Source organism: Microbacterium sp. ZXT2-5, from assembly GCF_055329545.1.
Genome location: NZ_JBUZWD010000001.1, coordinates 2,404,150 through 2,515,295, shown reverse-complemented (window position 1 = coordinate 2,515,295; position 111,146 = coordinate 2,404,150). Strand labels below are relative to the sequence as shown.

107 protein-coding genes and 4 tRNA genes (2 of these 111 only partly in view) are annotated in these 111,146 nt (G+C 71.2%); 29 read left to right on the top strand and 82 right to left on the bottom strand.

Annotated features, from left to right (window positions below; genetic code table 11):
- A protein-coding gene (locus tag ACZBH1_RS11090; protein WP_336394895.1) for a MoaD/ThiS family protein crosses the window boundary here: on the top strand, positions 1 to 233 show its 3' portion. The gene continues 1 nt to the left of window position 1, outside the view; the window shows 233 of its 234 coding nt (coding positions 2–234); the start codon is cut by the window's left edge — 2 of its three bases fall inside, at positions 1 to 2; the stop codon is at positions 231 to 233.
- Between the two features lie 20 nt (positions 234 to 253).
- Here the strand turns inward: ACZBH1_RS11090 and ACZBH1_RS11085 are convergent, their stop codons facing one another.
- From ACZBH1_RS11085 to ACZBH1_RS11055, 7 genes are all read right to left on the bottom strand, one after another.
- A complete protein-coding gene (locus ACZBH1_RS11085) occupies positions 254 to 694 on the bottom strand; it encodes a molybdenum cofactor biosynthesis protein MoaE (protein ID WP_378884582.1) in 441 nt (146 codons plus the stop codon).
- Positions 694 to 1,173: a MogA/MoaB family molybdenum cofactor biosynthesis protein gene (locus ACZBH1_RS11080; protein WP_336394893.1), complete on the bottom strand. Its 480-nt coding sequence runs from the start codon at positions 1,171 to 1,173 to the stop codon at positions 694 to 696. Before ACZBH1_RS11080 ends, ACZBH1_RS11085 begins: the two co-directional genes overlap by 1 nt.
- A 28-nt stretch (positions 1,174 to 1,201) precedes the next feature.
- Complete coding sequence (locus ACZBH1_RS11075; protein ID WP_463646398.1) at positions 1,202 to 3,658, bottom strand: FdhF/YdeP family oxidoreductase; 2,457 nt, start codon at positions 3,656 to 3,658, stop codon at positions 1,202 to 1,204.
- A gap of 133 nt (positions 3,659 to 3,791) precedes the next feature.
- Complete coding sequence (gene lepB, locus ACZBH1_RS11070) at positions 3,792 to 4,361, bottom strand: signal peptidase I (protein ID WP_463646397.1); 570 nt, start codon at positions 4,359 to 4,361, stop codon at positions 3,792 to 3,794.
- The gene (locus tag ACZBH1_RS11065) at positions 4,358 to 5,044 is read right to left on the bottom strand and encodes a DUF305 domain-containing protein (RefSeq protein WP_463646396.1); all 687 of its coding nucleotides are present in this window, start codon (positions 5,042 to 5,044) and stop codon (positions 4,358 to 4,360) included. Before ACZBH1_RS11065 ends, lepB begins: the two co-directional genes overlap by 4 nt.
- 74 nt (positions 5,045 to 5,118) lie before the next feature.
- Positions 5,119 to 7,035 carry a copper amine oxidase gene (locus tag ACZBH1_RS11060; RefSeq protein ID WP_463646395.1) on the bottom strand — a complete coding sequence of 639 codons (1,917 nt, stop codon included), beginning with the start codon at positions 7,033 to 7,035 and terminating at the stop codon, positions 5,119 to 5,121.
- 17 nt (positions 7,036 to 7,052) lie between these two features.
- Positions 7,053 to 7,895 (bottom strand): hypothetical protein, encoded by an 843-nt coding sequence (locus ACZBH1_RS11055; protein ID WP_463646394.1) that lies wholly within the window; start codon positions 7,893 to 7,895, stop codon positions 7,053 to 7,055.
- Between the two features lie 247 nt (positions 7,896 to 8,142).
- On the opposite strand from ACZBH1_RS11055, the gene ACZBH1_RS11050 reads away from it, so the two are divergent.
- Together ACZBH1_RS11050 and ACZBH1_RS11045 are read left to right on the top strand one after the other, a co-directional pair.
- A complete protein-coding gene (locus ACZBH1_RS11050) occupies positions 8,143 to 9,582 on the top strand; it encodes an APC family permease (protein WP_452324609.1) in 1,440 nt (479 codons plus the stop codon).
- A gap of 23 nt (positions 9,583 to 9,605) precedes the next feature.
- Entirely contained in the window at positions 9,606 to 10,325 is a 720-nt protein-coding gene (locus ACZBH1_RS11045) for an IclR family transcriptional regulator (protein ID WP_452324610.1), read from the top strand.
- Between the two features lie 46 nt (positions 10,326 to 10,371).
- Here the strand turns inward: ACZBH1_RS11045 and ACZBH1_RS11040 are convergent, their stop codons facing one another.
- The 3 genes from ACZBH1_RS11040 to ACZBH1_RS11030 are packed head-to-tail and all read right to left on the bottom strand — an operon-like array spanning position 10,372 to position 13,695.
- The gene (locus ACZBH1_RS11040; RefSeq protein ID WP_463646393.1) at positions 10,372 to 11,016 is read right to left on the bottom strand and encodes a DUF305 domain-containing protein; all 645 of its coding nucleotides are present in this window, start codon (positions 11,014 to 11,016) and stop codon (positions 10,372 to 10,374) included.
- Positions 11,017 to 11,060: 44 nt separating this feature from the next.
- Entirely contained in the window at positions 11,061 to 13,016 is a 1,956-nt protein-coding gene (locus tag ACZBH1_RS11035) for a helicase HerA-like domain-containing protein (protein WP_463646392.1), read from the bottom strand.
- A gap of 4 nt (positions 13,017 to 13,020) precedes the next feature.
- On the bottom strand, positions 13,021 to 13,695 hold the full coding sequence (locus ACZBH1_RS11030; protein ID WP_463646391.1) for a phosphatase PAP2 family protein: 675 nt from the start codon (positions 13,693 to 13,695) through the stop codon (positions 13,021 to 13,023).
- Positions 13,696 to 13,801: 106 nt separating this feature from the next.
- Between ACZBH1_RS11030 and ACZBH1_RS11025 the strand changes: the two genes are divergently transcribed.
- On the top strand, positions 13,802 to 14,302 hold the full coding sequence (locus ACZBH1_RS11025; RefSeq protein ID WP_336394882.1) for a nitroreductase family deazaflavin-dependent oxidoreductase: 501 nt from the start codon (positions 13,802 to 13,804) through the stop codon (positions 14,300 to 14,302).
- Between the two features lie 10 nt (positions 14,303 to 14,312).
- On the opposite strand, the gene ACZBH1_RS11020 is transcribed toward ACZBH1_RS11025, so the two are convergent.
- On the bottom strand, positions 14,313 to 15,704 hold the full coding sequence (locus tag ACZBH1_RS11020; RefSeq protein WP_336394881.1) for a multidrug effflux MFS transporter: 1,392 nt from the start codon (positions 15,702 to 15,704) through the stop codon (positions 14,313 to 14,315).
- A 367-nt stretch (positions 15,705 to 16,071) separates the two neighbouring features.
- On the opposite strand from ACZBH1_RS11020, the gene ACZBH1_RS11015 reads away from it, so the two are divergent.
- Positions 16,072 to 16,782, top strand: a complete 711-nt coding sequence (locus tag ACZBH1_RS11015; RefSeq protein WP_336394880.1) for a thioredoxin-like domain-containing protein — start codon at positions 16,072 to 16,074, stop codon at positions 16,780 to 16,782.
- Positions 16,783 to 16,791: 9 nt separating this feature from the next.
- Positions 16,792 to 17,466, top strand: a complete 675-nt coding sequence (locus ACZBH1_RS11010; protein ID WP_378884620.1) for a DUF305 domain-containing protein — start codon at positions 16,792 to 16,794, stop codon at positions 17,464 to 17,466.
- Positions 17,467 to 17,541: 75 nt separating this feature from the next.
- Here ACZBH1_RS11010 and ACZBH1_RS11005 read toward each other — a convergent pair whose 3' ends face one another.
- From ACZBH1_RS11005 to ACZBH1_RS10995, 3 genes are all read right to left on the bottom strand, one after another.
- A complete protein-coding gene (locus ACZBH1_RS11005; protein WP_336394878.1) occupies positions 17,542 to 18,516 on the bottom strand; it encodes a carbohydrate ABC transporter permease in 975 nt (324 codons plus the stop codon).
- Entirely contained in the window at positions 18,516 to 19,862 is a 1,347-nt protein-coding gene (locus ACZBH1_RS11000) for a carbohydrate ABC transporter permease (protein ID WP_336394877.1), read from the bottom strand. The genes ACZBH1_RS11005 and ACZBH1_RS11000 overlap by 1 nt, the downstream gene beginning before the upstream one ends.
- A gap of 88 nt (positions 19,863 to 19,950) precedes the next feature.
- Positions 19,951 to 21,291 carry an ABC transporter substrate-binding protein gene (locus ACZBH1_RS10995; RefSeq protein ID WP_336394876.1) on the bottom strand — a complete coding sequence of 447 codons (1,341 nt, stop codon included), beginning with the start codon at positions 21,289 to 21,291 and terminating at the stop codon, positions 19,951 to 19,953.
- Positions 21,292 to 21,536: 245 nt separating this feature from the next.
- Between ACZBH1_RS10995 and ACZBH1_RS10990 the strand changes: the two genes are divergently transcribed.
- Entirely contained in the window at positions 21,537 to 22,586 is a 1,050-nt protein-coding gene (locus ACZBH1_RS10990) for a LacI family DNA-binding transcriptional regulator (protein WP_336394875.1), read from the top strand.
- Between the two features lie 65 nt (positions 22,587 to 22,651).
- Here the strand turns inward: ACZBH1_RS10990 and rplL are convergent, their stop codons facing one another.
- The 3 genes from rplL to ACZBH1_RS10975 form a co-directional block, all read right to left on the bottom strand.
- Positions 22,652 to 23,041 carry a 50S ribosomal protein L7/L12 gene (gene rplL, locus ACZBH1_RS10985; protein WP_141883983.1) on the bottom strand — a complete coding sequence of 130 codons (390 nt, stop codon included), beginning with the start codon at positions 23,039 to 23,041 and terminating at the stop codon, positions 22,652 to 22,654.
- 42 nt (positions 23,042 to 23,083) lie between these two features.
- Positions 23,084 to 23,599 (bottom strand): 50S ribosomal protein L10, encoded by a 516-nt coding sequence (gene rplJ / locus ACZBH1_RS10980; protein ID WP_194396148.1) that lies wholly within the window; start codon positions 23,597 to 23,599, stop codon positions 23,084 to 23,086.
- A gap of 450 nt (positions 23,600 to 24,049) precedes the next feature.
- Positions 24,050 to 25,033 carry a type IV toxin-antitoxin system AbiEi family antitoxin gene (locus ACZBH1_RS10975; RefSeq protein WP_463646390.1) on the bottom strand — a complete coding sequence of 328 codons (984 nt, stop codon included), beginning with the start codon at positions 25,031 to 25,033 and terminating at the stop codon, positions 24,050 to 24,052.
- A gap of 333 nt (positions 25,034 to 25,366) precedes the next feature.
- Between ACZBH1_RS10975 and ACZBH1_RS10970 the strand changes: the two genes are divergently transcribed.
- On the top strand, positions 25,367 to 26,029 hold the full coding sequence (locus ACZBH1_RS10970; RefSeq protein ID WP_336394873.1) for a YqaJ viral recombinase family protein: 663 nt from the start codon (positions 25,367 to 25,369) through the stop codon (positions 26,027 to 26,029).
- 6 nt (positions 26,030 to 26,035) lie between these two features.
- Here ACZBH1_RS10970 and ACZBH1_RS10965 read toward each other — a convergent pair whose 3' ends face one another.
- Positions 26,036 to 26,539, bottom strand: a complete 504-nt coding sequence (locus ACZBH1_RS10965; protein ID WP_463646389.1) for a 2'-5' RNA ligase family protein — start codon at positions 26,537 to 26,539, stop codon at positions 26,036 to 26,038.
- Between the two features lie 150 nt (positions 26,540 to 26,689).
- Between ACZBH1_RS10965 and ACZBH1_RS10960 the strand changes: the two genes are divergently transcribed.
- From ACZBH1_RS10960 to ACZBH1_RS10950, 3 genes are all read left to right on the top strand, one after another.
- Positions 26,690 to 28,426 (top strand): MDR family MFS transporter, encoded by a 1,737-nt coding sequence (locus ACZBH1_RS10960; protein ID WP_463646388.1) that lies wholly within the window; start codon positions 26,690 to 26,692, stop codon positions 28,424 to 28,426.
- An 11-nt stretch (positions 28,427 to 28,437) separates the two neighbouring features.
- The gene (locus ACZBH1_RS10955; RefSeq protein WP_452324620.1) at positions 28,438 to 28,902 is read left to right on the top strand and encodes a MarR family winged helix-turn-helix transcriptional regulator; all 465 of its coding nucleotides are present in this window, start codon (positions 28,438 to 28,440) and stop codon (positions 28,900 to 28,902) included.
- 149 nt (positions 28,903 to 29,051) lie between these two features.
- Positions 29,052 to 30,077: an NADP-dependent oxidoreductase gene (locus ACZBH1_RS10950; RefSeq protein ID WP_463646387.1), complete on the top strand. Its 1,026-nt coding sequence runs from the start codon at positions 29,052 to 29,054 to the stop codon at positions 30,075 to 30,077.
- 9 nt (positions 30,078 to 30,086) lie between these two features.
- On the opposite strand, the gene ACZBH1_RS10945 is transcribed toward ACZBH1_RS10950, so the two are convergent.
- Entirely contained in the window at positions 30,087 to 30,980 is an 894-nt protein-coding gene (locus ACZBH1_RS10945) for a LysR family transcriptional regulator ArgP (protein ID WP_463646386.1), read from the bottom strand.
- 71 nt (positions 30,981 to 31,051) lie between these two features.
- Between ACZBH1_RS10945 and ACZBH1_RS10940 the strand changes: the two genes are divergently transcribed.
- Positions 31,052 to 31,762, top strand: a complete 711-nt coding sequence (locus tag ACZBH1_RS10940; protein ID WP_463646385.1) for a LysE/ArgO family amino acid transporter — start codon at positions 31,052 to 31,054, stop codon at positions 31,760 to 31,762.
- A 35-nt stretch (positions 31,763 to 31,797) separates the two neighbouring features.
- On the opposite strand, the gene ACZBH1_RS10935 is transcribed toward ACZBH1_RS10940, so the two are convergent.
- Positions 31,798 to 32,151 (bottom strand): iron chaperone, encoded by a 354-nt coding sequence (locus ACZBH1_RS10935; RefSeq protein WP_463646384.1) that lies wholly within the window; start codon positions 32,149 to 32,151, stop codon positions 31,798 to 31,800.
- Between the two features lie 59 nt (positions 32,152 to 32,210).
- Here ACZBH1_RS10935 and ACZBH1_RS10930 point away from each other — a divergent pair, with 59 nt between their 5' ends.
- The gene (locus ACZBH1_RS10930) at positions 32,211 to 32,486 is read left to right on the top strand and encodes an acylphosphatase (RefSeq protein ID WP_463646383.1); all 276 of its coding nucleotides are present in this window, start codon (positions 32,211 to 32,213) and stop codon (positions 32,484 to 32,486) included.
- Here the strand turns inward: ACZBH1_RS10930 and ACZBH1_RS10925 are convergent, their stop codons facing one another.
- The 16 genes from ACZBH1_RS10925 to gabT form a co-directional block, all read right to left on the bottom strand.
- Positions 32,487 to 33,305, bottom strand: coding sequence for an amino acid ABC transporter ATP-binding protein (locus ACZBH1_RS10925; RefSeq protein ID WP_336394865.1), 819 nt, complete (start codon positions 33,303 to 33,305; stop codon positions 32,487 to 32,489). It lies immediately after the preceding gene.
- Entirely contained in the window at positions 33,292 to 33,960 is a 669-nt protein-coding gene (locus ACZBH1_RS10920) for an amino acid ABC transporter permease (protein WP_336394864.1), read from the bottom strand. The genes ACZBH1_RS10925 and ACZBH1_RS10920 overlap by 14 nt, the downstream gene beginning before the upstream one ends.
- A gap of 66 nt (positions 33,961 to 34,026) precedes the next feature.
- On the bottom strand, positions 34,027 to 34,833 hold the full coding sequence (locus ACZBH1_RS10915; RefSeq protein ID WP_336394863.1) for an amino acid ABC transporter substrate-binding protein: 807 nt from the start codon (positions 34,831 to 34,833) through the stop codon (positions 34,027 to 34,029).
- A 104-nt stretch (positions 34,834 to 34,937) separates the two neighbouring features.
- Positions 34,938 to 36,005: an NAD(P)H-dependent flavin oxidoreductase gene (locus ACZBH1_RS10910; RefSeq protein ID WP_463646382.1), complete on the bottom strand. Its 1,068-nt coding sequence runs from the start codon at positions 36,003 to 36,005 to the stop codon at positions 34,938 to 34,940.
- Between the two features lie 197 nt (positions 36,006 to 36,202).
- A complete protein-coding gene (rplA, locus tag ACZBH1_RS10905; RefSeq protein ID WP_336394861.1) occupies positions 36,203 to 36,895 on the bottom strand; it encodes a 50S ribosomal protein L1 in 693 nt (230 codons plus the stop codon).
- A 14-nt stretch (positions 36,896 to 36,909) separates the two neighbouring features.
- Positions 36,910 to 37,341, bottom strand: a complete 432-nt coding sequence (gene rplK / locus ACZBH1_RS10900) for a 50S ribosomal protein L11 (RefSeq protein ID WP_192634886.1) — start codon at positions 37,339 to 37,341, stop codon at positions 36,910 to 36,912.
- A gap of 325 nt (positions 37,342 to 37,666) precedes the next feature.
- The gene (locus ACZBH1_RS10895; RefSeq protein WP_463646381.1) at positions 37,667 to 38,497 is read right to left on the bottom strand and encodes an endonuclease domain-containing protein; all 831 of its coding nucleotides are present in this window, start codon (positions 38,495 to 38,497) and stop codon (positions 37,667 to 37,669) included.
- Positions 38,498 to 38,927: 430 nt separating this feature from the next.
- The gene (gene nusG, locus ACZBH1_RS10890; RefSeq protein WP_463646380.1) at positions 38,928 to 39,992 is read right to left on the bottom strand and encodes a transcription termination/antitermination protein NusG; all 1,065 of its coding nucleotides are present in this window, start codon (positions 39,990 to 39,992) and stop codon (positions 38,928 to 38,930) included.
- Positions 39,993 to 40,070: 78 nt separating this feature from the next.
- Positions 40,071 to 40,343, bottom strand: a complete 273-nt coding sequence (gene secE / locus ACZBH1_RS10885) for a preprotein translocase subunit SecE (RefSeq protein WP_336395064.1) — start codon at positions 40,341 to 40,343, stop codon at positions 40,071 to 40,073.
- A gap of 111 nt (positions 40,344 to 40,454) precedes the next feature.
- Positions 40,455 to 40,527 (bottom strand) — tRNA-Trp (locus ACZBH1_RS10880).
- 186 nt (positions 40,528 to 40,713) lie between these two features.
- Positions 40,714 to 41,151: a pyridoxamine 5'-phosphate oxidase family protein gene (locus tag ACZBH1_RS10875; RefSeq protein ID WP_336394858.1), complete on the bottom strand. Its 438-nt coding sequence runs from the start codon at positions 41,149 to 41,151 to the stop codon at positions 40,714 to 40,716.
- Between the two features lie 86 nt (positions 41,152 to 41,237).
- Positions 41,238 to 42,602, bottom strand: a complete 1,365-nt coding sequence (locus ACZBH1_RS10870; RefSeq protein ID WP_463646379.1) for an NAD-dependent succinate-semialdehyde dehydrogenase — start codon at positions 42,600 to 42,602, stop codon at positions 41,238 to 41,240.
- A gap of 40 nt (positions 42,603 to 42,642) precedes the next feature.
- Positions 42,643 to 44,184, bottom strand: a complete 1,542-nt coding sequence (locus ACZBH1_RS10865) for an APC family permease (RefSeq protein ID WP_452324624.1) — start codon at positions 44,182 to 44,184, stop codon at positions 42,643 to 42,645.
- 20 nt (positions 44,185 to 44,204) lie between these two features.
- The gene (locus tag ACZBH1_RS10860; protein ID WP_463646378.1) at positions 44,205 to 45,089 is read right to left on the bottom strand and encodes a universal stress protein; all 885 of its coding nucleotides are present in this window, start codon (positions 45,087 to 45,089) and stop codon (positions 44,205 to 44,207) included.
- Positions 45,086 to 46,447 (bottom strand): flavin monoamine oxidase family protein, encoded by a 1,362-nt coding sequence (locus ACZBH1_RS10855; protein WP_336394854.1) that lies wholly within the window; start codon positions 46,445 to 46,447, stop codon positions 45,086 to 45,088. Before ACZBH1_RS10855 ends, ACZBH1_RS10860 begins: the two co-directional genes overlap by 4 nt.
- Positions 46,448 to 46,517: 70 nt before the next feature.
- Entirely contained in the window at positions 46,518 to 47,879 is a 1,362-nt protein-coding gene (gabT, locus tag ACZBH1_RS10850; protein ID WP_336394853.1) for a 4-aminobutyrate--2-oxoglutarate transaminase, read from the bottom strand.
- Positions 47,880 to 47,972: 93 nt separating this feature from the next.
- On the opposite strand from gabT, the gene ACZBH1_RS10845 reads away from it, so the two are divergent.
- Both ACZBH1_RS10845 and ACZBH1_RS10840 read left to right on the top strand, forming a co-directional pair.
- Entirely contained in the window at positions 47,973 to 49,508 is a 1,536-nt protein-coding gene (locus ACZBH1_RS10845; RefSeq protein WP_463646377.1) for a PucR family transcriptional regulator, read from the top strand.
- A 119-nt stretch (positions 49,509 to 49,627) separates the two neighbouring features.
- Positions 49,628 to 51,031, top strand: coding sequence for an NAD(P)/FAD-dependent oxidoreductase (locus tag ACZBH1_RS10840; protein WP_463646376.1), 1,404 nt, complete (start codon positions 49,628 to 49,630; stop codon positions 51,029 to 51,031).
- Positions 51,032 to 51,034: 3 nt separating this feature from the next.
- Here the strand turns inward: ACZBH1_RS10840 and ACZBH1_RS10835 are convergent, their stop codons facing one another.
- Entirely contained in the window at positions 51,035 to 52,513 is a 1,479-nt protein-coding gene (locus ACZBH1_RS10835; RefSeq protein ID WP_463646375.1) for a helix-turn-helix domain-containing protein, read from the bottom strand.
- A gap of 230 nt (positions 52,514 to 52,743) precedes the next feature.
- Here ACZBH1_RS10835 and aceB point away from each other — a divergent pair, with 230 nt between their 5' ends.
- Together aceB and ACZBH1_RS10825 are read left to right on the top strand one after the other, a co-directional pair.
- Positions 52,744 to 54,384 carry a malate synthase A gene (gene aceB, locus ACZBH1_RS10830; RefSeq protein WP_463646679.1) on the top strand — a complete coding sequence of 547 codons (1,641 nt, stop codon included), beginning with the start codon at positions 52,744 to 52,746 and terminating at the stop codon, positions 54,382 to 54,384.
- A 48-nt stretch (positions 54,385 to 54,432) separates the two neighbouring features.
- Entirely contained in the window at positions 54,433 to 56,028 is a 1,596-nt protein-coding gene (locus ACZBH1_RS10825; RefSeq protein ID WP_378883399.1) for an isocitrate lyase, read from the top strand.
- Between the two features lie 223 nt (positions 56,029 to 56,251).
- Here ACZBH1_RS10825 and ACZBH1_RS10820 read toward each other — a convergent pair whose 3' ends face one another.
- The 5 genes from ACZBH1_RS10820 to ACZBH1_RS10800 form a co-directional block, all read right to left on the bottom strand.
- Positions 56,252 to 56,884, bottom strand: coding sequence for a response regulator (locus ACZBH1_RS10820; RefSeq protein WP_336394849.1), 633 nt, complete (start codon positions 56,882 to 56,884; stop codon positions 56,252 to 56,254).
- Entirely contained in the window at positions 56,881 to 58,092 is a 1,212-nt protein-coding gene (locus ACZBH1_RS10815; protein ID WP_463646374.1) for a sensor histidine kinase, read from the bottom strand. Before ACZBH1_RS10815 ends, ACZBH1_RS10820 begins: the two co-directional genes overlap by 4 nt.
- 24 nt (positions 58,093 to 58,116) lie before the next feature.
- Positions 58,117 to 58,950 (bottom strand): ABC transporter permease, encoded by an 834-nt coding sequence (locus tag ACZBH1_RS10810; RefSeq protein ID WP_336394847.1) that lies wholly within the window; start codon positions 58,948 to 58,950, stop codon positions 58,117 to 58,119.
- On the bottom strand, positions 58,947 to 59,828 hold the full coding sequence (locus tag ACZBH1_RS10805; RefSeq protein ID WP_336394846.1) for an ABC transporter ATP-binding protein: 882 nt from the start codon (positions 59,826 to 59,828) through the stop codon (positions 58,947 to 58,949). Before ACZBH1_RS10805 ends, ACZBH1_RS10810 begins: the two co-directional genes overlap by 4 nt.
- 152 nt (positions 59,829 to 59,980) lie before the next feature.
- Entirely contained in the window at positions 59,981 to 60,325 is a 345-nt protein-coding gene (locus tag ACZBH1_RS10800) for a hypothetical protein (RefSeq protein ID WP_336394845.1), read from the bottom strand.
- 157 nt (positions 60,326 to 60,482) lie between these two features.
- Between ACZBH1_RS10800 and ACZBH1_RS10795 the strand changes: the two genes are divergently transcribed.
- Positions 60,483 to 61,685 (top strand): pyridoxal phosphate-dependent aminotransferase, encoded by a 1,203-nt coding sequence (locus tag ACZBH1_RS10795; protein WP_336394844.1) that lies wholly within the window; start codon positions 60,483 to 60,485, stop codon positions 61,683 to 61,685.
- A 95-nt stretch (positions 61,686 to 61,780) separates the two neighbouring features.
- On the opposite strand, the gene ACZBH1_RS10790 is transcribed toward ACZBH1_RS10795, so the two are convergent.
- From ACZBH1_RS10790 to ACZBH1_RS10735, 12 genes are all read right to left on the bottom strand, one after another.
- Positions 61,781 to 62,917: a UDP-N-acetylmuramate dehydrogenase gene (locus tag ACZBH1_RS10790; RefSeq protein WP_378883409.1), complete on the bottom strand. Its 1,137-nt coding sequence runs from the start codon at positions 62,915 to 62,917 to the stop codon at positions 61,781 to 61,783.
- 3 nt (positions 62,918 to 62,920) lie between these two features.
- A complete protein-coding gene (locus tag ACZBH1_RS10785) occupies positions 62,921 to 63,325 on the bottom strand; it encodes a MaoC/PaaZ C-terminal domain-containing protein (protein ID WP_336395061.1) in 405 nt (134 codons plus the stop codon).
- Between the two features lie 23 nt (positions 63,326 to 63,348).
- Positions 63,349 to 63,798 carry an FAS1-like dehydratase domain-containing protein gene (locus ACZBH1_RS10780; RefSeq protein ID WP_336394842.1) on the bottom strand — a complete coding sequence of 150 codons (450 nt, stop codon included), beginning with the start codon at positions 63,796 to 63,798 and terminating at the stop codon, positions 63,349 to 63,351.
- Positions 63,799 to 63,807: 9 nt separating this feature from the next.
- Positions 63,808 to 64,635 carry a sulfite exporter TauE/SafE family protein gene (locus ACZBH1_RS10775; protein ID WP_378883412.1) on the bottom strand — a complete coding sequence of 276 codons (828 nt, stop codon included), beginning with the start codon at positions 64,633 to 64,635 and terminating at the stop codon, positions 63,808 to 63,810.
- Entirely contained in the window at positions 64,632 to 65,516 is an 885-nt protein-coding gene (locus tag ACZBH1_RS10770) for a DUF2510 domain-containing protein (protein WP_463646373.1), read from the bottom strand. Before ACZBH1_RS10770 ends, ACZBH1_RS10775 begins: the two co-directional genes overlap by 4 nt.
- A 71-nt stretch (positions 65,517 to 65,587) precedes the next feature.
- Positions 65,588 to 67,831: a heavy metal translocating P-type ATPase gene (locus tag ACZBH1_RS10765; RefSeq protein ID WP_463646372.1), complete on the bottom strand. Its 2,244-nt coding sequence runs from the start codon at positions 67,829 to 67,831 to the stop codon at positions 65,588 to 65,590.
- Between the two features lie 73 nt (positions 67,832 to 67,904).
- Entirely contained in the window at positions 67,905 to 69,536 is a 1,632-nt protein-coding gene (locus ACZBH1_RS10760) for an alkaline phosphatase family protein (protein WP_463646371.1), read from the bottom strand.
- A gap of 1 nt (position 69,537) precedes the next feature.
- Positions 69,538 to 70,305, bottom strand: a complete 768-nt coding sequence (locus ACZBH1_RS10755) for a RibD family protein (RefSeq protein WP_463646370.1) — start codon at positions 70,303 to 70,305, stop codon at positions 69,538 to 69,540.
- Positions 70,306 to 70,399: 94 nt separating this feature from the next.
- On the bottom strand, positions 70,400 to 71,227 hold the full coding sequence (locus ACZBH1_RS10750) for a small ribosomal subunit Rsm22 family protein (protein ID WP_463646369.1): 828 nt from the start codon (positions 71,225 to 71,227) through the stop codon (positions 70,400 to 70,402).
- On the bottom strand, positions 71,224 to 72,234 hold the full coding sequence (locus ACZBH1_RS10745; RefSeq protein WP_463646368.1) for a glycosyltransferase family 4 protein: 1,011 nt from the start codon (positions 72,232 to 72,234) through the stop codon (positions 71,224 to 71,226). Before ACZBH1_RS10745 ends, ACZBH1_RS10750 begins: the two co-directional genes overlap by 4 nt.
- Entirely contained in the window at positions 72,231 to 72,626 is a 396-nt protein-coding gene (locus tag ACZBH1_RS10740) for a 6-pyruvoyl trahydropterin synthase family protein (protein ID WP_463646367.1), read from the bottom strand. Before ACZBH1_RS10740 ends, ACZBH1_RS10745 begins: the two co-directional genes overlap by 4 nt.
- The gene (locus ACZBH1_RS10735) at positions 72,623 to 73,507 is read right to left on the bottom strand and encodes a zinc-dependent alcohol dehydrogenase (protein WP_463646366.1); all 885 of its coding nucleotides are present in this window, start codon (positions 73,505 to 73,507) and stop codon (positions 72,623 to 72,625) included. Before ACZBH1_RS10735 ends, ACZBH1_RS10740 begins: the two co-directional genes overlap by 4 nt.
- Positions 73,508 to 73,674: 167 nt before the next feature.
- Here ACZBH1_RS10735 and ACZBH1_RS10730 point away from each other — a divergent pair, with 167 nt between their 5' ends.
- Positions 73,675 to 74,427, top strand: a complete 753-nt coding sequence (locus ACZBH1_RS10730) for a CDP-alcohol phosphatidyltransferase family protein (RefSeq protein ID WP_336394832.1) — start codon at positions 73,675 to 73,677, stop codon at positions 74,425 to 74,427.
- A gap of 4 nt (positions 74,428 to 74,431) precedes the next feature.
- Complete coding sequence (locus tag ACZBH1_RS10725) at positions 74,432 to 74,848, top strand: hypothetical protein (protein ID WP_463646365.1); 417 nt, start codon at positions 74,432 to 74,434, stop codon at positions 74,846 to 74,848.
- A gap of 8 nt (positions 74,849 to 74,856) precedes the next feature.
- Here the strand turns inward: ACZBH1_RS10725 and ACZBH1_RS10720 are convergent, their stop codons facing one another.
- Positions 74,857 to 75,684, bottom strand: coding sequence for a zinc-ribbon domain-containing protein (locus tag ACZBH1_RS10720; protein WP_463646364.1), 828 nt, complete (start codon positions 75,682 to 75,684; stop codon positions 74,857 to 74,859).
- A gap of 119 nt (positions 75,685 to 75,803) precedes the next feature.
- On the opposite strand from ACZBH1_RS10720, the gene ACZBH1_RS10715 reads away from it, so the two are divergent.
- A complete protein-coding gene (locus ACZBH1_RS10715; RefSeq protein ID WP_336394829.1) occupies positions 75,804 to 76,340 on the top strand; it encodes a MarR family winged helix-turn-helix transcriptional regulator in 537 nt (178 codons plus the stop codon).
- A gap of 7 nt (positions 76,341 to 76,347) precedes the next feature.
- Here ACZBH1_RS10715 and ACZBH1_RS10710 read toward each other — a convergent pair whose 3' ends face one another.
- The 8 genes from ACZBH1_RS10710 to ACZBH1_RS10675 are packed head-to-tail and all read right to left on the bottom strand — an operon-like array spanning position 76,348 to position 84,854.
- Entirely contained in the window at positions 76,348 to 77,541 is a 1,194-nt protein-coding gene (locus ACZBH1_RS10710; protein WP_336394828.1) for an MFS transporter, read from the bottom strand.
- Between the two features lie 4 nt (positions 77,542 to 77,545).
- A complete protein-coding gene (locus ACZBH1_RS10705; RefSeq protein WP_336394827.1) occupies positions 77,546 to 78,805 on the bottom strand; it encodes a 2-hydroxyacyl-CoA dehydratase in 1,260 nt (419 codons plus the stop codon).
- Entirely contained in the window at positions 78,802 to 79,848 is a 1,047-nt protein-coding gene (locus ACZBH1_RS10700; protein WP_463646363.1) for a 2-hydroxyacyl-CoA dehydratase, read from the bottom strand. Before ACZBH1_RS10700 ends, ACZBH1_RS10705 begins: the two co-directional genes overlap by 4 nt.
- Entirely contained in the window at positions 79,845 to 81,089 is a 1,245-nt protein-coding gene (locus ACZBH1_RS10695; RefSeq protein WP_336394825.1) for a CaiB/BaiF CoA transferase family protein, read from the bottom strand. The genes ACZBH1_RS10700 and ACZBH1_RS10695 overlap by 4 nt, the downstream gene beginning before the upstream one ends.
- Before the next feature lies 1 nt (position 81,090).
- The gene (locus tag ACZBH1_RS10690; protein ID WP_463646362.1) at positions 81,091 to 82,224 is read right to left on the bottom strand and encodes a CapA family protein; all 1,134 of its coding nucleotides are present in this window, start codon (positions 82,222 to 82,224) and stop codon (positions 81,091 to 81,093) included.
- Positions 82,221 to 83,027, bottom strand: a complete 807-nt coding sequence (locus ACZBH1_RS10685) for an amino acid ABC transporter ATP-binding protein (protein WP_378883454.1) — start codon at positions 83,025 to 83,027, stop codon at positions 82,221 to 82,223. The genes ACZBH1_RS10690 and ACZBH1_RS10685 overlap by 4 nt, the downstream gene beginning before the upstream one ends.
- The gene (locus ACZBH1_RS10680; RefSeq protein WP_452324645.1) at positions 83,024 to 83,947 is read right to left on the bottom strand and encodes an amino acid ABC transporter permease; all 924 of its coding nucleotides are present in this window, start codon (positions 83,945 to 83,947) and stop codon (positions 83,024 to 83,026) included. Before ACZBH1_RS10680 ends, ACZBH1_RS10685 begins: the two co-directional genes overlap by 4 nt.
- A 7-nt stretch (positions 83,948 to 83,954) precedes the next feature.
- Positions 83,955 to 84,854 (bottom strand): transporter substrate-binding domain-containing protein, encoded by a 900-nt coding sequence (locus ACZBH1_RS10675; protein WP_336394821.1) that lies wholly within the window; start codon positions 84,852 to 84,854, stop codon positions 83,955 to 83,957.
- A gap of 225 nt (positions 84,855 to 85,079) precedes the next feature.
- On the opposite strand from ACZBH1_RS10675, the gene ACZBH1_RS10670 reads away from it, so the two are divergent.
- Complete coding sequence (locus ACZBH1_RS10670) at positions 85,080 to 86,411, top strand: alpha/beta fold hydrolase (protein ID WP_336394820.1); 1,332 nt, start codon at positions 85,080 to 85,082, stop codon at positions 86,409 to 86,411.
- Positions 86,408 to 88,564: an alpha/beta hydrolase-fold protein gene (locus tag ACZBH1_RS10665; protein ID WP_463646361.1), complete on the top strand. Its 2,157-nt coding sequence runs from the start codon at positions 86,408 to 86,410 to the stop codon at positions 88,562 to 88,564. The genes ACZBH1_RS10670 and ACZBH1_RS10665 overlap by 4 nt, the downstream gene beginning before the upstream one ends.
- Before the next feature lie 82 nt (positions 88,565 to 88,646).
- Here the strand turns inward: ACZBH1_RS10665 and ACZBH1_RS10660 are convergent, their stop codons facing one another.
- The 5 genes from ACZBH1_RS10660 to ACZBH1_RS10640 form a co-directional block, all read right to left on the bottom strand.
- Positions 88,647 to 89,492, bottom strand: a complete 846-nt coding sequence (locus ACZBH1_RS10660; RefSeq protein WP_463646360.1) for an MBL fold metallo-hydrolase — start codon at positions 89,490 to 89,492, stop codon at positions 88,647 to 88,649.
- A 95-nt stretch (positions 89,493 to 89,587) separates the two neighbouring features.
- A tRNA-Met gene (locus tag ACZBH1_RS10655) sits at positions 89,588 to 89,661 on the bottom strand.
- A gap of 33 nt (positions 89,662 to 89,694) precedes the next feature.
- Positions 89,695 to 89,766 (bottom strand) — tRNA-Thr (locus tag ACZBH1_RS10650).
- A gap of 61 nt (positions 89,767 to 89,827) precedes the next feature.
- Positions 89,828 to 91,633: a M23 family metallopeptidase gene (locus ACZBH1_RS10645; RefSeq protein WP_463646359.1), complete on the bottom strand. Its 1,806-nt coding sequence runs from the start codon at positions 91,631 to 91,633 to the stop codon at positions 89,828 to 89,830.
- A 206-nt stretch (positions 91,634 to 91,839) separates the two neighbouring features.
- A complete protein-coding gene (locus ACZBH1_RS10640; protein ID WP_463646358.1) occupies positions 91,840 to 92,643 on the bottom strand; it encodes an inositol monophosphatase family protein in 804 nt (267 codons plus the stop codon).
- A gap of 89 nt (positions 92,644 to 92,732) precedes the next feature.
- Here ACZBH1_RS10640 and ACZBH1_RS10635 point away from each other — a divergent pair, with 89 nt between their 5' ends.
- Positions 92,733 to 94,331, top strand: a complete 1,599-nt coding sequence (locus ACZBH1_RS10635; RefSeq protein WP_463646357.1) for a phytoene desaturase family protein — start codon at positions 92,733 to 92,735, stop codon at positions 94,329 to 94,331.
- Positions 94,332 to 94,347: 16 nt separating this feature from the next.
- Here the strand turns inward: ACZBH1_RS10635 and ACZBH1_RS10630 are convergent, their stop codons facing one another.
- The gene (locus ACZBH1_RS10630; protein ID WP_463646356.1) at positions 94,348 to 95,358 is read right to left on the bottom strand and encodes a hypothetical protein; all 1,011 of its coding nucleotides are present in this window, start codon (positions 95,356 to 95,358) and stop codon (positions 94,348 to 94,350) included.
- Positions 95,359 to 95,491: 133 nt separating this feature from the next.
- On the opposite strand from ACZBH1_RS10630, the gene ACZBH1_RS10625 reads away from it, so the two are divergent.
- Complete coding sequence (locus ACZBH1_RS10625; protein WP_463646355.1) at positions 95,492 to 96,184, top strand: hypothetical protein; 693 nt, start codon at positions 95,492 to 95,494, stop codon at positions 96,182 to 96,184.
- A 7-nt stretch (positions 96,185 to 96,191) separates the two neighbouring features.
- On the opposite strand, the gene ACZBH1_RS10620 is transcribed toward ACZBH1_RS10625, so the two are convergent.
- The 7 genes from ACZBH1_RS10620 to ACZBH1_RS10590 all read right to left on the bottom strand — a co-directional run bounded on the left by ACZBH1_RS10620 (position 96,192) and on the right by ACZBH1_RS10590 (position 102,677).
- A tRNA-Tyr gene (locus ACZBH1_RS10620) sits at positions 96,192 to 96,273 on the bottom strand.
- Positions 96,274 to 96,395: 122 nt separating this feature from the next.
- Positions 96,396 to 97,307 carry a PfkB family carbohydrate kinase gene (locus ACZBH1_RS10615; protein ID WP_463646354.1) on the bottom strand — a complete coding sequence of 304 codons (912 nt, stop codon included), beginning with the start codon at positions 97,305 to 97,307 and terminating at the stop codon, positions 96,396 to 96,398.
- Positions 97,304 to 97,804 carry an FBP domain-containing protein gene (locus tag ACZBH1_RS10610; protein ID WP_463646353.1) on the bottom strand — a complete coding sequence of 167 codons (501 nt, stop codon included), beginning with the start codon at positions 97,802 to 97,804 and terminating at the stop codon, positions 97,304 to 97,306. The genes ACZBH1_RS10615 and ACZBH1_RS10610 overlap by 4 nt, the downstream gene beginning before the upstream one ends.
- 94 nt (positions 97,805 to 97,898) lie before the next feature.
- Positions 97,899 to 98,765: a hypothetical protein gene (locus tag ACZBH1_RS10605; RefSeq protein WP_463646352.1), complete on the bottom strand. Its 867-nt coding sequence runs from the start codon at positions 98,763 to 98,765 to the stop codon at positions 97,899 to 97,901.
- Positions 98,766 to 98,776: 11 nt separating this feature from the next.
- A complete protein-coding gene (locus ACZBH1_RS10600) occupies positions 98,777 to 99,730 on the bottom strand; it encodes a sugar ABC transporter permease (RefSeq protein WP_378883489.1) in 954 nt (317 codons plus the stop codon).
- Position 99,731: 1 nt separating this feature from the next.
- On the bottom strand, positions 99,732 to 101,354 hold the full coding sequence (locus tag ACZBH1_RS10595) for an ABC transporter permease subunit (protein ID WP_378883492.1): 1,623 nt from the start codon (positions 101,352 to 101,354) through the stop codon (positions 99,732 to 99,734).
- 78 nt (positions 101,355 to 101,432) lie between these two features.
- On the bottom strand, positions 101,433 to 102,677 hold the full coding sequence (locus ACZBH1_RS10590) for a sugar ABC transporter substrate-binding protein (RefSeq protein WP_336394809.1): 1,245 nt from the start codon (positions 102,675 to 102,677) through the stop codon (positions 101,433 to 101,435).
- Between the two features lie 281 nt (positions 102,678 to 102,958).
- Between ACZBH1_RS10590 and ACZBH1_RS10585 the strand changes: the two genes are divergently transcribed.
- Together ACZBH1_RS10585 and ACZBH1_RS10580 are read left to right on the top strand one after the other, a co-directional pair.
- On the top strand, positions 102,959 to 103,447 hold the full coding sequence (locus ACZBH1_RS10585; protein WP_109211358.1) for a YajQ family cyclic di-GMP-binding protein: 489 nt from the start codon (positions 102,959 to 102,961) through the stop codon (positions 103,445 to 103,447).
- A gap of 115 nt (positions 103,448 to 103,562) precedes the next feature.
- On the top strand, positions 103,563 to 104,312 hold the full coding sequence (locus ACZBH1_RS10580) for an EAL domain-containing protein (RefSeq protein ID WP_336394808.1): 750 nt from the start codon (positions 103,563 to 103,565) through the stop codon (positions 104,310 to 104,312).
- A 51-nt stretch (positions 104,313 to 104,363) separates the two neighbouring features.
- Here the strand turns inward: ACZBH1_RS10580 and ACZBH1_RS10575 are convergent, their stop codons facing one another.
- Complete coding sequence (locus tag ACZBH1_RS10575) at positions 104,364 to 105,080, bottom strand: TetR/AcrR family transcriptional regulator C-terminal domain-containing protein (protein WP_336394807.1); 717 nt, start codon at positions 105,078 to 105,080, stop codon at positions 104,364 to 104,366.
- Between the two features lie 191 nt (positions 105,081 to 105,271).
- On the opposite strand from ACZBH1_RS10575, the gene ACZBH1_RS10570 reads away from it, so the two are divergent.
- Positions 105,272 to 106,639 carry a diguanylate cyclase gene (locus ACZBH1_RS10570; RefSeq protein ID WP_336394806.1) on the top strand — a complete coding sequence of 456 codons (1,368 nt, stop codon included), beginning with the start codon at positions 105,272 to 105,274 and terminating at the stop codon, positions 106,637 to 106,639.
- Positions 106,640 to 106,755: 116 nt separating this feature from the next.
- On the opposite strand, the gene ACZBH1_RS10565 is transcribed toward ACZBH1_RS10570, so the two are convergent.
- From ACZBH1_RS10565 to ACZBH1_RS10555, 3 genes are all read right to left on the bottom strand, one after another.
- Positions 106,756 to 107,352: an ABC transporter substrate-binding protein gene (locus ACZBH1_RS10565; protein WP_336394805.1), complete on the bottom strand. Its 597-nt coding sequence runs from the start codon at positions 107,350 to 107,352 to the stop codon at positions 106,756 to 106,758.
- 249 nt (positions 107,353 to 107,601) lie between these two features.
- Positions 107,602 to 108,141 carry a flavodoxin domain-containing protein gene (locus tag ACZBH1_RS10560; protein WP_463646351.1) on the bottom strand — a complete coding sequence of 180 codons (540 nt, stop codon included), beginning with the start codon at positions 108,139 to 108,141 and terminating at the stop codon, positions 107,602 to 107,604.
- 73 nt (positions 108,142 to 108,214) lie between these two features.
- Complete coding sequence (locus tag ACZBH1_RS10555) at positions 108,215 to 109,009, bottom strand: hypothetical protein (protein ID WP_463646350.1); 795 nt, start codon at positions 109,007 to 109,009, stop codon at positions 108,215 to 108,217.
- A 94-nt stretch (positions 109,010 to 109,103) separates the two neighbouring features.
- On the opposite strand from ACZBH1_RS10555, the gene ACZBH1_RS10550 reads away from it, so the two are divergent.
- Positions 109,104 to 109,580 (top strand): hypothetical protein, encoded by a 477-nt coding sequence (locus ACZBH1_RS10550; RefSeq protein ID WP_463646349.1) that lies wholly within the window; start codon positions 109,104 to 109,106, stop codon positions 109,578 to 109,580.
- 215 nt (positions 109,581 to 109,795) lie between these two features.
- Here the strand turns inward: ACZBH1_RS10550 and ACZBH1_RS10545 are convergent, their stop codons facing one another.
- Both ACZBH1_RS10545 and ACZBH1_RS10540 read right to left on the bottom strand, forming a co-directional pair.
- A complete protein-coding gene (locus ACZBH1_RS10545; protein WP_463646348.1) occupies positions 109,796 to 110,806 on the bottom strand; it encodes an alpha/beta hydrolase in 1,011 nt (336 codons plus the stop codon).
- Positions 110,807 to 110,829: 23 nt separating this feature from the next.
- Positions 110,830 to 111,146 carry the 3' end of an FAD-dependent oxidoreductase gene (locus tag ACZBH1_RS10540; RefSeq protein ID WP_336394800.1) on the bottom strand. The gene runs 1,057 nt beyond the window's last position, so only the last 317 of its 1,374 coding nucleotides appear in the window; the start codon falls outside the window, past its right edge; it ends in the stop codon at positions 110,830 to 110,832.

Genomic DNA, 111,146 nt, shown 5'->3' with positions numbered 1-111,146 from the left:
TGGCCGTCGTCCGCTATTTCGCCGCCGCACAGGAGGCCACGGGTCTCGACAGCGAGCGCCGCACCGAGACGACGCTCGGCGATCTGCGGCGCGCGGTGGCGAAGGAGCACCAGGGCCTCGGCGGCATCCTCCCCCGCTGCGCCGTGCTGGTGGGCGGCTCGCGCGTCGGCGACGACACGCCCCTCGGCGCCGACGACCTCGTCGACGTGCTCCCGCCCTTCGCCGGCGGCTGAGCCGTCACGCCGCGGCGGGATCAGCCGCCCAGGCCGAGCCAGGTGGCGGTGCCGTCCGATTCGACCTGCTTCTTCCAGACGGGGAGGTCGGTCTTGATCGTCTCGATCAGCGTGCGACACACCTCGAACGCCGTGGCCCGGTGGGCGGAGGCGACCGCGATCACCACGGCGGCGTCGCCGACCTGGAGCGTCCCCACGCGGTGGGACACCGCCACCAGCGCCTCGGTCGACCCGACGGCGGCCGTCGCCAGGCGCCTGAGCCCGGCCTCGGCATCGGGGTGCGCCGAGTACTCGAGCGCGACGACTGTGGTCGCGGCATCCGGATCGTGATCGCGGACGCGACCGACGAACGTCGTGACCGCCCCCATCCGCGGGTCGTCGATCGCACGCAGGTGGGCGTCGACGTCGAGCGGCTCAGCGCTGATCGCCGCGATCCGCACCGCATCGGTCGAGACGGCCATCAGTGATCGCCGCCGGTGAGCTGGTCCAGCACGTGACGGGCCACCGACACGACGACGGGCATGCCGGATGCCACGGCCGCCGGCGACCCCGGAAGGTTCACCACGAGCGCGCCGTGCGGGTCGACCGCACCGGCGATGCCGCGTGTCAGGATGGCGGCCGGCTTCTCGGCCGCGCCGCGCCGTCGCAGCTCCTCGGCGATGCCGGGGAGCTCGCGCGTCACCACGCGCGCCGTGCCCTCGGGCGTCTGGTCACGCGGCGACACCCCGGTGCCGCCCGTCGTGATGACGAGCTTCACGCCGGCCATGATCTCGGCGGTCAGGGCCCGCTCGACGTTGTCGGCGCCGTCGGGCACGATCACCGCGTCATCGCAGTCGAAGCCGGCCTCCCGCAGCGCCGCGACCGCGATCGGGCCGCTCTCGTCGGGTCGGGTGCCTGCGGCCGAGCGGTCGGAGAAGCAGATGACGGCGGCTCGGGTCATGCCCCCAGCCTAGGCATGCGCCGCGCCCTCACGCGCGGGACTCGAGGCGCACGACCACGGACTTCGACGTCGGGGTGCCGGAGACATCGGCGACCGAGTCGAGCGGCACCAGGACGTTGGTCTCGGGGTAGTAGGCGGCCGCGTTCCCCCGGGGCGTGCGGTACGCGACGATGCGGAACTCCTCGGCGCGACGCTCCTCGATGCTCCCGTCGGGCCGCGTCCACTCCGAGACGAGGTCGACGACGTCGTCCTCGGCGAACCCGAGCGACACGATGTCCTTCTCGTTCACCAGCACGACGCGGCGGCCGCCGTGGATGCCGCGGTACCGGTCGTCCTTGCCGTAGATCGTCGTGTTGTACTGATCGTGGGAGCGCAGCGTCTGCAGCAGCAGGCGTCCGCGCGGGATCACCGGGTACACGAGGGGGTTGACCGTGAACCGGGCCCTGCCGTCGACGGTGGCGAACCGGCGCGCGTCGCGCGGGCCGTTGGGAAGGTGGAGCGTGCGCCCCTTGTCGATGCGCTCCTCGTAGTCCTCGAACCCCGGGATGACGCGTTCGATGTGGGCCCGGATCAACGCGTAGTCAGCCTCGAGCGCGGCCCAGTCCGCCTGCGGGACGTTGTGCGGCCCGCCGCTGGTCCCGGCTGCCGGGACGGTGCCGTCGCTCTCCTCCGCCGGGGTGCGCTCGGGATAGCCGCGCTCGTGGCGGGTGGCGCCCGTGTGCGCGGACGCGGGCGCGAGAGTGGCCGGCGCCTCCTCGGTCGCGCCGGGCTCAGGACCGAAGACCAGCGCGCTCAGGCGCGAGACGATCGCCACCTCGCTGAGCAGGTCCTCGGCGGGGGGCGCCAGCCGGCCGCGCGAGGCGTGCACGGCGCCCATGGAATCCTCCACCGTGACACGCTGCTCGCGACCGCCGCGGCGGTCCCGGTCGGTGCGCCCGAGGGTGGGGAGGATGAGCGCCCGCCGCCCCGTCACGACGTGGGAGCGGTTGAGCTTGGTCGACACCTGCACGGTGAGTCCCACCCGCGCCATCCCCGCCTCGACGACGGCGGTGTCGGGCGTGGCCGACACGAAGTTGCCGCCCATGCCCATGAAGAAGCGGACGCGTCCGTCGCGCATCGCCCGGATCGCCTCCACCGTGTCGAACCCGTGCTCACGCGGAGCGGCGAAGCCGAACTCCTGGTCGAGCGCGTCGAGGAAGGCGGCGGACGGCTTCTCGTAGATGCCGACCGTGCGGTCGCCCTGCACGTTGGAGTGCCCCCGCACGGGGCACACGCCGGCGCCGGTGCGTCCGATGTTGCCCTGCAGCAGCAGCATGTTCACCACGTCGCGGAGCATCGGCACGGAGTGCTTGTGCTGGGTGAGTCCCATCGCCCAGCAGACGATGGTGGCCTTGGAGGCGCGCACCGCCTCGCCCACCCGGCGCAGCGCCTTCTCGGGCAGCCCGGTGGCGGCGACGAGCTCTCGCCACGGGGCATCCGCCATCGCCTGACGGTAGGCCTCGAAACCGCTCGTGTGCGCCGCGATGAACTCGTGGTCGAGCACACCGCCGTCGGCCGCCTCCGCCTCGAGCAGGTGCTTGCCGATCGCCTGGAACAGCGCCTGGTCGCCGCCGAGCCGGATCTGCATGAACTCGTCGGCGAGCTTCGTGCCGCCGAAGGCGACGCCGCGCACCGTCTGCGGATTCTCGAAGCGCATCAGGCCCGCCTCGGGGAGCGGGTTCACCGCGATGATCGTCGCCCCGCGCTGCTTGGCCTTCTCGAGCGCCGACAGCATGCGCGGATGGTTTGTGCCGGGGTTCTGCCCCGCGACGATGAGCAGGTCGGCGTCGTGGATGTCGTCGATCGACACCGTGCCCTTGCCGATCCCGATGGTCTCGGTGAGCGCCGAGCCGCTGGACTCATGGCACATGTTCGAGCAGTCCGGCAGGTTGTTGGTCCCGATGCCGCGCACCAGCAGCTGGTAGAGGAACGCGGCCTCGTTCGACGTGCGGCCCGAGGTGTAGAACACCGCCTCGTCGGGGTCCTCGAGCGATCGCAGCTCGTCGGCGATCAGCCGCAGCGCGTCGTCCCACGAGATCGGGCGGTAGTGGGTCGCGCCCTCCTCCCGCACCATCGGGTGCGTCAGCCGCCCCTGCTGACCGAGCCACCAGTCGTCGTGCGCGCGCAGCTCGTCGAGGGAGTGCTCCGCGAAGAACTCCGGCCCGACCCGCCGCAGCGTCGCCTCCTCGGCGACCGCCTTCGCGCCGTTCTCGCAGAACTCCGCGACATGGCGCCTGTCCTCCTCCGGCCAGGCGCACCCGGGGCAGTCGAAGCCGTCCTTCTGGTTGACGCGCAGCAGCGTCTGGACCGAGCGGGTCACGCCCATCTGCTCGGTCGCCATCTCGAGGGCGTGCAGCACCGCCGGCACGCCCACGGCGACCTTCTTCGGTCGTGTGACGTGCACGCGGGACTCGTCGATATCCGCTCTCGGGGGCTTCGTCGCCATGTCTCCAGGCTATGCCTCGCCGGGCCGCCCCGGCGCGTCCTCCTCCGCTGAACGGGAAGGAGAGCGGATGCCGGGCCAAGCCGCGGCGGCGCGCGGCCGGCCGCGGCGCCCCGGGCACGCTGCGGCGCGGGGCTCAGCTCCACCACAGGCGCGCGACGCCGCGAAGGTCCGCGAGCGGTACGCCGCCGTGCCCCGGCTCCGACACCGACAGGCGCGAATCGGCGGAGGCGGCGCGGTTGTCGCCCATGACCCACACGGCGTCCTCCGGCACGGTGACACGGAAGGGGATGTCGCCGCCGGGGCGGGATGCCGGGGCGTAGGGCTCGTCGACCGGCTGCCCGTTGACGACGAGCCTCCCGGTGCCGGCCTCGCAGCAGACGACCACGTCACCCTCGACGCCGACGACCCGCTTCACCAGGAGCGCATCCGGCGTGCCCGACCAGCCCTCGCGATCGACGAGCAGCACGACGTCGCCGCGCGCGGGTGCGCTCCAGCGGTCGAACACCACGGTGTCGCCGCCGCGCAGCGCCGGGCTCATGGAGTCGTTCTGCACGGTCGCGACCCCGAGCCCCGCGGCCAGGACGGCGGCGACCGCGACAGGCCCGGCGGCGGCGAACGCCCACGCGAGCGGGCGCCGGCCCCGCCGGGCGGCGGGCGACTCCGCCGAGGGGACGGTCGCTGCGCGCGCGCCGGTCCGGGTCATGGCGGGCCTTCGAGCAGCGACGTCATGGCGGCGACTTCGCGTTCCTGCTCGATGAGCACGTGCTTGCCCGAGGTGCGCGCGAACGCATTCGTGCCGTCGCGCACGACACGCTCCGCCATCACGAGGGCGCCCTCGTGATGGACGATCATGAGCTCGAGGAACATCCGGTCGGCCGCGGCGCCCTCGGCGGCGTGGAGGGCGGCGAGCTGCTCGACGGTGGCCATGCCCTTCATCTCCGTGTGACCGTGATCGTCGCAGCCGGACGGGATGCCTCCCGCCGGCGCGACGGCCGCCGCGTGCGCCCCGTGGCCCGTGTGCTCCGAATCCGTCGGGAGGGCCCGTCGCCAGGCATCCTGCCATGCCCGCATCGTCTGGATCTCGCCGCTCTGATCGGCGACGATGAACTCGGCGAGCGCCCGGGTGCGATCCCTCACGCCGTCGGCGTCGAGCACGAGCCGGCTCAGCTCGAGCGCCTGCTCGTGATGCGGGATCATGCCCTCGATGTAGCAGTGGTCCACCACCGTCGGGTAGGCGGCGGTCGCGGCATCCGTCATCCCCGAGGCGGCGACGGCCTGGGGCGCGGACGTCGCGGGAACCGTCATGCCGAGAGCGACGGCGGCGCCGCCGACGAGCGCGGTGGAGACGGCGAGAACCACCCCGGTGGCCGCGATGCGATGGGGCATCGGATTCCTTTCGGGTCGGACGGCGGGTGCGTCGAGCGGGGCGGCGCGCTGCGCGCACCGCCCCGCGGCGGGGTTCAGGCCTGCGCCCTCAGCCCCTGCTGGCGACGCATGTGCCACGCGGTGCCCGCGAGGCCCGCACCGGCGACCAGGAGCACCAGGCCCGACATGGCCCAGCGGTTCGCGTCGGTGCCGGTCGTCGCGAGCGCCCCGAAGACCGCCGAGGGCGAGGCGGATGCCACTGTGAAGGTGCCCTGCGCCGCCGCCGACGACGTCTGACCCGTCAGCACGAGCGTGTGCTCGCCGGCCGGGGTGTCGGACGGGACGACGAACTGCACGGTCACCTCTCCCTCGCTGTCGGCGACGAACGTGCCGACGTCGACCGGGTCGGAGTGCATCACGGCGCTGACGGTCTCGCCGGGGGTGAACCCGCCGGCCGACGCGGTCTGCGCCGCGCCCGGGGCGACCTCGGGCTGGCCGAAGGTGACGGGTGCCGCCGTCGAGGCCGCCGCGTCACCTCCGCCGCTGCCGCTGCCGTTGCCGCCGCCGTTCCCGTTGCCGTTGCCGTTCCCGCCGTTGCCGTTGCCGTTGCCGTTGCCGTTGCCGGCGTCGGTCGGAGTCGGCGTCGGGGTCGGGGTGGGCTCCGTCGTGGGGGCCGGCGTCGGCGACGCCGTCGGGGTCGGGGTGATGTTCGGGTTCGGGACGCCCCGCATGTCGCCGTTGACCCACTTGCGGCCCTCGGGGATGTTGGGGTTCTGTGCGGCGAAGTCCCGCGGGTAGAGGGTGAAGCCCTGCCAGTGGATCGGCATCGGGCTCTGGTCCTCGTCGCGGTTGATGTGGTGGAAGCCCACGTTCACCCACGCCACCGGGTCCTCGAGCGTCTCGCCGTCGGCGATGTAGTCGGTGACCATCTGCCCCGCCTTCGACGGGATCAGGTTGTAGCTGGCGTGGATCTCGTCGGACTTGGCGGCCGTGAAGGCGATGTCGAAGTCCGTCTCGGGGTTCAGGTTGTACGCCTGGTCGCGCGGCACGATGATCTCGTACGAGCGGGCGTGTCCGTCGGCGTTGAGGCTCTCGGGGTTCACGACCCGGTACGCCTCGCGGTTGGCCCCCATCGTCTTGGTCTCGTTCGTGACCTGCGTGACCTGCGTCTCGAGGATCGCGGTGTGGCCGGTGTCGCCGGTCGTGCCGTGCTCGCCGGTCGGCGTCGTCGCGAACTTCTCGACCACCTGGCCGGCGCCGGAGTCGATGCCGAAGTCCACGCGCCAGAACGCCGAGTGGTAGTGGTTGACCGCGAAGTCCTCCTGGCCCGGCGCGATCGGCCAGCCCTGGTTGACGACGTCGACGTAGTCGTTCGGCGACAGGTCGCCGGTCGCGCCGAGGCGCACCGAGATCTCGCCGTCGTCGTGGAAGCGGTACTCGGTCTGGTACTCGTACCACCCGATGCGCGACACCGTGTGCAGCACGAGGTCGGTGCCCTGCGCGGCGTACAGCGCATCCCGCGCGATGTTCGAGCGGTACGCGAGGCCGGAGTCCTCCTCGCCGATGCAGATCGCGGGGATCTCGCCGCGGGTGGCGTCGACCCACGAGGTGCGCACCTCGCCGACCGGGCAGTCGACGGCTTCGATGGCCTGCAGGCGACGGCCGCCGACCTGATAGGTGGTGACGTCGTTGTACTCGGTCGCGCCGGTGTCATAGGGCACGTTCAGCTGTGCGAGGGCGATCGAGTCGAGCACGAGGATCGGCGCCGCATCGTCTCGCGGCTGGTAGGCCACCTTGTCGAGCACGAGGCCCCGGTAGGTGTCCAGGCGCCAGCACATCTGCCAGCTCGATCCGGCCTCGAGCGTCTCCGAGACGAGGGAGTCGCCGGAGCAGGATGCCTCGGTGACGGTCTGCGCCGAGGCGGCCGCGGGCGCCGACAGCACCAGTCCGCCCGCGAGCAGGGCCATCGCGGTGCCCGCGCCGAGCAGCCGGCGAAGGGAGGGTCGTTTCATCGGGAGTGTCTCCATGGTCATGAGATGGACAGGACGGCACGCGTCGAGAGGTTGACGACGAACGTGCTGGTGGTGAGGAAGGCCCCGCCGTCGACCTGGGCGAGCACCTGCACGCACCGGTCGACGCCGCACGATTCGGCGCCGAAGGATCCGGCATCCGTCACGAAGGAGTGGGCGGTGAGGAGGACCTCGGCGGATGCCGGGGTGAGCGCGGAGCCGCCCGTGAGCGCCGCGAACTCGTCGACGACGGGCTGAGCCGCCTCCGAGCCGAGCAGCAGCTCCCACGCGAGCGCCGTCTCGGCGTCGGTCGGCGCCGGCTGGGTGCCCGACGCGCGATCGACCGACTCGACGGCACCGGTGGTCGCGTTGACGATCATGCTCACCGTCTCGTTCGTGCCGTAGTCGTAGTAGAGCGAGAGCAGACGCCGCTGCCCGTCGGCGTACGCCTGCGGGTCGGCGACGTCGGTGGACAGGAACTGCAGTCCGGCGTCGCCGAAGACGTCCTCGCCGGCGGCGAACGCCGCGTCCTGGGCGCCGAGGAAGCGGACGTACTCCACCTCGGCTCCCGTGAGAGCGTCGTAGGCGGCGGCGATCGCCGGGGGCTTGGCGACCTCCGCCGCCTTCTCGGGCGCGTCCTCGTCGGTGCTGTCGGCGGCGATGGGGGTGGCCGGCGGGGTCTCGGGAGACGACGTCGCCTGCACGGCGGTCTGCGTGGCGAAGACGAGGGCGACGGCGGCTGCCGCGGCGGCGACCGCGGAGCCGATGCCGAGCGCCCGCGGCGTCAGCACACCGCCTCGGCGAGCGCGCTGCCGCTCCGGGGGTGGCGAGTCCCCGTCAGGAGAGAGCTGTGTATCGGTCACAGGAGTCCTTTCGATGGCGAAGACGCGGCTGCACCCGCGTCGGGCCGATTCTTCGCCGGCGCCGTTTCCCCGCGGTATGGAGCGGCGAACGCCGATCGAAATCATGCTGAGACGACGGGGCGGCCGGGCGCCGCGGATGTCTCAGGCGGTGTCACAGCGCCGAAACACACTCCGCGCTTTCCGGCAACGCACGGGCGGTAGCCTCGCGCGCAGCCGGATCGCGGCGAGCCCGGTGCGAGGAGGACGCGTGAGCAGTGCACTCGCGGACGCGATCGAGCAGGCTCGACCGCGGCGGGATCTGGGCGGCAGTTCGCCGTTCGCGGGGCTGCGCCGGCGGCACGCGCACACGGTCGACGTCGTCGCGCAGTCGGTCGCCGCGACCGCACCCGCCGGCGTCCTGCTCGTGCACCCGGGTGCCCTCTTCGCGCGGAGCGGCTCGTTCGGGTTCTTCGACATCGCCCTCACCATCACCCTGGTCGTCGGCGTCGGCCTCGTCATCGGCATCTTCGCCCGGCGCATCGCGAGCACCGGCGCGCTCTACACCTTCGCCGCGCGCGGTCTCGGACCCCATATCGGCCTCGTGACCGGGGCGGCCCTCGGCATCGGCTATCTGGCGGTCGCGATGAACACGCTCGCTTCGGGTTCGCACCGACTCGCCGATCTCCTCAGCGGCGGTCCCGCCTCGCCGCTGCTGGTGATCGCGCTCATCATCGGATTCGGCGCGGTCATCGCCCTCGTCGTCGCGCGCGGCCTGCGCATGTCCACGCGCGTCCTCCTCGTGCTGGAATCCGTCGCGGTGCTGACGGTGCTGGGCCTCTCGGTGGCGGCGCTGGGCGTGAGCCGCTGGGACGTCGGCCTGCTGGTCCCGCGCGCGGCCGACTTCTCGATGGAGGCGATCATCACCGGCGTCGCCTTCTCGCTCATCGGCTTCGTCGGATTCGAGAGCGGCGCCGCGCTGGGTCCCGAGACGCGGCGTCCGTTCGCCGCCGTCCCGCGCGCGGTGATGTGGAGCGTCGGTGCGACCGGCCTGGTCATGCTCGTCGGCACGGCTGCCCAGCTGTCCATCGTCGCCGAGCAGCCGGGCGCGGCATCCCTCGCCGCCGTGACCGGGTTCGCGCACCTCATCGATGTCATCGTCGCGGTCTCGTTCCTCGCCTGCGCGCTCGCGATGACCACCGCCGCGACCCGCCTCGCGTTCGCCATGAGCCGCGAGGGGCTGCTCCCCGCCGCGCTCGGGCACGTGTCCCGGCGCGGGGTGCCCGCGATCGGCGGGCTGATCCTCGCGGCGACGGTCACCGCCGTCCCGGTGGCGGTGCTCGCCGCGGGCGGCAGCCGTCAGGACATGCGCGTCGTCACCTCGCCGGCTTCGATCCTCGGTTTCGTGCTGGCGTACGCCCTGGTGTGCGCGGCCGCGCCCGTCTTCCTCGGGCGGATCGGGGAGCTCACCGCCCGGGCGGTGGTCGTGAGCACGGTGCCGCTCGCAGGTCTGCTGTGCGTGCTCGCGTTCTACGTCGGCGTGACGATGCGCGAGAACCCCGCGGGCCTCCTGTGGGCGGCGGGCATCCTCGCCGCCGTCGTGGGCGCCGGCACCGTGCGCCTGCTGCGCAACCCCGCGGTGGCGGCCCGCATCGGCGTGCACGACTGGCCGGTCGACGCAGACACGATCGACGGGTCGGCGCGGAGGTGAGCGGGGCGGGTCTCCCGCGCGACATGCCGTTGCCGGAGAGGGGCCTGGGACTCGCGCTCGAGATCCTCGAGCAGGTCGCGCGCGACCATCACGGCGCCTCGGCCGCCGAGATCGCCCGCGCGGTCGGCGCGCCGCGGGCCACCGTGTACCGCGTCGTCAACGCGCTGGTGCGCGACGAGTACCTGGTGCGCCGTGCCGACTTCTCCGGCTTCGTCCTCGGCACCCGCGTGCTCGAGCTCGCGGCTGTCGTCGGAGCCCGCTCCCGACCCGACCACGCGGACGTGGTGGACCGGCTGCGCGCCGAGACCGGCGAGGCGGTGCACCTGTTCGCCTTCCACCGGACCGGCCTGGTGGTGCTCGACGAGGACGGCACACGCCCCCTCTCCGACCGCGACGCCCTGCTCGGCGATCCGCTGCGCTCGGCGATCGGGCACCTGTGGCTCGTCGCCCACCCCGACCGCCGCATGCCGCGGGCCCCGAGCTGGGGCAGCGGCGCACCGGCCGAGGACGTCCGAGCGATCCGTGAGGCCTACGCCGTGCGCGGGTACACCGAGCAGGGCGCGCTCCTCGCACCCGACCGCGGGTGCCTCGCGGTGCCCATCCACGACCACGCCGCCCGCCCCGTCGGCGCCGTGACCCTGTCGACGGCGATCGGGCGGCTCTCCGTCGCGGCGCGCCACGTCGGAGCATTGCGCGACGCGGCGCGCGCCCTCGCTCCGCTGGGCTCCCTCAGCGGCTGGTGACCCGCGGCGGGAGAGGGCGACGGATGCCGCGCCCCGCCGCCCGCGCTCACGGCGCCGCGTCGAGGATCCCGCGCAGCGTCTCCTGGTCGGCGCGCGCCTGCCTCAGCACCGCCTCGGCCGACTCCGCGACGGCCGGGTGCGGGTCGCCGTCGAGGATGAGCCCGATGAGTGCCACCATGCCGGCGTTCTGATCGCGCAGGATCTCGGCGAACCGGCGTTCGGCGTCGGGGTGCTTCGCGTCGACGAATCCCTGCACCGTGCTCCACGTCGGCATGCCGGGCATCTGCGCGTGGTCGGCGCCGTGACCACCGCAGGGGCCGTCCTTCGGCGGCTCGACCGGGCGTGCGTCCGCCCACGAGAGGTACCACTCGCGAAGCCGGTCGAGCTCGTCGGCGTCGCGCGCCGCGATGCCACCGGCGAACCCCAGGGCACCGGCGTCGATCCCGTCCTTGCGCAGCAGCGTCGCGGCCAGCTCAGACTCCTCGACGCGGTAGTAGATCATCGCCTCGACGTAGCAGTAGTCGTCGGGGGTGACCTCGTGCGCGCCGGCCGACGGTGTCCGGCTGGGCGAGGGCGCGGCATCCGTCTTCCCCGCCGAAGGCGCCCCTGCCGCCACGGCCAGCGCGACGCCCGCGGCCGCCGTCGCCAGGGCGAGCGTCAGCGCGACGACGACGACTGCTCTGCGGCGCACGCGAGACCTCCGGAACGGCGAGGATCCGGTTCGGGTCGGATGCCTCAGCGCCTGCCGGTGCCGAAGATCCCGCGGATCACCCCACCCAGTATCGTCTGCGTGGACTTGGAGTCGAGGATCTGCTCCAGCGGGGACTTCGACGACGAGCGCGACGTGCGCGTGGTGCGCGTGGTGCCGGCGGTCTTCTTGAGCAGGCGCTCGTACTCCTGCCGCGCCTTCTTCTCGGCCGCCGCCTGCTGCTTGTCGATCGCCGCCTTCTGCTTCGCGTACTCGGCGTCCGCCTTGGCCTTCGCGAGGGCCGCCTCCTCCGCGGCGGCGGCTTCGTCGGCCGCCCGCATCTTGGCGGTGAGGATCTCGCGCGCGGACTCGCGGTCGATCGCCGTGCCGTACTTCGCCAGGAGCGGCGACGCCTTCACCGCCGCCTCGATCGCGGGGTCGGGGGTCGGCGACATGAGTCCCTGCGGTGCGCGCAGCCGCGTCCAGGCGACCGGTGTGGGTGCTCCCTTCTCGCTCATCACCGTGACGATCGCCTCCCCGGTGCCGAGCTCCTGCAGCACGCGCTCGAGGTCGTAACCCGACGTGGGGTACGTCCCGACGGTCGCCCGCAGGGCTTTCGCGTCGTCCGGCGTGAAGGCGCGCAGGGCGTGCTGCACGCGCGAGCCGAGCTGGGCGAGCACGTCGGACGGCACATCCTTGGGCGTCTGCGTCACGAAGAAGACGCCGACGCCCTTCGAGCGGATGAGGCGCACGGTCTGCACGATCGCCGCGAGGAAGTCCTTCGAGGCGTCCGTGAAGAGCAGGTGCGCCTCGTCGAAGAAGAAGACCAGCTCGGGCTTGTCGGGATCCCCCACCTCGGGCAGGATCTCGAACAGCTCGGCCAGCAGGTACATCAGGAAGGTCGAGAACAGCTCGGGCTTGTCGATCACGCCCGGGACCTCGAGCAGGCTGATGACGCCCCGCCCGTCGGGCGCCGTGCGGATGAAGTCGGCCACCTCGAACTCGGGTTCACCGAAGAAGACGTCGGCTCCGGCATCCGCGAACGTGATCAGCTCGCGCAGGATCACGCCGGCCGTCGCCGCCGACAATCCACCCAGCTCCTTGAGCTCGGCCTTGCCCTCGTCGCTCGTGAGGTGCGTGAGCACGGCCCGGAGGTCGGCCAGGTCGACCAGCGCCAGGCCGTTCGCGTCGGCGTAGTGGAACACCAGGCCCAGGCTCGACTCCTGCGTGGCGTTGAGCCCCAGCACCTTGCTGAGCAGCAGCGGACCGAAGCCGGACACCGTCGCCCGCACGGGCACGCCCTTGCCGATGCCGCCCAGGGCGAAGTACTCGGTGACGGATGCCTCGGGCGTCCAGTGCTGCCCGATCCCCCGGGTGCGCGCCAGCAGCTTCTCGCTCGGCTCACCGGGCGTCGCCACCCCCGACAGGTCGCCCTTGATGTCCGCGGCGAAGACGGGGACCCCCTTGGCGGCGAGCTGCTCGGCCAGCCCCTGCAGGGTGCGCGTCTTGCCGGTTCCGGTGGCGCCGGCGATCAGGCCGTGCCGGTTCATCATCCCCAGCGGGATGCGGACCTGGGCCTCCGGCACCGGCTCGCCGTTGACCAGCGCGCCGAGGTCGAGCGTGGCGCCCTCGAATCCGTAGCCGTCGGCGATGTCGCGGACCTCGTTCGCGTCGAGCGGGCCGGCGGGCGTGTGCGGCAGGTCCGTACCGGCGGCGGGCGCCGGGGTCTGCGGCTCCGGGACCGGGGGCGCCGGGGCTGCGGAAGGTGCGGGTGTCGCGTCGACCGTCGGGGCCGACGGCGCGGCGGGCTCACCCGCGACGCGGGCCTTCGCGGCGGCCGCTTCGGCGGCGGCGAGCGCGGCCTTGGCCTGCGCGGCCTTGAGCTGCGCCTCGGCCGCCTCCGCTTCCGCCCGCAGGCGGGCCAAGTCGGCCTCCGCGGCGGCGACGGCCGGGTCGGTCGAGGGTGCGGTCGCAGGCGGGTCTGGCGCGTCGGCGGCGGTCATCCGCTCAGCCTATCGACGCGCGTTTCGCCCTGACATCGAGTTTCTCCCGCTCCCTCGCCATCGGGACCGCGAACGCGGCCGCCACGAGGAGGGCGGCGCCCGCGCCGATCAGGGCTCCGCCGACGGTGTCACTCAGCCAGTGCGCGTGCAGATACGTGCGGCTGAACGCCATCAGGATGATCCACACCCCGCCGACAATCGCCACCCACACCCGCGGGAAGATGACGTAGGCGGCGACGGCGATCGTGGCGGCGTTGGCGACGTGCCCGGACGGGTACGAGCCGTAGTCCGCGATCACGACGATGTCCTCGGGGCGGACCCGTCCGAACAGGTGCTTGAGCACCTGGACGCCGCCGGCCGACACCGCCTCCGCCGCGACGAAGTACACGGCCGCCCACGGCCGCCGCAGCAGGACGAGCACGAGGGCGCCGCCGATGGGCACCGCGAGGACGGCGACCCACCCGCCGCCGACCCAGTCCATGAAGTACGAGAAGGCGCTGAACACCGGGTTGAACATGGCGGCCACCAAGGCGTTCCACCCGAGGTCGATCGCGAACGGCTCGTCGCCCCTGCTGAAGACCCACCATCCGAGCAGGCACGCGAGCAGCGCGAGGCCTCCGCCCACGATCAGGAAGGCGACCACCGGTACCGCGACCCGCCGCTCCGCCGATGTCGTCATCGCCCCATTCTGCCGCGCGGCACGACCGCGGTCACCCTCTCGCCGTGATCGCCACGCGGATGCTATGGTTCGGACTCGATCCGCGCCGCGGCGGGACGGAGGTGGCATGACCCGCGTCGTCGACGTCGTACGGGCGGTCGTCGCGCCGCTCACCCGCACGCGCCTGTTCAGGCGCATCATCGGCCCGACGCTGCTCCCGCCGATCGAACGGGCGATCGCCCGCGCGACGCACGGCCGCGTGCAGCTGAGCGCGCTGCTCGTCCCCTCGCTCGTGCTCCACACGGTCGGCGCCATGTCGGGTGAGCCGCGGGACGTGCCCCTCATGTACACCCCCGACGGGCGCGGGCGGGCGATCGTGGCCGGAACCAACTTCGCGGGGGCGCGGCATCCTGCGTGGACCGGGAACCTGCTCGCGCACCCTGACGCCGCGATCACCGTGCGCGGACGGCGCATGGCGGTCCGCGCCGCACTCATCCCCGCCGGCGAACGCGAGGCCGCCTGGTCCCTCATCCAGCGCCAGTGGCCGGGCTACCGCGACTACGAGCGCGAGTCCGGGCGCACGGTGCGGCTGTTCGTCCTGCAGCCGGTGCGACCGCCCGCGCCCTGAACCGGTCGGCTCAGGGCGCGAGCCGCTCCACCGTGCGCGGGCGCACGATCAGCCACAGCGCGAGCACACCCACGACGGAGCATCCGACCATGACGGACGCCATGGTGGTCGCGGTGATGCCGGCATCCGCCGCGAGCCACCCCACGAGCGGCGAGATGATCCCGGCCACGCCGAAGTTCGTGGCGCCGATGATCGACTGGGCCGTGCCCGCCGCCTTGCCGTGCCGGTCGAGCGCCAGCACCTGCACGCAGGGGAAGGTGAATCCGCAGCCGGTCATGAACACGAACAGCGGGATGATCGTGCCCCAGATGCCGAGGCCGAGCTGGTCGGTGACGATGATGGCGGATGCCGAGACCGCGAGCACGGCGGTCGACCACGCCATGACCCACTGCGGGCCGAAGCGCGCGGCCAGGCGCGACGCCGTCTGGACGCCGACCACGACGCCGAGCGAGTTGGCGGCGAAGAGCAGGCCATACTGCTGGGCGTTGAAGCCGTACTCCTGCTGGAACAGGAACGATGAGCTCGACAGGTACGAGAAGAGGCCGGAGAAGGTCATTCCGCCGATGATGAGCACGCCGATGAACACGCGGTCGCTGAAGACGCTGCGATACCGCTGCCACACGGTCGTCGCGCCCCTCTCGTGCCGGCGAGCCGGCGGAAGCGTCTCGGGGAGGAAGATCATCGCCGAGACCAGCATCACGGCCCCGTAGACGGCCAGCACGACGAAGATGCCGCGCCAGGGCATGACGGCCAGGAGCGCGGAACCGACCAGCGGCGCGAGCACCGGCGCGACACCCGAGACGAGCGCCAGCCGGGAGAGCATGACGACCAGACGCCGGCCGCCGAAAAGGTCGCGCACGATCGCTGCCGCGACCACGCCGCCGGCGGCCGCCCCCGCTCCCTGCAGCACGCGTGCCACGGACAGCAGCTCGAGCGTGGGCGCGAAGGCGGCGGCGGTGCTGGCCAGCACATGGAGGGCGGTGACCGCGAGGAGCGGCACGCGACGGCCCACCTTGTCGCTGAGCGGGCCGACGATGAGCTGACCCAGAGCGAAGCCGATCATGGTGCCGGTGAGGGTCAGCTGGATGGCTGCCGCGGTGGTGTCGAAGTCCGCCTCGAGCACCGGGAACGCCGGCAGGTACAGGTCGATCGTGAACGGACCCAGCGCCGTCAGCGCGCCGAGCAGGACGATGTAGAGCACCCGGCGGCGATGCGGGATCGAGTCGCCCGGGTGCAGCACGATGGGCGCGGTCGCCGGATTGCTGCCGAGGGTGCGGATGGCGCCCGTCGACGTCGCGTGGGGCTTCGGGGGGAGGGCGGCGCGGCCCTGGTCTTCGGGCCGGGGCTCGGCGGGGACGCGGTCTTCGCGCCGCTGGACGGGGATGGATGCGGTATCGAGCAACAGGGACTTCGTTTCGTGGCAAGGCCGTCAGGAGCGAGGCGGGGAAAGCGATCGCACGGGCGGTGCGCCGGGAGGGCGTGCGGGTGCGGAGGGAGCGGGCGCGAGTCGTCCGACGCTGCCGATCGGCGTCGCTGCTCGTGCGGGAGACCGTCAAGGTCGAATCGATTCGAGCACCATGTTACCGGATGGTCCCGCCCCGCTCGCAAGCGCTCTCCCGCAGGGCGCCGGCACAGGTCCCGGCTGTCGGGCCCTTCTCAGGGCAGGGCTCATTCGCTCGCATAGGATGAGGGCAACCCGTCAGCCTCCCGCCGAACGGCGTGGGCCGGGCGCCCCGACCGCTGTTCATCGATTGGCAGAGATCACGAGCATGACCCCGTCCCAGGCCGACAAGCGCAAGAGCGGCAACCCGGCAACGCAGGCCCAGATCGACCTCACGGTCAAGCAGCAGCGCGAGCAGAAGCGCCAGGAGAAGCTCGCGGAGTACCAGCGACAGCTCGCCAAGCGGCGCCGCAGCCGGCTCGTCTGGTGGATCGTCGGCTCGGCGGCCGCGCTGCTGGTGGTGGCCGCGATCGTCGCGTCGATCGTGTTCGCCCCCGCAGCCCCTCCGACCTACGACCGCGGCGACAGCGACGGCAGCGGCATCGAGGGTCTCGAGACGTTCGAGAACACCGCCAACCACGTCGACACGACCGTCGACTACGAGCAGACCCCTCCGGCCGGCGGCGACCACAACGCGATCTGGCTGAACTGCGGCGTCTACACCGAGCCGGTGCCGAACGAGAACGCCGTCCACTCGCTGGAGCACGGCGCGGTGTGGGTCACCTACGACCCCGCCCAGGTCTCGGACGACGACATCGCGGCGCTCGAGGCGCAGCTGCCCTCCACCTACACGGTGCTCTCGCCCTACGAGGGCATGGACACCCCGATCGCCGTCAGCGCGTGGAACGCCCAGCTCAAGGTCGACGCCGCCGACGACGAGCGCATCGAGGAGTTCGTCCGCGCGTACTGGCGCAGCACCAACGCCCCCGAGCCGAACGCGGCCTGCACCGGCGCGTTCGACGCCCCCGGCAAGCAGTAGGGTTCCGTCGTGTCGGACGACGCCTCGACCGGATCCCCCCGGCGCTGGGTGGTCATCGTCGTCGGGCTCGTCCTGATCGCCGCGCTCGGTTTCGCGGTCGGCCGGTTCTCGACGTTCGGCGCGGCGCAGAGCGTCGCCGCCCCGGGGACGAGCTCACCCGAGGCCGGTTTCTCGCGCGACATGCAGGTGCACCACGCCCAGGCGATCGAGATGGCGATGGAGATCTACCGCAAGACCGAGGACGACGAGCTGCGCGTGCTGTCGTACGACATCGCCACCGGCCAGGCCGGCCAGCGCGGCGAGATGTACGACTGGCTCGTGCAGTGGGGGCTCCCCCAGACCGGCGACCCGATGATGCAGTGGATGGCGGAATCCTCCGTCGACCACGACCACGGTTCGAGCACGGGCGAGGCGATGTCCGAGGACGAGGCGCGGGCGGCCATGGGGATGGCTTCGGCCGAAGAGCTGACCGCGCTCCGGACCGCCACCGGCCAGGAGGCGGACTGCCTCTTCCTCGAGCTGATGATCCGGCACCACGAGGGCGCGATCCCGATGGCAGAGGCGCTCCTCGAGCTCGGGAGCGACCCTCGCGCGCTGCAGGTCGCCGGGACGATCCAGTCGGGCCAGACGGCCGAGATCGACGCGATGCAATCCATCCAGCGGCGCCTCGGCTGCAGCGCCTGACACACCGACCCTCGGACGACGGATGCCGCGGACCGGCGCTCAGCGCCTGGCCGCGGCATCCGTCGATCTGCTGTGTCAGCCCTTCGTGGCACCCGCCATCAGGCCTCGCACGAAGAAGCGCTGCATGGCCAGGAACACGATGAGCGGCACGATCAGCACGAGGAAGGCTCCTGCCGACAGCAGGAACCACTGATCGCCCCACGAGCCCGACAGGGAGTTCAGCGTCTGCGTCATCGGCAGCGACGAGGTCGGCGCGAAGATCGTCGCGACGAGCAGGTCGTTCCACACCCAGATGAACTCGAAGATGGCGAAGGACGCCAGCGCGGGCGTTGACAGCGGGAGGATGATCCGGAAGAAGATCTGCCCGTGTCCTGCGCCGTCCACCCGAGCCGCCTCGATCACATCCGAGGGGATCTCGGAGATGAAGTTGTGCAGCAGGAAGATGGCCAGCGGCATCGCGAAGATGGTGTGGGCGATCCACACCGTCGCGAAGCTGTGGTCCACCTCGCGCATCTCCAGGCCGGGGAAGATCATCACGTCGCCGATCTCCAGCCCCCGCGAGAACAGCGTCAGCAGCGGCACCAGGGCCATCTGGATCGGCACGATCTGCAGCGCGAACACCGCGACGAACAGGAACCCGCGGCCCTTGAAGTCCATCCACGCGAAGGCGTAGGCCGCCAGCGAGGCGATCGCGAGCGAGAACACCGTGACGGGGATGGTGATCGCGAGGGAGTTGAGGAAGGACTCCCCCAGGGTCAGCGCGGTTCCCCCCGACGTCAGCGCGGCCTCGTAGTTGCCGAGCGTGAAGTCCGGGTTCGTGAAGACCGTCCACCAGCCCGACGTTGCCGAGTCCGCACCGGGGCGGAACGACGTGATGAGCAGGCCGAGGGTCGGGATCGTCCACAGGAAGGCGATCGCCACCGCGATCACGGTCGCCAGCGGCGACGTGAGCCGCTTCTGCGCCTGCGACTCGTTGCGACGCGTCTCGCGTGCGACCTTGCGCGCGGCCGCTCTGTCGAAGCTCGTCGTCTCGGATTCGACGGCGGTCATCAGCGGACCTCCCTCTGCTTGCGAAGCTGGATCACGTTGTAGACGAGCAGGGGCGTGACGAAGAGGAAGATGAGCACCGCCAGCGCCGCCGAGTGCCCGTAGCTCTGGAAACGCTGCTGCTGGTTGACCATCTCGAAGCCGAGGACCGTCGAGTTCGACCGGCCACCGGTCATCACCGCGACGATGTCGTACAGCTTCAGTGCGGCGATCGTGATCGTGGTCAGCACGACGATGATCGCACCGCGGATCCCGGGGACCGTGACGTTGATGAAGCGCTGCCACGCCGACGTCCCGTCCAGCTGGGCCGCCTCGAGCTGCTCGGCGGGGACCGCCTTGATCGCAGCGGACAGCACCACCATGGCGAAGCCCGTCTGCGCCCAGACGAACACGAAGAGCAGGCAGAACGTGTTGACCAGCGGCCAGATGTCGAGCCACCGGACCGGCTCGCCGCCGAAGGCGACGACGATGGCGTTGAGGAGGCCGACCTGCTCGCCCTGGCGGTAGTCGTACACGAACCGCCAGATGATGCTCATGCTCACCCCGGCGAACGCGAACGGCATGAAGACGAGGATCTTCAGCAGACGGTCACCGCGCGCGCGCTCCATGAAGGCCGCGTACGCGAGCCCGACGATGAGCGAGAACACCGGGGCGAAGATCGCCCAGATGAGCGTGTTGATGATCGACCAGAATCCCTGCGGATTCGTGAAGGCCCAGACGTAGTTCTCCATCCCGACGAAGTTCTCGCCGCTCTTGTCGTAGAACGACTGGATGACCGTCGAGATGGTGGGATACACCAGGCCGACCAGGAGCAGGATGGCGGCCGGCGCCATGAAGAGCACCAGCTGGTACAGGTAGCCGGACCCTTCGCGCGCGCGGTGGTCGGCGTAGAACAGCAGTCCGCCGGAGATGAGGGCGATGGGGACCACGTACAGGACGGCGCCCTCGTACGGGCGCAGCATCATGAACGCCAGGAACGGGATCGCGAAGCACGAGATGAGCCGCAGCCAGAAGTAGCCGCGCCCCGCACGCGGGGCGTACTCGATCAGCACGAGCAGGATCGCGACCACCACGCCGAAGATCAGCACGATGACGGGGATCTGGGCGATCGGCCCCAGGTTGCCGATCCACTGGAAGAACGAGTTGAACGAGATGCCCAGCGAGACGGGCCTGGCGTCCTGATTCGGAGGGCTGAGGAGCAGGAAGACCACCAGCGCCGCGATCAGGATGAGCCCGATCGTGACGACGAGCCGGGTCGTCTTCTGCGACGGCGGCTTCCTTCCGCCGCGCTCGGCAGGCGGGGGCATCGTCTGCCCCTGATCCGCCGCCGATGTTGTGGTCTGAGACATGTTCTGCCTTCCCCCGTCGACGCCGACGGATGACGTCACGCCGGTGCCGGGACCGCGTGCGCGGATCCCGGCACCGACGTGCGGTGCGTCAGTTCTCGTAGCCTGCCTGGATGTCTTCCAGGACCTGCGGCGTCGGCTTGCCGTCGATCCAGTCGACCATGCCGCGCCAGAAGGAGCCCGAGCCGACAGTCGCCGGCATCAGGTCGGAGGCGTCGAAGCGGAACACCGTGTTCGGGTCCTGCACGATCTCCATCGCCTCGGTCAGGAACTCGCTCGACGCCAGCGACGGGTCGGCGCCCGTGTTGGCCGAGATGGCGCCGCCGAGCTCGACGCGCGCGTCGGCGAACTCCGGGGTCGACATGTACTCGAGCACCGCCTGCGTCGCGGCGTCGTCCGAGAACGCCGTCACGAACTCGCCGCCGCCCTCGACCGCCAGCTCGCCCTCCTCGATGCCGGGGAGGATGAACGCGTAGATGTCGCCGTCAGGGGCAATGGTCGGCGTCTCGCCCTCCGCCGTCTGGGCGGTGAGGAAGTTCGCCGTGAGGAACGAACCCTGGTGCGTGAGCGCGCACGTGCCGTTGGCCACGGCCGCCGCGATCGGGTCGCCGAACGCCGTCGAGTTGATGCTCTTGACATCACCGAATCCGGCGTTGACGTACTCGGGGTTCAGCAGGATCTCGCCCACGGCGTCGAACGCGGCCTCGATGTCGGGGTCGGTGAAGGGCGTGTCGCCCGCGGCCCAGCTGTCGTACACGTCCGGGCCCGCTCCGCGCAGGACGAGGTCCTCGACCCAGTCGGTGCCCGGCCAGCCCGACGCCGCCTCGGACGAGAAGCCGGCGCACCACGGGGGCTCGCCGGTGGCGTCGCGGATCGTCTGCGTCAGCTCGAGCAGCTCGTCCCAGGTCTTCGGGACCTCGACGCCCCACTCCTCGAAGCTGGCGGGCGAGTAGTACACGTAGCCCTTCAGGTTCGCCAGCATCGGAGCGGCGTAGAAGGTGCCGTCCAGCGAGCCGTACTCCTTCCAGTCCTCCGACCAGTACTCGTCGACGTTCGCCGACACCTCCTCGGTGGCCTCCTGGACCTCGCCGGTCTCGATGAGCGAACGGAGCAGACCGGGCTGCGGCACGATCGCGATGTCGGGAGCGGATCCGCCCGCGACCTTCGTGACGATGTTGCCCTCGAAGCCCTTGTCGCCGGTGTACTCGACGATGATGCCGGTGTCCTCGGTGAACTGGTCGAACGACTTCTGGAGGTTCTCCGCCTCCGAGCCGGTGATGCCGCCTGCGATCTCGACGGTCTCCCCCTCGACCGAGCCGTCGTCACCGGCCTCGTCACCGCCTTCGGCGCAGCCGGCGAGCGTCAGCGCCGCGATGGTCGCCACTCCCAGTGCGATGTAGCCGCGTCCGCGGCGGGATCGCAGTGCAGTCATGGTGTCTGCCTCCTCCTTGAGTTCGCGGAGCCGCGCCTCTCGGGCTCCGCACGTGAGAGATCGGGAACCGATTCCATGATCACGCTAGGGGATGCCGCCGGGGCGCACAATCTCCCCCGGTCACAACTCGGTAAACCTGCGTATCGGGGGTGGTGCCGTCCGCACCTGCACGGCACAATGAGGCCTGGAACCGGTTCCAGATTCCGGGTGACGGTGATGTCCCCGGACGCACGAGGAGGACCCCGATGGCGGGCATCGCCGACGTGGCTCGGGTGGCAGGCGTGTCGAAGTCGACGGCCTCGCGCGCGCTCACCGGCTCGGGCTACGTCTCGGCGGCCACGCGGGCGCGCGTCCAGGACGCCGCCGCTGCGCTGGGCTACGTGCCGACCACCAGCGCGGTCAGCCTCGTCACCGGACGCACGCAGACCGTGGGCGTGGTCATGCCCTCACTCGACCGGTGGTTCTTCGCGCAGGTGCTCGAGGGCATCCAGGACGCCCTCCTGGAGCGGCGGTACGACCTCGCGCTGTACGGCGCACCGCCGGAGTCGGCCGCCCGGCGCGAGATGTTCGAGCACTTCCTGGCGCGCAAGAGGTTCGACGGACTGATCGCGGTGGGGATCGAGCCGAGCGCGCACGAGCTCGAGCGCCTGGTGGCCTTCGGCAAGCCGGTCGTCGCCGTCGGCGGCTACGACATCGGCACAAACGCGGTGACGATCGACGATCAGGCAGCGGCGCGCATCGCCACCGATCACCTCGTCGGCCTCGGGCACCGCGAGATCGCGTTCCTCGGCGGCGACCCGGACGGCCGCCGCACGAGCTTCGGGGACGGCCGTCGCCTCCACGGCTACCGGGCGGCGATGTGCGACGCGGGCCTGGAGGCCCGGATGCGCCATGTGCCGTCCGAGGTCACCCTGCCGGGCGGGTACGGCGCCGCGGTCGAGCTGCTGGGCGACCGTCGCACGCGGCCGACCGCCATCGTCGGAGTGTGCGACGAGGTGGCCGTCGGCGCCATCATCGCCGCCCGCCGGCTCGGCATCCGCGTGCCGGAGCGCCTCAGCGTCGTCGGCATCGACGACCACGCCTACGCCGAGATGTTCTCGCTCACGACGCTGCAGCAGCGGCCCCACCAGCAGGGCCGCGCCGCGGTGCAGCTGCTCATGTGGCAGCTCGACGACCCCGGCGCGCCGACGCACCGGCTCTACGAGTCGTCACCGCTCGTGGTCCGCAACTCCACGGCCCCCGTCGACGACGAGGCGTCGGCGGTCATCGGCGTGGGGCCGTGGGGCGGCTCTTGATCGGCGGACATGACGAAGGCCCCGGATGCGCAGCATCCGGGGCCTTCGAATTCGCAGAAGCGAGATTACTTGAGGGTAACCGTCGCGCCGGCCTCCTGGAGGGCGGCCTGAGCCTTCTCGGCGGTCTCCTTGTTGGCGCCCTCGAGGACGGCCTTGGGAGCACCGTCGACGACGGCCTTCGCCTCACCGAGGCCGAGCGAGGTCAGCTCGCGGACGACCTTGATGACCTGGATCTTCTTGTCGCCGGCGGCCTCGAGGATGACGTCGAACGAGTCCTTCTCCTCGGCCTCCTCGGCGGGGGCACCACCGGCGGGAGCGCCGGCAGCGGCCACGGCCACGGGGGCGGCGGCGGTGACGTCGAAGGTCTCCTCGAACGCCTTGACGAACTCGCTGAGCTCGATGAGCGTGAGCTCCTTGAACGCGTCGAGCAGCTCCTCAGTGCTGAGCTTTGCCATGATGATTCTCCTTGATTGTGGTTTTGCTTAGCCGAGGCCCGTTCAGGCCGCGGACTCCTGCTTCTCGCGCAGTGCGTCGACCGTGCGAACGGCCTTCGACGGCAGTGCGTTGAAGACGTAGGCCGCCTTCGTCATCGAGGCCTTCATCGCGCCGGCGAGCTTCGCCAGCAGGACTTCACGGCTCTCGAGGTCGGCGAGCTTGTTGACCTCGTCCGCGCTCAGGGGGTTTCCGTCGAAGAAACCGCCCTTGATCACGAGAAGAGGGTGTGCCTTGGCGAAGGCGCGCAGACCCTTCGCGACGGCGACCGGGTCACCGTGCACGAACGCCACGGCCGACGGACCCTTGAGGTCGTCGTCCAGCGACGTGATCCCCGCGTTGTTCGCGGCGATCTTGGTCAGCGTGTTCTTCACCACGGCGTACTCCGCGTCCTGACGGATGCTGTTGCGCAGCTCCTTGAGCTGCGCAACCGTCAGACCGCGGTACTCGGTCAGCAGAACGGCGGTCGAGTCCTCGAAGTGCTTCGTGAGCTCGGCGACCGATGCTTCCTTCTGCGCCATGGCCACTCCTTGTGTGTACGAGACGCTCCGCGGTGGCGGGCGCCGGCCGGAGGCATCCGTCATCTGGTCTCGTCACGGGAATGAAAAAAGCTCCGGCGCAAGCGCACGGAGCAGAATCCTGGATCCAGGAGAATCGTTCGTGACACCTGCGCGGGCCCCTGCATTCGCAGTGCTTCGATCTCGTACGCTTACACGCACGTCGATGACCGGCGGTCTTCGGCTTCCCCAAGGGTACGCGATGCCGCCCCCTCCGCCAAATCGACGCCCCTCCCCCGGCCGCCCGGTCTCCCGGTCCCCCTCCTGCCCGGTGGCCCTTCCTCCCCCCAACACTCCCCAACCCTCCGCCGACATCGCAGTATCTCGGCGAGCGACCACGTTGTCGGCGCCCAGAACATGGTTGCTCGCCGAGATCGCGGTTACTCGGCACGATGTTCCGGCACGGCGACGGCTCTACGGCAGGCGGATGCCGAATGCCGTGAGGCGCTCCGCGAGCGACTGGGCGGTGCGCAGGTGCTTGTCCTCTACGCGGACGAAACGCTGCTGGGTCGTGCCGCGGATCCAGTCCTCGCGACGCTTCTCGTCGAGGAGCACCTGCTGGAGCGTGCGCCCCGACCTCAACGCCTCATCCTCGTACTTCCCCATGCCGTCCACCTCGAGGAAGGTCCTCGCCTCCTCGATCTCGGCATCCACGCGGTAGTCCTGACCCTCCGGCCCGGCCACCGGCACCTGCAGCCGGACCCGCTCGAAGCCGAGCCCGTGCAGCAGAACTCGTGCAACGCTCTCGGCGGGCGACTCGGCGCGTCCATCCGCCATCTCGACCACCGTCGCGGCCTGCCTGACCCCGCGCTTGCCTTTCGCTCGCGCCACTCGCGCGCGCATACGCTCCCGCCAATCCTCTGCCGCGTCCTCGTCATACGTACGGTCGCGGAACGCGACCTGGCGCAGCGCGGCGTCGGCTGCGGCGACGGCGGTCTCCAACCCGACAGAGCGGACGAGGTCGAACACCGTCCTGTCGAGCGTTGTCGTGCGGATGCCGTGCCGCTCTGTCACATCGTCCGCCGGCATGGCCTCCAGGTGACGCCGGAGACCGGTTCGGCTGGAGACGTGCTTGCCGCCCGGAAGGGTCACGTGGACGGCGCGAGGGACGTGGCGGTGAAGCGGGAGCTCCCACAGCACCGCACTCGACTCGCGGCATGCGACGCCACCGCCGCCACGCATCTCACCGAACGCTGCGGCCACCTCGACCCGATGCCGCGATTCGGGCCAGAGGTCCGCCCAGTCGGCCTCGAGGACATAGCAGTTGCGGTGCAGCCGGATGAGCGTTCCGTTCGCCAGCGCCCTCCTGACGTCTCGATCACCCCAGCGATTGCGGTCGAGCAGCTCGCGGGTGAGCACGGCGCGTCGTGCGTCGTCGAAACCGATGTGACGGGGCATCCGAGCAACGTCCCAGACGCCGGCCGCGAGAAGCCGTCGCCCAACTCCCTTCTGTGGATCCGATGAGCGGAACGCCGGCTCGTCCGATGCTGGGGAGGAGAGGCTCCCGGGCTCGGGATCAGCACCCTGGGCTGCCGCGTCGCCGGCACACGTGCGCCGAGTTCGCACGTCGTCGGCGAGTGACCACGTCCTCGGCGCCGAGAACGTGTCGGTTCGGCGAGAAACCGCGATGTCGGCACAAGAAGGGAGGGAGGGAGGGAGGGAGGGAGGGGCTACGCCGGGGGGCGGGTGTCGCGGGCGGCGGATGTCGCGGCGGCGGCGTACGGTTGATCCGTGACACCCGAGCTCGCCGCCCGCATCGTCGCGGATTCCCGCGACCGGGTCGCGTGGGTCCGTGCGCGGTCGCGCGGCATCACCGCGACCGATGTCGCGGCGCTGACCTCCGACAGGGCGATCTCGCGCGCAGCCGACGCGAAGCTGATGGGCTCAGGGTTCTCCGGCAACGCCTACACCGCGCATGGCCGCGCGCGCGAGCCCGAGATCGCGGGGTGGGTCGCCGCTACGCACGGCATCCAGCCGTCGTCGGCGCTCTTCCACGCCGTCGTCGAGAAGCGCCATCTGGCCACACCCGACGGCATCGCAGTCGACGGCGCGGGCCGCGTCATGCTGGCCGAGATCAAGACGACCAACAAGGCGTGGCGCAGCATCCCCCGCTCCTACCTTCGCCAGGTGTGGTGGCAGCAGCACGTGCTCGGGGCCGAGCGCACGCTCGTCGCGTGGGAGCAGCACGACGGCTTCGTGCCGGTCGGCGACGAGCCGCGCTGCGCGTGGGTCGACCGCGACGAGGCCGAGATCGCGAAGCTGGTGCGCCTCGCCACCGCGCTCATCGACGAGCTCTATCTGCGCACGACGCGCGCGCGACGCACGGATGATCGGATGCCGCAGCCCCCGGCTCCGCCCCGCGAGCCGTTCCGCGCCCTCGCCCTCGCCGACTGAGTCCGCTCAGCGCAGGGTCGTGACCTGCTTGGCCGAGGCATCCCACACCCGCAGTCCCACCGCGTGCCCTCGAGCATGCCCGAGCTGCACCGCGCGCAGCGCGAGCGCCAGGCGTTCGGGATCGAGTCCGCGGGCGAGCGTCATGTGCGGCGACCAGCGGTCGGGCGCCGTGTTGGCGTAGTGCGACTCGGGCGGGCCGATCCGCCGCGTCACCTCCGCGTGGAACGCGAGCAGCGCTGCGACGGGCACGACCTGCCGGGTCAGGACCAGCCGCGGGCTGCGGCCGAAGAGCAGCACGCCGCCGAGTTCGAGCGGCAGCGGCAGGAGGTCGGCGATCCCCTCCAGCTCACGCGGGTCGATGTGCTCCCGCACGGCGAGGGTGACGTGGGGGCGGTTGCTCGGCGCGGGGTTGCGCCCCGAACTCGGCAGCCCGGCGTCGATCAGGTGCGTCCAGTCCTCCCTCACAGCGCGGTCCACGGCGTCGTCGGGGACCAGCTCCACACTGAACACCTCTCCATCTTCCGCCGATCCGCGCCTCCCGGATGGTTGACACACCTCAACCATCAATCTATAGTTGATCCACATCAACTGTTGACTTCGATCAACCAGCTTCCGGCGCCGCCGCCGATCCTCCCGTCCATCGCCTCGGAAAGACCATCCATGACTGAACCCACCCCCGCGACCGGATCGGTCGCCGCTGTCGACGACAGGCGCCGGCACCGCACGGTGCTGCAGGCGCTCACCGGCCTCCTGCTGGGCATGTTCGTGTCGATGCTCGCATCGACCGTCGTGTCGACCTCGCTGCCGGTCATCGTCCACGACCTGGGCGGCGACCAGGCGGCGTTCACCTGGGTCGTCACGGCGACCCTCCTGACGACGGCGATCTCGACTCCCATCTGGGGAAAGCTCGCCGACCTCTTCGACCGCAAGCTGCTGATCCAGCTCGCGATCGTGCTCTTCGTGCTGGCCACCGCGGCCGCGGGCTTCTCGCAGGACCCCGGCACGCTCATCGCGTTCCGCGCCGTGCAGGGCCTCGGCGCCGGCGGCCTCGCCGCGCTGAGCCAGGTCATCATGGCCGACATCATCAGCCCGCGCGAGCGGGGCCGCTACATGGGCCTGTTCGGCGCCGTCATGGCCGTGGCGACCGTCGGCGGGCCCCTCCTCGGCGGCTTCATCACCGACACCATCAACTGGCGCTGGAACTTCTTCATCGCGCTGCCCTTCGCCGTCGCGGCGCTCATCATCATGCAGCGCACGCTGCACCTTCCCGCCCGCCCGAAGCAGAAGGCGCGCATCGACTACGTCGGCATCGTGCTGCTGTCCACCGCCGTGTCGCTGCTGCTCATCTGGGTCACCGGCGCCGGAAACGACTACGAGTGGTGGAGCGTCGAGACGGCCCTCATGGTCGGGGGCGCGCTCCTTGCGGCCGTGCTCTTCGTGATCGTCGAGCTGCGGGCGAAGGAACCCCTCATCCCGCTCACGCTCTTCCGCGACCGGACCTTCACGCTCGCCGTCGTGGCGTCGATCTCCATCGGCATCGCGATGTTCGGCACCTCGGTCTTCCTCAGCCAGTACATGCAGCTCGCGCGCGGGGCGACCCCGACGGAGGCGGGGCTCATGACCCTCCCGATGATCGGTGGCCTCCTGCTCGCGTCCATCGTGATCGGCGGCCTCGTGACCCGGCACGGCCACTGGAAGCCCTACCTCATCGCCGGCGGCGTGCTCCTCATCGCCGGCTCGTACCTGCTGTCGACCATCCACTACGACACGAACTTCGCGCTCGTCTCGCTCTACATGTTCCTGCTCGGCGCGGGGGTCGGCATGACGATGCAGAACCTCGTGCTCATCGTGCAGAACACCGCGAAGCCGAGCGAGATCGGGGTGGCGAGCTCGGGGGTCACCTTCTTCCGCAGCCTCGGCGGCACCGTCGGCGTCTCGGTGATGGGCGCCGCGCTGGCGGCGTCGGCGACGGACCTCTTCGCCGACCGCACGGACGACATCGCGTCAGCCATCATGACGCTCGGCGAGAAGGGCGCCGCCATCGCGGAGCAGCTCCAGTCCGGCACGATCCCGCAGGTCTCTGCGCTGCCCGAGGGCGTCCGCGTGATCGTCGAGGACATCTACGCGCAGGCCATCGCGCACTCGTTCCTCATCGCCGTGCCGCTGGCCGTGGTCAGCCTCATCGCGATCCTCTTCCTGCCGAACGTGCCCCTGACCCGGATGACGACGAGCGAGCGCGTGCAGGCCAGCGAGGCCGACCTCGCGACGGTCTCGACGGCCGAGGGCATGGCGGCGCTGACGGCGACCGCTCCGCGGACGGGGAACACGGATGCCTCCGCCGCCGCACAGCCCGAACCGTCCGGCGACGCGTCGGACGAGGCATCCGTCCGCCGCTAATGTCGATCACGATGACCTCCCCCGACACCCGAGCGGCGCGCACCGAGGCGGTGCGCGCCCTCGAGGCGGAGTTCGGCGAGCTGGTCACGCGCTTCCGGCGGGTGATCAGCGAGAACGCCAACAGGGTGAGCCCCGGCATGCTGCCGGGCGCCTACAAGGTGTTCACCACCATCGTCCGCCGGGAGCGGATCACCCTGTCGGCCCTCGCCGAGGTCCTGATGGCCGACAAGGGCCAGATCAGCCGCACGGTGCGCGAGCTGGAAGCACTCGGCCTCATCGAGCGCACGCCCGATCCGGACGACGGGCGGTCCCACCTGCTGTCGCCGACCGCGTTCGGGCTGGAGCGCCTCGCCGAGGCGCGCGCACCGCAGGAGAACACGCTGGTCGATGCGCTCGCGGAGTGGCCGCTGGAGGACATCCGCAACCTCACGCGGCTGCTGCACGCCCTCACCGCGGGCGAGACGCCTCACCGCTGACGCCTGACCGCTGACGGCCGACGCCCCACAGGCGCTCTGCGGCTGGGCTTAGCACCGGCGTAACACGGTCGAGACGTGGGCAGGGTTGACTGGTGCCACGGGGATGGAATCCGGTGCCGACGGCGGCACGCCCGCGGAAGGAGTGCACGATGAGGATCCGGCCGCTGCGATCATCGCCCGACGTCCCGCTCACCGAGGTGGCCGACCCGCCCGATACGATGCGGGCCATGGTCGTCGACGCGCCGGGGACGCCGGACGCGCTGCGCGCGGCATCCGTTCCCGTCCCCTCCCCCGTGCTCAGCGAGGTGCTCGTGCGGGTGGTGGCCGCGGGCGTGAACCCGATCGACGCCAAGACGCGGTCGGGCGCGGGGGTGTCCGCCTCCATCGGCGGGTATCCCGCCATCCCCGGGTTCGACTTCAGCGGGATCGTGGTGAAGAGCCCGTACGAGTCCCACCCGTTCCCGCCGGGAACCGAGGTGTTCGGCATGGCGGCGTTCCCGCGCACCGGCGGGACGTACGCGGACTACGTCGTCGCGCCGACGCTGTCGGTCGCCCGCAAGCCCGCCACGCTGTCGCACGTCGAGGCGGCGGGCGTGCCGTTGGCGGCCCTGACGGCCTGGGGGCTCGTGGTCGAGACCGCTCACGCGCACGAGGGTCAGCGCATGCTGATCCACGCCGGCAGCGGCGGCGTCGGTCACTTCGCGGTGCAGTTCGCCGCGTACTTCGGCGCGCACGTGACCGTGACGGCCTCCGCGCGCAACTCCTCGTGGCTGCGCGAGCTCGGCGCAGCGGTCGTCATCGACTACACGACCACGCGCTTCGAGGAGGTGGTCCCCGAGGTGGATGTCGTGATCGACCTCGTCGGAAACGTCTCCGCCGACACCGGCTCCCGCTCCCTCGAGGTGCTGCGCACGGGCGGGCTGTATGTTCTGGTGCCCACCGGCTCGTGGCCGGGGTACGCGGCGGCCGCGGCCGGGGCCGGCGTGCGCGCGACGTCGTACAAGGTCATCCCCGACGGCGGAGCGCTGGCGACGATCGCCCGCCTGCTGGACTCGAGCGCGGTCCAGGTCTACGTCGAGCAGGTCTTCGAGCTCGAGGAGGCGCCCGGCGCGCACCGCGCGATCGAGGCCGGTCACACGCGCGGCAAGGTGGTGCTCCGCGTCAGCGACGGCTGACCTGCAGTGTCACCGCACGGGCGCGAGCACGCGCCTGCCTTCGGCGACGACCTCGTCGGCGATGGCGTCCAGGAGCGGCGAGCGGAGGTTCCACTGCTGCCAGTGCAGCACCACGTCCACCGGGCGGCCGCCGAGCAGGACGAGCTCGCCGCGCTCGATCGCGTCGTGCGACTGGAACCGCGGCAGCATCGCCCAACCCAGTCCGAGCCGCACGGCGGTCGCGAAGTCGTTCGAGGCCGGGACGTAGTGGCGCGGTGGCCGCGCCGGATCGACGCCCTGTTCCGAGAGCCACTCGTTCTGGAGGTCGTCGCGGCGGTCGAAGTCGACCACGGGTGCGGCGGTGAGGGCGGCGAGCGGCTCCCCGGCGAGCCAGCGCGCCGCGAAGCCCGGCGTGGCGACGGCCTCGTACCGCATGGCGCCGAGCACCGACGAGCGGCATCCGGGCACCGGCGCCGCCCGTGAGGTGACGGCGCCCATCACGGTTCCCGACTCCAGCAGCCCGGCCGTGAAGTCCTGGTCGTCGCGATGCAGGTCGAAGACGACCGGATGCCGTTGCGCGAGCCGGGCGAGCGGCTCGAGGAACCACGTCGCCAGGGAGTCGGCGTTGACGGCCAGCGGCACGCTCGCCAGCGCGGCGTCAGCGGGGTCCGCACCGAGCTCGGCGAGCGCGTCGTGCTCGAGCAGCGCCGTCTGGCGCGCCAGCCGGATGACCGACGCTCCGGCCTCGGTCGCGCGGGCGGGCTTCGAGCGCACCAGCAGGAGACGCCCCAGCTGCTCCTCCAGCGCCTTGATGCGCTGACTGACGGCGGACGGGGTGATGTGCAGTCGCCGGGCGGCGGCGTCGAGCGTGCCCTCGTCGACGACGACGGCCAGGGTCTCTGCCAGCTCGAAAGGGATGCGCATCTTCAGTGGAGCTAATGGTACTGAAGAACCATGAGCTGGACTACGGATCAGCCAGCTCGTAGCGTCGAAGCGTGCCCAGTCCCCTCATCGCCGGCCTCGGCCTCGGCTTCTCCCTCATCATCGCCATCGGCGCGCAGAACCTCTTCGTGCTGCGGCAGGGACTCCGCCGGGAGCACGTCCTGGTCGTGGCGACGATCTGCGCCGTGTCCGACGCCGCGCTCATCGCGCTCGGGGTGTCGGGCATCGGGCTCGTCCTGCAGGCCGTGCCGTGGCTGGTCGACGTCGTGAGGTGGGCAGGGGCCGCGTTCCTCGTCGTCTACGGCCTCCTCGCAGCGCGGCGCGCCTGGCGGCCGACCGGCGACGTCCTGGGCGGCCCAGACGACCCGGATGCCGCGCACGACGTCGTCGGCGGCGGCGCCGTCGAGCTGCGATCGGGGGCCGAGGCACCGGCATCCGTCGCCACCCGCGTCCGCCCCGCCTCCGCCGCAACGGCGCGGGTGCTGCCTGTCGTCTTCACGTGCCTGGCACTGACGTGGCTCAACCCGCACGTGTACCTCGACACCGTGTTCCTCCTCGGCACGGTCGCCAACACGCACGGCGATCAGCGCTGGCTCTTCGCCGGCGGCGCGATGGCGGCGAGCTTCCTCTGGTTCTTCGGCCTCGCGTTCGGCGCGCGCCTGCTCGGCCGCTGGCTGTCGACGCCCCGCGCCTGGCGCATCGTCGACGCCGTGATCGCGGTCGTCATGATCGCGCTCGGCGTCTCACTGGTGCTCCCGCACTGACGAGCCGGACCCCACCGGGCTGCGCCGCAGCCGGCTCAGCGCTCGATCTGCTCCCGACGAGCGACGACCAGAGCCCGCACCACGTCGTCCGGGAGCGGGTGCTCCGGCTGGTACCGGATCGTCCCCTTGTCCAGTCCGACACCGGGATGCCCCTCGAGCGCGCCCGACACGGCCGCGACAGCGTCCGGGCTGAAGGGATAGACGCCGATGTGCTTCTTCGCCCTCATCACGGAGACGAGCGGCTTGCCGCGGTAGACCAGCGCCGGCATCCCGTAGCCGGTCCCCTGTTCGGCGTCGGGCGCCTCCTCGCGGGCGATCTCATAGATGCGCTCGACAGAGGGCCGATCGGAGGGATCGAGCCCTGCGAGCAGTTCGTCCACGGTTCCCATGGAGGCATCCTGGCATCCGGCGCTCGCACGCGTCACCATCGGCAGGGCACGATGGGCTCATGAGACGGGTGCACGTGACGGTCCGCGGCGAGGTGCAGGGCGTCGGCTACCGGTACACCATGCGCATGGTCGCCCGGGAAGCGGGGGTCGCCGGGTGGGTGCGCAATCGGCGCGACGGGGCGGTCGAGGCCGAGGTCGAGGGCACTCCCGGCCAGGTCGACGAGGTGCTCGCCTGGATGGCAGAGGGGCCGCCCGGGTCGCTCGTGGAGTCGGCGACGGTGACGGATGCCGCGCCCACCGGCGAACGCGGCTTCGAGGTGCGCCCGACCGGCTGACTACTCGTCGTAGGGCCGGAGGATCCGGTCGATGAACCGCCTCGTGCGCTCATGCTTCGGAGCGGTGAACAGCTGCTGCGGCGCCCCGCGCTCGACGATGACGCCCTGGTCGAAGAAGACCACCTCGTCGGCGACCTGGCGCGCGAAGGCCAGCTCATGCGTGACGATGAGCATCGTCCAGCCCTCGTCGGCCAGCTCCTTCAGGACGGTGAGCACCTCGCCGACGAGCTCGGAGTCCAGGGCGCTCGTCGGCTCGTCGAAGAGCAGCAGCGCCGGCTGAAGGGCGAGCGCCCGCACGATGCCGACCCGCTGCTGCTGGCCGCCGGAGAGCTCGAACGGGTACGCATCGCGCTTCTCGCTCAGGCCCACGCGCTCGAGCAGCGCCTCCGCGCGCGCGATCGCCTCCCCTTTCGGCACGCCGTGCGCGTACACCGGCCCTTCGATGACGTTCTGCAGCACGGTGCGGTGCGGGAAGAGGTTGTGGTGCTGGAACACCATCGCCGACCGGTCGCGCAGCGCGATGCGGTCCGCCTTCGACACCGGGGCGGCGAAGTCCACCGCGGGTCCGCCGGTGAACGCGACGGTGCCCGCCTCAGGGATCTCGAGGCCGTTGAGCGAGCGCAGCACGGTCGTCTTGCCCGAGCCGCTCGGACCGATGAGCACCACGACTTCGCCACGGCGCACCTCGAGGTCCACGCCGTCGAGCACGCGGTTGTCGCCGAAGCTCTTCGTGAGCCCCGACACCGTCAGGAGCGGGCGGTCGTCGGCGGGCGCCGGAGGGGCCAGCGCGTCGTCGTGGGAGTGGTCAGTGGGCGACATAGCGGTCGAGCCTCCGTTCGATCGCGCTCTGGCCGGTGGAGAGCACCAGGCAGATCAGCCAGTAGATGAGGGCGGCCTCCAGGTAGATCGGGAGCACCTCGAACGAGAACGCGGCGATCTGCTGCGCCTGGCGGAACATCTCGGTCACCAGGATCGTGGACGCGAGGGACGTGTCCTTCACCAGCGAGATGAAGGTGTTCGACAGCGGCGGCACGGACACCCTCGCCGCCTGGGGCAGCACGATCCTGGTGAGGGTGCGGGTCTGCGAGTACCCGACGGTGTGGGCGGCCTCCCACTGTCCCTTGGGCACCGAGAGGATCGCCGCGCGGACGATCTCGGCCGCGTAGCCGCCGACGTTGAGCGAGAAGGCGATGATCGCCGCCGGCCAGGGATCGATGACGATGCCGACCGACGGCATCCCGTAGAAGATCACGAACAGCTGCACCAGCAGCGGCGTGCCGCGGATCACCGAGACGTAGAACCGTCCGATGTTCGACAGCACGGGATTGCGCGACAGTCGCAGCAGCGCGATCGCCACGGCGATCACCATGCCGATCGCGAACGAGGCGATCGCAAGCGGGATCGTGCCGGTGATCGCCGCCAGCAGCAGCGGCCAGAACGAGTCGACGAGCAGAGTCCAGATGGTCTCGTCCATGGGCGCTCCTCCTTCGCACAGAGCCGCCGCCCGCCCAGGGCAGGGCGAGCGGCGGCTCGGGATGCACTACTCGGTGACGTCGGCTCCGAAGTACTTCTCGCTGATCTCGGCGAGGACGCCCTCCTCGCGGAGCTCGGCGAGGGCGCCGTCGATGGCCTCCGCGAGCGCTTCCTTGTCCTGGGTGAGCGCGAACGCGCTGAGGCCCGGCTCATCGGTCTCCGCGGCGATCTTCAGACCCGTCGGGCCCTCGCTCTTCTCGTAGTCGAGGAACGTCAGGTTGTCGTTGATGGTGGCGTCGACGCGGCCCTGCTGGAGCAGCGCCACGGCCTGCGCCCATCCCTCCACGGCCTCGATGGTGGCACCGCTCTCCTGGGCGAGCTCGTACCAGTTGCTCGTGAGGGACTGCGCGGTGGTCTTGCCCTCGAGGTCGTCGAAGCTCGTGATCGAGTCGTCGTCCTCGGGCACGACGATGACGCCGGGCGATACCGTGTAGGGCTCGCTGAAGAGGTACTTCTCCTGGCGCTCCGGGTTGATCGAGACCTGGTTGGCGATGACGTCGAAGCGGCCTGCGTCCAGCCCCGCGAAGATCGCGTCCCACTGGGTCTCCTGGAAGGAGACCTCGAGCCCGAGCTTGTCTGCGACGGCCTCGGCGATCTCGACGTCGAAGCCGACGAGGTCGCCCGACTCGTCGTGGTAGCTGAAGGGGCGGTAGGTGCCCTCGGTCGCGACGGTCAGCGTGCCCGCGGACACGAGACCGAGGTCGTCCGCCTCCGCGGACGCTGCGGGGTCGGCGGATCCGCCGCTGCTGCAGGCGGTGAGCGCGAGGGCGGCGGCGGTGGCGACGACGAGGGCGGTGATACTGCGGCGTGACATGTAGCTGTTCCTGGTGGGGTGAGTGCGAAGGACGCGCGAAGGGGTGGACGCGCGTCCTGGGGCCTTCCAGTACAACACGGGTCGCGCCGAGGCTCTTCCCCGCGTTACGCCGCGTTGCCTCCCGCCGCCTGCGGGACGCCCGCCCTCAGCTCGGCGAACACGTCCGTCGCATCGTCGAGGACCGCCAGGCCCGCGGCCTGCCCGGCCCACAGCGAGACCAGCTCGCCCTCGCCGCGCCGCGCGGCCTCCGTCCGGAACTGCCCCGTGAGCCAGTTCTGCGCGGGGAACGGCGCGATGACGCCGGCGGTCTCGAGAGCGCGCATCGCGCGGTTCGGGATGCCACGCGCCAGCCGTCCGCTCATGGCCCGGGTGAGCACGGTGCCGGTGTCGGCGGCACCGGCGATCGCCTGCCGGTGGGCGGCGGTCGCGGCGGACTGCCGCGTGCGGAGGAACGCCGACCCGACCTGCACGCCCGAGGCGCCCAGCGCGAACGCCGCGGCGACGCCACGCCGGTCGGCGATGCCGCCTGCCGCGATGACGGGCACCCGCACCGCGTCCACCACCTGCGGCACCAGCGCGAAGGTGCCGATGAGCGACTGCTCGGCCGGGCGCAGGAAGGAGACGCGGTGGCCGCCCGCCTCCGCGCCGGTGGCGACGACCGCGTCGACGCCGGCTGCGTCCAGCGCCACGGCCTCGGCCACCGTCGTGGCCGTGCCGATGAGCCGGATGCCACGGCTGTGCGCCGCGGCGACGAGCCGGTCGGAGGGCACGCCGAAGACCACGCTGAGCACCGCGGGCGCGGCATCCAGCACCGCCGTCACCTGGGCGTCGACGTCGGGCATGAACTCGAACGGCGGCGCCGGACGGGCCAGGCCCAGCTCCTCGAAGAGCGGCGCGGCCGCCTCGATCGCGGGGCGGAGGTCGACGTCGCCGGGGGCCACCTCGTCGCCGGTGGGAAGCCACAGGTTGACGGCGAACGGTCGCGTGGTCGCAGACCGCAGCGCCGCGATCGTGTCGCTGATGCGGTCCGCCGAGTACCCGTAGAGCCCGTACGACCCGAGCCCCCCGGCGTCACTGACCGCCGCAGTGAGCTCCACCGACGACAGCCCGCCGAACGGGCCCAGCACGATGGGTGCGTCGATGCCGAAAAGGTCCTGAAGGGGCGTGGGCATGACTCCGACGCTACTCCGAACGCTCGGCGCCGCGCACAGAATCGGAGGCCCCGCCCGACACGCCGGGTCGCGGCATCCGTCCCCCGGCGGGGATCATCCGACGTTGCGCCCGCCCGCTCACGCCGCTCGGAGACGCCGAAGGCCCCACCCGAGCGGGTGGGGCCTTCGGACGGACAGTCGCTGCGACGGTCGAAGCGTCAGGCGAGCGCGTTGACGTCCAGCGGGATGCCGGGGCCGAACGTGGTCGACACGGCGCCCTTCTGGATGTAGCGGCCCTTCGAGCTGGACGGCTTCAGGCGCACGATCTCCTCGAGCGCGGCCTTGAGGTTCTCGTCGAGCTGCTCGGCCGAGAACGAGGCCTTGCCGACGACGAAGTGCACGTTGGCGTGCTTGTCGACGCGGAACTCGATCTTGCCGCCCTTGATCTCCTCGACGGCCTTCGCCGGGTTGGGGGTCACGGTGCCGGTCTTGGGGTTGGGCATGAGGCCGCGCGGACCCAGCACCTTGCCGAGGCGACCGACCTGGCCCATGAGCTCGGGCGTGGCGACGGCCGCGTCGAACGCGGTCCAGCCGCCGGCGACCTTCTCGATGAGCTCAGCGCCGCCGACCTCGTCGGCACCCGCGGCGATCGCGGCCTCAGCGGCCGGACCGGTCGCGAACACGATGACGCGGGCGGTCTTGCCGGTGCCGTGCGGGAGGATGACGGTGCCGCGCACCATCTGGTCCGCCTTGCGGGGGTCGACCGAGAGCTTGAGCGCGACCTCGACGGTCGAGTCGAACTTCGCCGAACCGGTCTCCTTCGCCAGGGCGACGGCCTCGGTGGGAGTGTAGAACTTGTCCGCCTCGATCTTGGCGGCAGCGGCCTGGAAGGCCTTGGACTTGGTAGCCATGGTTACTGTTCCCCTCAGTCCTCGACCGTGATGCCCATGGAGCGGGCGGTGCCGGCGATGATCTTCGAGGCGGCCTCGATGTCATTCGCGTTCAGGTCGGCCTGCTTGGTCTCGGCGATCTGACGCACCTGGTCCTTGGTGAGCTTGCCCACCTTGGTCGTGTGCGGCGTCGGCGAGCCCTTCTGCAGTCCGGCGGCCTTCTTGATGAGCTCGGCGGCCGGCGGGGTCTTCAGGATGAACGTGAAGCTGCGGTCCTCGTAGACGGTGATCTCCACGGGGATGACGTTTCCACGCTGCGACTCGGTCGCGGCGTTGTACGCCTTGCAGAACTCCATGATGTTGACGCCATGCTGACCGAGCGCGGGGCCGATCGGCGGCGCCGGGTTGGCTGCACCGGCGTTGATCTGAAGCTTGATCAGGCCGGTCACCTTCTTCTTCGGTGCCATTCTTCTTCCTCTGTTTCGTGCGCCCGTGCGGGCACGCTTCCACGGATCAGGCGGACCCTGAATGTGGTGGGGATGGTCGCGCAGACACGCGCAACCGCTCTAGTCTACCGGATGCCGCGAGCCGCAGCATCCGCTAGCGCCCCTTGGCCATCTGCGCGTGCCCCTTGGCCATCCGCGCGCGTACCGAATGACGGAGATGTGCCAGATGACGGATGCCGCGGGGGCGAGGCATCCGTCATCGTGCACATCTCTGTGGTCATGCGCATGACTGGTGAGCGTCATGCCGCGCGGTGACGGCCCTGGGGCCTGCGCGCGACGGTGAGCGTCATGCCGCGCGGTGAAGGCCCTGGGCGATGGCCCGCACGATCACGTCGTGCACCTCGGGCCACCGCGTGACCACCTGGACGTAGTCGATGCGGATCACGTGGAAACCCATCAGGGTCAGCCGCGCGTCGTGCGCGATATCGCTGCGCCGTTGCGCGCCGACGTGGTGGCCGCCGTCGATCTGGAGCACGAGCCTGTCTCCGATGAGGAAGTCGACCGGGTGACCGGCGAGCCAGACCTGCTGGCGGATCGGCAGCCGGAGGAAGCGCAGCCGCACCGGAATGAGCGTCTCGAGCCCCGAGTCGGAGTGACACGAGCACTCGGCCAGGACATCTCGCGCAGACGAGGGCAGGGGCATCCTCTCAAAGGACCAACGCTCCACCAGCTCGAGCCGAAGCGCCGCCTCCCAGATCGTGAGCGCCTCCTCGCGCGGCAGGCACGCCGCGGCGATCACCAGCACGTTCTCGATCGGGTCGACCAGAGCGTCTGGATGCCTTGGCACGAGCGGCCGCGCCCAATGCACGTGGGTGTCCCGTTTGACCTCGCCGACGTGCCGGTGAGGAGGAGCAGCCACGTGCACGGGACGCTCCTCGAGAACCCACAGCCCGAGCCTTCGCGCCTGGGTGTGGCACGTGAGCACCACCCCGGCGCGTGCGGCCGCGACGAGGAGCGGATCGGCGCCGGGCATGGCGACCCAGCCGTTGCGCGGACGGGTCAGCGCTCGCGACGACACGGCATTCTCGATCGTGCGGCGCGAATGCCCCCGCGCCCGCAGCGAAGCGACGCGCGCAACCCCGCCCGCCGCGCGCACCTCGCCCAGAAGGTGATCCATGGCCTTCAGGGTGCGACATCCCGGGGGCCGCGCCGACAGTCACGCCCGCGACGGTGGAGAGCCGGGACCCTACCCAGCCCTGGGGAGGAGGCGCCGAGTCTTGGAGCCGGAGCCCTCCCCGGCCTGGGGAGGAGGCGCCGAGTCTCGGAGGCGGAGCCCTCCTCGGCCTGGGCAGGAGGCGCCGAGTCTCGGAGCCGGGACCCTCCCCGGCCCTGGGGAGGAGGTGCCGAGTCCCGGCGACGTGGAGGGTCTCCTGCCGACGCCGAGCAGGACGCCGGAGATCTGCAGAATCACGGATGCCGCAAGCCCAGCGGATCCGGCATCCTGCGCTTCTCCGCACTCGCGCGCCGAAGCGTTCGGCACCGCCGACTGCCGCGCACGACGAAGCGCCCCGCCGATTCGGCGGGGCGCTTCGGGGAATCTCGATGAGTCAGAGCTTGGTGACCTGGTCGAACGACAGCTCGACCGGGGTCTCGCGCTCGAAGAGCGAGACGAGGACCGTGAGCTTGCCGCTCTCGGGCTTGATCTCGCTGATCGTGCCGGGCAGGCCCGCGAACGAGCCCTCCTTGATCGTGATGGTCTCGCCCACCTCGAAGTCGACCTCGGCGGGGATGACGCGGGCAGCGGCGGCAGCGCCCTTCTTGGCGGCACCGCCCTTGGCGCCGGCGACCTCCTTGACCTCGACGAGGCTCTTCAGCATGTTGAAGGCCTCCTCGAAGCGCAGCGGGGTCGGGTTGTGGGCGTTGCCCACGAAGCCGGTGACGCCGGGAGTGTGGCGGACGACCGACCAGGTGTCCTCGTTGAGCTCCATGCGCACGAGCACGTAGCCGGGGATCCGGACGCGCGTGACCATCTTGCGCTGCCCGTTCTTGATCTCGACGACGTCCTCCATCGGGACCTCGATCTGGTAGATGTCCTCCTCGACCTCGAGCGTCGACTTGCGCTGCTCGATGTTGGCCTTCACCTTGCGCTCGAAGCCGGCGTAGGAGTGGATGACGTACCACTTGCCCGGGAGGGTGCGCAGCTCGGCGCGGAACGCCTCGTACGGGTCCTCGTCCTCGTCGGACTCGTCGTCGGAATCCGTCTCGGCGGCGTCGGATGCCTCGTCGAGCTCCGGCTCGTCCTCGTCGCCGTTCACGTCGGGGCCGTCGTAGGGGCTGACCTCGTCGGCGGCCTCGGCCTCCCGCTCGGCGACCTCCTCCGCGATGGAGTCGTTGATCACCTCGGCGGCAGCCTCGGTCTCGGCCGTCTCGTCCAGGTTGAGAGCGTCGTTCACGATGGCATCCGCCTCCGGGTCGTCGATGTCGATGTCGTCCAGGTCGGCGTCGTCCTCGTCGGCGTCGGCGTCGTCGACGATGTGGATGGCGAGGTGCTCGGCGGGCTCCACCGAGCGCTCCTCGGCGGCCAGGACGTTGCCCTCCTGCGCTTCGTCGTCCTCGGACGACTGCTCGGCGGCCGTCGCCCAATCGGCGTCGTCGACATATCTTTCAGTCACGTGAATTCTCTTCCGTTCCGTCCGCTTCCGGACCTGCGGCCGCCCGTGCCGTGCACCGGCGAGCCGGGGCGCTCAGGATCAGGCGCCGGGCACTCCGAAGACGTAGGCCGTGATCCACACGAACAGCACGTCCAGGCCGTAGACGATCGCCATCATCACGACGACGAACCCCAGCACCACCGCCGTGTACTTCAGCAGCTCCTGGCGCGTCGGGGTGACGACCTTGCGGAGCTCGGCGAAGACCTGACGGATGAACAGGGCGATGCGAGCGAAGACGTTCGGCTTCTTCTCGCGAGGCGCCGCCGTTCCCTCAGTGGGGACGACTTCGCCCTTCGGCTCGTCCTGAACCATCGATGCCACCTGATTACCTTCCGTGAGCCGACGCGGGTCGGCCGCACATTACATGTCAACGCAGGGTGTTGTGTTCGACCGGAGCCATGTCACCGGTGTTGCGCTGATGCGCAGGGCGGACAGGAATCGAACCTGCAACCTGCGGTTTTGGAGACCGCTGCTCTGCCAATTGAGCTACCGCCCTAGAGACCCGGAGGTCTCGTGAAGCCCGCACTCTTCCCCTCTCACCGCGGCTTGAGGATGCGTACCCGACCGGCGGGCACACCGAAAGAATGCAGAATTCAACTGCACCATCAAGTGTACGGCATGCCCGCGGAGCCCGCGAACCGGGGCCCCTCCGCAGGTGTGTCCCGGGCATGGTGCGACAGCGTCAGTACTGCTGCACGCCGTAGCGGTCGGGCTCGGGACCGCGCCGGAACGCGCGGCCCGAGATCGACGTCGCCTCGACGCGGACGTACGTGTACTTGAGGGTGGGGATCCAGGGCCGAAGACCCAGGCCGTCGGCGCGCTCCACGTCCGCGGAGCGGTCCAGCGGATGCGCGTGACCCCGCACGATGACGCTCCACGCCTCGGCGTCGGTGTGGTCGTCCACCTCGAACAGCACCTCGTCGTTCACGGTGAGCTCGAAGAGCTTGCTGCCCTGCGCGGTGCGGAACAGCACACCCTGACCGTCGACGACGTAGTTCACCGGGAAGATGTCCAGCACGTCGCCCACTCGAGTGACGAGCCGGCCGAGCTCCTGGGTGCGCAGGCGCTCCCAGCACTGCTCGTCGGCGAGTGCGACGACGGGGTCGGTTGTCTCTGCCATGCCCTTATCCTCGCGTTTCCGAGGTCGCGGCGACACCCCCGGATGGCGGTCCCGCCGTCCAGGGGTGGCGCGGGGAGGTCGCGGCGTCAGGGGGCGACTCGGATGAGCTTCTTGTTGACGAACTCGTCCGCGGCCAGCAGCCCCATCTCACGGCCGGTGCCGGAGCGCTTCACACCGCCGAAGGGCAGCTCGGGCGAGTCGGCGAGCACGATGTTGACGTAGACCATGCCGGCGTCGATCCTGTCCGCGATGCGCTGAGCCTGCTCGGGATCGGTCGTGTAGACGTACGACCCGAGGCCGAAGCTGGTGTCGTTGGCCACCTTGACCGCCTCGTCCTCGTCCGCGACCTTGTACACGACCCCCGCCGGCCCGAACAGCTCCTCGCGGTACACGTCCATCTCGGGCGTGACGTCGGTGAGCACCGTCGGCTCGTAGAACGCGCCGTCACGTGTGCCGCCGGCCACGAGCCGCGCCCCCTGCGCCACCGCCCGGTCGACCTGCTCCTGAAGGCGCTCGGCGGCCGCCAGCGACGACAGCGGACCGAGGACGGTGTCGTCGGCGAACGGGTCGCCCATCTTCGACGCGGTCATCGCCTCGGTGAACTTCTCGAGGAAGGCGTCGTAGAGGCCCTCCTGCACGATGAAGCGCTTGGGGGCGTTGCACGACTGGCCGTTGTTGTCCATGCGTGCCTCGACGGCGGCGGCGACCGTCGCGTCCAGGTCGTCGGTGGACAGCACGATGAACGGGTCGGATCCGCCGAGCTCGAGCGCGACCTTCTTCAGGTTCTGTCCGGCCAGCGCCGCCACGGCGGACCCCGCCCGCTCCGAGCCGGTCACCGAGACGCCCTGCACCCGCCGGTCGGCGATGATGGCGGCCGCCTGGTCGTTGGTGGCGTACACGTTCGTGTAGACGCCCTCGCCGAGCCCGGCATCCGCGTACATCCGCTCGATGGCCGCGGCCGACTCGGGGCACTGCGGTGCGTGCTTGAGGAGGATCGTGTTCCCCAGCACCACGTTGGGCGCTGCGAAGCGGGCGACCTGATAGTAGGGGAAGTTCCACGGCATGATGCCCAGGAGCGCCCCGAGCGGGCTGCGGCGGATGACCGCGGTGCCCTCGCCGAGGATGTCGATCGGCTGGTCGGCCGTGATCGTCTCGGCGTTGTCGGCGTAGTACTCCGTGATGTCGGCGGCGAAGTCCACTTCGCCCAGCGCGGCCGACAGCGGCTTGCCCATCTCGCGCACGATGATCGCCGCCAGCTCGTCGCGGCGCTCGCGGTGAAGCTCGGCGACCTTGCGGATGCGCGCCGCGCGCTCGGCGACGGGCACGTCGCGCCACGTGCGGTACGCGGCATCCGCCTTCGCGATCGCTGCCTCCAGGGCCTCGTCGGTGATGGTGGGATAGGTGGCCAGGGTCTCTCCCGTGGCCGGGTTGACGACGGCGTAGTCGGTCATGCTTCCTCTCCGATCGGATGGATTGGGGACAGTCTGCCCGTCAGCGGCGGGCGCGTCGAAGGCTTTCGGGCGCGTCGATACCGAGTGTCTCACCGCGGAAGAACGCCGGACGCTTGATCGCCTGCCAGATCATGATCACGATGCCGAGACCGATGATCAGCACGCCGAGCACGAAGACGCTGCCGAGGCCGAACCACTCGGTGCCGCTGCCGTACGCCGGGTCGAGGCTCTCGACGAGGGTGATCACGAACAGGGCGACGAGGATGACGCCGCCTACCAGAGGGAACAGCAGGGTGAAGAAGAAGGTGCGCGCCGAGTCGAACCACTGCCTGCGGAAGTACCAGACGCACGCGAACGCGGTGATGCCGTAGTAGAAGCAGATCATCATGCCGAGCGTCGTGATCGTGTCCCACAGCACGTTCTCGTTGATGAACCGCATCACGGCGTAGAACACCGACGCGACGACGGCGGAGACGATGGTGGCGTAGCCGGGCGTGAAGAAGCGCGGCGAGACCTTCGCGAACGCCGGCGGCAGCGCCCCGTAGTGCCCCATGGCGAGAAGCGTTCGCGCGGGGCCTACGAACGTCGACTGCAGCGACGACGCCGAGCTCGTGAGCACGGCCAGCGACACCAGGAACGCCAGCGGCCCCAGGATCGGGCCCGACAGGTAGAAGAAGACGTTCGCCTGGATGTCGGGGTTCCCGAGCCCGAGGCCCTCCTCTCCCGTTCCCGCGAACGCCAGCAGCGCCACCGAGATCAGCAGGTACAGCGTGACGATGGTGACCACGGTGACGGTGGCCGCGCGGCCCGGGGTCTTCTCGGGGTTGCGGGTCTCCTCGTTCATGGTGAGGGTGACGTCCCACCCCCAGAAGATGAAGATCGACAGCGACAGGCCCGCGACGATCGCGAGCGGCGGCGTCACGACGAGCGGGTTGAACCAGGATGCCTCGACGGGACTCGCGTCGAAGGCGGTGCCGTTCGCGACGTGCACGAACGCCGCGATCGAGAAGACCACCAGCACCAGCACCTGGAAGCTCACGAGCACGTACTGCAGCTTCTGCGTGGTCTGCATGTCGCGGTACGAGATGTACGTCGCGCCGAGCATGAACAGCAGACAGACCGCGACGTTGATGAACGGGTTGAAGGCGAGCTCGGCGATGGTCCCCGGACTGCCCGCGAGCTGGTCGATGAGGAGGAAGAGGAACTCCACGGCGATGCCGGCGAGATTCGACAGCACGAGGATCGTGGCTGCGACGAGCCCCCAGCCCGCCATCCAGCCCACCCACGGCCCGAAGGCGCGCGCCGCCCACGTGAACGACGTGCCCGAGTCGGGCATCGAGCGGTTGAGCTCGCGGTAGCCGAATGCGACGAGCAGCATCGGGATGAAGCCGAGCAGGATGATCGCCGGCACCTGGAACCCGACCTCCGACACGGTCGGGCCGAGCGCCGCCGTGAGGGTGTAGGCGGGCGCGATGCACGAGATGCCGATGACGACGGCGCCGATGAGACCGACCGTTCCGGCGCTCAGCCCCTTCTTCGACAGTCCGCCCGTGAGCGGCGCGGATGCCTCGGCGAGAGGCATCCGCGATTCCTGGCCAGCGCTCATCGCTGTGCTCCGTTCTTGCTCTCATGGCGGGTGCGGGGCACGACCACCATCGGTACGGTCAGCTCGTGCAGCATCTTCGCCGCGGTCGAGCCGAGGAACAGCCGACGAGGCTGCGCGAGACGGCTTGAGCCCACGACCGCGAGCTCGCGGGGGTCCCACGAGAGGTCGGCGACGGCGTCCTCGATGCTGTCGCCGAGCGCCACCACGGAGTCGGCGTGGATGCCCTCGGGTAGCGCGGCCCGCACGTGGACGTAGACCTCGTCGGCGTGCTGCGCGGCCGACTCGTTGCCCGCGAGGCCCGCCGGCAGGTCGAGCGCCACCAGCGACACCAGGCGCAGCTCCGCGCCGGTCGCCTTGGCCAGTGCGATGCTCTCGTCCAGCAGCACGTCGGCGCCTGGGCGCAGCCCGATGGCGGCGGTGATGCGGCTGACGCCGCCGGCGGGGTCGATGTTGCGCGTCCCCTCGGGGGCGAGTGCGACCGGGACGTCGGCGGAGTGCAGGAGCTCGCTGGCGACGGTGCCCAGGCGGTGCCGGCCCCGCAGCCCGCCGTTGGCCGCGCCGACGACGATGAGCGAGGCGCCGGACTCGTGGGCGCACTCGAGCAGCCCCTCGGCGAAGGACTCCGCACGCCGGACGTGCGACTCGTGCGCGACCCCGTCGATGACGCGGTTCGAGGCGTCGGCCAGCCAGCCCTCGGCCTGCTCCTGGATGTAGCGGTCGTACGAGGCGTTGGGGGGCGTGATGACGCTCCGCTCCTCGCTGGGGAGCACGACGACGAGGTCCAGGACCGCACCCGTCGCCTTGGCCAGGCGCATGCCCAGCGAGAGCGCGTCGGCGCCGGCATCCGTCGCGGTGTAGCCGACGACGATCCGCGCGCTCATCGGCGGGCCGCCTCGACGATGCTGCCGGCGACGAGGCGACCCATGCGGATCGCGCCGTCGACGTGCTGGTAGCCGGCGCCGGCCATGTCGCTGCACGCGAAGTGGATGGGCCCGACCGGCGTGCGCAGGTCTGCGCCGTAACGGGCGAGGCCGCCGAGGTCGAAGCTGGCGGCGTAGGCGCCGCGGGTCCACTCCTCGGCGCCCCAGTCGCTCTCGAAGTACACGAGCGGCGTCTTCGCCTCGGGGCCGTAGTAGTGCGACAGCGACTCGAGGATGCGCTCCCTGCGCTCCTCGGCCGGCACGCGGAAGAGGTCGTCGGCGTTGCGGTCCGACACGAAGCCGACGAGGGTGCCGCGCTCGTCGCCGTGGTTGGTGTTGTCGTAGGCCTCGTGCGAGATCTCGTACGGGCTGAACGCGGTGCCCGACAGGCCCTGGTCGCGCCAGAAGGGACGGTCGTAGACGGCGTGGACCTTGATCACGAAGCCCATCGAGATGTGCTGGTGCATCTGCTGCTTCAGGCGCGGCAGGGCCGGCTGGAACTCGATCCACGGATAGAGGATCGGGGCGTGCGCGAGCACCACGAAGCGGGCGCGCACCTGGAGCCCCTGGTCGGTGACGACGCGCACGCTCTCGTCGGACCAGTGCACCTCGTTGACGGGCTGGCCGAGCAGGACGTCGTCGCCCAGCCGCTCCGCCAGCAGCAGCGGAACCTGCTGCAGGCCGCCCACGACGCGCTCGTCGAGGATGAAGTCGGCGTCCACGAGGTGCGAGAAGCTGCCGGCGCTGGCGGCCATGAGCAGGGCCTGCAGGGTCGAGAACGCATAGGCGGGCTTGGTCAGCATCGCGCCGGCGATGAAGAGCGCGATGTTGTCGCGCGCCTCGGCGTCGTCGGTCTGGGCTTCGAGCCACGCCTCGAACGAGACGCGGTCCAGTTCCTCGGCGTCGGGGTGCTCCCACGGCTTGTCGGGATCGATCTCGGCGACCATGCCGTCGAGCAGCTCGATGAGACGGACGATCTCCTTCTCGGTCTCGGGCGCTACCGGGAAGATCTCGCCGGTGAAGCGCTTGAGCTCGCCGTCCCGGCCGATGTAGACCGAGTCCCCCTCGCGGTAGCGGCTGTAGGTCTCCAGCCCCAGCTCGGCGAGGGTCTCCTTCAGCGCGTCCTGATCGGGCGAGACCCACTGACCGCCGATCTCGAGCATGGCCCCGTCGACGACGTCGGTCCACAGGCGCCCGCCCACGCGGTCGCGCGCCTCGAGCACGACGACCGAGAGGCCTGCCTTCTTCAGCTCGTTGGCGGCGGTCAGGCCGGCGGCTCCGGCGCCGACGATGACGACATCGCGGCTCAACTCGGTCATTCGGACTCCTTCGTCGAGTTCTCTTCGTCAGGTCTGCGCGCCGTGGAGCGCAGGACACGGATGCCGCGGATCACGCAGCCGCGAGTGCGGCGGCGACGACGTCCAGGCCCTCGTGGAGCAGGTCGTCGGTGATCGACAGCGGCGGCAGGAAGCGGATGACGTTCCCGTACGTGCCGCAGGTGAGCACGATGACGCCCTGTGCGATGCAGGCCTTCGCGACCGCGGCGGTGAGCGCGGCATCCGGCTCTCCGGTCGCGGGATCCACGAACTCGGCGGCGATCATCGCGCCGTGCCCGCGCACGTCTCCCACGCGCGGGTCGGCGGCCTGCAGCCCGCGCAGCCGTTCGGTGAGGACGGCCTCGATCTCGCGGGCGCGCTCGAGCATCCCGTCGTTCTCGAAGACGTCGATGGCGGCCAGGGCCGCGGCGCACGCGATCGGGTTCCCGCCGTAGGTTCCGCCGAGGCCGCCGGCGTGCGACGCGTCCATGATCTCGGCCCGGCCGGTGACCGCAGCCAGCGGCAGGCCGCCCGCGATGCCCTTGGCGGTGGTGATGAGGTCGGGGACGATGCCGAACACCTCGCTGGCGAACATGCGGCCGGTGCGGGCGAAGCCGGTCTGGATCTCGTCGGCGATGAAGACGACGCCGTTGGCGCGGCACCAGTCGACGATGGCGGGGAGGAACCCGTCCGCCGGAACGATGAAGCCGCCCTCGCCCTGGATGGGCTCGATGATCACCGCGGCGAGGTTGTCGGCGCCGACCTGCTTCTCGATGAGCGAGATGGCCTTCTTCGCCGCCTCGGCACCGCTCAGTCCGTCGCGGTACGGGTACGACAGCGGTGCGCGGTAGATCTCCGAGGCGAAGGGACCGAAGCCGTGCTTGTACGGCATCGACTTCGCCGTCAGCGCCATCGTGAGGTTGGTGCGGCCGTGATAGCCGTGGTCGAACGCCACGACAGCGGGCTTGCCGGTGTACTTGCGGGCGATCTTGACCGCGTTCTCCACCGCCTCGGCGCCCGAGTTGAACAGCGCGCTCTTCTTGGCGTGGTCGCCGGGGGTGATCCGGTTGAGCGCCTCGGCGACCGACACATACGAGTCGTACGGCGCGATCATGAAGCACGTGTGGGTGAACTGCGCGACCTGCTCCTGAACGGCCTTCACGACCTTCGGATGCGCGTTGCCGATGGTGGTGACGGCGATGCCCGAGCCCAGGTCGATGAGCGAGTTGCCGTCGGCGTCGACGATGACGCCGCCGCCGGCAGCCACGGCGTGCACCGGTGCGGTGTGGCCGACACCGGCGGCCACGGCGCCCGCCTTGCGGTCGAGCAGCTCCTGCGACCGGGGACCCGGGATGCTCGTGACGAGGCGTCGCTGCTGAGGCAGGGTGGGACCGCCGAGGGGCGTTTCGGTGAGGGTGTCGGCTGCGCTGCTCATGGAGGGGAGCGTATGTCGGCCGTTTCCGACGCCGCACCTTCCCGGCCGTACATTCTCGATGGACCGCTGTACGAAACGTACACTCGGAGCATCATGGACGCCGACGCCCCCACGCTGCGCGCACTGCTCGCACGCAGAGATCTGCAGCTGTCACTGGCGATCGACGACGTCGATCCGGCGGCCCTGGACCGAGCGATCCGATGGGTGCACAGCTCGGATCTCGCCGACCCGACACCGTTCCTCTCCGAGGGGCTCGTGCTGCTCACGACCGGGACCCAGTTCCCCCACGGCGACGACGGCGGCGCGGACGCGGCCGAGGTGTACCGCGCGTACGTGCGCCGCCTCTCGGCGCGGGGCGTGGTCGGTCTCGGCTTCGGCACCGAGGTCGTGCGCGCCGGCATCCCACCGGCGCTCGTCGACGCGTGCACGGATGAGCGGATGCCCCTGTTCGAGGTCCCCTACCGCACGCCGTTCATCGCCGTGGCGCGGGCGAACGCCGAGGCGATCGCGGCCGAGGCGTATGCCCGGCGCAGCTGGGCGCTGGCCGCTCAGCGGGCGATCGCGCTCGCCGCGCTCCGGCCGGACGGCCTCGGGGCGACGGTGGCGGAGCTCGCCAAGCAGCTCGACACCTGGGTGGGCATGTTCGACGCGGCCGGAGAGCTGTCGCGCGAGCACCCGGCCGGGAGTCTCGGCCACGACACGGCGGCCGCGCTGCAACGCGAGGTGACGGGCGTTCTCCACCGCGGGGCGCGCGCGGGATCGTCCCTGCACATCGGCCAGACCCCGTTCACGCTCCAGACGCTCGGGCGCGGCGGGCACCTCCGCGGCGTGATCGCGATCGCCGCGGGAGACCTCGACCAGGAGGGACGCGTCGTCGTGACAGCCGTCATCGCGATGGCCGGCCTGGCGCTCGAGCAGCAGCAGGGCCTGGCGCGGGCGCGATCGGCGCTGCGCGCGGGGCTCGCGCAGTCGCTCATGACCGGCGACCCCGGCCTCGCCCGGCGGACGTCGCGCGAGCTGTGGGGGCCGCTGCCGTCCGCGCCGGTCATGGTCGGACTGACGGATGCCTCCGCCCTGCGCGTCGACGGCATCGCCGAGCTGCTCGAGCTGTGGGCGGAGGAGCGGCGCGGCGCGCTGTTCTTCGGCCGCGGCGACGACGGCATCGTGCTCGTGGTCCCGTCGGACGACCGCTCGGCCGTGGACGAGCTCGCCGACCGCTTCGACGTGCGGGTGGGACTCTCGGACCCGACCGGCTACGACGGGTTCGCCGCGGCGGTGGGCCAGGCACGGGTCGCGCGGGATCGCGGTCTCGCCCCCGTGACGGCGTTCGCCGACGTGTCGGGCGCGGGCGTCCTGTCCGCCCTCGGGGATGAGGCGCGAGCCCTCGCACGGGCCGAGCTCGCTCCCCTCGTGGATCACGACGCGGCGCAGGGCACCCGACTCCTCGAGACGCTGTGGGTGTGGCTCGACGAGGACTGCTCGCACGAGGCATCCGCTCGATCCCTCGGCGTGCATCGCCACACCGTGCGCACCCGCCTGGCGCTCATCGAACGGGTCCTCGGGCGCGATCTGACGTCGTTCGCGACGCGCGCGGAGCTGTGGGCCGCGCTGCGCGCGCTGGAGGACTGAGCGCTCGCACCATGCGGCGGTCGCGCGCCGTACACCGGATACGGGTGGACGCCGCGAATCGGACGGATCGACGACCCCTCGGCGCCGGCGTGCGCGGACGGCGGCGGTAGCCTGTGCGCGTGCCGCCGACCCGAGACCTCGATGACATCCGCAACGGCGACGTGTCGTGGTGGTGGCGCAGCGCCGGCGGGACTCCTGCCCCGCGACCGCCGCTGAACGGCGACCTGCAGGCCGACGTGGCGATCGTCGGCGCGGGCTACACCGGCCTGTGGACCGCCTACTACCTCAAGCGCGCCCAGCCCGACCTGCGGGTGGTCGTGCTCGAGCAGCGCTTCGCCGGGTTCGGGGCGTCCGGCCGCAACGGCGGATGGCTCACGAACACCGTCACGGGCGGCCGCGACGCGTTCGCGGCCTCGCACGGCCGCGACGCGGCCATCGCGCAGCAGCGGGCGCTCAACCAGACCGTCGACGAGGTCATCGGCGTCGCGCAGCGCGAGGGCATCGAGGCCGACATCGCGAAGGGCGGCGAGCTGAACGTCGCCCGCTCCGCCGCGCAGCTCGCCCGCCTGCGGGCCGCCGTCGCGCACGATCGCTCGTGGCCCCACACCGACATCGAGGAGTGGGATGCCGCGGCCACGGCATCCCGTCTCCGCATCGACGGCGCGCTCGGGGCCGCCTGGCATCCGCACTGCGCCCGCGTGCACCCCGTGAAGCTGGCCGCCGGGCTCGCCGAGGCCGTCGAGCGCCTGGGCGTGACCGTCTTCGAGGACACGCGCGTGACCGAGATCACGCCGGGCCGCGCGGTGACCGACCGCGGCACGGTGCGGGCGGCACACGTCCTGCGTGCGACCGAGGGGTTCACGCCCGACCTGCGAGGGCACCACCGCGCGGTGCTCCCGATGAACTCGTCGATGATCGTGACCGATCCGATCCCCGCTGCGGTGTGGGCGCGGATCGGCTGGGAGGGCCGTGAGACGCTCGGCGACTTCGCCCACGTCTACATGTACGCCCAGCGCACCGCCGACGACCGCATCGCGTTCGGCGGCAGAGGCGTCCCGTACCGCTACGGCTCGCGGGTCGACACGGACGGGCGCACCCAGGAGCGCACGATCAGCTCGCTCACCCGGCTGCTGCGGCGGTTCTTCCCGGATGCCGCGGACGTGCCGATCGCGCACGCCTGGGCGGGCGTGCTCGGCGTCCCGCGGGACTGGACGGCCTCCGTCGCGCATGACCCGGCGACCGGCCTGGGCTGGGCGGGCGGCTACGTCGGCACCGGTGTGACGGCGACGAACCTCGCCGGCCGCACGCTGGCCGACCTCGTGCTCGCGCGCGACACCGAGCTCACCCGGCTGCCGTGGGTCGGGCACCATGCCCGGCGCTGGGAGGTCGAGCCGCTGCGGTGGGTCGCGGTGCACGCGATCTACACGGCGTACCGGGTGGCGGACCGGGTCGAGGACGCGCGGTCGTCGCCGCGCACCGCGTGGCCGGCTCACGTCGCCGGCTGGGTCGCCGGCCGGCACTGACGATCAGCGCGGCGCGTGCGCCTCGAGGAACTCGTAGACGTCGGTCGTGTCGACCCCGGGGAACGCCCCCGTCGGCAGGGTGGCCAGGAGGGTTCTCGGTGTCCGCACGTTCGGCCACGACTGTTCGCGCCAGGCCGCCTCGAGGTCGGCAGGGGCCCGGCGGCAGCAGACCTCGACGGAGTGCTTCGACACCCCACGGTTCGTCGTGTCGCGGCCGAGGAACCACCGGGTGTCGTCGAACCGCACACCCACCGACACCGAGTGGGCGCCCTCGCTCGACAGCTCCACGCGCGCGGTGCACCAGTACGTACCGTTGCCCGTGTCGGTGTACTGGTAGTACGGGTTGAAGTGGTCGTCGACGTCGAAGACGACTCGCGACGTCCACTTGCGGCAGCACATCTGGCCCTCGATCGCGCCGAGGCGGTCCGTGGGGAAGTTGACGTCGTCGTTCTCGTACGCCTTGGTGATGGTGCCCGACTCATGCACCTTGAGGAAGTGCACCAGGATGCCGAGGTGCACGGTCGCCAGGTTCGTGAAGCGGTGCGCAGCCGTCTCGTACGAGACCGAGTACGCGTCGCGGAGGTCCTCGATCGAGATCGCGCGGTCCTTCTTGGCCTCCTGCAAGAACGGCACGACATGGGCCTCGGGGATGAGCAGCGCCCCGGTGAGGTAGTTCGTCTCGACGCGCTGACGGAGGAACTCCGCGTACGACGTCGGCTCGCGGTGGCCGAGGATGCGGCTCGACAGCGCCTGCAGCAGTGCGGTGCGGGGGTCTCCCTTGGCCGTGACCCGGCTGGAGAGGTAAAGGCGGCCGTTCTTGATGTCGGCGACCGAGCGCGTCGTCTGCGGCAGGTCGGGCACGTAGTGGAGAGTGAAGCCGAGGTGGGCGGCGATGTCGGATGCCGTGCGCTGCGTCAGCGGACCCCCCGGGTGGTCGACGGCATCGAGGAGCCGGCGCGCCTCGATCTCCAGCTCGGGGAAGTAGTTGTTCTGCGTGCGCATCAGCCGCCGCAGCGCCACGTTCGCCCGCCGGGCCTCCTCCGGCGTCGCGGCCCGCTCGTCGCGGAGACGCTCGATCTCGCCCTGCAGGGCCAGCATCGCCTTCAGCGCCTCGGTCGGCACCGCCTTGCCGATACGGAAAGGCGGGATCCCCAGCGCCTGGAACGTCTGGCCGCGCATGGCGCGTTCGAGGGAGATCTCGAGCGTTGCGCGCTCGTCCAGCGGCTCCGACTCGAGGATCGCCTCGATCGACGAGCCCAGCGCGCGGGCGATCGCCTGCAACAGCGTCAGCTTCGGCTCGCGGCGCCCGTTCTCGATCATCGACAGCTGGCTCGGCGCGCGGTCCACGGCCGCGGCGAGCTCCTCCAGCGTCATGCCGCGGTCGGTGCGCAGCTGCCGGATGCGGCGGCCGATGGTGAGCGGGTCCACCCCGCCATCGTCGGGGACTTCTGCGGCGGCATCCCTGGTCAGCGTCGTCGTCATGGGCCCGATTCTGTCACGAAAACAGAAATAGACGCAAACTTCACAGCCCGATTCGTCGGGTAGTTCCCCGAACTTCACCGCAGAGTGGTCTCACGACATACCGCCGATCGGCCCAGAACGCAGATCAGGGGCAACCGCGAATCCGGCCCACACGCCGGATCGAGGCATCCCACTCTCCACGCACTGCTCACAGGAAGACAGGGACCATGACACCTGCAACCGCCACCCCGATGCGTACGCGCACCGGACCGATCCCCACCCAGACGCACGAGCCCTCGATCGAGATCGCCGGGCGCCTCGGCCCCCGCTACGACGAGATCCTGACCCCCGCGGCTCTGGCGTTCCTCACCGAACTGCACCACCGCTTCGGCGCCCGCCGGCACGACCGGCTCGCCGACCGCATGCGCCGCCGGTTCGAGATCGGCAACGGCCACGACCCGCAGTTCCGCGACGAGACCCGGCACATCCGTGAGGACGCGCAGTGGAAGGTCGCCGGCGCGGGCCCCGGGCTCGAGGACCGCCGCGTCGAAATCACCGGCCCGACCGACCCCAAGATGACCATCAATGCGCTGAACTCGGGCGCGAAGGTGTGGCTCGCCGACCAGGAGGACGCCACCAGCCCGACGTGGAAGAACGTGATCGAGGGGCAGCTGAGCCTGCGCGACGCGATCCGCGGCGAGCTCTCGTTCACCAGCCCGGAGGGCAAGCGGTACGAGGTGACCGCGACCGAGACCCCGACGATCGTGATGCGACCGCGCGGGTGGCACCTGCCCGAGCAGCACCTCCGCTTCACCGACCGCGCCGGCCGCGAGATGGCCGCGTCGGGGTCGCTGGTGGACTTCGGGCTGTACTTCTTCCACAACGCGAAGCAGCTCATCGCGAACGGCCGCGGGCCGTACTTCTACATCGCCAAGCTCGAGTCGAGCGAAGAGGCGAAGCTGTGGGACGACGTGTTCACGTTCAGCGAGCAGTACGTGGGCATCCCGCACGGCACCATCCGCGCGACGGTGCTCATCGAGACGCTGCCGGCCGCGTTCGAGATGGAGGAGATCCTCTTCGAGCTGCGCGACCACTGCGCGGGCCTGAACGCCGGCCGCTGGGACTACATCTTCTCGATCATCAAGAACTACCGCGGCCGCGGCGCGCGCTTCGTGCTGCCGGACCGCAGCGAGGTCACGATGACGGTGCCGTTCATGCGGGCCTACACCGAGCTGCTCGTGCAGACGTGCCACAAGCGCGGCGCCTTCGCGATCGGCGGCATGAGCGCCTTCATCCCGAACCGCCGTGATCCCGAGGTGACCGAGCGCGCATTCGAGAAGGTCGCCGCCGACAAGAAGCGCGAGGCCGGTGACGGCTTCGACGGCACGTGGGTGGCGCACCCCGACCTCATCCCGGTGGCGCGCGCCGAGTTCGACGCGGTGCTGGGCGACCGGCCCAACCAGCTCGACCGTCAGCGCCCCGAGGTGGAGGTGCGGGCCGCCGACCTGATCGACGTCCACATCGGCCGCCCGATCACGAGCGCCGGCGTGCACGGCAACGTCTCGGTGGCCATCCGCTACATCGAGGCGTGGCTGCGGGGCCTGGGCGCCGTCGCGATCGACAACCTCATGGAAGATGCGGCCACTGCCGAGATCTCGCGCTCGCAGGTGTGGCAGTGGATCCATCAGGACCGCACGACCGAGGACGGCACCCCGATCACCCGCGAGCACGTCGAGGGCCTGATCGCACAGGTGCTCGGCGAGGTGGACCGCCGCGACGGAGACCGCTTCGACGACGCGGCCGAGATCTTCCGCGACGTCGCCCTCGGCCGGGACTTCCCGGCGTTCCTGACGCTGCCCGCGTACTCGCGCTTCCTCGTCGAGACCGAGTGACGCGGCATCCGTCCCCGCGACACCCACACCACCACCCAAGGAACTGACATGACCGCGTACCAAGACGACATCGAAGCCATCCAGGCGCTCAAGGAGCAGCACGGCTCCGGCTGGGAGGCCATCAACCCCGAGCATGTGGCCCGCATGCGGGCGCAGAACCGCTTCCGGACGGGCCTTGCGATCGCCCAGTACACCGCCGACATCATGCGCCGAGACATGGCCGACTACGACGCCGACTCGTCGGTCTACACCCAGTCGCTCGGCGTCTGGCACGGCTTCATCGGGCAGCAGAAGCTCATCTCGATCAAGAAGCACCTGAAGAGCACGAACAAGCGCTACCTGTACCTGTCCGGCTGGATGGTCGCCGCGCTCCGCTCGGAGTTCGGGCCCCTGCCCGACCAGTCGATGCACGAGAAGACGGCGGTGCCGGCCCTCATCGAGGAGCTCTACACGTTCCTGCGTCAGGCCGACGCCCGCGAGCTGGACCTGCTCTTCACGCAGCTCGACGAGGCGCGCCGCGCGGGTGACGAGACCGCGGTCGAGTTCATCCAGTCCCAGATCGACAACCACGAGACCCACGTGGTGCCGATCATCGCCGACATCGACGCGGGCTTCGGCAATCCCGAGGCCACCTACCTGCTCGCCAAGAAGATGATCGAGGCGGGCGCCTGCGCCATCCAGATCGAGAACCAGGTCTCGGACGAGAAGCAGTGCGGCCACCAGGACGGCAAGGTCACCGTCCCCCACGAGGACTTCCTCGCGAAGATCAACGCCGTCCGCTACGCGTTCCTCGAGCTCGGCATCGACAACGGCATCATCGTCGCCCGCACCGACTCGCTCGGCGCCGGGCTCACGCAGAAGCTCGCCGTCTCGAGCCGGCCCGGCGACCTCGGCGACCGGTACAACGCGTTCCTCGACGTCGAGGAGATCTCGGAGGCGGAGCTGAGCGACGGCGACGTCATCATCCGGCGGGAGGGAAGGCTGCTGCGGCCGAAGCGCCTGGCCAGCAACCTGTACCAGTTCCGCCCCGGCACGGGCGAGGACCGCGTCGTCCTGGACTGCATCACGTCGCTGCAGAACGGCGCGGACCTGCTGTGGATCGAGACCGAGAAGCCGCACGTCGAGCAGATCGCCGGCATGGTCGACCGCATCCGCGAGGTCGTCCCCGACGCGAAGCTCGTCTACAACAACAGCCCGTCGTTCAACTGGACCCTCAACTTCCGTCAGCAGGCGTACGACCTGCTCGCGGAGCGGGGCGAGGACATGTCGGCGTACGACCGCGGCGACCTGATGAGCGTCGAGTACGACGACACCGAGCTGGCGCGACTGGCCGACGAGAAGATCCGAACGTTCCAGCGCGACGGGTCGACGCGCGCCGGCATCTTCCACCACCTCATCACCCTCCCGACGTACCACACGGCGGCGCTGTCGACCGACAGCCTGGCCAAGGGGTACTTCGGCGACGAGGGCATGCTCGCCTACGTGAAGGGCGTCCAGCGCCGCGAGATCCGCGAGGGCATCGCGACCGTGAAGCACCAGAACATGGCCGGAAGCGACATCGGCGACAACCACAAGGAGTACTTCGCCGGCGACGCGGCCCTCAAGGCCGGCGGCAAGGACAACACGATGAACCAGTTCGGCTGAACGGCAGACGGATGCCCCGGACCGCCCGGCCCGGGGCATCCGTCGTCGCTCCGCGGCATCCGTCACGGATCCGGAATTCGGAGAACCGAAGCGTTTCCGGATCGATGCGCCGCCAGCTCTCCGGAAACGCTGCGAAAGTCCGAATTCCGGATCCGCGAAGTGGAGCAGGAGCCGACGAGGACGCCGGCGGAAGCCCGTTCGCGGTGAGCCGGCCCAGCCGGCGTCAGGAGAGCAGGCCGCGCTCCATGGCGAGCGTCACGGCGCGCGTGCGGTCGGCGACTCCCAGCTTCTCGAACACCTTGAGCAGGTGCGTCTTGACCGTCGACTCGCCGATCCCGAGCGCGACCGCCACCTGCTTGTTGCTGTGACCGGTGGCGACCAGCCGCAGCACGTCGAGCTCACGGGCGGTGAGTACGGCGCCGGGCTCGGGGCGGCGCATCCGCTCGACGAGCCGCACCGCGACCTGCGGCGACAGGGCCGACTGCCCGGCGGCGACCGAGCGGATGCCGGCGACGATCTCCGCCTGCGGCGCCGCCTTCAGCAGGTAGCCCGATGCCCCCGCCTCGATCGCGGCGAGGATCTGGTCGTCGGACTCGTAGGTCGTGAGGATCAGCACGCGCGGCGGCGGAGTGCCCGCCTCTCCGCCGACGAGCCGCGCGGTCGCCGTGACGCCGTCCACCCGCGGCATGCGCAGGTCCATCAGCACGACGTCCGGGTGCGTCGCGGCCGCCAGGCGGACCGCCTCGTCTCCGTCGGATGCCTCCGCCACGACGTCGAAGCCGGGCTCGTCCGACAGCAGACCGGCCAGGCCCGCGCGCACGACGGGATGGTCGTCGGCGATGAGGAGGCGGATCACGGCGCCTCCCCCGCCCGGCGTGCGTCCGCGGACGCCACAGGGGGCTGCCCCGGCGAGATCGGCAGCCGTACGCGCACGGTCGTGCCGGCGCCCGGCGCGGAGTCCACCTCGAACGTGCCGCCCGCCAGAGCCACGCGTTCCGCCATTCCCGCGAGGCCGAATCCGCCGCCGGTGCCCGCAGGGTCGAAGCCGCTGCCGTCGTCCACGATCTCGAGCAGTGCGCCCTCCTCCGACTCCCGCACCGCGACCGAGACGTGCGTGGCGCGCGCGTGCCGTGCGACGTTCGAGAGCCCCTCCTGCACGCAGCGCAGCAGCACGACCTGCCGGTCGCGGTCGAGCGCCTCGGCGACGTCGTCGACCTCGATGTCGATCGCGGCGCCGTCGTGCGCGCGGAACCGCTCCGCGAGACGCTCGACGGCAGCGCCGAACGCGGGCTCGTCGGGCACGGCGGCCGTGCGGGCGACGAGCGCGCGTGCCTCGCCGAGTGCGTCGCGCGCGACCTGCTCGACGGTCGCGATCGTCGCGGCCGCGGCATCCGCCTGCCCCTCTCGAGACTGCCGCCCTGCGCGCTCCGCGAAGATCACGAGCCCCGCGAGGGTCTGAGCGAGCGTGTCGTGGATGTCACGGGCGAGCCGCTCCCGCTCCTCCGACGCACCACGCTCGTGGCTCAGCGCCCGCACCTCGGCCTGCGCCGCCGTCAGCTCGTCGAGCAGTCGCGCCCGCTCCTCGCCGTACTCCGCGATACCCGAGATCCACAGGCCGAACGCGGTCGCGAAGGCGAACGAGAACCCGGCGGTCGTCAGTCCCGCGACGATCGCGCCCACGGTGAAGCCGCCGCCGATCGCGTAGCCGAGCATCACAGCCGCGGCGATCACAGCCGACCCGATGACGCCGCGGCGGCGGGTGTCGCCGAGCACCCACGCCAGCGGGTACGCGAGCACCTGGAGGGTCGCGAGGAACGCGGTCGCCGCGGTTCCGACGGTGAGGATGACAGCGATCGTCATCATGAACGCGACGAACCGCACCGTCGACGCGGCGCCGATCGCGGGGCGCGCGATCACGAAGTACGCCAGCGCGAACGCGGCGATGGCCACGAACGCGATCGCCCGTTCGGCCGCGCCCCCCGACCCCAGGCCGAAGGCGATGGCCATCGCGATCGACGCCGATCCGGCGACGACCGCGATGTCCCACCACCGCTTCTGCAGCATCCGTCCTCCTGTCCCTGAGTGAGGCTACGCGTTGCGGCGGATCCACCGGAAGGTGACGAGGGAGAGCACGAGCCCCACCACGAGCCAGATCCCCAGCGCCGCGGCGACGCCGCCCAGATTCCACTCGCCGCCCTGCTCGAGCGCCGCGAAGGCATCGGGGAGGAAGACCGCCCGCATGCCCTGCGCCATCCATTTCAGCGGGAAGAGCGACGCGATGTTCTGCAGCCACTCCGGCAGCTGCCAGAACATGAGGTACACGCCGGAGATGAACTGCAGGACGAGTCCGACCGGGATCACGACCGCGGTCGCGCTCTTGGCCGTGCGAGGCACGCTCGACAGCGCGATGCCGAGGAGAGCCGACGTGGCGATGCCGAGCACGAACACCCATGCGAACGTGAGCCACTGCGCCGGCTCGGTGGGCAGCGGCACGCCCAGCAGGATGCCGGCGACCGCGAGCAGCAGCACCGTCTGCAGGACGCCGGTGACCAGGACCTGCGCGATCTTGCCCAGGAAGTAGCTCACCGGGGAGAGGGGGGACCCTCCCAGCCGCTTGAGCGTGCCGTCCGAGCGCTCCAGGGCGATGTCGATCGCGAGGTTCTGGAACCCCGACAGCAGAAGCCCTGCCGCCATCATGCCGGGCAGGTACAGCTGCGCCATCGGCAGCGCCGGCACGCCCGGCGCGATCTGCACGTCGCCGTCCCCGCCGAAGGCGACGCTGAAGAGTCCCAGCATGAAGACCGGGAACAGGAACGTGAAGAAGAGCGTGTCGCCGGAGCGGAAGTACTGCCTCAGCTCGAACTGCGCCCGCCACAGGCCGGTCGGGACGATCCCCGGCACCCGTATCGCCGTCGTGCTCATCGCACCGTCTCCTTCATGTCCGCCGCCGCGACGCCGGATGCGCTCGCGACCAGTTCCAGATAGATGTCCTCGAGGCTCGGGCGGACGATCTCGAGCTGCTCCGGCTCGTGCCCCAGCCTCTCGGTGAGCTCCCCGACGAAGCGCAGCGGCGCGGTCGCGCGCTGCTCCCGCCGGACGCCCTGCTCGTGCCACCGGACGAGCGGCACGCGGGCCTGCGGTCCGCCGAACGTGTCGACCGGCCCCACCGCCTGCAGCCGGCCGTCCGCGATGACGGCCACCCGATCGGCGAGCTGAGCCGCCTCATCGAGGTAGTGGGTCGTGAGCAGGATCGTGGTGCCGTCCGCCTTGAGCCCGCGAATCAGCTCCCAGAACTCTCGGCGGGCCTCCGGATCGAAGCCGGTCGTCGGCTCGTCGAGGAAGAGCAGCTCGGGCCGGCCGATGATCCCCATCGCGACGTCGACCCGGCGCTGCTGGCCACCCGACAGCTTGGAGGTCCGCATCTTCGCCTGGGCCGTGAGGCCGACGGCGGAGATGACCTCGTCGACGTCTCGCGCGTCGGGGTAGAAGCCCGCGAACTGCCGCAGCTGCTCGCGGACGGTGAGCAGACCGCTCTGGCCGCACACCTGCAGCACGATCCCCAGACGCGCCTTCCACTCGAGTCCGCCGTGCTCGGGGTCGACGCCGAGCACGCTCACCGTGCCACCGCTGCGCCGGCGGTACCCTTCGAGGATCTCGACCGTCGTCGACTTGCCGGCGCCGTTCGGGCCGAGCAGGGCGAAGGTCTCGCCCTGCTCGATGTCGAAGCTCACGTCGTCGACGACCGCGCGGCCGTCATACGTCTTCTGCAGGTTCCGCACCTGCACCGCTGGAGTTCTCATGCCTTCAGCCTCGCGGCGCCGAGCCGCCTCGCCCAGCCGTCATCCGCAGGAGGAGGCATCCCCCATTCGGTGGATGCCCGCGTCCACCGGGTCGGGGTGCGGAGCGAAGCGAAGCGGGCCGCGAACCGGCGCGCGAACGGGCAGTCGCCGCGTCAGATGCTGCGCGGGCGTGCGGGCGCGGTGGGCGCCACGAGGGCGTCGGCGGCGGCATCCGCTCGCTCTTCGGCGCGAAGCATGCGCTGACCGCGGATGCCGCCGGCCAGCGCCCACGCGAGCAGCCAGACGCCCGACGCCACCGTGCCGATCGCTGAGACCCGCAGGCCGGTGTCGAGGTCGAGCAGCACCGCCAGCGCGACGAGCGACATGACGCCGCCGACGATGGCGCCGGTCGCGCCGATCATGGTGAGGACGCAGCCGCGCGCGAGCCACCAGGCGATCCCCCCGGCGATCACGAGCACGATGGCGAGCACGACCGCACCCCAGATCCACGCGTCCACGAGGCACAGGCTATCCCGGCCGGGGGAGCCGCGGAAAGGGCTCGCCGGGCGGCGGCGGCGAGACCCGCCGTCGCCGGCGCCGCTCCCCCACCGGTCGCAGGCCGCCCGTGCGGAAGCAGCGGCTGAACCGCCGCGCCGCTCGGACTACGCTCGAAGCGTGACCGAACGCGCACCGCTCTCCCGCAAGCTCTCCGCCATCGCCGAGTCCGCGACCCTCAAGGTCGACGCCAAGGCCAAGGCGCTGCAGGCCGCCGGCCGCCCCGTCATCTCGTACGCGGCGGGCGAGCCCGACTTCGCGACGCCCGGATACATCGTGGATGCCGCCGCCGAGGCGCTGCGCGATCCCGCCAACTTCCGCTACACACCGGCGGCCGGCCTGCCGGTGCTGCGCGAGGCCATCGCCGCCAAGACGCTGCACGACTCGGGCCTGGACGTCGACCCGTCGCGGATCATCGTCACCAACGGCGGCAAGCAGGCCGTGTACCAGGCGTTCCAGACGGTCCTCAACCCGGGCGACGAGGTCCTGCTCCCCGCCCCGTACTGGACCACCTACCCCGAGGCGATCGCCCTGGCCGACGGCGTCCCGGTCGAGGTCTTCGCCGGGGCCGATCAGGAGTACAAGGTCACCGTCGAGCAGCTCGAGGCGGCACGCACCGAGCGCACGACGGCCCTCGTCTTCGTCTCTCCCTCCAACCCCACCGGCGCGGTGTACACCGCCGAGGAGACCACCGCGATCGGCGAATGGGCGGTCGAGCACGGCATCTGGATCATCTCCGACGAGATCTACCAGAACCTCGTCTACGAGGGCACCCGTGCGATCTCGATCGTCGAGGCGGTTCCGGATGCCGCGGCCCAGACGATCCTCGTCAACGGCGTGGCCAAGACCTACGCCATGACCGGCTGGCGCCTGGGCTGGATGGTCGGACCCGCGGACGCCATCAAGATCGCCGGCAACCTGCAGTCGCACCTGTGCTCGAACGTCAACAACATCGCGCAGCGCGCGGCGCTGGCGGCCCTCACCGGCCCGCAGGGAGAGGTCGAGCAGATGCGCCTGGCCTTCGACCGCCGCCGCCGCACCATCGTGTCGGAGCTGTCGAAGATCGACGGCGTGACCGTGCCCAACCCGCTGGGCGCGTTCTACGCCTACCCCGACGTCCGCGGCCTCCTCGGCCGCGAGTGGGCGGGCAAGACCCCGACGACGTCGCTCGAGCTCGCCGACCTCATACTGGAAGAGGCCGAGGTCGCGGTCGTCCCCGGCGAGGCCTTCGGCCCGTCCGGCTACCTGCGCCTCTCGTACGCCCTCGGCGACGAGGCCCTGCTGGAGGGCATCCAGCGCCTGCAGCGCCTCTTCGCGTCCTAGCGACACAGCTCGTTCGGGGCGCGTCCCGCTCGTTCGGGGCGCGTCGCGCGCGCCCCGAACGGGTGCCGCGCGCCCCAAACCCGGGATGGGGGGTGTCAGAGCTCGACGTTGACCAGCACGGGCTCGGGCTGGAGGAGGAGCCCGAACTCGGACTGCACGCGACCCTGGATGAAGCGGGCGAGCTCGGCCAGCTCGGCGGCGGTCGCGCTGCCGCGGTTGGTCAGCGCGAGGGCGTGCTTGGTCGACAGTCCCGCGCGCGAGCGGGGCAGCTTGAAGCCCTTGCGGACGCCGGCCTGCTCGATGAGCCATCCGGCGCTCACCTTCACGTCGGACTCGACGGTCGTGGGCGCGGGCACGTGGCCGTCGAAGGTCGCGAGCGGGATGACCAGGACCGGATCGAGGTCTGGGTGCACGGGCCAGCGCGGGCACGCGTCGGGAAGCGTCCGGGCGAACGAGGCCGACACCACGGCGTTCTGGAAGAACGAGCCGGCGCTGTACGTGTCGGGGTCGTCGGCGTCGAGCACCATGCCCTTGCTGCGACGGGTCTCGAGGATCCGGTCGCGCACCCACGCGAGCGTCACCTCGTCGTCGGGGCCGACACGCAGCGCCGTGCGCAGCTGGTCGCCGGCGATGCGACGGGCGTCGGGGCCGATCTCGGGCAGGTCGAGGGTGACCGACAGGATCACGGCACGACGCTCGGGCACCGAGCCGTAGTGGTGCTTGAGCACGGACGTCCGGAACCCGAGGCCGAGCTCGGCGGCCGGCACCGTGGAGACCTCGCCGGTCGACTCGTCGAGCAGTTCGACCTCGCTGAGCGTCTGGACGATCTCCTGCCCGTAGGCGCCGATGTTCTGCACCGGCGCCGCGCCGACGGTGCCGGGGATCCCCGACATCGCCTCCAGACCGCCGAGGCCGGCGTCCACGGCGTACGCGACGAGGTCGTCCCAGTCGTGTCCTGCCTGCACCCTCAGGCGCACCCGGCCCGGCAGAGGCGACGGCATCCGCTCGATGCCCTTCGTGAGCACGCGCACGACGGTGCCGTCGAACGGCTCGTCGCCGACGAACAGGTTCGATCCGCCGCCGAGCACGAGCCATTCGTCGCCGGACGCCCACACGTCGCGGAGGGCGTCGACGAGCTCGTCACGAGTCGTCGCCTCGATCATGCGGGCGGGCAGACCGCCGGTGCGGAGTGTCGTGAGCCGCGACAGCGGCACGGGGATGACCTCGGGCATGCGTCAGGCGGTCCGCACGCGCACCTGCGCCTTGACCAGCACGGTGGTGCCCTCGTACGACACGGTGAGATCGATGCGGGCGGACTCCTCGTCGACCGCGCCGACCTTCGCGACCACGGTGACGTCGGCGCCGGACTCGGGGTCGACCACGACGGGCTTGGTGAACCGCACGCCGTACTCGAGGATGCGACCGGTGTCGCCGATCCACGACCCGACGGTGCCGACGGCCAGGCCCATCGTGAGCATGCCGTGCGCCAGGACTCCCGGCAGTCCGACAGCGGCGGCGACATCGTCGCGGTAGTGGATCGGGTTGAAGTCCCCGGAGGCGCCGGCGTAGCGCACGAGGGATTCGCGGGTCAGGTGGACCGTGCGCTCGGCGACGACGTCGCCCACGGCGAGCGCATCCATCGCCGGGCCCGTCGATGCAGCGCTCACTGGTCGCCCTCCCCCACGAGCAGCACGGAGGTCGCCGTCACGACGTGGTCCCCCGCGGCATCCGTGATCTCGGACTCGCTCGTGACCATCGACGCAGCGCCCATCGCGCGGATGCCGGTGACCGAGAGCTTCGCCGTCAGCGCGTCGCCCGCCACGATCGGCCTGGAGTAGCGGAACTTCTGCTCGGCATGCAGCACGTTCTTGAGGACGATGCCGGAGTCGGGCTCGCCCAGCAGCTGCTGGAGCGTGGCGTCGGTGACGACGATGGCGAACGTGGGAGGGGCGACGACGTCCTTGTAGCCCAGCGCCTGCGCGGCCGACGGGTCGATGTGCTGCGGGTCGTCGGCGAAGACGGCGCGCGCGAACTCGCGCACCTTCTCGCGACCCACGAGGTAGGGGGCCGTCGGCGGGAAGTCACGCTCGACGAGCTCGGGGTTCACTGGCACCAGGCCATCCTACCGAGCGGCTTCGGACCCCCCGGCCGGACGGGAGCGGCCCTTCCAGGCACGGATCGCCATCTGCACGGCGATCACGACGAGATACGCCGCGAAGAGGGCGTTCGCCACGACAGGGTCGATCAGCACCGCCGCCCACGCGCCGAGAGCCGTCGTCGTGCAGGCTGCGATGCCCACGATCGCCGCCGCCACCAGGTCGACGTTGCGGCGGCGGATGTTGCCGACGGTGCCCGACAGCGCGGTCGGGATCATCATGAGCAGCGAGGTGCCCTTGGCGACCAGATCGCTCGTTCCGAACAGCACCATGAGCGCCGGAACGACGATGATGCCGCCGCCGACGCCGATGAGACCCGAGAGGATGCCGGTGACGACTCCCAGCACGACCAGCGCGGCGCCGCTCAGCCACGTGAGGACGAGCTCGGCGTCGCGCGACGGGATCACGACGAAGAGGCTCACGATCACCGCGACCAGGAACCCGACGAACGCCGACCGCAGCACCGTGAGCGAGAGCCTGGGCAGGAGCCACGTGCCGATCTGGGCGCCGACCACCGCGCCGGCGGCGAGCAGCAGCGCGGCGATCCAGGCGACGGAGCCGTGGACGGCGTAGGAGATGACGCCCACCGTGGCGGTCGGGACGATCGCCGCCAGAGACGTCCCCGCGGCGAGGCGCTGGTCGAAGCGCAGCAGCATCACGAGGAACGGCACGATGACGGTTCCGCCGCCGACGCCGAAGAGGCCCGACAGCAGGCCCGCCAGCAGGCCGATCCCCACGCAGGTGAGGTAGAAGCGCGCGTCGCGCGGAGGACGGATCGCCTGCGCCGCGCTCATCCGCCGGCGACGTCGTCGACGAGCCAGGCGCCGCCGGAATCGACCACCGTGTACTCGTACACCGCGGAGCCCGGGGTGGGCTCGGCGTCCTCGCCGATCTCGGCGTAGCTCTCCGTCGTCGTCACGACGATCACGTCCGCGACGGTCTCGACGTCCGTCACCTCGATCTCGTACTCCTGGAGGGCCGCGTTGAAGGCGGCGGCCTGCTCCTGGAAGGCGGCGCAGTCGTCGAAGCCGTTCGCCGCCCGGAACTCCTCCGTCGTCGCCTCGGCGAGGGCGTCGCAGTCGCCCTGCTGATAGGCCTCGTCGAACAGCTCCACGGCGGCGACGGCCGAGCGCTCGTCATCGCTCTGCGCGGAGCCGCCGGACGTCGACGCCGAGAGGATCAGCAGCGGGATCAGCACGGCCGCCGCGATGACGACGCCGAGAAGCACGACGCCGAGCACCACCCACACGATCCAGAGCTTGGACCTGCGAGGCTCGGTGGCGGCTGTGAAGGCGCCGCCCGCAGGTGCACCGCCGGGGTACGGCGGCTGGGGCTGCCCCGCGTAGGGCGGCGTCGCCGCACCGGGCACGACCGCCTGGGCAGGCGCGCCGGCGGCATACCCCGGAGACGCGACGGATGCCGCCCCCGGGGCGGCCGCGGTCGCGGCGGGTGCGGCGGTGACGGGCTGAGCGGGCGCGTCAGGGCCGGCGGTCCCCGCGGTCGCAGCGGGCTCGCCGCCGCCGAAGCCCAGCTGCGCGGCCACGATCTCGGCCTCGGTCGGGGCCTCCGACGCCTCCGGATCGGGCTGAGCGACGTGCTCCGTCCACTGACTGCCGTCCCACCACCGCAGGGCGCCGTGGCCGTCGTCATACCATCCGGGAGGAGTCGCGCTCATGCTCAAACCCTATCCCCGCCACGGGCGAGGCGATGGGGGCGGATGCCGCGACCCGTCGCCTCGCCCCGGCGTCAGCGTTCGAGGACGGCGCGGGCGCTGTGCTCCGGGCTCAGGTCGAGGCGGCGCAGCAGCTGGGCGTTGAGGGCCACCACGACCGTCGACAGCGACATCAGCAGGGCGCCGACCGACATCGGCAGCACGAAGCCGACGGGGGCGAGCACGCCGGCCGCCAGCGGCACGGAGAGGAGGTTGTACCCCGCCGCCCACCACAGGTTCTGCGACATCTTGCGGTAGCCGGCGCGCGACAGCTCGATCACCGAGAGCACCGAGCGCGGATCGCTCGAGGCGAGGATGACCCCCGCCGACCCGATGGCGACGTCCGTGCCGGCGCCGATCGCGATGCCGACGTCGGCGCGGGCGAGCGCGGGAGCGTCGTTCACGCCGTCGCCGACCATCGCGACCTTCAGCCCCTCCGACTGCAGCTCGGCGACCTTGGCCGACTTGTCCTCGGGTCGCACACCCGCGAACACGCGACGGATGCCGAGGGCCTCGGCCACAGAACGCGCGACGGGCTCCGCATCCCCGGTGATCATGACGACCTCGACGCCCAGCGCGTGCAGCGCCTCGACGGCCTCGCGGGACTCCGGCCGGATCTCGTCGGCCAGCGCCAGCCCGCCGACGACCTCGCCGTCGCGGACCACGTGCAGCACGGTCGAACCCTGCTCCCGCCAGTCCTCCGCCGCCGTCACGTCCGCCGCGCCGATCTCCTCCAGCAGGCGAGGGCCGCCGACCCGCACGACCTGACCGCCGACGGTGGCGGTCACGCCGACCGCGGGCGAGGACTGGAAGTCGGCCGCCGTGGCCGCCGCGAGTCCGCGCTCGTGCACAGCCCGGACGATGGCGCGGGCGAGGGGGTGCTCACTGTCGGCCTCGGCCGAGGCGGCGAGCGCCAGCACGGCGTCGGCGTCGATGTCGGCCACCGCCGCGACGTCGACCACCGTGGGCTCGCCCTTGGTGAGCGTGCCTGTCTTGTCGAAGAGCACCGCGTCGACCGTGCGCATGCTCTCCAGCGCGAGGCGGTCCTTCACCAGGACGCCGCCGCGGGCGGCGCGCTCGGTCGCGATCGAGACCACGAGGGGGATCGCCAGCCCGAGCGCGTGCGGGCACGCGATGACGAGCACCGTGATCGTCCGGACCACCGCCTCGTCCGGCATCCCGAACGCGGTCCACACGACGGCCGTGACCGCAGCGGCGCCGAGCGCGAACCAGAACAGCCATCCCGCGGCGCGGTCGGCCAGGCGCTGGGCGCGCGATGTCGAGTTCTGCGCCTCGGCGACCAGACGCTGGATGCCCGCGAGCGTGGTGTCGTCGCCGGTGGCGGTCACCTCGACGCGCAGCCCCGAATCCGTCGCGACGGTCCCTGCGGTGACCTGGTCGCCCCGCGAGCGCGCGACGGCCCGCGACTCGCCGGTGACCATCGACTCGTCCATGTCGGCGCGGCCGTCGACGATGCGGCCGTCGGCGGGGACGCGCCCGCCGGGGCGTACCACCACGACGTCGCCGACGGCCAGGTCGGCGGGCGGCACCGTCACGATGCGATCCCCCTCGACGCGCTCGGCCTCGTCGGGGAGAAGGGCTGCCAGCGAGTCCAGCGCCGACGTCGTCTGCGCGAGCGAGCGCATCTCGATCCAGTGGCCGAGCAGCATGATCACGATGAGGAGAGCCAGCTCCCACCAGAACTCGAGCTCGTGATGGAGAAGGCCGAGGCTCGCACCCCACGACGCGAAGAACGCGACGGTGATGGCGAGCCCGATGAGGAGCATCATCCCGGGCTTGCGGGCCCGCAGCTCCGAGACGGCTCCCGTGAGGAAGGGCCAGCCGCCCCAGAAGAACATGACAGTGCCGAGCACCGGTGAGATCCAGGACACGATCGGGGCGTCGGGAAGCGTGTAGCCGAGCAGCATGGCGAACATGCCCGAGAAGGCGACGACCGGGACGGCGAGGACCAGGTTGATCCAGAACAGCCGGCGGAAGCGCGCCACGTGGTCGGCCCCGTGCCCGGCGTGACCGCCGTGACCCGCGTGTGCGTCGTGGCCTGCGTGCCCGGCCTGTGCGCCATGCCCTGCGTGTGCGTCATGGCCGGCGTGAGCGTCATGACCGGCGTGATCGGCGTGCGGATCGTGGCCGGCGTGCCCGGCGTGTGCGCCATGCCCTGCGTGCGCGTCGTGCCCTTCGTGGGGCGACTCGCTGTGCACCGTATCGGTGTGGTCGTGTGCGACGGCGCCGGCGGCGGCGTCGTGGTGCGGATCGTTCACGGGATTCTCCTCACGAGCCTGTGCTTCCGTTATACCCCCGTGGGGTATCACCCACAACGCCCCAGGCACGCTGCTATTCCCGGAACGCGGAGAAGAGCCGATCACGGAAGGCGTCCATCCCCCACACCGGAGAGGTCGTCCCGGGTCGGAGCCCCGGCGTCCACTCCCACCCGGCGATCGCCTCCAGCACGGCAGGATCCTTCGCGATGATGCTGACCGGCACGTCGCGGCCGGCGCCTTCTCCGGTGACGATCGGCGCCGGCTGGTGATCGCCGAGCGCGATGAGCACCAGATCGCGGTCGTCCACGTTCTCGAGGAACGCGAGCATCGAGCCGAGGGCGTACTCGATGGATCTTCCGTAGTGCCGCTGAACCGTCTCGGCGTCCTCCCACACCTCGCCCGCCGACGCGCTCCGCGACCGCTGAGCGTGGTAGAGGCTCCCGTCTCCGACCTGACCCCACGGCACGAGCTCCGGCAGCGGCGCCCACGGCGTGTGCGACGACACCAGGTCGACCTCCGCCATGACCGGCTGTGCGGAACCGGCGAGCTCGTGGTCGGCGAAATGCTTCCAGACATACTGGTCCGGGACGCGCGCATACCCGAAGGGCGGGCCGCGGTACCCGAGATCGGTGGCATCCCAGATCTCGTCGAAACGGTAGAAATCCTGGCCGACCGGCCACGGCTGGGTGTTCGACGGCACCACGCCGACGGTTCGCCAGCCCGCCTCGGCGAACGCCGCGCTCAGCGTGAGGCGGTCGCTGCGCATCACCTCGCTGTAGGCGGTCTGCGAGTCGATCCACACGCCGCTCTGCAGCGTCGCGTGCGCCAGCCAGCTGACTCCCCCGGACGTCGGCGAGGTCAGCCACGCGCTCTCGGCGACGTACCCCTCTGCGGCCAGCGCACTCTCGCCTCGGCGCAGGGTGTCGCTCACTCCGGACGAGAAGCCGCCGCCTTCCAGCGCCACCCGCCCGTAGCTCTCGATGAACGCGATCACGACGTCCTTGCCCCGGAGAGCCCTGACGAGGCCGCCGGGCGCGGCATCGGCGTAGCGGTCGTCGGCGATCGCGCGCGCGACGGCTTCCCGGTCGTGCAGCGCGGTGACCGTCCGCGAGACGGCCGCGCCGACGGACCCGGTGGATGCCGCCGCCGCGACGGGGCCGGTCGCACCCAGCGGGATCGCAGCCGCCGCGAGCACGATCCAGACGCCGGTGACGGCCGCGAGGGCGCGGTGGCGTCGGTGGCTGTGGCCGGCTCCGACGGCATCGATGCGCAGTGCGGCCCACGCCAGCGCGCACGCCGCCGCGACGAGCACGGCCAGCGCCGCGCCCACCAGCGCACTCGCGGGCAGCGGGCCGATCGCGGCGGCCAGCACGCCGTAGGCGTCGCCGAGCTGCGGCCAGTCGAGCGGCACGAAGCGCGTCCCCAGCGCGACGTCGTATCCGCGATCGACAGCGGCCAGGACGACGGCCACACACACGAACGTCCCGAACGCCGCGGCGAGCGCCACGCGGCCGGGACGCCACGGCACCACGGCGAGCAGCAGCAGGATCACGAGGGACTCGACGGGGATCCCCACGAGTCGGAGGGCCGAGCCGGTCGAGATCACGCCAGGCACGAGCGGCACGACGATCAGGAGCGTCAGCGCGGCGGCGGTCCTGAGGCGCCAGCGCGGCGCAGGGACGACTCGTCCGCCGACCGCGCCCACGTCAGCGCCGTTCGGCGGGCACCGTCTCGGTCGCGTTCCGGCGTGATGCGGCGCCGTCGCCGAGGCCGTCGCCGTCAAGGGCGCCGAATCGCTCCGACAGCGCATAGCGCAGGAGCACGACGTCGCCGATCCGGAACGTCTCGGCAAGCCGGGCACGCCGCGAGGCCGTCCACGGGAAGCGCCCGGCCCCGACCGCACGCGGAGCGCGGTCCTCGCCCACGAAGAACGGCGCGACGACGAGGTGGAACTCGTCGACGAGATCTGCGGTGAGGAACTGCGTCAGCACCTTGCCGCCGCCCTCGACCATGAGACTGCGCACCCCCCGGTCGCCCAGGTCGTCGAGCACGGCGGTCATGGTGACGCAGTCCTGGCCCGACCCGACGACCGTCGCCCGCTCCCCCAGCCGATCCCGGAGCGGCACCGCGACCTCGGCGGGGCAGTACACCATGCGCGGCGCGTCGCCGGTGGTGAAGAAGGCCGCATCGGCGGGGAGGTCTCCGCTCGCGGTGACGGTCACCTTCGTCGGCGATTCGGGCAGCCCGAGCGCCAGCCGCCGCGCGCGCCGAGCGGTGTCGCGCACCAGCAGGCGCGGATCGTCGCGGCGCACCGTCGAGGCCCCGACCATGATGGCGTCGCTCCGCGCGCGCACCTCGTCCACCCGGTCCAGGTCGGAGGCGTTCGACATCGCGAGACGCCGGGGCTCGGCGCTGTCGAGGTATCCGTCGATCGACATCGCGCAGCTGAGTGTGACGTACGGTCGCTCTCTCATGCGGATCTCCTGCACCCGATGATGCCCCTCCCGCGCGGGGAACGGAAGCGGTCCCGGCCCGCGAGGCCGGTTCCGCCGGCCCGGGGAGCCGCACTCAGCCCGGCCATGCGAGCAGATCCTCGTGCCCCACGACGACCCGGAGATCGCCGGCGTCGGCCTGCGCGCGGCGCCGGCGACGCAGCTCCCCGGCCGGGCCCGCGAGGTCGGGACGCTGCTCGATCGCCGCGTCGACCCAGCCGTCGAGCCACGCGGCGGCCAGGGCGCGGTCGTGAGCGCCCAGTCGCCACGGCGTCGGCATCGTCCTGATGCGCCAGTCGGCTGCGGCGAAACGCTCCGCGACGACGCGCACCGCGTCGGGGCCGAGCATGCGCCGCCCGTCCGCATCGCGCCGCTGATGGGCGTCGAATGACGCGCCGATCGCACGCTCCAGCGCCGCGTCGCCACCCGCGCGGGGCCGCAGCGCGGCCTCCCCGGTCACGCTGAGGCTGAACAGCGCCGGCACGTCCGCGGCGGTGCACGCGGCCACGATGTGCGCGGCTTCCTGCTCCGTGATGACGTCGAGGAGAGCGGATGCCGTCACCGCCGACGCCCCGTGGAACGCGTCGCGCGGCAGCTCCGCCAGATCCTCCACCACCCATTCCGCGGCGATCGGACGCCCGTCTCGGTCGGCGACCGACCGGAGGTCCGCGTGCGCGAGGATCCCCGCGTCACCGTCGCGCAGGGTCCAGCGCTGCGGACCGGGAAGCAGCGGCGCGAGCCAGCGCGCCATGGCGCCGGTTCCCGCGCCGAGGTCGTGCACGTCCACGGGTCCCGGTCCGACCAACCGGGCCAGCTCGCGCGCCAGCTCGGCGGAGCGGGCGGCGTCGTCGGCACGGGCGCGCAGCGCGAGCCATTCGGCCGTCGCCGTCGAGATGGAGCTCATGCCGACTCCAGGGCGGCGGCGACGCTCTCGATCGTGTCGTCCCATCGCGGCAGCGCGTCCCGCGCGGCGAGCGCCTCGCGGCGCAGCCGCGCGCGAAGGCCCGGATCGCTCATCCACGCGTGCAGGGCGGCGGCCAGCTCGACGGCGTCGCCGGGCCGGACCAGGACCGCGCCGCCGCCGGCGACGGTGTCGGGGATGCCGCCCGTCGCCGCGGCGACGACGGGAAGCCCGCGGCCTCGCGCCTCGCCCACGGCCATGCCCGCGCTCTCGACGCGCGACGGCGCGACGAGCACGGCGCTGCGCCGGTACATCTCGGCGAGCTCGTCGCCTGTGAGCACTCCGGTGAGCGTGACGCGGCCGCCGAGCGCCTGCGCCTCCCGCTGGATCCGCGAGGCGAATCGCGGGTACGGCTCGGCGGACCCGACGATCGCACACGACCAGTCGGCTTCGCGCAGGCGGGCGAGGGCTGCCAGCAGGGTGTCCTGACCCTTGTGCGGCGCAAGCACCCCCACGCAGAGGAACCGGTCGTCACCGTCGGGGACGCTCACCTCCGCCGCCGCGACCCCGGGCGCCGCGACGGTGACGCGATCACGCGTCGAGAGCCCTCGGTTCACGAGCTGGTCGGCCGTCCAGCGGCTGGTCGCGATGACGCGGCGAGCGCCCTGCGCCGCACGCCGCTCCGCCGCGACGGTGTCGATGTCGGCGTCGGGGAACACCGCCGCCACCATGTGCATGAGGAGCACGAGCCGCACCCGCGGCGACGACGCCTCGACCTCCGCCGGCGCCCAGCACGCGGCCAGACCGTCGACCAGCACGAGCGCACCGTCGTCGGCTGTCCGCAGGGCGGACGCGACAGCGGCACCGTCGGATGCCTCCACCGTCGTCACCGCCCACCCGCGGCGGCGCAGGCCGTCGCGCACGTGCTGGTCGTAGACGTTCCCGCCGCTGACCCGGCCCGGGTCATCGATCCCTGCGGGGACGATGAACACGATGCCGGGTCGTGTCACACCGTCACCTCGTACGAGGCCCAGGCCACGTGCGACTCGTGGAGCGTCACCGTGATGCCGGTCAGCGCCGTCTCGCCCAGCGCGCCGTCGCGCGCCCGCCCCGCGAGGCGGTCGCCGATGATCTGGCAGAGGCGCTCCGTCGTCGTGTTGACGCCCTGCAGGTCGGGCTCGTCGTCGAGGTTGCGGTAGTTGAGCGATGCGACGATCTCACGCACCGCCTCGGCCGCCCGCCCCATGTCGACCACGACGCCGTCGTCGTCGAGCTCGGCGGCCCGGAACGTCGCGTCGACGAGGAACGTCGCCCCGTGCAGGCTCTGGGCGGGGCCGAACACCTCGCCCCGCAGACTGTGCGCGACCATGAGGTGATCGCGAACGGTGACGCTGAAGCTCATGCCGCACTCCAATCGAAGGTGTGACAGAGCCCTCCCGCCGTGCCGTCCGCGAGCGCGGCCACGACCTCGGGGAACTGTCTCCACGAGGAGCTTGCACCCAGCAGCGCGTCGAAGGCAGGGTCTTGCAGCAGGCGGAGGGCGAGCGCTAGGCGATCCCGTGTCGTGCGCCGCGATCGCCTGCTCGACGCGACGGCCCCGACCTGGCTGGAGCGGATCGCCAGGCGCCGCGAGTGGAAGTCGGCCCCCAGCTCCAACGGCACGGGCCGGTCGCCGAACCAGCTGGCGACCACCACCTCCCCGTCGGCGGGTGCCGCGCGCAGGGCGAGCTGAAGCCCTTCGGCGCTGCCGCTGGACTCGATGACCACATCGGCCTCGCCGATCGGACCCTCCGCCGGCGCGAAGCGAACCCCGAGCGCATCGGCCACCGATCGCTTGGACTCGTCGACATCGACGACGGTGACGTCGGCGCCCGGGATGCCGCGCGCCACGCGCGCGATCGCGCCGCCGATCATGCCGGCGCCGACGACCACGATGCGGTCACCGACGAGCGCCCGGGCATCCCACAGCACGTTGACCGCCGTCTCGACCGCACCTGCGAGCACCGCACGACGGGCCGGCACGCCTTCCGGGACGACCGCCACGGCCTCGGCGGGTACGACGAACCGCGACTGATGCGGGTACAGCGCGAACACCGTCCGCCCGCGCACGTCCGGGGGGCCGTCCTCCACGACACCGACGTTGAGGTAGCCGTACTTCACGGGGAACGGGAAGTCGCCCTCCTGGAACGGGGCGCGCATGCGCTCCCGCTCGCTGACCGGGACCTGTCCTCGCGCGACGAGCGACTCGGTGCCCCGGCTGACCCCGGTCCACAAGGTACGCACCGACGCCTCGCCGTCCGACCGCGGAGGCAGCGGCGCCGGCCGGAATTCCCCCGAGCCCGGAGCCACCGTCCACCAGGCGGTCGCAGCATCCCGCTCCTCCCGGTGAACCGCGGCGGGTGTCTTCGTCGTGTTCCCGGTGACCGCCATGATGGGAACACGGGGAGCGGATGCGAAAAGTTCAGTGGACGCCGTGGTGGTGGGCCGTGGGCGGCTGCGTGCTGCTCGTCCCGGTCGGCGTCGTCGTCCCTCTCCCGCCGCCGGCATGGGCAGCGGGCATCGGCTACCTCGTCGTGTCCACGCTGCTGCTGACCGTGGCGCTGCGCCGCCGCCGAGCCGAGCGGTTCGGGGCGGCCAACGCCGTCACCGCGACGCGGTCGATGCTCGTCGGAGTGGTGACCGCGATGGTGGTCGCGTCGTTCTGGGGCGAGGCATCCGCTGCCCTGTTCGTGTCGATCGTGGCGGTGGCTCTCGTTCTGGACGGCGTGGACGGCTACGTCGCCCGGCGCACCGGCAGCGAGAGCGAGCTGGGTGCGCGCTTCGACATGGAGGTCGACGCGTTCCTTCTGCTCGTGCTGAGCGTGTACGTCGCACCGTTCGTCGGCTGGTGGGTGCTGATCATCGGGCTGCTGCGGTACGGCTTCGTCGCCGCGGGCTGGGCCCTGCCTTTCATGCGCGCGACGCTGCCCCCGAGGTACTGGCGCAAGGTGGTGACGGCAGCGAGCGGCATCGCCCTCGCGGCCGTGGCGTCGCAGCTGCTGCCTCTCGGGGCGAACGTCCTCGTCGTCGTGACGGCACTGGCGCTCATGCTCGAGTCGTTCGGCCGCGACGTCGTCTGGCTCGTCCGGATGAACCCGGCGCGCCGCGAAATCGTGTCCCTGGAGAGGGCCGCCACCGCGTCGCCTCCGGAAGAGAGCGGGTAGGACGATGAGCCAGACCGGTCTGCGCGTGCTGTGGGTCATGCGCATCCTGAGCGCCCTCGCGCTCGTCGCCGCCGGCGGGATCCACCTCTACCTCGCGCTCAACGGGGTGGGCGGCATCCTCGGCGTGCTGTTCATCCTCAACTTCGTCGCCGGGCTGGTCCTGGCGATCGGGATGCTCGCGCTGCGCGGCCGGCTTCTGCAGCTCACGACCGTCCTCAGCCTGCTGTTCCTGATCGCCACCCTGCTCGCGCTGGTTCTCGCACTGACCGTGGGGCTCTTCGGCATCACGCAGGAGTGGGACTTCATGCTGGTCCCCGAGACGGTGATCGTGGAGTCGGTCGGCATCCTGATCCTCGCGGTCACGACGTTCCTGGTGTTCCGGGTGCCTCCAGCGGAGCCGGTGACGCGCCGGGCCCCGTGATCTCGCTCTCAGACGAGATACGCGTCGACGAGGAGGCTGCCGCGGATGCCGCGCAACGTGTCGATGAGCGGATCGAGTCCACGCCGCGACCAGGCCGCCAGCTGCAGGTCGTGCGGGCCGAGCGGCTCGAGCTTGCCGGTGCGGATGCGCACGACCTCCCAGCCGGAGGCGCGGACCACGCGATCCTTGCGGCGATCGGCGTCTTCGCGCCCGCCGACGTGCTCCAGGCCGTGCCTGCCCACGGTGTCGTACTCGATGGCCACGCGCAGTTCGGGCAGGAGGATGTCGGGCCACACCTCGAGATGGTCGAAGAACGGCCGGGCGGCGCGGATGGCGTTCATTCCCTGGGATACAGAGAGTCGTGAGAAGACGTCGGCGCGCAGCCGCGCCTCGACCGCGGACGCCGGCTTCGGGGCGCATGCGCTGGCGAACGGCTCCCCCACCGGCAGGTCGGGCGTCTTCGGGCAGAGCGCCCGCTCCCGCTTGCGCCGAGGCGGGCGCGCGGGGGTCGCGGCAGGGATGATGCGCGGCGGCCGGGCGAGGGTGGAGCAGTCCGGGCACCACGCCGACCGGCGCCGCTCGCGTCCGGGACGTGCACGCTGCTCGGCGGGCGTGGCGGCGAACCGGTGCCCCGCCTCGCACTCCCACAGCAGCAGCACGTCGGCCGCGGGCGGGACCTGCGTCAGCGTGATGCCCGCGTTGAGCTCGGGGTGGTACTGCCGGATCAGCGCGGGGTAGGCCGCCCATTCCGTGCGGTACGTCCCCACCGGGTACGGCACGTCGAGGCCCTTCGAGAACTGGCGCCTCGCCCACCACAGCTCCACGCGCTCCGCCATGCGCGCACTCTACGAGGAGCCGCGGACACCGGCGCCGGGCCCGGCGGGCCGGACGAACAGGCGGGAACGGCGGCGCCCGGTGCTGCGACTCGATGCGAAGCGATCCGTAAGCTGGACGTGTGCCGGACATCAGTCGAGACCCTCGCGGGACTGCCGCGACCGATCGGCTCAACTACACCGCCTATCGCCTGGCGCGCGCACTGAACCGCGCGGCGGAGAACACTGCGCTCGCGCAGGGCATCACACTCTCGCAGCTGCTGATCATGCAGGTGCTCGGAGAGGGCATGCCGCTTTCCAACGCCCAGATCGCCCGGCGCACGTTCGTGAGCTCGCAAGCGGCCCATGTCGTCTCCGCGGAGCTCCTGTCGTCCGGGCTCATCGAGAAGGTCGATCATCCGACGAACCGGCGCGTCCGGCTGGTGCGCCTCAGCGAGAGCGGATGGGCGCGGCTCGCCGAGTGCGAGCGGGAGATGCGGGAGCGAGAGGACCGGCTGGCGGCGGCGATCGGGCCCGATCTCGGTGAGACGCTGGCAGAGATCCTCGACCGCGCCGCCGACGCCCTCGCAGGTGGCTACTTCGGCGACAAGGACGCCGAGGCCGAGGCGGTCGCCCGTCGTCGCCGTCCGAGCAGCGGAGTCGGCATGACGCCTGCCTGACCGGCTGTCAGGACGAGCGCCTAGGACCGAGCCGGGCTCGCACGAAGACCGCGCAGGCAAGCGCGGCAGTCCCGCCGATCGCGAGCGCCGCCGGTCCGCCGCGCTCATCGATCACCCAGCCCATCAGCAGGGCGCCGAACGGCACCACGCCGTAGTTCCCGAGCGTCACCAGCGACATCGTGCGGCCGATCTGCTCGGGCGGCACGCTCACCTGCGCCGCGGCGTTGAGGACGCCGTGGTAGTACCCCACGCCGAGTCCCAGCAGCGGTCCGAGCGCGAGGAAGACCGGCAGCGCCGGCGCCAGGGCTGTCGCGAGGAGGGAGAGTCCGAGTCCGGCGCAGGCGGCGATGAGCGAGCGCACCGACACGCTCGCGCGCGACGCGGCCAGCACACCGCCCAGGATCGCACCGACGGCGTTCAGCGTGTGCGCGACTCCGACGGCGGTCGCATCGCCGCCGAAGGTGAGGGCGACGGTGGACGTCAGCGTCAGCATCAGGTTGAGGGCGAGGAGCGCGACGACCGCATTCACGATGAGCAACGTGACGAGGGGCCGGTCCTCGCGCACACGGTACCGCCGGTCCGCGGCTCGGGGCCGGCTCGCACGACGATGCAGCTGCTCGGGGCGGATCACGGCGATCGAGAGGAAGACCAGCAGGAACGACAGGGCGTTGACGAGCATGCACACGGTCGGCCCCGCCACCTGGAACACGACACCCGCGAGCCCCGGGCCGATCGACCGGGCCGAGGCGAGCGCGATGGTGCTCAGTGAGACCGCTCGGCTGAGCTCGCCCGGCCCGACCAGCTCGAAGATGATCGCCTGCGCCGCGATGCGATCGAAGGCGTGCACCGCGCCGAGCGCCGCGATCAGCGCGTAGAGCACCCCGACAGGAGCATCCGGGGCGAGCGTCGCCACTCCGAGACCCGTGACGATGACCGCGGACAGCAGCGACGTGATCAGGAGGATCGTCCGGGGCCGCACGCGATCGGCCACCCGGCCGGCCGGCACGCTGAGCAGCAGCAGCGGCAGGAACTGCGCGACGGTCACGCCGCTGAGGGCGCGGGCGCTTCCGGTCGCCTCGAGGATCACGAGCGAGAGCGCGAGATTCTGGAACCACGTCCCGGTGTTCGAGACGACCTGCCCGCCGAAGTAGAGCGAGAAGCGCCGGTTCGCGAACGGCTCGAACACTCCCCCGCGGATCACCGCCTCACGCGCTCGCCGGCACGCGGTCGCGCAGGAACCGCGCGATGCGGTCGCGCACATCGGCGGTCGACCGGTCGTCGGCGTTGCTCCCCCGGATCTCGAGGACGGGGATGCCGCGTTCCTCCAGTGCTGCCGAGATCAGGGCTCCTCCCGGGGTGTCGTCGGCCACGAGGTGCACGACCCCGTCGACCCCGTGGGACACGGCCTCCTTCACGTACCAGGACGACGACATCGGGGGCACGTAGAGGAGATCGGTCAGCCCGACGAAGCGGGCGGCGAGGGCCCGCACCGGGTCGTCTCCGTACCGCACGTAGCCGTCGGCGGCGATCGCGAGATACATCGACCACACGAAGACAGCGTCGAACTCTTCCTGGAACGACCGGTACATCTCGAGGTCCGACCACAGCCCGCGCCCGATCCACATCAGCCGGCGCCGCTCACGAGGCGCCACCGCGGCGCCGTCGTCGATGCGCTGGGCGACGTCGTCGTGGAGTCGCCGCGCCGCCTCGACCGCCCACCGGGTCCCCCGATGCCACTGCGGCACCATGACGCTGGGGATGATGTCCGTCACCGCGACCGGGAGCGGGCGCGCCGACGCGAGCAGGTCCCGGGTCCGCCGGTTCCACTCGGCCTGCTCATTGGCGAGTCCCATCACCTCACCCAGGCGTGCACGGTCCAGCCGTCGCCCGAGCCGAGGCTCGAGCCACGTGATGAGGTTCTCGATCTCACCCTGGAGCAGATCGATGCGGGGCCGCCCGAACACCTCCTCCCAGCGGTGCGCGACGATGTCCCACCAGCCCTCGGGTGCCGGGACGGCCGCCGTGCGCGACAGCAGGAAGGTCTCGGTCTGCGGCCGCCGGCCCCACTGCTCGAAGATCTTGTGCGTGACATCCCCGCCGCGCTCGGCGATCGCGAACCGCGGCTCGGGCAGTCCGCCCCATGGCGCGTCCTGCGCCGGCAGGTTCTGCGCGCCGAGCGGCAGCGCGTCGTATTGGCGGCTGTAATCCGGAAGCCCGGCGGCGCCGATGGCCTGCAGGCTTGCCGGACCCGCCCGCTTCGCCGAGATGATGGACGACCACCACTGGTTGACCACGTAGTGCACATCGAGCGCCCGCAGCACCTCGTGTGGCGCATCGGCGTTGGCCAGGGCGAGCGGCTCGCCGTCGCGGACCCTCCCGGCGAGGCCGGCGAACCACTCCCGCTGGTAGGCGGTCGCCGCCGCGGCGCTCGGGAGCCTCTCGGGGGTGAGGAGCCGTGCACTCATGCCGAGACCGCCCGACTCGAGGCCTGCGTCGCCAGTTCGCGCGCGGTCTCCGACTCGTCCCCCGGTCGCACGCGGGTGCGGGTGAGGATCGGAACACCGATCTCGGCGAGCAGCCGCTCCTGGTCTGCGAGGTCCCACGCCGGGGCCTCGTCCAGTTCGCGGATGAGAGCGATGACGGCCTGTGCCTCCGCGGTCACCGTGGCATCGCGGGTGAGTTGCGCCCGAGCCGCGCTGGAGGCAGTGGGCGACGCACCGACGCGGTCGAAGTGGAGGTCCACCAGGGCGTCCAGCATCCCGTCCCGATCCGCCGCGTCGACGGCCGCCCCGAGCCATGCCCCGTCACCGGTGTCGTGGTCCTCGCTCACCACGACGCACCCGTGCTCCTCGAGCACGCGGTAGAGCGCGGCATCCGGATGACTCGATCCCGTGACGTGCACGCGGAGCGCTGAAGCGACGACGTCCGACCGCGCCGCGTCGATCCGCGCGATCGCCTCGGACGGGGACAGCCGTGCCGACGCGATGAGGGCTTCGAGCGCGACGGCGCCGTGGCACCGCGAGGGGACGGCATGGCGGCGGTCGCGCAGCCGCTGGATCGCATGCCCCAGCTCCCGCTCCTCCCGCCCGGCGTCGGCGAGGGTCGACGCATCGGGCGCCCGGCCGGTAAGGCCGCCCAGGAATGCGGCGAGATCGTCGAACTGCACGCGGGCGAATCGCCGGGCCGCGGCGGATCCGGCGCGCGGCAGGTCCACGAGGTGCAGCGGCAGCTCCGGCAGGATCGAGCGCACCACGTAGAACAGCCGCACGTGCGCCTGGCTGTCGGCGCACACGATGAGCGCGTCGCAGCCGGAGCGCCCCGCGACGAGCTCGGTGAGGATGCGCGCGGCGGGTGCGTCCGCCGCGCCGAGCAGCTGCGCGGCTGCCGGATCGACGGCTCCCTCCCACGAGCCGGTGAGCCGGTGCGGGAGCGCACCGGCCGCGAGCACGACCTGCCGCGGAACGTCGTTCCCGACGATCCCGACCACCACGCGGCGAGCGCTGGTCACAGCACTCCGTCCCGTCGCAGGGCCTCCACGCGCGCGTCGTCGTATCCGAGCAGCCCGCCGAGGACGTCGGCGGTGTGCTCGCCGAGCGCCGGGGCGGGGCGGGACAGGTCGGCGGAGCTGCGGGAGAAGACCACCGGAAGTCCGCTGCCGTACAGGCCCTCGAAGTGCCCGAACCGCGGATGGACGAGCGGGACGACCTCGCGACGGCTGGTCACGATGTCGTCACGGACGGCGGTCGCCGTGTCGCGCACGGGGGCCGCCGGCACCCCGTTGCGCTCGAGCGCGGAGAGCACCTCGGCCGACGATCGCCCCGCCGCCCACTCCGAGATCATCCCGTGGAGCTCGTCGGCGTGGGCGACGCGGGCATCCCGCGAGGCGAAACGCGGATCGTCGACGAGGTCGGGGCTGCCCATGGCCGCGAGGGTCCCTTCGGCGAACTGGTCGGTCGGGGCGCAGATCGCGAACCAGCCGTCTGCGGACTGGAACGTGCCGAAGGGTGCGAGCCGGGGCACGACGGATCCCGTCCGCAGCGGGAACCCCACCGACTCGAGCGCGTCGAACGGCTCGCAGGCGACCAGCGAGGTGAGGCTGCCCAGCATCGACACGTCGACGTGCTGACCCTCACCCGTGGCCTCGGCGTCCATGACGGCGGCGAGCGTGCCGATCACCGCGAAGAGCGGTGCGACGAGGTCTCCGATGGGCAGGCCGAAGCGGATGGGCGCATCGCCCGGCTCGCCGGCGGTCATCATGACCCCGCTGAGCGCCTGGATGATGGTGTCCATCGCCTTGCCGTCGCCCGAGACGCCCTGCGCGCCGAAGCCGCTGATGGACGTGTAGACGATGCGGCGATTCACCTGCTGGACGGCGGCGTAGTCGATGCCCAGTCGCCTGGTCACCCCGGCGCTGTAGTTCTCCACGACGATGTCGGCGTTGCGCACGAGGTCGAAGAAGACGCTCCGACTCTCGGGGTGCTTGAGGTTGAGCGTGATGCTCTCCTTGCCCCGCCCCCGCGACATCATCGACACCGACATGTCGTCCGGTCCGGACCGGCGCATCTGCAGGCCGTCCGCGGTGACGTACGGCGAGTTGTTCCTCGAGGAGTCGCCGCCGCGTGTCGGGTTCTCCACCTTGATCACCCGCGCTCCGAGGCTCGCGAGCAGCAGCGTCGCGTAGGGCCCGGCCAGGGCGGTGGTCAGATCGATCACGGTCTTGCCCGCGAGCGGGCCGCCGGTGGTGCTCATGTCAGTCTTCCTTCGTCCGCGCGAGGAGCCGGTCGCCGGCCCACGCGAGTTCTGTGGTGAACCCGGCCTCGCTCGTGATGCGTTGCAGGTATGCCGCGACGTCGTCGCCTCGTGCCGACCGCCCGACGGGCACCGGGCGGGCGTCGTCGTCGATCCAGCAGGGGATGAGGCCGGCCTCGACACGGTCGCCCTCGATGGTGAGGACGGCGATCGCGGTGTTGCGGCTGTCGGGGTGGAACGGGTAGTCGGGCATCGCGGGGTCCGGCTCGAAGCCGAAGATCCGCCGTCGCTCCCGCGCCCACGCCTCCCGCTCCGGCGCATCGCCCGACATCGCCGAGAGCGCCCTGGTCACGGTGGCGAAGTTCCCGAGCCCGTGGAAGATCGGACGCCCGCAATACATCTCTACGCCCTTGAAGATGTGGGCATGGTGCCCCACGACGGCCGTCGCGCCCGCGTCGACGGCCGCGTGCGCGATCTCCGTCTCGTAGGCGGCGATCTCGACGGGGACGTGCACCAGGCCCTTGTGGAGGGCCACGACCACGATGTCGGCGCGGGTGGCGGCATCCGTCACCGCCGCGATGAACCGACGAAGGCTCGCGGGCTCGACGAACGTGTCGATCCGCGGCGGTCCGCCGGGGTTCGCGTTCCGCGGCTCGTAGTGGGTCACGACGTCCACGTGGGCGGCCCCCGGCTTGAGCGTCGTCGCCCTGCTCTCGCGGGGGCCGACGCAGTTCACGCTCACCACTGCGATTCGCGTGCCGTCGACGTCGGCGATCACCGGCTCGAACGCCTCGTCGATCGTCTCGCCGATGCCCACGGTCCGCATGCCGCGCGCCTCGCAGTGCCCGACGGTCTCGCGCATCCCCTCGGGCCCGAAGTCGTACACGTGATTGCCCGCGAGAGTCAGGATGCCGAATCCGGCCTCGGCCAGGGCATCCAGCGCTGACGGCGGCCCCGGGAGCGCCGGGACGTCGGTGGTCTGCACGACCGCTGCCTCGGCCGACGCCACGTGCGGGATCTCGAGCTGCCCGATCACGAGGTCGGCTGAGCGCAGGGTGTCCGCGACGGCGGCCAGGAGGTCCCGCGCGTCGTCGCGCTCGAGCACGAGGTCGCCGACCGCGTGGATCGTGATCACGCGACCCCGCCCGCCGGCGCCGCGGACGTGCGGGTGAGGAACGTGCGCAGCCGCGTGGACTCCGGGCGGTCGAAGAAGTCGGCGGACGGCCGGTCCTCGATCACCTGGCCGTCGGCCATGAACACGCATCGGTCGGCGACGTGCCGGGCGAACTCCAGCTCATGCGTGACGACGATCATCGTCATGCCCGCCTCGGCGAGGTCCTTCATCACCTGCAGCACCTCGTCGACGAGCTCGGGGTCCAGCGAGCTGGTGGGCTCGTCGAAGAGGAGGATGCGGGGATTCGTCGCGACGGCCCTGGCGATCGCGACGCGCTGCTGCTGACCGCCCGAGAGCTGACGCGGGTGCGCATCGGCCTTGTCGGCGAGCCCGACGCGGGCGAGGAGCTCCATGGCACGCTGCTTCGCCTCCGCCGGCGGCACCCCGTGCACCTTCACGGGCGCTTCGGTGATGTTGCGGAGCACCGTCCAGTGCGGGAACAGGTTGAACTGCTGGAACACCATCCCCATGCGACGCCGCTGCCGCTGCACCTCCGTGTCGGTCAGCGGACGGATGCCGTCGCGGTGGCGCTCGTACCCGAGCAGCCGGCCGTCCAGATAGATCGCTCCGCCCTCGATCGACTCGAGCTGGTCGATGCAGCGGACGAGCGTCGACTTGCCGGACCCCGAAGGCCCGAGCACTGCGACGACCTCGCGGGCATGCACCTCCAGATCGACGCCGGACAGGGCGAGGTGATCGCCGTACGACTTGCGCAGCCCGACGACCTGGAGCACCGGCGTCAGATCCTTTCCCTGCGCGGTCATGCCGTCGCCTCCGTTCGCTCGACCGTGCGCCGCGCGACCGCGGCCCGCGACATGCCCTTGCTGAAATGCCGCTCCACCCGTCGCTGCACGAGCGTGAGCGCGGTCACGACGACCAGGTACCAGATGACCGCGACGATCAGCATCGGCACCACCTCGTACGTCCGGTTGTAGATCACCTGCACGGAATGCAGCAGGTCGCCCATCGCGATGACGCTGACGAGGGAGGTGCCCTTCATCAGCGCGATCACCTGGGACCCGGTCGGCGGGATGATCACGCGCATCGCCTGCGGCAGCACGACCCGCGTGAAGGAGTGCCAGCGGCTGAAGCCCATCGCCGCGGCGGCGTCGCGCTGCCCCGAGTCGACCGAGAGGATGCCGGCCCGGATGATCTCGGCCATGTACGCGGCCTCGTGGAGGGACAGGCCGATGATCGCGGCGGTGAGCGGGGTGATCAGGTCGTTCGTCGGCCAGCTCAGGAGCTCCGGCCCGAACGGGACGCCGACCGCCAGGCGCGGCACGAGGTAGGCGAGGTTGTACCAGAAGATCAGCTGCACCAGCGGCGGGACCCCGCGGAAGACGCCGACGAAGACGATGCACGCCCACCGCAGCGGTGCGAAGTCGCTGAGCTGGCCCGCGGCGAGGGCCGTGCCCAGGATCGAGCCCAGCACCATGCCCACGATGGTGAGCATGATGGACATGCCGAGCCCCATCAGGACTGTCGGGTTGAACAGGTACTCCGCGACGACGGGCCAGTCGAACCGCTCGTTCGTCACCAGGAAGATGACGATCTGCGCGGTGACCAGGGCGAGCAGGGCGCCCACCGCAACCCGCCAGGGATGGATGCGACGCCGGGCGTCGGCGACGTCCACCGTGCGGTCCGCGGACGGATTGCGCACCGGCTGCGTCGTGAGATCGGTCATGGCTGTCTCACTCGCTCGTCATGGGGTTCAGCACAGGCGCCTCGACGGCGGCATCCTCGATGCCCCATTCGGACATGATGCGGTCGTACTCGCCGTTCTCGAAGATCGCCTCGAACGCCGCGAGCATCGGCTCGGCCAGCCCGTTGCCCTTCGGCATGAACATCGCGAGCTGGTCGACGCCTGCGCCCTGCTCGTCCGACTGGATCAGGTAGCCGTAGCGGTCCGGGTCCGACGACTGCAGGTCGATCGCGGCGGACTGCGTCGTGCCGGCGTAGTCGGCGCGGTCCGAGTTCACCGCCAGGAACGTCGCATTGCTGTCTTCGAGGCCGATGAACTCGGCGGGATCGAGACCCTCGGCCGCGCACCACTCGTTGTACCGCGCGAGCTGGCTCTCGGTGACGGATCCCGTCACACCCGCCACGCGCGAGCCGCACAGGGCCTCAGGGTCGTCCAGCTCGCCCGCGCGCTCTTCGAGGAAGACGTAGGACGTGCGGGTCGTCATCCAGACCACCGCATCGAACTCCGCCTCCCGCTCCGGTGTCGTGCGCACCGGGCCGTTGAAGGCGTCGAAGCGGCCCGAGAGCATGCCGGTGAGCATCGCGTCCAAGCCGGACGACGTGATGATCTCGAACGGCACGCCGAGCTGCTCCGACAGCACGGCCTGGAGGTCGGGATCGATCCCCGTGATCTCGCCGCCCTCCTCGATCGTGCGGTAGGGCGGGTGCGTGTCACCGGCGATCTTGATGACCCCGGCGTCCTTGATGGCATCGGGAAGCTGGTCGTACAGGGGCGCCTCGGCGGCGGCCGCGTCGTCACCCGGAGCGGGCTCGGAGGCGGGCGACGCCGAGCAGCCCGCGAGAAGGGCGACGGCGAGCAGGGGGACGAAGGCGACAGTGCTGGTACGCATGGGAACTCCACATCGTTGTGCAGGAGGAGCGGCGTCTCGTGACGCGCAAATAACATCATAAAAGTTGATGGTTGAGATTTTCAACTATCAATTTCAACCACGATAGGCGGCCATCGCGACCAGAGTATCAATTTGGTTGACATTCTGCCCCGACGCGGGCAGGCTTCCGCACAGGCCGGCCGAGGGGCCGGATCAACGATGACGTTGGATGAGGGAGCACTGCAGATGCCTGATGCACACCGGACGACCCGCGCCATGATCGCCGCCGCAGCGGCACTGGCGCTCACGGCGACAGCCGCCCCGGCGGTCGCGGCCGAGGAACCCGACACGATCGTCTCGGGCCGGTTGTCGGACTCGACGGCCTACCGGTTCGTCGTCCCCGCCGACTGGAACGGGACCGTGTTCGTCAACCTGGACTTCGCGGGCGGCTCACCGTCGGCGGCGCAGAACGAGCTGATCGACCGCGGGTACGCGTACGGCGGCACGACGCGCAATGTCACCGGCTGGAACCTCGGTGACGCGGTCGACAACCAGATCGAGGCGCTCGACGCGTTCACCGCGGCGGTGGGAGAGCCGGATCGCGCCATCGCGATGGGCAACTCGATGGGCGGCATGATCGCCGCCGCGACCGGCGAGCTGCACCCCGATCGCATCGACGGGGTGCTGGCTGCGTGCGGCGGCCTGTCGGGCACCGTGTCGCAGTGGAATCAGAAGCTGGACACCGTGTTCGTCCTGTCGGAGCTGCTCGACCCCGAGGGGACCCTGCCCGTCGAGGACGTGCCGGCCGACATCGAGGGAGCGCGCAACGCCTGGTTCGCGCGGCTCGCCGAGGCGCAGCAGACCCCGGAGGGGCGCGCCCGCATCGCCCTCGCCGCCGCGATCGGGCAGCTGCCGGCCTGGTCGCAGGCGATCGCCGATCCGGACCCGCGAGACCGCGATGCCTACCAGGCGGCCTGGTACGGCGCGCTGGCCGGAGACCCGCTGCCCTACATCGGTCAGGCGATGAGCAGCCGCCACACGAGCACCATCGTGTTCGGCGGCATGCCGTCCTGGAACACCGGCATCGACTACGTCGAGCAGCTGCGAAAGGCCTCCCCCGAGTCGCGTCGCGTGGTCGCCGAGCTCTACGACGCCGCCGGACTGTCGCTGGACGAGGACCTCGCGGCGGTCAACGCCGGCGAGCGCGTCGAGGCCGACCCGGACGCGGTCGAGCGATTCGCCGCCTCGTACGAGTTCACGGGCCGCATCAGCGTGCCCACCGTGACCTTGAACAACGTCGGCGACCAGATCTCGACCGTCGCGCAGCAGCAGGAGTACGAGGAGCGGGTCACCCACGCGGGCAACGCCTCGCTGCTGCGGCAGACCTACGTCGCATCCGCCGGTCACTGCAACTTCACCGCGGCCGAGACCGTGGCGGCGACAGAGCTGCTGCTGGACCGCCTCGACACCGGACGCTGGGGCAGCGCGAACTCCGTGCAGCTGAACCGTGCGGCGGACGCGCTCGACCTCGGCGATGCGCGTTTCCTCGCCTTCCACCCCGATCGGTTCAACCGATGAGACCGGACACGAAGGCGTCTCGTCGTACCTCGGTGCGTGCCGCCGCCCTGATGGCCGGGTTCGGTCTCGTCACCACGCTCATCGCCGCGCCGCCCGCGAGCGCGGCGGGCTCGGCGGATCCGAGCGACGGCGCGCCGCCGGAGATCCCGGCGGCCGCGCCTCCCGCCGCGTTCACGGAGGAGCCCGTCCTCGCCACGCCCGCGGCGTGGCCGTTCTCCGATGACTTCTCCCGCACCTCCGGGACAAGCAGGTACGACGGCGGCGCCCTGCTCTGGACGGACTGGCTGTTCGACGATGTGGGCGACGGCTCGCTCACCTACGCCGACGCGGCGGCGCACGCGAACGGCGCGGACGTCTTCCGAGCCGGAATCGGCGTGCGCGGCGACCGCTCGTACTGGCGCGTCGACTGGACCACTCTCGCCGATCCGGAGCTGCCGATCGCCGTGTGGGCGCTCGACACCGACGCCGACGAGCGGACCGGCACCTCGACGTGGCCAGGCGACGCCGGCGTCACCTCCCCCGGCAGCGACGCGTTCCTCATCGTGTCGGCCGCCGGAGTGTGGCTCGAGGACGCGGACGGCAGCCGGCGCGAGCTGACCCGGCACGGCGCGCGCGTCGACGTCGACGTCGACGCGAAGTCGTTCGTCGCCGAGGTGCCGCGGGCGGCGCTGCGCGTCAACGGAGTGTTCACGGTCCGCCTGGCGACGGGGATCGCGGATGCCACCGGCACGGGCTTCGCCGCCGCACCGGAGCGCGATGACATGCGCGTCTACAACGCCGCGTTCCGCAGCGCCGAACAGGAGGACATGCGGGCCGCCGGCCCTGCGCGGGCGACGGCGTGGAACAACGGCGCGCAGAGCGCGGCGCTCGCCGACGGAGACATGTCGCCGTTCGCGCTCGAGGTGGACTGGCGCGAGCTCGCGCGCGGCACGGTGGAGCAGCATCCGTCGCCCGAAGGCTTCTCCACCCGGTGGTACGTCTCGTCCGTCGATCTCGGTCCCGGTCTGCACCCCGACACCCGCCAGCCGACGGGCCAGCCGCCCACCACGGCGCCGCGGGTGTACGGGCAGGTGCAGCCGTACCTGGTCTACGTGCCGACGACGTACGATCCGTCCGAGCCGGCAGCGCTGACGATCCTGCTCCATGGCGGTGGCAGCAACCACAACGGGTTCCGGGGTTCGCGGGAGGATCACCTGTTCGGCCCTGTCTGCGAGGACCGCGGGTCGGTCTGCCTCTCTCCGCTCGCCCGCGGCGACGGCACCTGGTACGTCAATGAGGCGGAGCTGGACGTGTGGGAGTCGTGGAACCGGGTCGCCGGCGTCTACTCGCTCGATGGCAGCCGCACCACGATCGCCGGGCACTCGATGGGCGGTGTCGGCGCGACGCGCTTCGCGACCAACCATCCCGACGTCTTCGCCGGCGTCGGCATCGTCTCCGGTGCCGGGTACATGCACGCCGCCGGAATCCGCGACGGCGCCGACGACAGCGCCCGCGTGGAGAACCTCGCGGCGATGAGCGTGTTCCTGGATGCCGGGACCGCCGACATCGCCGAGGGCAACACGCGCACCTGGGCGTCGGCGCTCGAGGCCGCCGGTGTGGAACACCGCGCGCACTACTACGGCGGTGCGACGCACGGGCACTTCGGATGGCTCGGATGGCGCGAGTACGCCCAGCACGTCGCTGAGGCGCAGCTCGCCACCTCGCCCGGCACGATCGCGTTCCGGTGGGATCCGCGGGAGAACCGTCCCGATCTGGGGATCGCGATCGACAGCGCGTACTGGGTCGACGGACTCGCCGCGCGCGACGCCGCGGCCCGGTGGAGTCGTGTCGAGGCCCACTCCGGCGCACTCGACCTCGTGGCGACCGAGCCGGTGGTGACCACCGACAGCGCGGTGTTCGACGGGTTCCCGACCGAGATCCGGGTGCTGGACCGCCACCCGGCGGGCAGCGTCCCCGCGAGCGATGTGCTCGACCTCGCGCTCGTCAACGTCGCCACCGCGGACGTCGACCTGGCGGCCGCCGGGTTCGAACCCGGTTCCGAGGTGCGGCTTCAGGTGACCACCGACGGGCCGACCACGTTGCACGTGCACGGGGACGGCGCGACGGATCGTGTGGATCTGGAGGCCGGCACGCACGTCGTCCTCCTCGGGTGATCCTGCGGCGCCCGGCTCCCGCTGCGGCGGGGCCGGGCGTCGTCGTTCCTGCCCCCGTTCGCGCCCCGCTCGCCGCAGCGGCTCACGGCCCGCCGGGCGGCGAGCCCTCCTCGGGTGCATCCGCGGGCCTGCTCGGGCCGAGCCGCCCCACCTGCCAGTCGTGCACGTCGGGCAGCCACTCCAGCGGGGCCGCCGGGCCGACCCGCGGATCGTCGAAGTCCGATCCATCGCGGAGCGTCTCGACGTACACCCGGTCCTGGGCGATGCGCGCCCGCAACGAACCCGGTCCGCCGACCGAGCCGTGCCCCGGCACCACTGCGTCCACCTCGTCGACCAGGGTCTCGAGGAGCGCCAGCGCGGCGAGGTAATCCGCGATGGGCGTCTCAGCCTCGAAATCGAGGAACGGCATCAGGATGTCGGAGAGCATGTCGCCGGCGACGAGCACGCGGCGCTCCTCGACGAGGAGCGCGGCGTGACCCGGCGCGTGGGCGCGATGCTCGATGATCCGCACCTCCGGCCCGTCCCACGGGACACGGGTGGCACCGGCGGGCAGAGCGGTGATGTCGCCGAGCAGCTCCATCGGAATGTCGTCGGCGTACTCCGGCGGCAGCCCCTCGGCGATGGCATCCCGCCAGTCCGGACGCGCCAGCACCTCCCGGATGGATGCCGCACCGCGGGCCGTGCCGTAGCGCGGCACGTCGCCGAACCTCGGGTGCCATAGGACGTGGTCCCAGTCCGGATGCGTCGAGAAGCCGGCCACGACGGGCTGTCCCCGCTCGCCGAGATCGTCTGCGAGGTGCGCCATCTCGGCGTCGGTGATGCCCGGATCGATGAGGAGCACGCCGTGGCGTCCCTGCACGACCGTGCAGTTGCTTCGGATGAACTCGCTCTCGTGGACGAACACGCCCTCTGCGATCCGCCTCAGCATCGCCGGCCTCCGCTCGCCCGGCGCGGCCGCCGGTCAGGGCTCACCCTAGCCGGGCAGGCACGAAAAAGCCCCCGGAATCCGGGGGCTTTCGTCTGTAGCAGGAGCGGGGCTTGAACCCGCGACCTCACGATTATGAGTCGTGCGCTCTCACCAACTGAGCTACCCTGCCGCGTGGCATCCGATCGCTGGAACGGATGCTGCGAGCCCCGAGTCAGGATTGAACTGACGACCCCTTCCTTACCATGGAAGTGCTCTGCCACTGAGCTATCGGGGCGTGCTGCCTGCGAGCAGGCAACTAGAAGAGGATACCAGAGGCCCGGCATCCTTCCGAACCGTCAGCCCACCGTGTGGGTGCCGTCGGTGTGGGTACGAAGCCACGGCATCGGGTCGATCGCCGTGGTGCCGTTCTGAAGCAGTTCGAAGTGCGTGTGGGCGCCGTACGAGCGCCCGGTGTTGCCGGTGCGGCCGAGGACCGTGCCGACCGTGACGCGCTGACCGGCCGAGACCTGGAGCGAGCCGTACTCCATGTGCGCGTAGTGGCTGGAGATGAGCTGGCCGTCGACGATGTGGTCGATGATCACGTGCACGCCGTACGCGCCGCCCGCCTCGGAGGCCACGCGGACGGTGCCGTCGGCGATGGCCTGGATCGGGGCTCCGGCGCCGGGCGTGAAGTCGACGCCCTCGTGCATGCGGCCGGACCGCATGCCGAACCCGTACGACATCGTCACACCGACCGTGAAGGGCCACTGGATGTTCGAGTTCGGGTCGTTGCGGAACAGGTTCGAGAAGTTCTTGATGCCGGCCTCCGACGCGAGCTGAGCCGTCGTCGTGGTCGTGTAGTTCTCCGGACGGTCGAGCGTGTCGGCCTCGATGCCGGCCGGCGCGACATAGGCCTGGATCTCGGCCTCGTCGATCACCGATGCCTTCGAGTCGCCGGGGGCGAGGACCGACAGCGAGGCGTCGACGCCGCGAGCTGCGGCGACGGCCTCGGCGGGTGTCGTCATCCCGACCGCCATCAGCCCCACGACGCCGAGCACTCCGACCGAGAACGAGGCGGTGGCCACGCGACGGAACGCTGCACCCCGGCGGGCCTGCGACCGACGCGGCGCGGTGTGCGCGGCGGGCTGCTCCTCGGCCGAGGGGCCGGCGGCAGGTCGCGACTGCTCCTGCTCCTCGGCCGGCTGCTGCACGGGGGTCTCGCCGGTGAACTCGAACAGGCGCGCCGCGACCTCGAACTCGTCGACATCAGATGCCGCGGGCTGGGCGATCGGGCCGGTGAGGGGGTGGATCTGCTCGGTCGCCGGGCGGGCCTGAGCTGTCTCGGCAGCCGCCGCAGGCTCGGGCGCCGAGGGCCGCACGGTCTCGACCGGCGCGGCGGTCGTCGCGGCTGCCGCCACGGCCTCCGCCGCGAGGATCTTCGCGAACGACTCCGACATCCACGTCGAGGCGCTCGCGGACGACGCCGAGGCAGCCGAGGCGGCTGTGGAGCTCGGCGGTGCGGGGATCGGAGCGGTCTCCGACGCGACCAGGGGCTCGAGGAGCTGGAAGGGCGGCGCGGGAGCGACGGCCTCAGCAGGGGTCGCGGGAGCGACGGCCTCAGCGGCGGGCGCGCTGAACGCGGCGAACTCACCGGTCTCCGCGGGCGGCGCACTGACCGCGGCGAACTCGCCGGTCGGCGCGAGCGGCGCCCTGACCGCAGCGAACTCGCCGGTCTGCGCCCGGCGTGCACGACGGCTCACGGGCGCCGTGGCCGGGAGTTCGGCAGCCGGCGACGCGGGAGCGACAGCCGCAGCCTCCGCGACCTCCGCCGGAGCAGCCGCCGGAGCGTGCGCCGCGGTGTCGGCGGCCGGTGCGACGATCGGACGCACGGCGGGCCGCTGGCGTCGGGAGGCCGGCGCCGGGTGCGGGGCGGTCGTCTGCCCCGCGGGGGCCGACAGCTGCGCCTGCGTCGCGGTTGCGGGTGCGTCATCCGCCTTCTTCAGGTCGACGGAACGACCCCACACGACAGCCGGACGCTCGGGGGCGATCTGCGCGGCTTCGCGCCGCGCGGTGGCGCGACCTGCTCCCGGCGTCTCCGGGGTCGCCTGGACAGGCGTGGCGGAGGTGCGGCTCGACCGGCGCGTGGGCGCGGGTTCAGCCATGGGGGCGTCGAAAGGCAAAGCGGCGGCGGGCTCTCGGGTCGTACCGCGAGGGGAACGCGGCGAGGCGGTCGTGGGCTATGACGACCTCCGCCGTTCGGGCAGCGAAGGTAACGATCGGGTAAACACTACCCCGGGCGTCCTGGGAATGCCATGTACGGCTCGGATTTCAGCGCGCGTCATAGATGAGAGTTGGATGAGAGCGCTCTTCACGAGAGCCCTGCCGCAGCGGCGAGGCGGTCATAGATCGCCGGTGTCGACGCGACCACGACCGGCGCGCGCGGCGAGCCGTCGGGCACGGCACGGCCGAACCGGCCGCCGGCCTCGGTCACCAGGAGCGATCCGGCGGCGAGGTCCCACGGCGCCAATCCCCGCTCGAAGTAGCCGTCGAGGCGGCCGGCGGCGACGTACGCGAGATCCAGGGATGCCGCTCCCCCGCGGCGGAGGTCACGAGCCAGGCCCGGCATCACGGCCGAGATCAGCTCGATGTCCCCCGGCCGCGTGGCGGGGTCGTAGCCGAAACCTGTCGCGAGCAGCGCGCCGGCGGGTCCGACCTCGCTGTTGACGCGCAGCGGATCAGCGCCGAGCCAGGCTCCGTGATTGCGGGCGGCGTGGAACAGCTCGCCGATGACGGGGGTGTACACGGCGCCCGCCAGCGCCTCCCAGTCCGCCGGAGTGGGCTCGCCGCGGACGGCCGCGATGCTGACCGCGTAGGCCGGGATGCCGTAGGCGTAGTTGACCGTGCCGTCGATCGGGTCGACGACCCACGTGATGCCGCTCGCACCGCCCTCGGCGCCGGTCTCCTCGCCGAGGAACGCGTCGTCGGGGCGCTCGGCGGCCAGCCGGGCGCGGATCAGCGTCTCCACCTCGCGGTCGGCCTCGGTGACGATGTCGGCGAGCGCGGACTTCGTCGCGGCGATCGACACGCCCGCCTCGCGGCGCACCCGGGCGAGGTCTCCCGCCTCCCGGGCGATGTCCATGGCGAGTGCTTCGAGATCCTGCGCGAGAGTCATGCGTCCACGCTAACGTCCCGCGCGCCCGGTGCCCGGTGCCCGGGCGACCGTGGTGGCTGTTGTCCGCGGCGTCTCGCTAGCGTGAGGGGATGGCCGACGCAGTCCTGCACCGCACCTACGACGTCGCGATCGTGGGCGGCGGTCACAACGCGCTGGTCGCCGCGGCCTACCTCGCCGGCGCCGGCCGGTCGGTCGTCGTCCTGGAGCGGCTGGACCACCTGGGCGGGGCAGCGGTGTCCGAACGCCCGTGGGACGGCGTTGACGCGCGCCTGTCGCGCTACTCCTACCTGGTGAGCCTGCTGCCCCGGAGCATCGTGCGCGACCTCGGGCTCGGCATCCGTCTGCTCCGCCGGCGGTACTCGTCGTACACGCCGGACCCCGCGGATCCGTCGCGAGGGATCCTGATCGACAACGCGGATGCCGCGGCCACCGCGGAATCGTTCGCCCGGGTGACCGGCGACACGGCGGAGGCCGAGCGGTTCGCCGCCTTCTCGGGACGGCTCTCGCCGGTCGCCCGCCTGCTGTTCCCCTCGATGACCGAACCGCTGCGGCGTCGATCCGAGCTGCGCGCGCGTCTCCGCGATGACGGTCTGTGGTCGGAGCTGATCGAGCAGCCGCTCGGCGGGCTGCTGCGGTCGTCGCTGGGCACCGACCTCGCGCGCGGCATCGCCCTCACGGACGGCCTGATCGGCACGTTCGCCGCGGCTGACGAGGGCGACCTGCGCCAGAACCGGTGCTTCCTGTACCACGTCATCGGCGGCGGCACCGGCGACTGGGACGTGCCCGTCGGAGGCATGGGGCAGGTGTCCGCGGAGCTCGCACGGGCCGCGGCGCGGGCGGGTGCCGAGCTGCGCACCGAGAGCGAAGTCGTCGCGGTCTCGCCCGACGGCGAGGTGCAGCTGGGCGACGACTCGACCGTGCACGCCCGGCTGGTGCTGAGCGGCGTCGGCCCGGCGGTGCTCGCCGACCTCCTCGCCGCGGGTGGAGCGGGCGGCTCGGCGGGCGATGCCGACGCCGCGCGACCGGAGGGCGCCCAGCTGAAGGTCAACATGCTGCTGCGGCGACTCCCCCGCCTCCGCGACCGGCGCGTCGCGCCCGAGGCGGCGTTCGCCGGCACGTTCCACGTCAACGAGGCGCTGTCACAGCTGGACGCGGCGCACGCCGCGGCGGCGAGCGGTGGCATTCCGGATCCGCTTCCCGCCGAGATCTACTGCCACTCGCTCACCGACCCGTCGATCCTGGGACCCGACCTGCGGCGGTCGGGGGCGCAGACACTCACCCTCTTCGGTCTGCAGGTGCCGCACCGGCTCCTCCCGGGGAGGGATCCGGATGCCGCGCGCGCCGAGCTCCTCGCCGCGGCCCAGCGTTCGCTCGACGCCGTGCTGGCCGAGCCGATCTCCGACTGCGTGCTCGAAGCGCCTGACGGCACGCCGTGCGTCGAAGCGCGGACGACGGCGGACCTCGAGCGCTCCCTCGGCATGGTCGGCGGCGACATCTTCCACGGCCCGCTCTCGTGGCCGTGGGCGGACGACGACGAGCCGCTGCGGACTCCCGCCGAGCGGTGGGGCGTCGCCACGTCCCACCCGTCCGTGCTGTTGTGCGGATCGGGCGCGCGACGCGGCGGCGCGGTCAGCGGGCTCGGTGGCCACAACGCCGCCATGGCCGCGCTGGAGCTGCTCGCCGGGTGAGCCGGCCCCGCGACGGTCAGGGGCGCGGCGGAAGCGGCGGCGGGGGCGGGTAGCCCTCGTACCCGGGACGCTCCGGCGCCCGGGCCGGCGCCTCCGCGGCGGGCTGCGGCGCATCGCCGTGCGGAGCCGGCGCTCCGGCGGTCGCGGGCGACGGCTCGGCGACGGCCGGTGCGAGCGGCGTGAACACGTGCGCCCCCGGCGAGGGGTGGCCGGTGTAGTAGGCGTTCCAGTCCGGCGACCCATCGGGCAGCATGGGCAGCGGCGTGCCGCCGTCCGCATACGTCGGCCACGGCAGCAGCTCCTGCGTCGCGGGAGCGGATGCCACCGGAGCCGCCGGCACCGGGCCGGATGCGTGCGGCGGGGGCACCGGGTGCGGGTGCGTTCGCGGCCGCTTCGGTGCGAAGAGCACGTTCACCAGCGGCACGAGTGCCGTTCCGACGGCCGCCAGGATCGCGACCGCCACGACGATGCGCCAGTAGAGGTCCGCGAGGGACAGCCACTCCCCGAAGGCCAGCGGGATGATCAGGAGCGCGGCGAGCGCGACCACGAGTGCGATCGTGACGATGACCACGGCACGCGTGAACGTCGTGTCGTACCGCTGGAACGCCTTGATGTAGAGGCGCAGGTGAAGCAGCACCAGTTGCAGGATGAGCACGATCAGCAGGAACTGGATGAACCGGGAGACGCCGAGCCACGGGAAGCGCTCGGGCATCCAGATCATGATCGCCCCGAGGAGCAGCGCGATGATCCAGGACGCCATGCTGGCGAGAGCGAACCACGCGGGGCGCCGGGGTGCGAGGTGTGCGTCCAGGATCGCGACGCCCGCGAATGCGACGAGCAGCAGGATGGTGAGGAAGGCGCGCCCGACGAGACCGTTCTGCGAGCCGACCAGCACCCACACCACGCAGACGATGGCTGCGGCGATGAGCGCACCGATGGCCACCCAGATGGCGGCTCGCAGCAGCGGCGAGAGGGAGGCGTCGCCGCGCTCCGGCTGTGGCGTCGCATACGGATCGGGCGCGGTCATGGCGTTCCTCTCGTGACGCGGGCGGTGGACCCGGCACGCCCATCCTGACACGCGCGCATCCCCGGTTCGAGATCCGCGGAGGCGCGCCGGGATCGGGGGTGCGTCCCCGCCCGACGGCTCGTACCGTGTGCATATGGAGAGCTCCTCGCCCGGGCCGGCGCCGGGGCTCGCTGCGAGGCCGGCGCTGCGGCTGCCGCGCTGGGTGGGATTCACGGTGCTGGGTGAGGGTCTCGGCTTCCTGATCCCGGTGACGGCCTTCGCGCTGGCGTCGGCGCTCGGACTGAGCGGCTGGGCGGCGTGGGCGATTCTCGTCGTGTTCGGCGCCGGCGAAGGCGCTCTGCTGGGCGTCGGCCAGGCGCTCGGCGCCCGGGGCTCCCGCGCCCAGGTGCCTGTCGGCCGGTGGGCAGCGGTGACGGCGGTGGCGGCATCCGTCGCGTGGGCGATCGGCATGCTGCCGTCGACTCTCGCGGATCTCGGTGCCGACATCGACTGGGCCTCGCCGTCGACCTGGGCGGTGGCGGCGCCGGCCGCACTCCTGCTGCTGGCGACAATCCCGCTCGCTCAGCGCCCGGTGCTCGCACGGGCGGGCGTGCCCCGGTCGTGGCGGTGGGTGCCCATCAACATGGTCGCGTGGCTGATCGGCATCGTCTTCACGTTCCTGCCGTCGCCGTGGGTCGACGAGTCGACGCCCGCTGCGGTCGTGTTCGCGCTCTTCGCGGTCGGCGGGGCGCTCATGGCGGCGACCGTCGCGGTGCTGACCGGGCTCGGTCTTCGCTGGATGCTGCGCAACGAGGAAACGCGCCCCGCAATCGGGACGCGTTTCTGATCTCGGGTGGCGAGTGAGGGATTCGAACCCCCGAAGGCTATGCCGGCTGATTTACAGTCAGATCCCTTTGGCCGCTTGGGTAACTCGCCGAGTGCGCACCCGTCCGACTTTTCCAGACGACCGGAGGCGCGATCCACAATCTTACGCGTAGATGCGCGAGGTCAGAAATCGGCGGCCACCCGTGGCCGTCACCGCCCGCGCCGGCCCATCGTCACGTGCCGATGCGATCGAGGTCCGTGCCGTCGAGGGCGCTCGGCGTGCGCAGCAGGGCACCCTCGAAACGGCAGGTCGCGGCCGCGACATCCATCGCGGTCTGCAGCGCCGTCTCCCAGCCGTCCTCGTCCACCGGAGCGCCGTCCACGAGGACGGCCACCGTCGCGGCGAACGCGGCGTCGCCGGCGCCCATCGTGTCGACGATGCGGCCGGGGAGGCTCGAGATCGGCCGGGTCACCACCACGTCGCCGGCCTCGATCGTGGCGCCCGCTGGCCCCTCGGTGGCGAGCACCGCCTGCGCACCGAGGTCGATCAGCCGGGCCCGCAGCACGTCGAGTCGGTCGTCGTAGAGCAGCGCCGCATCGTCCTCCCCCACCTTCACCAGGGCCGCGCCGGAGGCCAGGCGCTCGAAGCCGCGCACGAACTCCGGCTTGTCGCTCATCATGCCCGTACGGGGGTTCGGGTCGACCGCGACCGGGACGCCCGCCGCGTCGACCGCCTCCGCCAGCTCGGCGGTCTGCTCGGGATCGTCGAACGCGAAGCAGCTGATCACCACGAGGTCGGCATCGGCCATCGCCGCGCGCTCGGCGTCGCCGAACCGGATGCGGCGCTGCTGAGAGGCCTCGTTGAACTCGTACACCGGCTCACCTCCCCCGGACCGCGTGCTGAGCGCCCGCGCCGTCCCCAGCAGCGACGGCGTCGCGATGAGGTCCACCCCGAAGTCCGCGAGATAGCGCCGCACGCGTGAGGCCGGCTCGTCATCGCCCAGCATCGCCACCAGCGTCGCCGGCACGCCCAGACGGGTGAGGCCCACGGCGACGTTCAGCGCGGCGCCGCCGACGAATTCGCGCACGCCGTGGTCGTCACGGAGCTCGTCGATGAGCGCGTCACCCACCACCACGACGGTCATCGCGGGACCCCCGCCGTCTCGAGGACCCGCCCGACGAACGCCTCGGTGCGGCGCCGCGTGCCGTCGATCTTGCGGTCGACGCTCGCCCTCACCTCGTTGGGCGCGAGCGGAGCGGCCAGCCGCACCGTCTCGTGGCAGGACAGATCCGCGCAGATGTAGGTGCCGACGCTGTCACCGTGCGCGCCCGCCTCGCCGGCCCTCCGCGCGGTGTACATCACGACTTGGTCGGCCGGCTGCATGGTGTGGCACAGATTGCACATCGCGGCCCGACCGCGGGATGTGCCCTCGGCCGCACGCAGCACGACGCCCGACGGCTCTCCGTCGATCTCGGCGATCACGTAGCCGCGACTGCGCGTGCGCGGATCGCGCCACGCGAGGAAATCGAGGTGATCCCAGTCGGTCAGCACGAAGTCATGCGGCAGGGCGACGAGTCTCAGCTCGTCGGGTGAGGCGTTCACGAACGACGAACGCACATCATCTTCGGTCAGCGGGCGCATGGCACCTCCTCGCCGACCCAGTCTACGAACGACGGATGCCGCCGCCACCCCGCGCGCTCGATCTCAGGGCGGCCGCGGCATCCGCCGGGCCGGGTCAACTCCAGCCGAGGCGTGCCGCCACGACGTCGGCGGCCCGCGAGGGGAAGTCCTCCCACCCGGGCTCCAGGATCCGGCGCGTGAGGCGGTACAGCTCGAAGGCGGTCTCCTCGATGGGCAGATCCAGCGATGCGGCGATGTCGCCTCCCCACGCCGGGAAGTCGCGCTCGAAGCGCCGCACGGGATCGATCGCGTCGCGGAGGGAAGTGGATGCCGCGGCGAACCGTCCACGGATGGCCCGCACCAGCAGCTGCACGGCCCACTGCCGGATGAACGCGTTCCCGTTCAGAACCTCGCCGCGGCGCACCCGCCCCACGCCGATCAGCAGCTTCACCAGCACGAGTCGCGCGTCGTTCGCGGGGTCGAACCGGTCGTCCTCGGCGGCGCGCGCCCGCGACTCCGCGAGCAGCCTCGCCGTGGTGCCCGCCTCGTCGTCGACGAGGACCGTCGCGTCGCCGGCGCGAGCGCCGGCGAGCTCCGCGGCGTCCGAGAAGGCGAACTCGAAGACGTGCCCGTCATCGTAGACGGCGACGAACCCGATCTCGCCTTCGCGCGCGGTGAGCACGAGACGATCCTGATCGGGCAGCCAGGACAGGTCGGGACGCACCTCGCTCCCGCGGCCGGCCGCCGTCAGCGCGAAGAAGTCGTGGTCCGACCACTCGTCGCGCCGCTCGCGCGCCTCGTCCGACGCCGAGCCGAGCAGCACGAGCCCGACCAGTCCGGGATGCGCGCGAACTCCGGCTGCCAGCCCCGCGCTGAGCGCGTCGAACCGCTCCGGCGCCGTCACTCCGGCTCCACCCGGGTCGGCCGGGGTCGTGTCCTGCGCCGACACGACGCCGCGCGAGACCTCGTCCACCCGGTCCATGCCCGCCTGCGTCACTTGACGCTGCCGGCGGTGAGTCCGCCCACGATGTATCGCTGCAATGACAGGAACAGCGCCATCGGCAGGATCGCCGCAACCACGGCGCCCGCTGCGAAGACGCTCCAGTTCTTCGACTGCGCGTTGGAGACGAACTGATAGAGCCCGACGGCCAGCGTCTGGTTGGCGGGGTCGATGAGCACGACGGAAGCGATCACGAACTCGGCGAAGGTGGAGAGGAAGACGAGGAGGACCACGACGGCCAGGATCGGTGCGACCAGGCGGAGCACGATCGTGAAGAAGATCCGCGCATGACCCGCTCCGTCGATCCGCGCTGCCTCGTCGATGGACGTCGGCACGGTGTTGAAGAACCCGTAGAGAAGGAACGTGTTGACGCCGAGCGCACCACCGAGGTAGATCATGATGAGCCCGAGGAGAGAGTTCAACCCCAGAGCCGGGAAGACGTCGCTGATCGCCGACATGAGCAGGAAGATCGCGACGAAGGCGAGGAGCTGCGGGAACATCTGCACGAGGAGGATCGACAGCAGCCCGAACCGCCGTCCTGTGAACCGCATGCGCGAGAACGCGTACGCCGCGAGCGCCGACAGGAAGACCGCGCCGACAGCTGTCGACAGCCCGACGATCACCGTGTTCGCGAGCCATCGCCCGTAGGGGTAGTTCGGATCCTGGAACAGCGCGACGTAGCTGTCGAAGCTGATGTTCCGGAACAGCCCGTTCGCTGTCAGCAGCGTGCCGCCGGGGTTCAGCGAAGCCGACAGCACGTAGACGAGCGGGAAGACCGAGAACAGCACCATGACGATGCCGACGATGTGGCGCCACCCGGTCTCGCGGAAGTACTTTCCGAACGGACGCCGCGGCATCGGTGCGGTCGGACGCTCCTTCTCCGCAGCGGCCTCGAACCCGATGGCGAGACTCTCGGCGCCGCCCACCCTGGTCTGATCCGTGGACATGTCAGTTCAACTCCTCGAGCGCTTTGGTCTGCCGGAACGCGATGTACGAGATCGCGCCGACGATGAGGAAGATCAGGATCGAGAACGCGGCAGCCAGCCCCATGTCGCGCTGACCGCCCACGAAGGCCACCTTGTAGACCATCGAGATGAGGATGTCTGTCTGCCCGACCGGGATCGGCGCATCGGGGAACCTCGGCCCACCGTTGGTGAGCATGTAGATGAGGACGAAGTTGTTGAAGTTGAAGGCGAACGACGAGATGAGCAACGGTGCGACCGAGACCAGCAGGAGCGGGAACTTGATGTGCCGGAAGATGCCCCACGCACTGGCGCCGTCGACCTTGCCTGCTTCCTGGATGTCGTCCGGGATGGACTGGATAGCCCCCGTGCAGACGAGGAACATGTAGGGGAAGCCCATCCAGAGATTCACGACGAGGATCGCGATCTTCGCGAGCAGCGGATCGGTCAGCCACGGAATCTGCGCGCCGCCGAAGAACCACTCGTTGATGATCCCGAAGTCCTGATTGAACATGCCCGCCCACACCAGCGCGGAAAGGAACCCGGGGAACGCGTAAGGCAGGATCATCGCCACGCGGTAGTACTTCTTGCTCTTCATCCGCGGATCGTTGAACGTGATCGCGAGGAACAGTCCGAGCGCGAACGTCGTGGCGACGGAGAGCAGCGCGAACACGAACGTCCAGATCAAGACGTAGATGAAGGGTCCGCGGATGGACTGCTCCGTGAAGGCGCGGACGTAGTTGTCGAAGCCGACCACGACCTGCCATCCGGGCAGCAGTTCGGTGCCGTCCTCGGCAGTGAACGCGCCGGTGCCGATGTCGCTGTACACGACGCCGGTGGTGGTGTCGGTCATCGTGTCAGCGACGGGATCCCACTCCAGCGACGAGGTGAAGAGATACGCGGTCGATCCGTCGGTCGTGCGAAGGTACCCGTCGTTGAGGTCCTCCGATACCGGAACGGCGAGCCCGGCGATCGCCTCCTGATTGGCGAGGATGCCGCCGAGATCGAGGGTGTTGTATCCCGGTGCGCCGGTGGCGGTGGCACCGTCGACCGGCTCCAGCGGCTGCTCCTCCCCGCCGACGACGAAGTCGCCGGTGTCGGGGTCGGTGGTAAGGAAGAAGAACTCGTTCGCGCGCTCCAGCACGGTGACGGGGAAGGCCGGCGAATCCTCGACGCGGGTCTGGGACTGGAGCAGGAGCGCATTGACCGCATCCTCTTTCGTCGAATTGTGCCCGGAGCCGTAGTTCGTGAAAGAGATGAAGACCGTATAGACGATGAGGAAGATCTGGAAGACCAGCAGGAAGAGGATGCCGGGCGTGAGGTACTTCGCGGGCAGCAGGCCCGGCACCAGATAGATGACGTTGACCGCGATGGTGACGACGGCGATGATCAGCGGCACGAGCCACTCGCCCTGGAACGCCAGGATGAGGATGCCGTAGACCGCGAAGGCGTCGATGAGGCCGAGCAGGAGGATCTTGACCAGCCAGATCTTCCAGCCCTGTCCAGCCGCCTCCGCGAGGGCGGTCGCCCGCTTCTGCCGTCGGAGCCGGGATCGGTCGTCCGGTGTTCTGGCGGGGGACGTGGTCTCCTCGAGGACGGGACCGGCCATCGTCGACTCCTTCGGGGTGGTGCGATAAAGACGTGCTGCGGTGGGGCGGCGACGAGTCGCCGCCCCACCGCACGGGCGTCAGCCGTCGATCTTGGCCTGGATGTCCTCGGCCATCTTCGTCCAGGTGGCAGCAGGGTCGGCACCGCCGATGATCGCCGCCTCCGCGACGCCCCAGAACTCCCACACCGATCCCATCTCGGGGATGCTCGGCATCGGGAACCCGGTCGCGCCGACATCGCCGAATCCCTTGATGATCGGGTCCTCAGCCGCCTTCTCGTACGCGGAAGTCAGCGCCGGAGGCCGGTTGCCCGCCTCGTAGAGGGCGTACTGGACCTCTTCGGTGCCGATGTAGTTCACGAGGAACTGGTTGGCCAGGAGCGCGTTCTCCGACTTGGCGTTCACGTAGAAGCCCTGCACGCCGACGAAGGGCGATGCGGTCTCGCCGCCCGCGGTCGGAATGGGGTCGATGGCGATGTTGATGCCCTTGGCCTCGGCGTCCGTCGTGTTCCACGGGCCGGTGAGGATGAAGGGCGACTCGCCCGCGTTGAACGCTTCCTTCGCGAGATCCTGCGTGAGGTTCAGGTTGATCGCGCCCGCCGCGCCCTGCTGACCGAGCCACGCCGCGAACGCCTGGCCGGCCTCGTCACCGACGGTGAGCTGAGAACCGTCGTACGAGCCATCGGCGTTCTGCGCGAACACGGAGTTGCCGAACGAGGTCTGGAAGCCGTACAGGTGGTACGGATCCGCGTTGGCCGGGTCGAGTCCGACGACGAACGGGTACTTGGTGCCCGCGGCGGTGCCGGCGGCGATCATGTCGTCGAAGGTGGCAGGCGCCTCGGACACGAGATCCGCGTTGCGCATGAGCGCAACGTTCTCGGTCGCGTACGGCAGACCGTAGACCTTGCCGTCGTACGTGAAGGCGGAGATGGCCACCTCCTGGAATGCGGACGCGGAGTCGCCGAGCTCGATCGGCGCGACGAGGCCGTCCTGCACGAACGAGCCGAGCCAGTCGTGGGCGCCGATGGTGACGTCCGGACCCTTGCCGGTCGGCACCTGCGCGGTGAAGTCGTCGCGGATCTTCTCGTTCTGCTTCACGACGAGGTCGACCGTGACGCCGTTCTCCTCTTCGAAGTCCGAGATGGTGCCCTCGAGCGCGTCTGCGCGGTTCTGGTCGACCCAGACGGTCAGCGTGGCATCGCTTTCGCTTTCGCCCCCGCCCCCGTCGGTGCTGTCCGCGCCGCCGCCGGCGCAGCCGGCGAGCAGCAGCGCGCTCCCTGCAATGAACGCGCCGGTGGCAAGCGCGCGCTTCATGTTCACCCTCATCGGTGTGTGCCTCTCTGGAGTGCTGGTGAGTTGAACCGGCCCTCGGCCGGTGCGGTGGCACCGATGAAGGCCGTTCTTCGGCTTGCACGAATCTGCAAGCGCTTACATTCTGCATCATGCGGTGAATCAGGACAAGGTGGGCGAAGCCAATCGATATCTCCTCGTGATCTTGCGAGAACTGGAACCGCTTCCAGCCGACGACTCGCTCAGCAACGGGCGCATGCCCGGAAAGCGGCATCCCACTCTCCGCCAGCCGTCCGCCCGCCGATAGACTTCCGGCCATGGCAGATTCCTCGTTCGACATCGTCAGCAAGGTCGACCACCAGGAGGCCGACAACGCGCTCAACCAGGCCCGCAAGGAGGTCGAGCAGCGCTACGACTTCAAGGGCACGGGCGCCTCGATCGAGTGGAGCGGCGAGGCCGTGCTCATCAAGGCCAACTCCGAGGAGCGGGCGAAGGCGGTCCTCGACGTGTTCCAGTCCAAGCTCATCAAGCGGGGCATCTCTCTGAAGAGCCTGGAGTCCGGCGACCCGGTCGCCAGCGGCAAGGAGTACCGGATCACGTCGACGATCAAGGACGGCATCTCGTCCGAGAACGCGAAGAAGATCTCGAAGATCATCCGCGACGAGGGCCCGAAGTCGGTGAAGTCGCAGATCCAGGGCGACGAGCTGCGCGTGCAGTCCAAGTCCCGCGACGACCTGCAGGAGGTGCAGCGCCTGCTGAAGGCCGCCGACCTCGACGTCGACCTCCAGTTCGTCAACTACCGGTAGTGCCCTAACCCGGCCGCGACCTCGTGTCAACACGTCAGGCGGCCACGAGCCTCCTGAAAGAATGGGGGCACCCGCGGCGAGACCGAGTGCTCGCCCGGACTGGGGCGGATACACAGTGATCGAGATCGCGGAGATGACGCGTGCGCTGCGGCGCGCGCTGAGCCGCGGCGAACTGGCGGCGTGGTTCCAGCCGCAGATCGACCTGAGAACGAACCGGCTGGTCGCCGCCGAGGCGCTCTGCCGTTGGCACCACCCGACGTGGGGCACGGTGGGCCCCAATGAGTTCATCCCGGTCGCCGAAGAGGACGGCACCATCCACGACATCGGCCGGTACATGACCACGCAGGCCATGGGAGCGATGACCGAGTGGGGCATCGATCTCTCGGTCAACGTCTCCCCCGCCCAGTTGGAAGGCGCCGGTTTCACCACCTGGATGGAACGGATGATCCACCGCATCCGGCGCCCTGCGCGGCACCTGACGCTCGAGATCACCGAGGGTCGTCGCATCGGCGACGCCCCCGCCCTCGTGGCACGGCTGGACCGGTTGCGCGGGCTCGGCATAGGCATCGCAATCGATGACTTCGGTGCCGGGCAGGCGTCGCTCACCCAGGCCAAGCGGCTGCACGCCACGGAACTGAAGATCGACCGGGCTCTCATCGTCGACGACTCCCCGGAGGCCTCCGAAGTGGTCTCGGATGCCGTGACACGTGCTCATGACGCCGGCATCCGCGTCGTCGCCGAAGGCGTCGAGACCGCCGAGCAGCTCGCCAAGGTGACCCGGCTGGGGTGCGACCGCGCGCAGGGTTACCTGCTGAGCCGCCCTATCCGCCGCACTGAGATGGCCCGCTTGGTGGCCAGCGCCTGAAGACAGGCATCCCGAGCCGCGAAGAGCCCTGCCGACGATGCCGGGGGTCGGTCAGTGCGCGACATGCTGCGCGAGGCGGTCCAGGAGCGCCTCGAGCGAGACCTCGAACTCCTCGTCGCTGCGATCCTCGCTGAGCAGGGCCCGCAGGCGGAACACTTCCGGCGCATCCTCGAGGGTGCGGGTGCCGTCCTGCTCGGGGATGGAAGCGCCCCCTTCGTCCAGAGGTTCGCCGACGGGGCCGGTCGCTGCTCCTCGGACAGCCGCCTCCAGCAGCAGCTGCCCCAGGAGGAAGCTGCTGAAGGACCGGTAGGCGTCGACGGCCTGCTGGTCGGTGAAGCCGTGCCCGATCAGCGCCGCGAGGAACGCATTGACCACCTCGATGCTCCGCAACGGCGGCCGCAGCCACGGCGCTGCAGGATGCCGCGACGCGATCAACGGGAAGACCTTCGGGTGCTTGATCGCGATCTGCCGCACCTGGTGGGCGGTGGTCTGCAGATAGCCCTGCCAATGCTCAGCGAGCTGGGCGTCCAGACTCGACAGCAGGTCACCCATGAGCAGGGCGACGACCCCCTCGAGGAGATCCTCCTTGCCGTGCACGTGACGGTACAGCGACATCGCCTCGACACCGAGCTCCTGCGCCAGCGACCGCATCGACAGGCTCTGCGCGCCGGAGACATCGATCTGCCGCAACGCCGTCTCGATGATCAGCTCGCGACTGAGCTTCGGCGCCGCGGTCTTCGCCGGCTGCGTGCTCCTGCTCTTGGCCACTGACCTATCCTTCCCTACCTGCGGTCGCCGGTTGAGGGGTTTACGTGAGATGCTTCTCGCTACGCTTACACCGTAAGCACAGACTCGCCCCGTCTGTGACCCGCCTGCCCCGAGAGGCCCCCCAGCATGCCCGCTGTCCCCGCCCGCGCTGCGTGCGCCGTTCACGCCTCCGAGAGTGGGCGGTTCCTGTCATGACCTCCACCGTAGACAACGACTGGTTCCACCGGGCCCCCTGCGGACTTCTTGCCACGACGTTCGAAGGCTCCATTGTCGAGGCGAACGACATCCTGCTCACCTGGACGGGCCGCACCCGCCAGGAGCTCTCCGGCGCAGGACTGACTGCGCTCCTCGATCCGGCCAGCACGCTCACCTACGAGACCAGCTACCGTCAGGTCCTCCTTCGCAACGGCTCGGTGCAACAGGTGACGCTCACACTCCGCACGCCTGCGGATGCCGCCGTGCCGGTGCTCGTCAACGCGGTTCGTGATGACGAAGCCGGACTCATCCGGTTCGCGCTCTTCGACGCCACCGAACGCGTCCGCTACGAGCAGGACCTCCTCGCCGCCAGGAGAACCGCGGAGCAGTCCGAACAACGCGTCCGGATCCTGCAGGAGGTGTCCACGATGTTCGACGTGAGCGCCACCGACCGAGACGTCGCCCAGTCCTTCGCGGCCGTCGCGCGGGACGCGTTCACAGCGACGGAGACCGCGGTCCTGCTCGCCCAGGACGACGGGCACCTCGTCCTCAGCGGCGGCACGAACCCGCTCGAGGGCAAGGTCGCGCCCGTGCACGCGCTGAGGGAGACCACCGAGGTGACGGTGGTGCACAACAACGACGCCGGGTATCCGGAACTCAGTGCTGCGATGCGGAGCAACGGTCTCGCCGCACTCAGCGTGATGCCGCTCGTCGCCGACGGGCAGCGCCTGGGGATCCTGGTCTGCTTCTACAACCGGCGCACCGACTTCGATGCGCACTTCTTCGAGCTCCAGCAGGCGCTGGGGCGACAGGCCTCGCAGACGCTGCTCCGGGTTCGCCTGCAGCGCACCCTCGCGCGGCTGGCCCTGCACGACCAGCTCACCGGTGCGGCCAACCGGCAGCTTCTCCAACTCACCCTGGACGAGGCGATCGCGGCGGCCGACGTCTCCGGCGAGCCCCTCGCCGTGCTCTTCCTGGACGTCGACGACTTCAAGGGCATCAACGACGCCTTCGGCCACGCCGCGGGCGACATGGTGCTCGTCGAACTCGCCACGCGCCTGCGAGGCGGCGTCCGCGCCGGAGACATGGTCGGGCGGATCGGCGGCGACGAGTTCGTCGCCATCTGCGCCGGCGCGGACGCCGACGCCGCCGAAGCCATCGCGCAGCGCATCCTCACCGTATGCCGACTGCCCATCCCCGTGCCGGACGGGATCATCTCGGCGTCGGTCAGCGTCGGCGTATCCCTCTACCGTCCGGGAATCGACCCGTCCACCGCCGCGCAGCAGCTGCTCGTGCGCGCCGACGCCGCGATGTACGACGCCAAGCGGGCGGGCAAGGACCGCGTCACGATGAACGCGGGCTGACTCACTCGCAGATACTCGTGTGGCGGCGGACACCATGTCGGCGCCACGCACGACTCCGGCCCGGGCTGCGAAGATCCCCGGGCCGGAGCGGCCGTGCGTACGAACGGCGTGAGCGGTTACAGGCCCAGGCCGGTCAGAAGACGGTTCAGCAGCGCACCGATGCCCTGCAGCGGGCCGTCGCGGTCCAGGAGCCCGGCGACCGCGCACAGCAGGTTGCCGAGCAGGTTGCCGGCGCCCGGAACGGCGGTGATGTCGAGCTGCACCTCGTTCAGGTCGACGACGAGGCCGAGGAGGTCGAGGTGCAGCGGTCCGAGATCCAGGTCGAGGATCGTGCACGCGTCGTTCGCCTGCAGGTTGTCGATCGTCGTGGTGAACGGGGTGGCGGCGATCGGAACACCGTCAAGGGTTCCCGAGATCGTTCCGGTCAGCTGCAGCACGCCATCCACGGTGCGGACGGTCAGGTCACTGATCTCACCGACGAAGCCGTCACCTGTCACCGGCAACGACGTCGGAACAGCGGGAGCCTGGTGAACGACCGCGGCGGACGCGGTCGTCGGGGGTGCGGCGCTGGCCGCCATGGCAGGCAGCACTCCCAGTGTGGTTGAAAGGGCGAGGGCGACTCCGGCGCTGGCGATCTTCGTCTTGCGCAACATGGCTTGCACTTCCTTTCGTTGGGCTCGTGGCCGGGGCGCCGCGAGCTCAGGAATGTTCAAGCTAGGTCGCATCGTCTCGCCGAGCTTCTCGGTTCCCTTCGTCGCGTCCCGCGGGTATCATCCGGGTCCTTCAGCGCGCCGCGACCCGACCCCGGCGACCCGATTTCCGGGGAATTCGCCGCGTCGGCACAGGCAGGCGGCCGACTGAACCGGGTGCCCTTGACGATTGTGTTCGCCGACCGCGAAACCGGCGTAATAGAAAGGCGCTTCGCCGTCGCTTCGCCGGAAAGGCTCCCCTCGGACGCCGGGTCACGCCTGCGCGGCGGTGGGCGCGAGGGCGTCCGCGATCTCGGCCGCCCACGCGTCGATGACGTCCCACTCGCGGAAGTCTCCCTGCGGCAGGATGTCGCGGATCGCCGGCATCCAGGCGATGATGCGATCGGCGCCGCGGACCTTGTCGTGATCGTAGGCGCCGCGGAAGACCTGGGTCCCCCGCGGGTGCAGACGGTCTTCATAGTCGGCGAACTGCTTGGGCTCGGCACCCTTCAGCACGTCTTCGCCGTCTTTGTCGACCTCCTCGGTGCCGAGCGGCCCGCTGCTGAAGAGCCACACCGGGTGCGCGGCGAGCTCAGCCGCGTTGCGTTTCACGAACCGCCGCGCGTCCTTCCTCCAGTTGAACTCGTACGTCGCCGACCCGACCACGTACGCGTCGTAGCCGGTGGCATCGTGCACGTCTCGGCATCGGCTGACGTCGACAGCGAGACCCCGCTTGCGCAAGCAGTCACCGATCCGCTGCGCGATGCCCTCGGTTGCGCCGTACTTGCTCGAGTACGCCACCAGTACCCTCATTGCGCTCATCTCCTTCATCCCGGCGCTGCGATGCACCGTTCGACGTGCTCCCGGCCCTGATCAGATCAGCCGGTCAGAGCGACGTGCTGTGCGGTGCCCTGGATGGCTCGGCAGACGCCGGCTGGCCGGGCGAGCGCAGTCCGCGCTGCCCCACGCCGAGGAGCACGGCTCCGGCGACGATGCCGGTCAGTCCTGCCACCAAGAGGATGCCGCCGAGCACGAGCAGCGCCGTGGCCGCCGGGGCGATGAGGTCGCTGCGTGCGCCGACGCTCATCTCCACGTCGATCCCGCGGGCGCCGTCGGGGTTCATGACGACGATCCCCCACTCGCCCGGCGTGAGCGTCCAGCGCACCTCCTGCGGCCCCGAGCCGCTCGCCGACGACACCCAGATGTCGAGGTCGCCCGGTTCCTCCGACGGCGCCGAGCCGTCGTGCTCGCGGTAGCGCACGTCCGAGCGGAAGTCGAGCCGGCGCACCTCGCTGTGCGCGACGTCCGCGAGGTATCGATCGATGTCGTCCTGGGCGGCGATCCCGACGAAGACCGGCCCGTCCGCCGATTCGACGGTCATCCGCAGCACGGCGACATCGAACGGGAGGTCCGGCACGTCGCTGTCGACCGTGACCGCGTCTCGTGCGGGCGACGTGAGCGCGTACGAATCCGTCGACATCTCGATCGGGCCGGCGGAGATGAATCCGTCACGGCCCTGCAGCCCCTGGACCCCGGCGGCCGTCACTCCGACGAGAAGGACGGCACCGCCGCCTGCCGCGACGAGGAGGCCGATGATGAGCAGCACGATCCCGACGATCGTGGCGGTCGCGCCGGGCTGCCGCGGCGGGGTGGCGACGCTGGGTGTGGTCGATCCGGTCATGTTCCCAGAGTGCGCGGCGGCGGTGGGATGCCACGGGGCGAAGGTCCCATGGCGGCGCGGCGGATCCCGGCGCGACCGCCCTACACTCGGGGCCATGCGCTTTCTCCGGGCACTGCTGTCAGCCGTCGTCGCGACGCTGCCGGTGCTGGCCATCCTGCTGATCCCCGATCTCGTCCGGGGCGACGCGGGGGGCGTTTCGCTCGTCGGCATCGGCAGCACGCTCCTCAACGCGGCGTTCATCGCCGCGATCATCCTGGTCCCGAAGGTCAATGGATGGCTCGACCCGGAGGCGCCCGACTGGACCTCGGCGACCGCCATGGCGGCCGTCGGTGCCGTGTGGCGCAGCCGCATCTGGCTCGCGCTGCTGGCCGTGCTGGCGCTGCTCGCGGTCTACGCCGCCGGGCAGACCGTCGCGTACTTCGTCGGCCAGGCGAACCCCGCCGTCACGGACGGCGCGCTGGACTACAGCACGTTCCTCGCGCAGGAGATGACCGTCTACCTGCTCGGGTTCGTGCTGTCGCTGACGACCTACCTGCTCATCATGCGGGCGCTGACTCGCCGGGCCGACTGAGACGCCGACGCAGCGGGACACGTAAAAGGCCCCGGGTGCTGGGGACACCCGGGGCCTGTCGTCGTCTGCTCTCGCTCACCAACCCCCCGGTTAGCGGCGCCCGACGACGGGATGGGAAGGATTCTTGGGGAGGGCCTTCCCTGAGATGCTGGGGACATCTCTCCTATATGTTAACCCGTCCGGCAAGGGGTCCGATGTCCCCTCTTCGGGGGACATCAGCCGTCGGACGCGACATACCCCCGCAGCCACCGGTCGAGCGCCTGGTAAGCCGCGGCCCGGGGACCGGGTCTGGAGAGGAACACGTCGTGGATGGCTCCCTCGATCCGCGCGATCGTCACGATACCCCCGATGCGGGTCGCGGCGCGAGCGATGTCGTCGACGACCAGCACCGAATCCGTCGACGTCATCGACTCCCGCCACGACAGCGGCACGGTGGAGTGCGTCGAGAGCAGCACCATCGCCGGGCATCCCACGTCCACTCCCGCCGCGATGCGACGATGCCCGTCCATGACGGCCGAGAGCCAGCCCGGTGCGGTCGGGAACCCCCGGTCCGGCCGCCACCGCGCCCGCACCTCATCAGCCGGCAGCGAGCCGATCTCCTCCTGCGCGCGGGTGTAGAACCCCAGGTCGACGGCGGGCTGCGCGCCGCGCGGGTCGAGGCGGGCGCGGATGTCGACCAGCGGCGCCAGCGCCTGGCGACCGAGCGCGCCCAGCTGCAGCTCGAGCCACGGGCTGTTGAGCACGACGGCGTCGGCCCGTCCCGGGTGCCGCGCCGCCCACAGAGTCAGCGTGAGGCCGCCCGTCGAGTGGCCGAGCAGCACGAGGCGGCGCCGAGAGGCGGCATCCGCTCCCGTGCCGTGCCCCATCGCCTCCAGCGCCGCGGCGATGTCGAGGTCGTAGTCCTCGAGGGAGTCGATGTAGCCCGGCGCCTCCCCGTCTCGCAGGCTGCGTCCGTAGCGCCGCAGGTCGAGCGCGTAGAAGCGCGCTCCCCGCGTGGTCCAGAAGTGCGCGAGCTCCCGCTGGAAGAAGTAGTCCGACCACCCGTGCACGTAGAGCACGTCGACGCCGCGCAGCGGCGCGAACAGCGTGGTGAGACTGTTCGGAAGGCAGCGCACGAGCGTCGCCAGCAGCTCGCCGTCGACGCCGGAGGCATCCAGCGGCAGCGTCAGCTGCTCGAACGGCTTCCCGAGGACGTCGGGGCTCCACGCGGCGGACGGCCCGGCCATGACCTCAGCCTAGGTGGCGGCGGTCACTCCCCGCGGGAGATCGTCACCATCTCGTCGCGCGGCACGACCTTGACGCGGGCACGCTCGTGCGGCGCGCCGAGCGCCATCTCGTGCTCGTCCAGGCGGTGCCAGCCCTCGAGGTCGGTCCACTTCACGCCGCGTGAGGCCAGCAGCTCGGGGATCGCCTCCTCGGACGGGTCGGCCGGCTGCCACCAGGTGCCCTGATCGTTGATCAGATGGCGGATGGTCTCCATGGCGTCGGACTTCGTGTGACCGATGAGACCCACCGGCCCGCGCTTGATCCAGCCGGTGGCGTACACGCCGTTCACGCGCTGGTTCG

Bases quoted from the DNA above. Each gene is read 5' to 3' on its own strand.
- ACZBH1_RS10920 (WP_336394864.1), bottom strand. From the start codon at position 33,960: ATGGACGAGACCATCTGGACTCTGCTCGTCGACTCGTTCTGGCCGCTG.
- ACZBH1_RS10585 (WP_109211358.1), top strand. From the start codon at position 102,959: ATGGCAGATTCCTCGTTCGACATCGTCAGCAAGGTCGACCACCAGGAG.
- ACZBH1_RS10845 (WP_463646377.1), top strand. From the start codon at position 47,973: ATGGACGCCGACGCCCCCACGCTGCGCGCACTGCTCGCACGCAGAGAT.
- ACZBH1_RS11080 (WP_336394893.1), bottom strand. From the start codon at position 1,173: ATGACCCGAGCCGCCGTCATCTGCTTCTCCGACCGCTCGGCCGCAGGC.
- ACZBH1_RS10815 (WP_463646374.1), bottom strand. From the start codon at position 58,092: ATGCTGCAGAAGCGGTGGTGGGACATCGCGGTCGTCGCCGGATCGGCG.
- ACZBH1_RS11075 (WP_463646398.1), bottom strand. From the start codon at position 3,658: ATGGCGACGAAGCCCCCGAGAGCGGATATCGACGAGTCCCGCGTGCAC.
- ACZBH1_RS10595 (WP_378883492.1), bottom strand. From the start codon at position 101,354: ATGGCCGGTCCCGTCCTCGAGGAGACCACGTCCCCCGCCAGAACACCG.
- ACZBH1_RS10855 (WP_336394854.1), bottom strand. From the start codon at position 46,447: ATGACCGAGTTGAGCCGCGATGTCGTCATCGTCGGCGCCGGAGCCGCC.
- ACZBH1_RS10875 (WP_336394858.1), bottom strand. From the start codon at position 41,151: ATGGCAGAGACAACCGACCCCGTCGTCGCACTCGCCGACGAGCAGTGC.
- ACZBH1_RS11025 (WP_336394882.1), top strand. From the start codon at position 13,802: ATGACCCGCGTCGTCGACGTCGTACGGGCGGTCGTCGCGCCGCTCACC.
- ACZBH1_RS10545 (WP_463646348.1), bottom strand. From the start codon at position 110,806: ATGGCCGGGCCGTCCGCCGCGTGGAGCCCCGACGTCCTCGGGAAGCCG.
- ACZBH1_RS10555 (WP_463646350.1), bottom strand. From the start codon at position 109,009: ATGACCGGATCGACCACACCCAGCGTCGCCACCCCGCCGCGGCAGCCC.
- ACZBH1_RS10915 (WP_336394863.1), bottom strand. From the start codon at position 34,833: ATGTCACGCCGCAGTATCACCGCCCTCGTCGTCGCCACCGCCGCCGCC.
- ACZBH1_RS10740 (WP_463646367.1), bottom strand. From the start codon at position 72,626: ATGAGCTTCAGCGTCACCGTTCGCGATCACCTCATGGTCGCGCACAGT.
- ACZBH1_RS10895 (WP_463646381.1), bottom strand. From the start codon at position 38,497: ATGGATCACCTTCTGGGCGAGGTGCGCGCGGCGGGCGGGGTTGCGCGC.
- ACZBH1_RS10550 (WP_463646349.1), top strand. From the start codon at position 109,104: ATGCGCTTTCTCCGGGCACTGCTGTCAGCCGTCGTCGCGACGCTGCCG.
- ACZBH1_RS10770 (WP_463646373.1), bottom strand. From the start codon at position 65,516: ATGAGCGCGACTCCTCCCGGATGGTATGACGACGGCCACGGCGCCCTG.
- ACZBH1_RS10950 (WP_463646387.1), top strand. From the start codon at position 29,052: ATGAGGATCCGGCCGCTGCGATCATCGCCCGACGTCCCGCTCACCGAG.
- ACZBH1_RS10935 (WP_463646384.1), bottom strand. From the start codon at position 32,151: ATGGGAACCGTGGACGAACTGCTCGCAGGGCTCGATCCCTCCGATCGG.
- ACZBH1_RS10910 (WP_463646382.1), bottom strand. From the start codon at position 36,005: ATGCCCACGCCCCTTCAGGACCTTTTCGGCATCGACGCACCCATCGTG.
- ACZBH1_RS11000 (WP_336394877.1), bottom strand. From the start codon at position 19,862: ATGTCTCAGACCACAACATCGGCGGCGGATCAGGGGCAGACGATGCCC.
- ACZBH1_RS10640 (WP_463646358.1), bottom strand. From the start codon at position 92,643: ATGACTCTCGCGCAGGATCTCGAAGCACTCGCCATGGACATCGCCCGG.
- ACZBH1_RS10750 (WP_463646369.1), bottom strand. From the start codon at position 71,227: ATGAGCTCCATCTCGACGGCGACGGCCGAATGGCTCGCGCTGCGCGCC.
- ACZBH1_RS10705 (WP_336394827.1), bottom strand. From the start codon at position 78,805: ATGAGTGCACGGCTCCTCACCCCCGAGAGGCTCCCGAGCGCCGCGGCG.
- ACZBH1_RS10865 (WP_452324624.1), bottom strand. From the start codon at position 44,184: ATGCCTCTCGCCGAGGCATCCGCGCCGCTCACGGGCGGACTGTCGAAG.
- ACZBH1_RS10990 (WP_336394875.1), top strand. From the start codon at position 21,537: ATGGCGGGCATCGCCGACGTGGCTCGGGTGGCAGGCGTGTCGAAGTCG.
- ACZBH1_RS10675 (WP_336394821.1), bottom strand. From the start codon at position 84,854: ATGCGTACCAGCACTGTCGCCTTCGTCCCCCTGCTCGCCGTCGCCCTT.
- ACZBH1_RS10590 (WP_336394809.1), bottom strand. From the start codon at position 102,677: ATGAGGGTGAACATGAAGCGCGCGCTTGCCACCGGCGCGTTCATTGCA.
- ACZBH1_RS10955 (WP_452324620.1), top strand. From the start codon at position 28,438: ATGACCTCCCCCGACACCCGAGCGGCGCGCACCGAGGCGGTGCGCGCC.
- ACZBH1_RS10570 (WP_336394806.1), top strand. From the start codon at position 105,272: ATGACCTCCACCGTAGACAACGACTGGTTCCACCGGGCCCCCTGCGGA.
- ACZBH1_RS10835 (WP_463646375.1), bottom strand. From the start codon at position 52,513: ATGACGACGACGCTGACCAGGGATGCCGCCGCAGAAGTCCCCGACGAT.
- ACZBH1_RS10730 (WP_336394832.1), top strand. From the start codon at position 73,675: ATGCGAAAAGTTCAGTGGACGCCGTGGTGGTGGGCCGTGGGCGGCTGC.
- ACZBH1_RS10720 (WP_463646364.1), bottom strand. From the start codon at position 75,684: ATGGCGGAGCGCGTGGAGCTGTGGTGGGCGAGGCGCCAGTTCTCGAAG.
- ACZBH1_RS11005 (WP_336394878.1), bottom strand. From the start codon at position 18,516: ATGACCGCCGTCGAATCCGAGACGACGAGCTTCGACAGAGCGGCCGCG.
- ACZBH1_RS10685 (WP_378883454.1), bottom strand. From the start codon at position 83,027: ATGACCGCGCAGGGAAAGGATCTGACGCCGGTGCTCCAGGTCGTCGGG.
- ACZBH1_RS10775 (WP_378883412.1), bottom strand. From the start codon at position 64,635: ATGAGCGCGGCGCAGGCGATCCGTCCTCCGCGCGACGCGCGCTTCTAC.
- ACZBH1_RS10605 (WP_463646352.1), bottom strand. From the start codon at position 98,765: ATGGACCGGGTGGACGAGGTCTCGCGCGGCGTCGTGTCGGCGCAGGAC.
- ACZBH1_RS10630 (WP_463646356.1), bottom strand. From the start codon at position 95,358: ATGACCGCGCCCGATCCGTATGCGACGCCACAGCCGGAGCGCGGCGAC.
- ACZBH1_RS10615 (WP_463646354.1), bottom strand. From the start codon at position 97,307: ATGACCGTCGTGGTGGTGGGTGACGCGCTCATCGACGAGCTCCGTGAC.
- ACZBH1_RS10975 (WP_463646390.1), bottom strand. From the start codon at position 25,033: ATGCCCCGTCACATCGGTTTCGACGACGCACGACGCGCCGTGCTCACC.
- ACZBH1_RS10635 (WP_463646357.1), top strand. From the start codon at position 92,733: ATGGCCGACGCAGTCCTGCACCGCACCTACGACGTCGCGATCGTGGGC.
- ACZBH1_RS11060 (WP_463646395.1), bottom strand. From the start codon at position 7,035: ATGAAACGACCCTCCCTTCGCCGGCTGCTCGGCGCGGGCACCGCGATG.
- gabT (WP_336394853.1), bottom strand. From the start codon at position 47,879: ATGAGCAGCGCAGCCGACACCCTCACCGAAACGCCCCTCGGCGGTCCC.
- ACZBH1_RS10930 (WP_463646383.1), top strand. From the start codon at position 32,211: ATGAGACGGGTGCACGTGACGGTCCGCGGCGAGGTGCAGGGCGTCGGC.
- rplJ (WP_194396148.1), bottom strand. From the start codon at position 23,599: ATGGCGCAGAAGGAAGCATCGGTCGCCGAGCTCACGAAGCACTTCGAG.
- ACZBH1_RS11045 (WP_452324610.1), top strand. From the start codon at position 9,606: ATGCCGTTGCCGGAGAGGGGCCTGGGACTCGCGCTCGAGATCCTCGAG.
- ACZBH1_RS11035 (WP_463646392.1), bottom strand. From the start codon at position 13,016: ATGACCGCCGCCGACGCGCCAGACCCGCCTGCGACCGCACCCTCGACC.
- ACZBH1_RS10625 (WP_463646355.1), top strand. From the start codon at position 95,492: ATGGAGAGCTCCTCGCCCGGGCCGGCGCCGGGGCTCGCTGCGAGGCCG.
- ACZBH1_RS10680 (WP_452324645.1), bottom strand. From the start codon at position 83,947: ATGACCGATCTCACGACGCAGCCGGTGCGCAATCCGTCCGCGGACCGC.
- ACZBH1_RS10600 (WP_378883489.1), bottom strand. From the start codon at position 99,730: ATGTCCACGGATCAGACCAGGGTGGGCGGCGCCGAGAGTCTCGCCATC.
- rplK (WP_192634886.1), bottom strand. From the start codon at position 37,341: ATGGCACCGAAGAAGAAGGTGACCGGCCTGATCAAGCTTCAGATCAAC.
- ACZBH1_RS10725 (WP_463646365.1), top strand. From the start codon at position 74,432: ATGAGCCAGACCGGTCTGCGCGTGCTGTGGGTCATGCGCATCCTGAGC.
- ACZBH1_RS11085 (WP_378884582.1), bottom strand. From the start codon at position 694: ATGGCCGTCTCGACCGATGCGGTGCGGATCGCGGCGATCAGCGCTGAG.
- ACZBH1_RS10870 (WP_463646379.1), bottom strand. From the start codon at position 42,602: ATGACCGACTACGCCGTCGTCAACCCGGCCACGGGAGAGACCCTGGCC.
- ACZBH1_RS10925 (WP_336394865.1), bottom strand. From the start codon at position 33,305: ATGTCGCCCACTGACCACTCCCACGACGACGCGCTGGCCCCTCCGGCG.
- aceB (WP_463646679.1), top strand. From the start codon at position 52,744: ATGCGTACGCGCACCGGACCGATCCCCACCCAGACGCACGAGCCCTCG.
- lepB (WP_463646397.1), bottom strand. From the start codon at position 4,361: ATGACCCGGACCGGCGCGCGCGCAGCGACCGTCCCCTCGGCGGAGTCG.
- rplL (WP_141883983.1), bottom strand. From the start codon at position 23,041: ATGGCAAAGCTCAGCACTGAGGAGCTGCTCGACGCGTTCAAGGAGCTC.
- ACZBH1_RS10645 (WP_463646359.1), bottom strand. From the start codon at position 91,633: ATGGCTGAACCCGCGCCCACGCGCCGGTCGAGCCGCACCTCCGCCACG.
- ACZBH1_RS10785 (WP_336395061.1), bottom strand. From the start codon at position 63,325: ATGGATGCGCTCGCCGTGGGCGACGTCGTCGCCGAGCGCACGGTCCAC.
- ACZBH1_RS10995 (WP_336394876.1), bottom strand. From the start codon at position 21,291: ATGACTGCACTGCGATCCCGCCGCGGACGCGGCTACATCGCACTGGGA.
- ACZBH1_RS10805 (WP_336394846.1), bottom strand. From the start codon at position 59,828: ATGAGAACTCCAGCGGTGCAGGTGCGGAACCTGCAGAAGACGTATGAC.
- ACZBH1_RS10560 (WP_463646351.1), bottom strand. From the start codon at position 108,141: ATGAGGGTACTGGTGGCGTACTCGAGCAAGTACGGCGCAACCGAGGGC.
- ACZBH1_RS10825 (WP_378883399.1), top strand. From the start codon at position 54,433: ATGACCGCGTACCAAGACGACATCGAAGCCATCCAGGCGCTCAAGGAG.
- ACZBH1_RS10945 (WP_463646386.1), bottom strand. From the start codon at position 30,980: ATGCGCATCCCTTTCGAGCTGGCAGAGACCCTGGCCGTCGTCGTCGAC.
- ACZBH1_RS11015 (WP_336394880.1), top strand. From the start codon at position 16,072: ATGACCCCGTCCCAGGCCGACAAGCGCAAGAGCGGCAACCCGGCAACG.
- ACZBH1_RS10660 (WP_463646360.1), bottom strand. From the start codon at position 89,492: ATGCTGAGGCGGATCGCAGAGGGCGTGTTCGTCCACGAGAGCGAGTTC.
- ACZBH1_RS10810 (WP_336394847.1), bottom strand. From the start codon at position 58,950: ATGAGCACGACGGCGATACGGGTGCCGGGGATCGTCCCGACCGGCCTG.
- ACZBH1_RS10610 (WP_463646353.1), bottom strand. From the start codon at position 97,804: ATGCGCCCGCTGACCGAAGATGATGTGCGTTCGTCGTTCGTGAACGCC.
- ACZBH1_RS11030 (WP_463646391.1), bottom strand. From the start codon at position 13,695: ATGACGACATCGGCGGAGCGGCGGGTCGCGGTACCGGTGGTCGCCTTC.
- rplA (WP_336394861.1), bottom strand. From the start codon at position 36,895: ATGGCTACCAAGTCCAAGGCCTTCCAGGCCGCTGCCGCCAAGATCGAG.
- ACZBH1_RS10860 (WP_463646378.1), bottom strand. From the start codon at position 45,089: ATGAGCGCGCGGATCGTCGTCGGCTACACCGCGACGGATGCCGGCGCC.
- ACZBH1_RS10695 (WP_336394825.1), bottom strand. From the start codon at position 81,089: ATGAGCACCACCGGCGGCCCGCTCGCGGGCAAGACCGTGATCGATCTG.
- ACZBH1_RS10790 (WP_378883409.1), bottom strand. From the start codon at position 62,917: ATGCCCGAGGTCATCCCCGTGCCGCTGTCGCGGCTCACGACACTCCGC.
- secE (WP_336395064.1), bottom strand. From the start codon at position 40,343: ATGGTTCAGGACGAGCCGAAGGGCGAAGTCGTCCCCACTGAGGGAACG.
- ACZBH1_RS11065 (WP_463646396.1), bottom strand. From the start codon at position 5,044: ATGCCCCATCGCATCGCGGCCACCGGGGTGGTTCTCGCCGTCTCCACC.
- ACZBH1_RS10665 (WP_463646361.1), top strand. From the start codon at position 86,408: ATGAGACCGGACACGAAGGCGTCTCGTCGTACCTCGGTGCGTGCCGCC.
- ACZBH1_RS10755 (WP_463646370.1), bottom strand. From the start codon at position 70,305: ATGAGAGAGCGACCGTACGTCACACTCAGCTGCGCGATGTCGATCGAC.
- ACZBH1_RS10670 (WP_336394820.1), top strand. From the start codon at position 85,080: ATGCCTGATGCACACCGGACGACCCGCGCCATGATCGCCGCCGCAGCG.
- ACZBH1_RS10960 (WP_463646388.1), top strand. From the start codon at position 26,690: ATGACTGAACCCACCCCCGCGACCGGATCGGTCGCCGCTGTCGACGAC.